The organism is Pseudonocardia sp. GCM10023141 (assembly GCF_042653605.1).
Window position 1 is genome coordinate 108,932 of record NZ_JBHSIR010000087.1, and the last position, 111,856, is coordinate 220,787.

At 71.1% G+C, this 111,856-nt stretch carries 109 protein-coding genes, 3 tRNA genes and 2 pseudogenes (1 of these 114 only partly in view); 51 read left to right on the forward strand and 63 right to left on the reverse strand.

Features of this window, described 5'->3' with window-relative positions; all coding sequences use genetic code 11:
* The first annotated feature begins 113 nt into the window (after positions 1-113).
* The 5 genes from ACFPFQ_RS47160 (at position 114) to ACFPFQ_RS47180 (ending at position 4,881) form a co-directional block, all read left to right on the forward strand.
* On the forward strand, positions 114-1,253 hold the full coding sequence (locus tag ACFPFQ_RS47160; RefSeq protein WP_379629850.1) for a glycine amidinotransferase: 1,140 nt from the start codon (positions 114-116) through the stop codon (positions 1,251-1,253).
* 70 nt (positions 1,254-1,323) lie between these two features.
* A complete protein-coding gene (locus ACFPFQ_RS47165; protein WP_379629851.1) occupies positions 1,324-2,616 on the forward strand; it encodes a JmjC domain-containing protein in 1,293 nt (430 codons plus the stop codon).
* A complete protein-coding gene (locus ACFPFQ_RS47170) occupies positions 2,613-3,443 on the forward strand; it encodes a DUF3865 domain-containing protein (protein ID WP_379629852.1) in 831 nt (276 codons plus the stop codon). Before ACFPFQ_RS47165 ends, ACFPFQ_RS47170 begins: the two co-directional genes overlap by 4 nt.
* The gene (locus tag ACFPFQ_RS47175; RefSeq protein ID WP_379629853.1) at positions 3,443-3,862 is read left to right on the forward strand and encodes a GFA family protein; all 420 of its coding nucleotides are present in this window, start codon (positions 3,443-3,445) and stop codon (positions 3,860-3,862) included. The genes ACFPFQ_RS47170 and ACFPFQ_RS47175 overlap by 1 nt, the downstream gene beginning before the upstream one ends.
* Before the next feature lie 272 nt (positions 3,863-4,134).
* Positions 4,135-4,881, forward strand: coding sequence for a dimethylarginine dimethylaminohydrolase family protein (locus tag ACFPFQ_RS47180; RefSeq protein WP_379629977.1), 747 nt, complete (start codon positions 4,135-4,137; stop codon positions 4,879-4,881).
* Between the two features lie 106 nt (positions 4,882-4,987).
* Here the strand turns inward: ACFPFQ_RS47180 and ACFPFQ_RS47185 are convergent, their stop codons facing one another.
* The 5 genes from ACFPFQ_RS47185 to ACFPFQ_RS47205 all read right to left on the reverse strand — a co-directional run bounded on the left by ACFPFQ_RS47185 (position 4,988) and on the right by ACFPFQ_RS47205 (position 10,054).
* Positions 4,988-6,307, reverse strand: a complete 1,320-nt coding sequence (locus ACFPFQ_RS47185; protein ID WP_379629854.1) for a hypothetical protein — start codon at positions 6,305-6,307, stop codon at positions 4,988-4,990.
* 368 nt (positions 6,308-6,675) lie between these two features.
* On the reverse strand, positions 6,676-7,338 hold the full coding sequence (locus tag ACFPFQ_RS47190) for a hypothetical protein (protein WP_379629855.1): 663 nt from the start codon (positions 7,336-7,338) through the stop codon (positions 6,676-6,678).
* A 327-nt stretch (positions 7,339-7,665) separates the two neighbouring features.
* Positions 7,666-8,898, reverse strand: coding sequence for a methyltransferase domain-containing protein (locus ACFPFQ_RS47195; protein ID WP_379629856.1), 1,233 nt, complete (start codon positions 8,896-8,898; stop codon positions 7,666-7,668).
* On the reverse strand, positions 8,895-9,218 hold the full coding sequence (locus ACFPFQ_RS47200) for a hypothetical protein (protein WP_379629857.1): 324 nt from the start codon (positions 9,216-9,218) through the stop codon (positions 8,895-8,897). Before ACFPFQ_RS47200 ends, ACFPFQ_RS47195 begins: the two co-directional genes overlap by 4 nt.
* Positions 9,215-10,054 carry an SAM-dependent methyltransferase gene (locus ACFPFQ_RS47205; protein WP_379629858.1) on the reverse strand — a complete coding sequence of 280 codons (840 nt, stop codon included), beginning with the start codon at positions 10,052-10,054 and terminating at the stop codon, positions 9,215-9,217. The genes ACFPFQ_RS47200 and ACFPFQ_RS47205 overlap by 4 nt, the downstream gene beginning before the upstream one ends.
* A 260-nt stretch (positions 10,055-10,314) precedes the next feature.
* Between ACFPFQ_RS47205 and ACFPFQ_RS47210 the strand changes: the two genes are divergently transcribed.
* Together ACFPFQ_RS47210 and pyrF are read left to right on the forward strand one after the other, a co-directional pair.
* A complete protein-coding gene (locus ACFPFQ_RS47210; RefSeq protein ID WP_379629859.1) occupies positions 10,315-11,079 on the forward strand; it encodes a UTRA domain-containing protein in 765 nt (254 codons plus the stop codon).
* Positions 11,076-11,780 carry an orotidine-5'-phosphate decarboxylase gene (gene pyrF / locus ACFPFQ_RS47215; protein ID WP_379629860.1) on the forward strand — a complete coding sequence of 235 codons (705 nt, stop codon included), beginning with the start codon at positions 11,076-11,078 and terminating at the stop codon, positions 11,778-11,780. The genes ACFPFQ_RS47210 and pyrF overlap by 4 nt, the downstream gene beginning before the upstream one ends.
* 91 nt (positions 11,781-11,871) lie before the next feature.
* Here the strand turns inward: pyrF and ACFPFQ_RS47220 are convergent, their stop codons facing one another.
* From ACFPFQ_RS47220 to ACFPFQ_RS47280, 13 genes are all read right to left on the reverse strand, one after another.
* A complete protein-coding gene (locus tag ACFPFQ_RS47220) occupies positions 11,872-12,384 on the reverse strand; it encodes a hypothetical protein (RefSeq protein ID WP_379629861.1) in 513 nt (170 codons plus the stop codon).
* A gap of 72 nt (positions 12,385-12,456) precedes the next feature.
* Positions 12,457-13,197: a DUF2786 domain-containing protein gene (locus ACFPFQ_RS47225; RefSeq protein ID WP_379629862.1), complete on the reverse strand. Its 741-nt coding sequence runs from the start codon at positions 13,195-13,197 to the stop codon at positions 12,457-12,459.
* Between the two features lie 28 nt (positions 13,198-13,225).
* Complete coding sequence (locus ACFPFQ_RS47230) at positions 13,226-13,822, reverse strand: hypothetical protein (protein ID WP_379629863.1); 597 nt, start codon at positions 13,820-13,822, stop codon at positions 13,226-13,228.
* 12 nt (positions 13,823-13,834) lie between these two features.
* Positions 13,835-14,341 carry a DUF4913 domain-containing protein gene (locus tag ACFPFQ_RS47235; protein WP_379629864.1) on the reverse strand — a complete coding sequence of 169 codons (507 nt, stop codon included), beginning with the start codon at positions 14,339-14,341 and terminating at the stop codon, positions 13,835-13,837.
* Positions 14,338-16,173 (reverse strand): type IV secretory system conjugative DNA transfer family protein, encoded by a 1,836-nt coding sequence (locus tag ACFPFQ_RS47240; RefSeq protein ID WP_379629865.1) that lies wholly within the window; start codon positions 16,171-16,173, stop codon positions 14,338-14,340. The genes ACFPFQ_RS47235 and ACFPFQ_RS47240 overlap by 4 nt, the downstream gene beginning before the upstream one ends.
* Positions 16,170-17,687, reverse strand: coding sequence for a hypothetical protein (locus ACFPFQ_RS47245; RefSeq protein ID WP_379629866.1), 1,518 nt, complete (start codon positions 17,685-17,687; stop codon positions 16,170-16,172). The genes ACFPFQ_RS47240 and ACFPFQ_RS47245 overlap by 4 nt, the downstream gene beginning before the upstream one ends.
* Before the next feature lie 12 nt (positions 17,688-17,699).
* Positions 17,700-19,184, reverse strand: a complete 1,485-nt coding sequence (locus tag ACFPFQ_RS47250) for an SCO6880 family protein (RefSeq protein WP_379629867.1) — start codon at positions 19,182-19,184, stop codon at positions 17,700-17,702.
* Positions 19,181-20,356 carry a hypothetical protein gene (locus tag ACFPFQ_RS47255; RefSeq protein ID WP_379629868.1) on the reverse strand — a complete coding sequence of 392 codons (1,176 nt, stop codon included), beginning with the start codon at positions 20,354-20,356 and terminating at the stop codon, positions 19,181-19,183. The genes ACFPFQ_RS47250 and ACFPFQ_RS47255 overlap by 4 nt, the downstream gene beginning before the upstream one ends.
* Positions 20,353-20,952, reverse strand: coding sequence for a hypothetical protein (locus ACFPFQ_RS47260; protein ID WP_379629869.1), 600 nt, complete (start codon positions 20,950-20,952; stop codon positions 20,353-20,355). The genes ACFPFQ_RS47255 and ACFPFQ_RS47260 overlap by 4 nt, the downstream gene beginning before the upstream one ends.
* Positions 20,949-21,215 (reverse strand): hypothetical protein, encoded by a 267-nt coding sequence (locus ACFPFQ_RS47265; protein WP_379629870.1) that lies wholly within the window; start codon positions 21,213-21,215, stop codon positions 20,949-20,951. Before ACFPFQ_RS47265 ends, ACFPFQ_RS47260 begins: the two co-directional genes overlap by 4 nt.
* On the reverse strand, positions 21,212-21,673 hold the full coding sequence (locus ACFPFQ_RS47270; RefSeq protein WP_379629871.1) for a hypothetical protein: 462 nt from the start codon (positions 21,671-21,673) through the stop codon (positions 21,212-21,214). The genes ACFPFQ_RS47265 and ACFPFQ_RS47270 overlap by 4 nt, the downstream gene beginning before the upstream one ends.
* Positions 21,674-21,910: 237 nt before the next feature.
* Positions 21,911-26,719, reverse strand: a complete 4,809-nt coding sequence (locus ACFPFQ_RS47275; RefSeq protein ID WP_379629872.1) for a hypothetical protein — start codon at positions 26,717-26,719, stop codon at positions 21,911-21,913.
* Between the two features lie 176 nt (positions 26,720-26,895).
* Positions 26,896-27,120 (reverse strand): hypothetical protein, encoded by a 225-nt coding sequence (locus tag ACFPFQ_RS47280; RefSeq protein WP_379629873.1) that lies wholly within the window; start codon positions 27,118-27,120, stop codon positions 26,896-26,898.
* 269 nt (positions 27,121-27,389) lie between these two features.
* Here ACFPFQ_RS47280 and ACFPFQ_RS47285 point away from each other — a divergent pair, with 269 nt between their 5' ends.
* The 5 genes from ACFPFQ_RS47285 to ACFPFQ_RS47305 all read left to right on the forward strand — a co-directional run bounded on the left by ACFPFQ_RS47285 (position 27,390) and on the right by ACFPFQ_RS47305 (position 30,916).
* The gene (locus tag ACFPFQ_RS47285) at positions 27,390-27,887 is read left to right on the forward strand and encodes a hypothetical protein (RefSeq protein ID WP_379629874.1); all 498 of its coding nucleotides are present in this window, start codon (positions 27,390-27,392) and stop codon (positions 27,885-27,887) included.
* A 26-nt stretch (positions 27,888-27,913) separates the two neighbouring features.
* Positions 27,914-28,525, forward strand: coding sequence for a hypothetical protein (locus tag ACFPFQ_RS47290; RefSeq protein WP_379629875.1), 612 nt, complete (start codon positions 27,914-27,916; stop codon positions 28,523-28,525).
* Positions 28,526-28,801: 276 nt separating this feature from the next.
* Positions 28,802-29,323 carry a hypothetical protein gene (locus ACFPFQ_RS47295; RefSeq protein ID WP_379629876.1) on the forward strand — a complete coding sequence of 174 codons (522 nt, stop codon included), beginning with the start codon at positions 28,802-28,804 and terminating at the stop codon, positions 29,321-29,323.
* Positions 29,324-29,390: 67 nt separating this feature from the next.
* The gene (locus tag ACFPFQ_RS47300) at positions 29,391-29,858 is read left to right on the forward strand and encodes a hypothetical protein (protein WP_379629877.1); all 468 of its coding nucleotides are present in this window, start codon (positions 29,391-29,393) and stop codon (positions 29,856-29,858) included.
* Complete coding sequence (locus ACFPFQ_RS47305; protein ID WP_379629878.1) at positions 29,855-30,916, forward strand: tyrosine-type recombinase/integrase; 1,062 nt, start codon at positions 29,855-29,857, stop codon at positions 30,914-30,916. The genes ACFPFQ_RS47300 and ACFPFQ_RS47305 overlap by 4 nt, the downstream gene beginning before the upstream one ends.
* Before the next feature lie 41 nt (positions 30,917-30,957).
* Here the strand turns inward: ACFPFQ_RS47305 and ACFPFQ_RS47310 are convergent, their stop codons facing one another.
* The 4 genes from ACFPFQ_RS47310 to ACFPFQ_RS47325 all read right to left on the reverse strand — a co-directional run bounded on the left by ACFPFQ_RS47310 (position 30,958) and on the right by ACFPFQ_RS47325 (position 33,548).
* Positions 30,958-31,761 (reverse strand): hypothetical protein, encoded by an 804-nt coding sequence (locus tag ACFPFQ_RS47310; RefSeq protein WP_379629879.1) that lies wholly within the window; start codon positions 31,759-31,761, stop codon positions 30,958-30,960.
* An 86-nt stretch (positions 31,762-31,847) separates the two neighbouring features.
* Positions 31,848-32,891 (reverse strand): tyrosine-type recombinase/integrase, encoded by a 1,044-nt coding sequence (locus tag ACFPFQ_RS47315; RefSeq protein ID WP_379629880.1) that lies wholly within the window; start codon positions 32,889-32,891, stop codon positions 31,848-31,850.
* Positions 32,888-33,355 (reverse strand): AbrB/MazE/SpoVT family DNA-binding domain-containing protein, encoded by a 468-nt coding sequence (locus tag ACFPFQ_RS47320; RefSeq protein ID WP_379629881.1) that lies wholly within the window; start codon positions 33,353-33,355, stop codon positions 32,888-32,890. Before ACFPFQ_RS47320 ends, ACFPFQ_RS47315 begins: the two co-directional genes overlap by 4 nt.
* A 108-nt stretch (positions 33,356-33,463) precedes the next feature.
* Positions 33,464-33,548 (reverse strand) — tRNA-Leu (locus tag ACFPFQ_RS47325).
* A gap of 124 nt (positions 33,549-33,672) precedes the next feature.
* Here ACFPFQ_RS47325 and ACFPFQ_RS47330 point away from each other — a divergent pair.
* Together ACFPFQ_RS47330 and ACFPFQ_RS47335 are read left to right on the forward strand one after the other, a co-directional pair.
* Positions 33,673-34,980, forward strand: coding sequence for a M20/M25/M40 family metallo-hydrolase (locus ACFPFQ_RS47330; protein WP_379629882.1), 1,308 nt, complete (start codon positions 33,673-33,675; stop codon positions 34,978-34,980).
* Positions 34,981-34,982: 2 nt separating this feature from the next.
* Positions 34,983-35,768, forward strand: a complete 786-nt coding sequence (locus tag ACFPFQ_RS47335; protein WP_379629883.1) for an SDR family oxidoreductase — start codon at positions 34,983-34,985, stop codon at positions 35,766-35,768.
* A 24-nt stretch (positions 35,769-35,792) separates the two neighbouring features.
* Here ACFPFQ_RS47335 and ACFPFQ_RS47340 read toward each other — a convergent pair whose 3' ends face one another.
* Both ACFPFQ_RS47340 and ACFPFQ_RS47345 read right to left on the reverse strand, forming a co-directional pair.
* Complete coding sequence (locus tag ACFPFQ_RS47340; protein ID WP_379629884.1) at positions 35,793-36,035, reverse strand: DUF5703 family protein; 243 nt, start codon at positions 36,033-36,035, stop codon at positions 35,793-35,795.
* Positions 36,036-36,152: 117 nt separating this feature from the next.
* Positions 36,153-37,097, reverse strand: a complete 945-nt coding sequence (locus tag ACFPFQ_RS47345) for an aldo/keto reductase (protein ID WP_379629885.1) — start codon at positions 37,095-37,097, stop codon at positions 36,153-36,155.
* Between the two features lie 51 nt (positions 37,098-37,148).
* On the opposite strand from ACFPFQ_RS47345, the gene ACFPFQ_RS47350 reads away from it, so the two are divergent.
* Complete coding sequence (locus tag ACFPFQ_RS47350) at positions 37,149-37,970, forward strand: undecaprenyl-diphosphate phosphatase (RefSeq protein WP_379629886.1); 822 nt, start codon at positions 37,149-37,151, stop codon at positions 37,968-37,970.
* Here the strand turns inward: ACFPFQ_RS47350 and ACFPFQ_RS47355 are convergent.
* On the reverse strand, positions 37,967-38,866 hold the full coding sequence (locus ACFPFQ_RS47355) for an oxidoreductase (protein ID WP_379629887.1): 900 nt from the start codon (positions 38,864-38,866) through the stop codon (positions 37,967-37,969). The two genes, ACFPFQ_RS47350 and ACFPFQ_RS47355, sit on opposite strands and share 4 nt — an antisense overlap.
* A 73-nt stretch (positions 38,867-38,939) precedes the next feature.
* On the opposite strand from ACFPFQ_RS47355, the gene ACFPFQ_RS47360 reads away from it, so the two are divergent.
* From ACFPFQ_RS47360 to gndA, 7 genes are all read left to right on the forward strand, one after another.
* Positions 38,940-39,506 (forward strand): TetR/AcrR family transcriptional regulator, encoded by a 567-nt coding sequence (locus ACFPFQ_RS47360; RefSeq protein ID WP_379629888.1) that lies wholly within the window; start codon positions 38,940-38,942, stop codon positions 39,504-39,506.
* 10 nt (positions 39,507-39,516) lie between these two features.
* Positions 39,517-40,221: a histidine phosphatase family protein gene (locus tag ACFPFQ_RS47365; protein WP_379629889.1), complete on the forward strand. Its 705-nt coding sequence runs from the start codon at positions 39,517-39,519 to the stop codon at positions 40,219-40,221.
* A gap of 50 nt (positions 40,222-40,271) precedes the next feature.
* On the forward strand, positions 40,272-40,841 hold the full coding sequence (locus tag ACFPFQ_RS47370; protein WP_379629890.1) for a DUF3090 domain-containing protein: 570 nt from the start codon (positions 40,272-40,274) through the stop codon (positions 40,839-40,841).
* 11 nt (positions 40,842-40,852) lie between these two features.
* Positions 40,853-41,647: an SCO1664 family protein gene (locus tag ACFPFQ_RS47375; protein WP_379629891.1), complete on the forward strand. Its 795-nt coding sequence runs from the start codon at positions 40,853-40,855 to the stop codon at positions 41,645-41,647.
* Between the two features lie 54 nt (positions 41,648-41,701).
* Positions 41,702-42,181 (forward strand): DODA-type extradiol aromatic ring-opening family dioxygenase, encoded by a 480-nt coding sequence (locus tag ACFPFQ_RS47380; protein ID WP_379629892.1) that lies wholly within the window; start codon positions 41,702-41,704, stop codon positions 42,179-42,181.
* 126 nt (positions 42,182-42,307) lie between these two features.
* Positions 42,308-43,174 carry an LLM class F420-dependent oxidoreductase gene (locus ACFPFQ_RS47385; RefSeq protein WP_379629893.1) on the forward strand — a complete coding sequence of 289 codons (867 nt, stop codon included), beginning with the start codon at positions 42,308-42,310 and terminating at the stop codon, positions 43,172-43,174.
* Between the two features lie 83 nt (positions 43,175-43,257).
* Positions 43,258-44,697 (forward strand): NADP-dependent phosphogluconate dehydrogenase, encoded by a 1,440-nt coding sequence (gndA, locus tag ACFPFQ_RS47390; RefSeq protein WP_379629894.1) that lies wholly within the window; start codon positions 43,258-43,260, stop codon positions 44,695-44,697.
* Positions 44,698-44,704: 7 nt separating this feature from the next.
* Here gndA and ACFPFQ_RS47395 read toward each other — a convergent pair whose 3' ends face one another.
* From ACFPFQ_RS47395 to ACFPFQ_RS47405, 3 genes are read right to left on the reverse strand one after another with little or no spacing between them, the layout of a single operon-like run.
* Positions 44,705-46,159 carry a flavin-containing monooxygenase gene (locus tag ACFPFQ_RS47395; RefSeq protein WP_379629895.1) on the reverse strand — a complete coding sequence of 485 codons (1,455 nt, stop codon included), beginning with the start codon at positions 46,157-46,159 and terminating at the stop codon, positions 44,705-44,707.
* A 20-nt stretch (positions 46,160-46,179) separates the two neighbouring features.
* Entirely contained in the window at positions 46,180-46,404 is a 225-nt protein-coding gene (locus ACFPFQ_RS47400) for a Uma2 family endonuclease (RefSeq protein WP_379629978.1), read from the reverse strand.
* Positions 46,368-46,556: a hypothetical protein gene (locus tag ACFPFQ_RS47405; RefSeq protein ID WP_379629896.1), complete on the reverse strand. Its 189-nt coding sequence runs from the start codon at positions 46,554-46,556 to the stop codon at positions 46,368-46,370. The genes ACFPFQ_RS47400 and ACFPFQ_RS47405 overlap by 37 nt, the downstream gene beginning before the upstream one ends.
* A 39-nt stretch (positions 46,557-46,595) precedes the next feature.
* Here ACFPFQ_RS47405 and ACFPFQ_RS47410 point away from each other — a divergent pair, with 39 nt between their 5' ends.
* From ACFPFQ_RS47410 to ACFPFQ_RS47425, 4 genes are all read left to right on the forward strand, one after another.
* Entirely contained in the window at positions 46,596-48,170 is a 1,575-nt protein-coding gene (locus tag ACFPFQ_RS47410; RefSeq protein WP_379629897.1) for a class I adenylate-forming enzyme family protein, read from the forward strand.
* Between the two features lie 63 nt (positions 48,171-48,233).
* Positions 48,234-49,010 (forward strand): polysaccharide deacetylase family protein, encoded by a 777-nt coding sequence (locus ACFPFQ_RS47415; RefSeq protein WP_379629898.1) that lies wholly within the window; start codon positions 48,234-48,236, stop codon positions 49,008-49,010.
* A 13-nt stretch (positions 49,011-49,023) separates the two neighbouring features.
* Positions 49,024-50,172, forward strand: coding sequence for a YncE family protein (locus ACFPFQ_RS47420; protein ID WP_379629899.1), 1,149 nt, complete (start codon positions 49,024-49,026; stop codon positions 50,170-50,172).
* Positions 50,169-50,630: a DUF2127 domain-containing protein gene (locus ACFPFQ_RS47425; protein WP_379629900.1), complete on the forward strand. Its 462-nt coding sequence runs from the start codon at positions 50,169-50,171 to the stop codon at positions 50,628-50,630. Before ACFPFQ_RS47420 ends, ACFPFQ_RS47425 begins: the two co-directional genes overlap by 4 nt.
* On the opposite strand, the gene ACFPFQ_RS47430 is transcribed toward ACFPFQ_RS47425, so the two are convergent.
* The 6 genes from ACFPFQ_RS47430 to ACFPFQ_RS47455 form a co-directional block, all read right to left on the reverse strand.
* A complete protein-coding gene (locus tag ACFPFQ_RS47430; protein WP_379629901.1) occupies positions 50,614-51,279 on the reverse strand; it encodes a hypothetical protein in 666 nt (221 codons plus the stop codon). The genes ACFPFQ_RS47425 and ACFPFQ_RS47430 overlap by 17 nt on opposite strands.
* 142 nt (positions 51,280-51,421) lie before the next feature.
* Entirely contained in the window at positions 51,422-52,546 is a 1,125-nt protein-coding gene (locus tag ACFPFQ_RS47435; protein ID WP_379629979.1) for an NAD(P)-binding domain-containing protein, read from the reverse strand.
* A 41-nt stretch (positions 52,547-52,587) separates the two neighbouring features.
* Positions 52,588-53,586 (reverse strand): pyridoxal-phosphate dependent enzyme, encoded by a 999-nt coding sequence (locus tag ACFPFQ_RS47440; protein WP_379629902.1) that lies wholly within the window; start codon positions 53,584-53,586, stop codon positions 52,588-52,590.
* Between the two features lie 87 nt (positions 53,587-53,673).
* On the reverse strand, positions 53,674-55,383 hold the full coding sequence (locus ACFPFQ_RS47445; RefSeq protein WP_379629903.1) for a glycerol-3-phosphate dehydrogenase/oxidase: 1,710 nt from the start codon (positions 55,381-55,383) through the stop codon (positions 53,674-53,676).
* 39 nt (positions 55,384-55,422) lie between these two features.
* The gene (glpK, locus tag ACFPFQ_RS47450; protein ID WP_379629904.1) at positions 55,423-56,943 is read right to left on the reverse strand and encodes a glycerol kinase GlpK; all 1,521 of its coding nucleotides are present in this window, start codon (positions 56,941-56,943) and stop codon (positions 55,423-55,425) included.
* Positions 56,944-56,956: 13 nt separating this feature from the next.
* Positions 56,957-57,769 (reverse strand): MIP/aquaporin family protein, encoded by an 813-nt coding sequence (locus ACFPFQ_RS47455; RefSeq protein ID WP_379629905.1) that lies wholly within the window; start codon positions 57,767-57,769, stop codon positions 56,957-56,959.
* Between the two features lie 141 nt (positions 57,770-57,910).
* On the opposite strand from ACFPFQ_RS47455, the gene ACFPFQ_RS47460 reads away from it, so the two are divergent.
* Both ACFPFQ_RS47460 and glpK (ACFPFQ_RS47465) read left to right on the forward strand, forming a co-directional pair.
* Positions 57,911-58,666: an IclR family transcriptional regulator gene (locus ACFPFQ_RS47460; RefSeq protein ID WP_379629906.1), complete on the forward strand. Its 756-nt coding sequence runs from the start codon at positions 57,911-57,913 to the stop codon at positions 58,664-58,666.
* Between the two features lie 16 nt (positions 58,667-58,682).
* A complete protein-coding gene (glpK, locus tag ACFPFQ_RS47465; RefSeq protein WP_379629907.1) occupies positions 58,683-60,191 on the forward strand; it encodes a glycerol kinase GlpK in 1,509 nt (502 codons plus the stop codon).
* Between the two features lie 233 nt (positions 60,192-60,424).
* On the opposite strand, the gene ACFPFQ_RS47470 is transcribed toward glpK (ACFPFQ_RS47465), so the two are convergent.
* Genes ACFPFQ_RS47470 through ACFPFQ_RS47485 form a run of 4 tightly spaced genes read right to left on the reverse strand, consistent with a single transcriptional unit; the run spans position 60,425 to position 63,394 of the window.
* Entirely contained in the window at positions 60,425-61,261 is an 837-nt protein-coding gene (locus tag ACFPFQ_RS47470) for an alpha/beta fold hydrolase (protein ID WP_379629908.1), read from the reverse strand.
* A gap of 57 nt (positions 61,262-61,318) precedes the next feature.
* The gene (locus ACFPFQ_RS47475; protein ID WP_379629909.1) at positions 61,319-62,029 is read right to left on the reverse strand and encodes a TMEM175 family protein; all 711 of its coding nucleotides are present in this window, start codon (positions 62,027-62,029) and stop codon (positions 61,319-61,321) included.
* A 58-nt stretch (positions 62,030-62,087) separates the two neighbouring features.
* Positions 62,088-62,759 carry an HAD hydrolase-like protein gene (locus tag ACFPFQ_RS47480; protein ID WP_379629910.1) on the reverse strand — a complete coding sequence of 224 codons (672 nt, stop codon included), beginning with the start codon at positions 62,757-62,759 and terminating at the stop codon, positions 62,088-62,090.
* A 23-nt stretch (positions 62,760-62,782) separates the two neighbouring features.
* Positions 62,783-63,394 (reverse strand): hypothetical protein, encoded by a 612-nt coding sequence (locus tag ACFPFQ_RS47485; RefSeq protein WP_379629911.1) that lies wholly within the window; start codon positions 63,392-63,394, stop codon positions 62,783-62,785.
* 556 nt (positions 63,395-63,950) lie between these two features.
* Here ACFPFQ_RS47485 and ACFPFQ_RS47490 point away from each other — a divergent pair.
* Complete coding sequence (locus ACFPFQ_RS47490; RefSeq protein ID WP_379629912.1) at positions 63,951-65,063, forward strand: App1 family protein; 1,113 nt, start codon at positions 63,951-63,953, stop codon at positions 65,061-65,063.
* Between the two features lie 90 nt (positions 65,064-65,153).
* Here ACFPFQ_RS47490 and ACFPFQ_RS47495 read toward each other — a convergent pair whose 3' ends face one another.
* Positions 65,154-66,008 (reverse strand): sucrase ferredoxin, encoded by an 855-nt coding sequence (locus ACFPFQ_RS47495; protein WP_379629913.1) that lies wholly within the window; start codon positions 66,006-66,008, stop codon positions 65,154-65,156.
* Between the two features lie 39 nt (positions 66,009-66,047).
* Between ACFPFQ_RS47495 and ACFPFQ_RS47500 the strand changes: the two genes are divergently transcribed.
* Together ACFPFQ_RS47500 and ACFPFQ_RS47505 are read left to right on the forward strand one after the other, a co-directional pair.
* The gene (locus tag ACFPFQ_RS47500) at positions 66,048-66,905 is read left to right on the forward strand and encodes an SCO6745 family protein (protein ID WP_379629914.1); all 858 of its coding nucleotides are present in this window, start codon (positions 66,048-66,050) and stop codon (positions 66,903-66,905) included.
* A 154-nt stretch (positions 66,906-67,059) separates the two neighbouring features.
* The gene (locus ACFPFQ_RS47505; protein WP_379629915.1) at positions 67,060-68,079 is read left to right on the forward strand and encodes a TerC family protein; all 1,020 of its coding nucleotides are present in this window, start codon (positions 67,060-67,062) and stop codon (positions 68,077-68,079) included.
* Here ACFPFQ_RS47505 and ACFPFQ_RS47510 read toward each other — a convergent pair.
* A complete protein-coding gene (locus tag ACFPFQ_RS47510) occupies positions 68,076-68,402 on the reverse strand; it encodes a putative quinol monooxygenase (protein ID WP_379629916.1) in 327 nt (108 codons plus the stop codon). The two genes, ACFPFQ_RS47505 and ACFPFQ_RS47510, sit on opposite strands and share 4 nt — an antisense overlap.
* Positions 68,403-68,430: 28 nt before the next feature.
* On the reverse strand, positions 68,431-69,597 hold the full coding sequence (locus ACFPFQ_RS47515) for a hypothetical protein (RefSeq protein ID WP_379629917.1): 1,167 nt from the start codon (positions 69,595-69,597) through the stop codon (positions 68,431-68,433).
* 127 nt (positions 69,598-69,724) lie between these two features.
* On the opposite strand from ACFPFQ_RS47515, the gene ACFPFQ_RS47520 reads away from it, so the two are divergent.
* Positions 69,725-70,261: a DinB family protein gene (locus tag ACFPFQ_RS47520; RefSeq protein WP_379629918.1), complete on the forward strand. Its 537-nt coding sequence runs from the start codon at positions 69,725-69,727 to the stop codon at positions 70,259-70,261.
* A gap of 16 nt (positions 70,262-70,277) precedes the next feature.
* Here ACFPFQ_RS47520 and ACFPFQ_RS47525 read toward each other — a convergent pair whose 3' ends face one another.
* Positions 70,278-71,930 carry a hypothetical protein gene (locus tag ACFPFQ_RS47525; RefSeq protein WP_379629919.1) on the reverse strand — a complete coding sequence of 551 codons (1,653 nt, stop codon included), beginning with the start codon at positions 71,928-71,930 and terminating at the stop codon, positions 70,278-70,280.
* A 153-nt stretch (positions 71,931-72,083) separates the two neighbouring features.
* Here ACFPFQ_RS47525 and ACFPFQ_RS47530 point away from each other — a divergent pair, with 153 nt between their 5' ends.
* On the forward strand, positions 72,084-72,374 hold the full coding sequence (locus tag ACFPFQ_RS47530; RefSeq protein WP_379629920.1) for a LysR family transcriptional regulator: 291 nt from the start codon (positions 72,084-72,086) through the stop codon (positions 72,372-72,374).
* A 39-nt stretch (positions 72,375-72,413) separates the two neighbouring features.
* On the opposite strand, the gene ACFPFQ_RS47535 is transcribed toward ACFPFQ_RS47530, so the two are convergent.
* Positions 72,414-72,683, reverse strand: coding sequence for a hypothetical protein (locus ACFPFQ_RS47535; RefSeq protein WP_379629921.1), 270 nt, complete (start codon positions 72,681-72,683; stop codon positions 72,414-72,416).
* A 291-nt stretch (positions 72,684-72,974) separates the two neighbouring features.
* On the opposite strand from ACFPFQ_RS47535, the gene ACFPFQ_RS47540 reads away from it, so the two are divergent.
* From ACFPFQ_RS47540 to ACFPFQ_RS47575, 8 genes are all read left to right on the forward strand, one after another.
* Positions 72,975-73,991 carry a LacI family DNA-binding transcriptional regulator gene (locus tag ACFPFQ_RS47540; protein WP_379629980.1) on the forward strand — a complete coding sequence of 339 codons (1,017 nt, stop codon included), beginning with the start codon at positions 72,975-72,977 and terminating at the stop codon, positions 73,989-73,991.
* A 55-nt stretch (positions 73,992-74,046) separates the two neighbouring features.
* Positions 74,047-74,820 (forward strand): cyclase family protein, encoded by a 774-nt coding sequence (locus ACFPFQ_RS47545; RefSeq protein WP_379629922.1) that lies wholly within the window; start codon positions 74,047-74,049, stop codon positions 74,818-74,820.
* Positions 74,820-75,623 carry an enoyl-CoA hydratase/isomerase family protein gene (locus ACFPFQ_RS47550; protein ID WP_379629923.1) on the forward strand — a complete coding sequence of 268 codons (804 nt, stop codon included), beginning with the start codon at positions 74,820-74,822 and terminating at the stop codon, positions 75,621-75,623. The genes ACFPFQ_RS47545 and ACFPFQ_RS47550 overlap by 1 nt, the downstream gene beginning before the upstream one ends.
* A gap of 4 nt (positions 75,624-75,627) precedes the next feature.
* Positions 75,628-77,829: a xanthine dehydrogenase family protein molybdopterin-binding subunit gene (locus ACFPFQ_RS47555; protein WP_379629924.1), complete on the forward strand. Its 2,202-nt coding sequence runs from the start codon at positions 75,628-75,630 to the stop codon at positions 77,827-77,829.
* On the forward strand, positions 77,826-78,614 hold the full coding sequence (locus ACFPFQ_RS47560) for an FAD binding domain-containing protein (protein WP_379629925.1): 789 nt from the start codon (positions 77,826-77,828) through the stop codon (positions 78,612-78,614). Before ACFPFQ_RS47555 ends, ACFPFQ_RS47560 begins: the two co-directional genes overlap by 4 nt.
* Complete coding sequence (locus tag ACFPFQ_RS47565; protein ID WP_379629926.1) at positions 78,611-79,060, forward strand: (2Fe-2S)-binding protein; 450 nt, start codon at positions 78,611-78,613, stop codon at positions 79,058-79,060. The genes ACFPFQ_RS47560 and ACFPFQ_RS47565 overlap by 4 nt, the downstream gene beginning before the upstream one ends.
* 70 nt (positions 79,061-79,130) lie before the next feature.
* A complete protein-coding gene (locus ACFPFQ_RS47570; RefSeq protein WP_379629927.1) occupies positions 79,131-80,450 on the forward strand; it encodes an MFS transporter in 1,320 nt (439 codons plus the stop codon).
* A gap of 163 nt (positions 80,451-80,613) precedes the next feature.
* Positions 80,614-80,760: a hypothetical protein gene (locus ACFPFQ_RS47575; protein WP_379629928.1), complete on the forward strand. Its 147-nt coding sequence runs from the start codon at positions 80,614-80,616 to the stop codon at positions 80,758-80,760.
* On the opposite strand, the gene ACFPFQ_RS47580 is transcribed toward ACFPFQ_RS47575, so the two are convergent.
* From ACFPFQ_RS47580 to ACFPFQ_RS47590, 3 genes are all read right to left on the reverse strand, one after another.
* Entirely contained in the window at positions 80,749-81,591 is an 843-nt protein-coding gene (locus ACFPFQ_RS47580) for a helix-turn-helix domain-containing protein (protein ID WP_379629929.1), read from the reverse strand. The genes ACFPFQ_RS47575 and ACFPFQ_RS47580 overlap by 12 nt on opposite strands.
* Positions 81,592-81,657: 66 nt before the next feature.
* A complete protein-coding gene (locus ACFPFQ_RS47585) occupies positions 81,658-81,972 on the reverse strand; it encodes a VOC family protein (protein ID WP_379629930.1) in 315 nt (104 codons plus the stop codon).
* Between the two features lie 225 nt (positions 81,973-82,197).
* Positions 82,198-83,034 carry an oxidoreductase gene (locus ACFPFQ_RS47590; protein WP_379629931.1) on the reverse strand — a complete coding sequence of 279 codons (837 nt, stop codon included), beginning with the start codon at positions 83,032-83,034 and terminating at the stop codon, positions 82,198-82,200.
* Positions 83,035-83,414: 380 nt separating this feature from the next.
* Between ACFPFQ_RS47590 and ACFPFQ_RS47595 the strand changes: the two are divergent.
* Positions 83,415-83,696: pseudogene (locus ACFPFQ_RS47595) on the forward strand (transposase); the annotation flags it as partial.
* A gap of 39 nt (positions 83,697-83,735) precedes the next feature.
* On the opposite strand, the gene ACFPFQ_RS47600 reads toward ACFPFQ_RS47595, so the two are convergent.
* The 4 genes from ACFPFQ_RS47600 to orn form a co-directional block, all read right to left on the reverse strand.
* Positions 83,736-84,467, reverse strand: coding sequence for a hypothetical protein (locus ACFPFQ_RS47600; RefSeq protein WP_379629932.1), 732 nt, complete (start codon positions 84,465-84,467; stop codon positions 83,736-83,738).
* Positions 84,468-84,562: 95 nt separating this feature from the next.
* Positions 84,563-84,638: transfer RNA gene (locus ACFPFQ_RS47605), tRNA-Lys, on the reverse strand.
* Positions 84,639-84,721: 83 nt separating this feature from the next.
* Positions 84,722-84,797, reverse strand: a tRNA-His gene (locus ACFPFQ_RS47610).
* Between the two features lie 71 nt (positions 84,798-84,868).
* Positions 84,869-85,471 (reverse strand): oligoribonuclease, encoded by a 603-nt coding sequence (gene orn / locus ACFPFQ_RS47615; protein WP_379629933.1) that lies wholly within the window; start codon positions 85,469-85,471, stop codon positions 84,869-84,871.
* A gap of 140 nt (positions 85,472-85,611) precedes the next feature.
* On the opposite strand from orn, the gene ACFPFQ_RS47620 reads away from it, so the two are divergent.
* Complete coding sequence (locus ACFPFQ_RS47620; RefSeq protein WP_379629934.1) at positions 85,612-87,141, forward strand: helicase HerA-like domain-containing protein; 1,530 nt, start codon at positions 85,612-85,614, stop codon at positions 87,139-87,141.
* Between the two features lie 17 nt (positions 87,142-87,158).
* Here ACFPFQ_RS47620 and ilvY read toward each other — a convergent pair whose 3' ends face one another.
* Positions 87,159-88,049, reverse strand: a complete 891-nt coding sequence (ilvY, locus tag ACFPFQ_RS47625) for an HTH-type transcriptional activator IlvY (RefSeq protein WP_379629935.1) — start codon at positions 88,047-88,049, stop codon at positions 87,159-87,161.
* Positions 88,050-88,140: 91 nt separating this feature from the next.
* Between ilvY and ACFPFQ_RS47630 the strand changes: the two genes are divergently transcribed.
* Positions 88,141-89,619 carry a ketol-acid reductoisomerase gene (locus ACFPFQ_RS47630; protein WP_379629936.1) on the forward strand — a complete coding sequence of 493 codons (1,479 nt, stop codon included), beginning with the start codon at positions 88,141-88,143 and terminating at the stop codon, positions 89,617-89,619.
* Between the two features lie 19 nt (positions 89,620-89,638).
* Here ACFPFQ_RS47630 and ACFPFQ_RS47635 read toward each other — a convergent pair whose 3' ends face one another.
* From ACFPFQ_RS47635 to ACFPFQ_RS47675, 9 genes and pseudogenes are all read right to left on the reverse strand, one after another.
* Positions 89,639-90,448 carry a BBE domain-containing protein gene (locus ACFPFQ_RS47635; RefSeq protein ID WP_379629937.1) on the reverse strand — a complete coding sequence of 270 codons (810 nt, stop codon included), beginning with the start codon at positions 90,446-90,448 and terminating at the stop codon, positions 89,639-89,641.
* A gap of 106 nt (positions 90,449-90,554) precedes the next feature.
* Positions 90,555-91,151: pseudogene (locus tag ACFPFQ_RS47640) on the reverse strand (FAD-binding oxidoreductase); the annotation flags it as partial.
* Positions 91,152-91,156: 5 nt separating this feature from the next.
* Positions 91,157-92,809 carry an AMP-binding protein gene (locus ACFPFQ_RS47645; protein WP_379629938.1) on the reverse strand — a complete coding sequence of 551 codons (1,653 nt, stop codon included), beginning with the start codon at positions 92,807-92,809 and terminating at the stop codon, positions 91,157-91,159.
* A 416-nt stretch (positions 92,810-93,225) separates the two neighbouring features.
* Entirely contained in the window at positions 93,226-95,283 is a 2,058-nt protein-coding gene (locus tag ACFPFQ_RS47650) for an ArnT family glycosyltransferase (protein ID WP_379629939.1), read from the reverse strand.
* Entirely contained in the window at positions 95,280-96,545 is a 1,266-nt protein-coding gene (locus tag ACFPFQ_RS47655) for a glycosyltransferase (protein ID WP_379629940.1), read from the reverse strand. Before ACFPFQ_RS47655 ends, ACFPFQ_RS47650 begins: the two co-directional genes overlap by 4 nt.
* Before the next feature lie 108 nt (positions 96,546-96,653).
* Positions 96,654-98,159, reverse strand: coding sequence for an MFS transporter (locus ACFPFQ_RS47660; protein ID WP_379629941.1), 1,506 nt, complete (start codon positions 98,157-98,159; stop codon positions 96,654-96,656).
* Between the two features lie 84 nt (positions 98,160-98,243).
* Complete coding sequence (locus tag ACFPFQ_RS47665) at positions 98,244-100,277, reverse strand: ArnT family glycosyltransferase (protein WP_379629942.1); 2,034 nt, start codon at positions 100,275-100,277, stop codon at positions 98,244-98,246.
* Positions 100,278-100,461: 184 nt separating this feature from the next.
* Complete coding sequence (locus ACFPFQ_RS47670; protein WP_379629943.1) at positions 100,462-101,976, reverse strand: sensor histidine kinase; 1,515 nt, start codon at positions 101,974-101,976, stop codon at positions 100,462-100,464.
* Positions 101,976-102,704, reverse strand: coding sequence for a response regulator transcription factor (locus ACFPFQ_RS47675; protein ID WP_379629944.1), 729 nt, complete (start codon positions 102,702-102,704; stop codon positions 101,976-101,978). The genes ACFPFQ_RS47670 and ACFPFQ_RS47675 overlap by 1 nt, the downstream gene beginning before the upstream one ends.
* Before the next feature lie 183 nt (positions 102,705-102,887).
* Between ACFPFQ_RS47675 and ACFPFQ_RS47680 the strand changes: the two genes are divergently transcribed.
* Positions 102,888-103,613 carry a DUF2461 family protein gene (locus tag ACFPFQ_RS47680; RefSeq protein WP_379629945.1) on the forward strand — a complete coding sequence of 242 codons (726 nt, stop codon included), beginning with the start codon at positions 102,888-102,890 and terminating at the stop codon, positions 103,611-103,613.
* Here the strand turns inward: ACFPFQ_RS47680 and ACFPFQ_RS47685 are convergent.
* A complete protein-coding gene (locus ACFPFQ_RS47685; RefSeq protein ID WP_379629946.1) occupies positions 103,562-104,155 on the reverse strand; it encodes a TetR/AcrR family transcriptional regulator in 594 nt (197 codons plus the stop codon). The two genes, ACFPFQ_RS47680 and ACFPFQ_RS47685, sit on opposite strands and share 52 nt — an antisense overlap.
* Positions 104,156-104,207: 52 nt before the next feature.
* Between ACFPFQ_RS47685 and ACFPFQ_RS47690 the strand changes: the two genes are divergently transcribed.
* Together ACFPFQ_RS47690 and ACFPFQ_RS47695 are read left to right on the forward strand one after the other, a co-directional pair.
* Positions 104,208-105,722, forward strand: coding sequence for an acetyl-CoA acetyltransferase (locus tag ACFPFQ_RS47690; RefSeq protein ID WP_379629947.1), 1,515 nt, complete (start codon positions 104,208-104,210; stop codon positions 105,720-105,722).
* A complete protein-coding gene (locus ACFPFQ_RS47695) occupies positions 105,719-106,864 on the forward strand; it encodes an acyl-CoA dehydrogenase family protein (RefSeq protein ID WP_379629948.1) in 1,146 nt (381 codons plus the stop codon). Before ACFPFQ_RS47690 ends, ACFPFQ_RS47695 begins: the two co-directional genes overlap by 4 nt.
* A gap of 57 nt (positions 106,865-106,921) precedes the next feature.
* Here ACFPFQ_RS47695 and ACFPFQ_RS47700 read toward each other — a convergent pair whose 3' ends face one another.
* Positions 106,922-107,665, reverse strand: a complete 744-nt coding sequence (locus ACFPFQ_RS47700) for a siderophore-interacting protein (RefSeq protein WP_379629949.1) — start codon at positions 107,663-107,665, stop codon at positions 106,922-106,924.
* A complete protein-coding gene (locus tag ACFPFQ_RS47705) occupies positions 107,662-108,279 on the reverse strand; it encodes a TetR/AcrR family transcriptional regulator (RefSeq protein ID WP_379629950.1) in 618 nt (205 codons plus the stop codon). The genes ACFPFQ_RS47700 and ACFPFQ_RS47705 overlap by 4 nt, the downstream gene beginning before the upstream one ends.
* 72 nt (positions 108,280-108,351) lie before the next feature.
* On the opposite strand from ACFPFQ_RS47705, the gene ACFPFQ_RS47710 reads away from it, so the two are divergent.
* From ACFPFQ_RS47710 to ACFPFQ_RS47725, 4 genes are all read left to right on the forward strand, one after another.
* Positions 108,352-109,821, forward strand: a complete 1,470-nt coding sequence (locus ACFPFQ_RS47710; protein ID WP_379629951.1) for a flavin-containing monooxygenase — start codon at positions 108,352-108,354, stop codon at positions 109,819-109,821.
* Positions 109,822-109,887: 66 nt separating this feature from the next.
* Positions 109,888-110,802 (forward strand): o-succinylbenzoate synthase, encoded by a 915-nt coding sequence (locus ACFPFQ_RS47715; protein WP_379629981.1) that lies wholly within the window; start codon positions 109,888-109,890, stop codon positions 110,800-110,802.
* A gap of 29 nt (positions 110,803-110,831) precedes the next feature.
* Entirely contained in the window at positions 110,832-111,386 is a 555-nt protein-coding gene (locus ACFPFQ_RS47720) for a dihydrofolate reductase family protein (RefSeq protein ID WP_379629952.1), read from the forward strand.
* Positions 111,387-111,498: 112 nt separating this feature from the next.
* On the forward strand, positions 111,499-111,856 hold the beginning of the coding sequence (locus ACFPFQ_RS47725; RefSeq protein ID WP_379629953.1) for an NAD(P)/FAD-dependent oxidoreductase. 554 nt of this gene lie beyond the right edge of the window; only the first 358 of its 912 coding nucleotides appear in the window; its start codon is at positions 111,499-111,501; the stop codon falls past the right edge of the window.

The window sequence follows — 111,856 nt, forward strand, 5'->3', positions numbered from 1 at the left end:
CCCCGCGCCCCAGACCACCGACCAGTCGGCACCGAACCGCCGGGTTGCCCGCGCAAGCGCGAGGTATGCCCGTGGAGAAATGCTGGCCACCGCCGCCGAGGAGGCGCCACGCCATGCCCAACCCACACCCCGCCGCCGTAGCCGCCGCGAACAGCTTCGACGAATGGACGCAGCTCCACGAGGTAGTCGTCGGTCGTGCCGAGTACTACACCGCGCACAACGTCGACACCTCGTGGCGCCTGTTCTTCCACGACAACGTGGCTCCCACCCTCGGTGGTGACAGCGCCGCGTCGGATCTGTTGCCGATCCCCGACCAGCTGGTCGACGAGCTCAACGAGGACATCACCGGCCTGGTCACCGCCCTTGCCGCGTGCGGGGTGAACGTCCTGCGGCCCGCAGCTCCGGGCAAGGATGTCGACATCAGCTCCCCGTTCTGGAGCGCCCGGGCCACTCCGCCCCTCAACATCCGGGATCAGACGATCATCCTCGGGAACACCATCGTCGAGACCGCGCCGCACGTGCGCGCCAGGGTCTTCGAGAACGATCTGCTCAAGCCGCTGTTCTACTCCTACTTCGAGGCGGGGTCGAACTGGCTGAGCATGCCCCGCCCCGCCCTGACCCGCGACTCCTTGGACGACGCCTACTTCCGCCGCCAGGGCATCGACGTCTCCTGCGCCACCGACGGTGAGACGGCCCTCGGCATCGACGGGCTCGGCCTAGAAATGATCTTCGACGGCGCCCAATGCATGCGCCTCGGCCGCGACGTACTGGTCAACGTAGCCAACCGCAACCACGAGCTGGCACTGCGCTGGCTCACGGTCAACCTCCCGCAGCTGCGGTTCCACCGGCTCGACGGCATTGCCGACAATCACATCGACAGCGTGGTCGTGCCGCTGCGGCCGGGTCTGATGCTCCTGCGCTCACCGAAGTACCTGTCGTACCTGCCGCTGGCGATGCAGTCGTGGGACGTGATCTACCCGCCGGCGACCAACGAGTCCGACTTCCCGGACTACACCGACTTCGGCTTCGTCATCCCCATCGCCAGCCGCTACATCGACATCAACGTGCTGTCGGTCAACGAGACCACGGTCGTCGTCAACGCCCACTACCCCGAACTGATCAGCCTGCTGGAGAAGCGCGGCTTCACCGTCGTGCCGGTGCGCCACCGCCACCGCCGGCTCTTCGGCGGCGGATTCCACTGCTTCACGTTGGACACAGTCCGTGCGGGCGGCTGTGACGACTACCTGGGCTGACGCGACCGCCCCAGCCACCCGCCACCGACCGCTGTGCAACGCATCCACCACTTGATCGTCAGGAGATCCCATGACCTACGCCTGGCCTCCGGGCCGAGACTTCTGGACCGATGAGTTCCCCGTACAGACCGGCACCAGGACCACGCCTCACCTGTTCAAAGCCATCATCCCGTCCACCGCCGCAAGCCCCGCCGACGTCCTCAACGGCTTCGCGGCCATCCGCCGTGCGCACGCCGCGGAGACCGAGATCAAGGCGAAGGCCCGCGTCTACGTCGGCGAGGACCGTCGTGACGACCTCCTCCCCGAGGTGCTGCGAGCGCCGGCTTGGTCCGAGGGGGACTTCGTTCCATGGATGCAGTCCCTGGCCGGCGCCGAGCGTTTCAGCCTGGTCATCAATAACCTGGAAACTGTCAGCCCGCCGCTGGCCGCGGGCCTCGGCACATTCCTCGCCTCCCTTTTCGACGGTTGGGGTGTCCCGCTCGGCGGCGCCGAGCAGGTCGCGTTCGCCGGGAACTACGCCGGAACCGCGTTCGGCGTCCACGAGGGCTACGAAGACGCTTTCCTGGTCCACCTCGGACCCAATCCGAAAAACTTCTACACATGGCCCGGTGACGAGTACGAGAAGCTCACCGGCGGCAAGGATGCCCTCTACGGCGACTACCAGTGGCTGCTGGAGCACGGCGAACACTTCGTCCTGGAGCCGGGCGACGCCCTGTTCCTGCCCCGTCGGGTCTTCCACGTCGGCACCCAGGACGAGTTCTCCGTCTCGGTGGCCGTGCCGCTCTACACCTACCCTGACGCGGGCATCGTGCGCGAGGCCGTGCTCCCCGAGCTGATCGACGCGCTTCTGGCAGACCGCGGTCCCGACGACGAGCTCAGCGAACCCTCGCCGATGGCGTCCGAAGCCGCGGGCAGCGCCCCGGTGGCCCAGCGCCTGGCCCGCCTCGCCCGCTCAACGCTCACCGCCGCCGCCGAGCAGATCGAGGACGCAGTCGGGCAGCACGTTGCGCGCAGGTGGGGGTCCGTGCTCAGCAACGGTGGCTGGGAGCTGACAGAGGGCGACCTGGCCCGCTCGGAAGCTGCTGCCGCATTCGACCCCCGGCAGGTGGCGCCCGGCGCCACCGTGTCCCTCCTCGCGCCGTACCAGTTGCGCATCGCCGGCGAGCATGTCTTCCTGCGAGGTTTCCAGGTCGACGTTGACATCACCGCGCTCGGCCCGGACCTGGTCTCGGCGCTGACCACCGGCACCGGCGTCGTCCTACCCGAGGACAAGCAGGTCCTGGCCGCCGTCCACACGCTCGGCGCGACCGGCGGCCTCCAGGTCACAGCCCGCTCGACCGACCCGGAGGACAGCTCGTCATGACCCCCGAAACCTCGCTGGTCCATGCGTACCTCACGGCGTTCCCCGAGGCCCGCACCGTCGTCAACGCCACCCTGCTGGGCAACTTCACCTCGGGCGAGGACCTTGTCGTCGAGCACCTGACGCCGATGATCGACTGGGTGTACGGCAAGATCGCCGACCAGGTCGCCCCGAGCGAGCTCAACGAGGCCCAGGCCCGCATGTACATCGAGGAGCTCTCGGTCTTCGCCCGATACAACGCGCAGTTCCTCAAGCAGGCCGCCACCACGGTCGAGGGCTTCTGCCCGGAACTCGCCCACGAGCTGCGCCGCAACCACCTGGAGGAGGGCGGCGAGCGCGGCAAGGTGCCCGCGCACTACGTGTTGTACTCCAACGCGCTGCTGAGCGACCTTGGCCTGCTCGTCAACGGGCACGTTCCCGCCCCCGAAACGCATCTGCTGATCACGCTGCACCAGGTGATGGTCGGCTCGCACATGCCCAGCTCCATCGCTGGCAGTTACTACGCCACCGAGGCCGTAGCCATCGCCGAGACCGAGCTCCTACGCGAGATCACCGACCGCTACGGCGAGCTGACGATCCAGTCCAGCGGACGCGACCTCAAGAGCCTCGACTACTACTACCAGCTCCACCTCGACGACGACCACGCCGCCGCCTCGGTCGAGGGCCTGAGCGTCGAGGCCGCCCACATCGAGGGCCTGGCGCGGTTCATCAAGGAGAATGAACTCTTCCACATCGACCTCCCCCAGGCTCTCGACGGCTTCCTGCAGATCATGGAGGCGATGACATATTGGTGGACCCAACTCGCCATTCGCGCCCAGGAGATCATTTGATGAACGACATCACCCGCCACACGCAGGTCCGCACCGGCGGCTGCCTGTGCGGGAAGCTCCGGTTCAGCGTCACTGGCGAACCCGACTACCCCCACGTGTGCAGCTGCCCGCACTGCCAGAAGCTCGGCGGCGGGCCGATGATGTCATGGGTGTCGTTCCCTCTGGACGGGATCGCTTGGACCGGCGAGAGTGGTGAGCCGTCGTGGTACTACACGTTCGTGGGCGAAACCAAGCGCGGGTTCTGCCCGGGCTGCGGCAGCCAGTTGTGCGCCCTGGACGACGGCGGCACCTGGATCGCGATCACTCTCAGCGCACTGGACGACGCGGCCGATCTCATCCCGGTCAACCAGTCCTTCCGGGACAACGCGGTCTCCTGGCTGCCCCAGGTACTCGACATCCGGCACAGCACCGTCGGCTGACGCCGGCCAGTGCCCGAATGGCGAGCCAGAACTGACCCGCTCACCATTCGGGCACTGGCCTGGTGGACAGCACCGCCGCAGCGCGCCACCCACTGTGACGGGCTCTGCGTGAGCAGATCGTTTCCGCCCAGGCACCGCTTCGGAGGTCGAACGTGCTCAGTCCGCACGCCACCAGCGAGTTCGGCACCTTGCGGCGCGTCGTCATGCGCCATGCCGCCGACTTCACCCGCCACCTCGAAGGACCCGGTGTGCACCCGGTCCTTGCACGGCAGATGACCACCAGCACCTGGGTGCCGTACTCCACGACCAAGGTCCGCGCGCAGCAGGACACTCTGATCAACCTGCTGCGCGGCCGAGGCGCTGATGTGATCATCCTCGACCAAGCCGCCGAGTGCTCAAGCCAGCATTACCCCCGTGATCTCGGGTTCGTCATCGACGACGTCTTCTTCAAGGCCCGGTTGAACTCCGAGCACCGGCGGCCGGAGGCCGACGCGCTCGACGCCCTCATGGCCGGGATGCCGAAGGTCGCCCAGCTCCCTGCTGGCACCATCGAGGGGGGAGACGTCATGCTCCATGCCGGATCCGTCCTGGTCGGGCTGAGCGAGGAGACCTCGACGGCCGGAGCCGAGGCTCTGCAGACCGTCATGGGCCACCTCGGCATCGACCGTGAGGTCGTCCTGATCCGGTTCGCAACCACAGGCATCGTCCACCTCGACGACCACTTCAACCTCGTCGCCCCACAGACCGCGCTCGTCCACCGGTCGGTCTTCCCCCCGGACCAGATCCGGTGGTTCGAGAAGCACTTCGACTTGATCGACGTCACCGATGACGAAGCTCTGGCGGTGCAGGTCAACGTCCTGGCCATCGCACCGGGGACCGTCGTCGCGGCCGAAGGCAGCGACCGTATCTGCGGCGAACTGGTGGCGCGAGGCATCGACGTGCTCACGATTGACTACTCGGAAGTGACCAAGGTTCCCGGGTCACTGCGTTGCAGCACGCTCCCGCTTCTACGGACCTGACAGCAGACCACGCCGAAGACGATGCGCGAGGCCGCGCTGCCCCGCCTGCCATAGGCACGGAGAATCCCGTCGATCACGGCCTGCCCGATAGGCGCGGGCAGTAGGCCTAGAACTCGTCGAGCGGCTGGCCAGCGGTGAGCCGGGCGATGCGCGCCGACAGCCGCCTGCTCATCAGCTGCCGCACTTGGTCGGTGGCGCGCTTGACCAGCTCCGTGTGCTCGGACAGGTCCCCACGAAGACGTGCGAGTTCGGCGGCCGTGATCAGCAGTTCCACGCTGTCGCGCGCGCGAGCACCCGGCATGCCCAGGGCTTCCTTCAATGCCCGCGTCCCGGGCTCGGCCAGGCCGGCGACGGCCAGAGCCCACGCAGCCTCTGCCTCCAGCTCAGGCCGGTCGAACCACGCGAGCCATTGCGGGTTCGACGCGGGCCCCGCGCGGGCGAAGCCCTCCCGTGCCCGGGCCACCGCGTCAAGGGTCTGATCCGGGTGGCCGTTGAACGCCCATGCGCGCGCCTCGGTGACGGCGGCGTAGGCCTTGACGAGCGCTGGCGCCCCCTCGGACGCGAGGACGGCGCTGCGGGCATGGGTGAGCACGTCCTTCCGGTCGCCCTGGGCCGCGGCCAGCCGGGCCTGGTGGATATGCACGCGCGCGATGCGGGCACGGTCACCGATCGCCTGGGCCAGTCTCATCGCCTGCAGGTCATACCGCTGGGCGAGCCCCGGCAGCTGATCGTCATAGGCCATGCTCGCCATCGCGAGCACCGCATCCGCCACGCAGCCGTAGAGCCGCCGACCCGCTCGCGCGGAGAAGAACCCGTTGAGCAGCGGGGTGGCATGGGTGTCGAGGAACGCCGCGAAGACGCCACGGAACTTTCCCCCACCGTGCTGTGCGTCCAGCTTCCCGTAGAGGGTGGTGTGCTCATCCAGCAGATCGATATCAGCTGTACTGACCTGGTACCGACCGCATCCTGCGATCTGCTCGTCGGGCGGCATGACGAGCGCTTCGCGCGAGGCAGGTCCGAACACCCCCGCGAAGAAGATGTTCTTGACGACGCTGCGGCGCCGCAAGGAGTCGAGCTCCCAGAGCTTCGACAACATGCGGACAGCGTGGGCGAGGTCCCTGTACTCCAGCGAGTCAGCCGCGATGCCCGCCGTGTCCGCCGGCCAGCCAACGCTTTCCGGCGTCACGTGCCGACGCAGGCCGGAGGAGAGCACGTAGCAGGCGGGGCCGGCGAGTTCGGCGCCCGGGACCGTCTTGTTGCTGCACCAGCGTGAAACAGTGCTCGGACTTACCGTGCTCGACACTCCCACCGCCCGGCAGCGCTCGTGCACGCGGTGGGCGAAGCCACGCATCGACCATCCGAGTTGCTCCAGACATTTCAGTAACGCGTCGTTGGGGCCGTCAGCCTCCAGTCTGGAGCGGGCCACGACTGCACCCTCCGCTGCGGTACGTGACGCTGCGAACCTTGATCACCATTTCCAGCGCCCAGGCTGCACGCGCCAACGTGCCGATGTCGCTGACGATGGGCTCGGACGTGAGATGCCGAGGCACTCCCGCCGCCCAGAGTCGATCACCGAGCGCGCGAACGTGGTGCTTGCACCGACGCCGCATGCACCGTCGACACTGACGTCGTCGAGCGCCACGACGGTATCCAGGCGGGTTTCGTCCCGGACAACGATGTTGCCACGTCGTTCTATCAACCGGGCCTGGACGACGAACTCCATTGGCGTCGCTTTTCTGTGTTGAGGGTGGGCCAGCCGCGCGTGTTGGCGACGGACGGAGACTGACGGCGCGCTCATCGGGTCCGCCGACAGATCCGCAGGACTGTTGATGCGCCGTCGGCAAGGCTCGAAGCCACGACCGGTTGCACGAACTCCGGCTCGCAGTTGCGTGCCATCGCCCGAAAGAGCGCTATCGAGTCATCGCCGAATCGATCGAGCAACAAGCGCTCGACCTGCTCTGATCCGGTCGGAAGCTCAACGCCATGGACGTCCTCCACGATGAACCCGGCCGCGTGCAGGACGTCCGGGAGGTCAACCATGGTCGCCGGGGAGGTCAGCGCGAGCCGTCCTTCCAGTGTCAGGAGTGCCGCTGCGTTCTCGATGACGCGCAACACCGATTCGGCCGTCCGGCCGCTGGTGGCTGCGACAGCCAGGTCGAAGGGGCCAGCGACCGGCCACAATCCCGATTCGTCCCAGACTCGTCGCGAGACGGGGAATGGCAGGTCGGCGTCGCCCGTGTTGGTACCGCCCAGACCCGACACATCGTGCAGGACCGTGAGGCTGTGCGGGTGGATTGCTCGGCGGAGCAGGAGCGGCAGAAGAGCGCTCGCGTCTTCGCCCAGTTCCACGACGCGGTCACCAGCGCGGCACAGGGCGGCGACCCGGCACGTCGTCAAGTAGCTCGTGATCACTCGATGCCGCTCAGCGGCCTCCCAAGGAAGATCGAGCATGGTCACCAGCTTCTGGCGCCACGGGGCGCCGTGTAGTGGGGCCAGGGCACCTTGTCGATGAGTGGGTTCACGACGGCGCTCCACCCCGCTGTTGGGCCTTCGAGGCGTGGAACGTCAATAGGCATGGGTGCACTGGCTGGGCGGCTTGCTCCCACCGGCAGCCTGCACAGTGGCCGCTGCCGTCGTCCACATGACTTCGAAGGATCCGCTCGGCCATACCGAAGCGTTCTGCGATGAACACGGTGAGCGGATGGTCAGCCACGACGCCGTCGGTCCCCTCTGGAGGCGGTTGCTGGGCCTTGAGGCCGGGGTGGCCACCATGCGGTTTGTTGATCATGGCGCCGAGTTGTGTGTTGCCGCGGGCAGTGGCCATGACGTGCCGGACGGTCGGTGCCACAGCCGGGTGCCGTGGGCGCCGGCGGTCAGTCCGAGGTCTGCCCAGCGCGGGGCGCCGAGGTCGTGGTGAACTTCCACCGCGATGTCGATCAGCCGCGGGAGATTGGTGACCCCGGCCCATCGCACGCCGTGGCGGCCGCCACGGTTGATCGTGTAGTCGATCTCCGCCCACGAGCCGTCCAGGCTGGCCAAGTAGGAGGAGTGCCCGCCGGTGGCGTCGGCACGGACGGCGTGGGTGGTGCCCGGTGGGAGGTGGACCTGGCATAGCAGCGCCAACGGGGTGTTCGCGGTGAGCTGGTCGACCAGGAGCGCGGTGCTGGCCACCCGGACAGGTCCGGGGAGCGGGTCCAACGGGCGCCGCGGTGGCCGGAACCGTGCCGGGCGGCGATAAGCAGGCAACGGGGTGGTCCAGTCCAGGAACGTCCCGGTCAGTTCTGCGGTGCCGGTGGCGGGGTTGAAGTTGCGGTGCAGCAGGGCGTGTCGTCCGGCGCCGAGGCTGCCGCGCAGCCCGAGAAGCAGGTGTCCTCCCGGGCGTACGAGGGTGACCCAGGCTGGTGGGACGTGATCGACGTGGTGGGACACCAACACCCGGTCGTAGCGTCGTGGGTCGGCGTGCTCGGCCGAGCCACCCAGCACCAACCCGGGCTGCTGCCCGGCCGCGCGCAGGCGGGCGGCGGCGTGGTCGTGCAGTTCGGGGTCGATCTCGACGCTCGTCACGCTGTGCTCGCCGACTCTGTGGGCCAGCAACGCCGTGGTCCACCCGACCCCGGTGCCCAGTTCCAGCACACGATGCCCGGGTCGTGGGGCGAGGATCTGCAGCATGGAGATGATCGCCGCCGGTGGTGGGGCCAGTGATACCGGTTGCTGGCGGCCGGAGGTGTCGAGACCGGACAGGGCGACCACCAGCGAGTCGTCACCATGCACTGATCGCAGCCAGTCGGGACCGCTGATTACGCGGCCACCCGACGGCGGTGGCGCGGTGGCGGGGCCGACGCGTAGCCAGTCTGGCGAGCCGTCCGCGGTGTGAGTGGGCATGTAGAAGTCGGTTACGAACTCGTCGCGGGGCAGGTCCCGCATGCCCTCACGCCATGCGGGGTCGGTGAGGACACCGCCGGTGATCAGCCGAGTGATCGCAGCATCCCGGAAACGGGTCAGCGCGTCGGCGATCACGCCGTCACCGCCTCAGCCCGCCCGACCACGCGCTGTCGATCAGCTCGCGCCCGCCGCAGATCGATAGCCCGCCGATTCAGAGCCTCCCGGGGTGGGTCGATGCGGTCGAGAAGCGTCCAACCCGCAGGAACGGAACGGGTGTCCAATGCCCAGATCCACACGGTGAACCCCTCACCGCCCAGCACCTGCGCGATACGGCCCGCCTCGTCACGGCTGTGAGCGTCGGCGTGGCGGGTCTCGTCGCGCACCACCACCCGCCCGCGGTGCTCGACGAGCCGACTCTGCACATGGAAGGGAGCGACCTTGTCGCTGTGGTTCACGATGTGCACCCCATCCCGACCCAGTAATGGACGCTGCGCACGTCAGCTGGTGCGTGCGGGGGCGGCCGCCAGGCCAGCATCGGCACCACTCCGGGCGCGACCAGGTCCAGGCCAGTGAAGAACTCAGCCACCTCCACCCGGGAACGGGGCCGGTAACTGAGCCCGGCCTCCTCTGCAGCGACCGCGGCCCCCGTGACGGCGGTGGGGTCGAAGTCCGCTGTGGGGTGGCTGATCGTCAGATAGCTCCCCGCGGGCAGCACATCCAGCACCGTCCTCACCAACTCGTGTGCGTGCTCGTCGGTGAAGTGGGCCAGGACCGACGTCAGCATGACCGCGATCGGTTCCGACCGGTCCAGGGTTCCGAACACATCCGGGTCGGCGAGCAACACCTTCGGGTCGCGGGCGTCACCCTCGACGAACACCGCCTTCCCCGCAGGCTCACCGATGAGCAGGGCACGGGCGTGGGCGGCGACGATCGGGTCGTTGTCGACGTAGACGACCCGAGCCCGGGAGTCGATCCCCTGCGCGACGTCGTGGACGGACCCTGCGGCGGTCGGGAAGCCGGAACCGATGTCGAGGAACTGTCTGACACCGCACCCGATCACAAGGTGGCGCACGGTGGCACCGATGAACGTGCGGTTCGCCCGCACCATCCGGCGCAGGGCGGGGAGCTGTTCGGTCATCGCCTCGGCGGCGGCTCGGTCGGCGCGGTAGTGGTTCTTCCCGCAGAGAAGAAAGTCCTGCATCCGCGCCGGGTGCGCCCGGCCGATGGCGATGTCGACGACCTCGGTGTGGGCGGTCGTGTCGTGCGTCGGAGCGGGGGTGGCGGGCTGCATGGCGGCGGGATCTCCCGTGTGGGAGCCGGTCGGTGCGAAGCGGGCCGTCATTCGCACCGACCGGCAGCTGGTGGGCGGGGCCAGGCCGTGAACGGCCGGGGTTGGTGCCGCGATGGGTGATGTCGATCTCACGCAAGCGCTCCCGTCCAACAGACCTGCACTGATGTGCAGCGCAAACGTACCGCACCACCTGGTACCTGTCCACCAGGTGGTCAACCGCACACGGACAACCCCCTTTGGTGTGCAGTAGGCTGCGACGCGTGCCTAAGAAGCCCGAGTACGTCTCGATAGCCGAGGCGCTCAAGACCGAACTGTTGGCGGGCAGGTATGACGATGAGCAGTTACCGAGCAGCACCGCACTGGCCGAACGCTTCGACGTCAACCTGAAAACTGCTGGACGGGCAGTCCAGCAACTGGTCGCCGAAGGAATGCTGATAGCGCGTCCTGGCATGAGAGCGATACCGGTCCCGCGAAATCTTCGTGCTACGCGATGGCCGATGACTGGTCGGTATGCGCGCGCGAGAGCGGCTCATGGCCTGATCTTTGACAGCGATGTAGTGGGAAACCTTCGAAAGGAGACCGTTCACCGCCAGTGGGAACGACCGCCGGAAATCGTTGCCCGACTTCTCGATGTGAACCCGGAGGAGAGCGTCTTTCATCGGCGCAGCCGGACGTACGTGAACGATATTGCAACAGAAGATACCTCGATGTACTTCCCGGCTTCGGTCATCGATGCTTCGCCGAAGCTCGAACGCGAGGAGAACATTCGCGTCGTTTCCTTCCTGGAGGAAGCTGGATTCGTGGTGACGCGAACTACGAACGAGCTGCGAGCGCGTCATGCAAGCCAAGTGGAGCAAGGCACGTTCAGGCTAGATGCCGACGGCATCGTCATCGAGCACGCACACGGAACGTACGGTGCCGAAGGTGAGGCCCTTGAGGCCGTCATCAACATCCGTCCAGCACGTGACAATGTCGTCACCTTCGACACATACGAAGCGCCAATCAGCGAGGGACAGGAACAGTGAGTACAGAAAACGATGTTAGAGGCCGAATCGCCGTCGCACTTGATACGGGCGACCTTGACGAGGCGGCAAAGATCATAACGGCCGTGAAGCCCTTTGTTGGCATAGCCAAGGTGGGACTGCAGCTATTCAGCGCTTCCGGACATGCCGCCGTCCGCATGGTTCAGGACGCCGGAATGGACGTGTTCCTCGACGTCAAGCTCCATGACATTCCGAACACTGTCTACGGAGCAAGTCGAGTACTGGGCTCCCTCGGGGTTCGATTCTTGACAGTTCACGCGTCGGGCGGAAAGAAAATGCTGGAGGCGGCGGTTCAAGGGCTGGCTGAAGGGGCGGAAGGAGCCGGACTGCCGTCACCGACGGCTCTCGCCATCACTGTCCTGACGAGCGATCCCGCGGCCTCGGCCAACCTCTTGACGGAGCGCCTGGACGCAGCCGTCTCGGCTGGTTGTGGCGGAATCGTCTGCGCATCATCTGACCTGAGGGTTATCAGGGCTATATCCCGGTCAATCACGACTGTTGTTCCCGGCATCCGCCCTGCGGGCGTGCCGGTCCATGATCAAGTCCGCGTTGCGACACCCGCGGAAGCCATCAAGAGCGGCGCGGACATCCTAGTTGTCGGTCGAGCCATCACCGGTTCTGACGACATGTCCCAGGCAGCCCGAGCGGTGGCGGCGGAGGTAGGCGAGGCGCTGTCAGGTTGAACCCACGGGCGTCGTCGACGACGCGGACCAGTTGGCGGTTGACGTCCTCGCCGTCCTCGCCGTCCTCGGCCAGCCGCAGCTCCGCCCTCGGCTACCGGGACGTCTTGAAGAACAACAGGACCGCACCAGCGCGTCGGATTCTCGTGGCGAGAAGGCACATGAGGACGAAGACCGACAGGTAGCTGGCAGGTAGCAAGAACCACAGCGCGTTCCCGGCAGCTTGCGCAGGACGGGGAGCTGAACCGAGGTCGTACAGTCGAGACAGCGCGCCGCCGTCGTAGACCACAGGCCCCGGCGTCCCGGGAAGGCCGTCCAGAAGTCGCACGTGAACCGCGTCGACCGGGCGGCGCAGCGCCTGCCAGGTCATCCCGGCGACGTGCTCGCTCGTCGCCGCCGACGGCGCCCTGAGGGTTCCGGCTCCGGAGCAGCGTGTCACTCGGACCTCGACCACGGTGCGGCTGCCCGCGGTGACCTGCTCGGTCTGAACCCAACCGCATCCTGTCAGTTGGGCCAGGTCGGCGGGCGGCGGCGGCAGCATCCACGCGCCCGCACCTGCGAGCAGTACAACGAGCAGCGCTGCGACGACGTACCGGATCCACGACACGAGTGCCAGTCTGCGCGTCCAAAGGGCGGCGTGCCGACGAGTTCCGGGAGACCTGGAGGGCACGAGGGGTGGCTACCCGCGCTCCAGCGCTCGACGGTTGCCGGTGACCCTCGCCTGACCGACGTCGGCGCGTCTGCCTGCCTCCCTGCCGGCTTGGTATCCGCTGCCGGAGAGCGTGCGTTTCCGGCCGGGCTTCAGGTCGCCGTACTGTTCGTCGAAAGCAGCTTGTACGAGCGAGCGTCGGTCGGCGAGAACGAGTGCGGCCGACGGGCCCTCTCGAGTCGCGGCGGCGTCGTGGCGCTCGACTGCGCCCCGTTCAGCGGCGAGGAGGCGGCGGTAGACCTCCGATGAAAATCCGGCGAGGTAGGTGCGGCGGAAGGCGGTCGTCGACTCTCGTGACCATTCCGGCGGACGCTGATGAACCACCGACTTCGTCGCCTGGAGCATCAGCGAAGTGTAGGTGACCTCGATTCTACGGAGATCGGACTCGAAGCCGATCACGGTGACCGCGGAGATCTGTCCTCGGCCGTAACCGGGATGCTGCACGAGGCGACAGCCCATGGCTTGTGTGACGGCGTTGGCGAGTTGCGCCTTCTCGACGGAGTAGGGATCAGTCATCTTCATGCGCAGGCTGCCGATGGTGTCGCGGGTGTCACCGCTTGCTGCTGCGAGCATCGCAGCGTCGACGCCATGTTTCGCCATCAGCTCCGAGGCCTTGGCGTTGTAGGCGTCCGCTTCGTTGGTCGTGGCTGCTCGTTCGGCCTTTGCTAGCAACTTGCGGATCACCTCGAGCTTCTGGTCGCTCCGATCCATCAGCTTCTTCCCTTCGTGTTGATTCGTCCTACTCGCGATAGCTGACGTGGACGTGGTCGAAATGGCCTCCGGTCACGTCTCTCGGGTCATGAAGTCCTCCGCCGGTATAGCGGCGGCCCCAGCCTTCGGTATCGACGACTTCGGGCGCCCAGAACCTTCCCTGCCAGATGATGTATTTGACACGGAGCGGCTCGGCGTTGGCGCGTAGCCAACCGGCCAGGCGCCAGCCGTTCGCGAGGTCCTGACCCTGCGGAAACTGTCCGAATCGTGCTGGGAAGTAATCGCACGCCCGCCCAAGGGGGTGTTCACTGTTCCCCGCGCGCTGGCCCCAGCAGTTGGCGGAAAGAATGGGAGAGCCTGGCGCCGGGGGTCCGAACGTCCGGACTATCTCGTCGTAGGCATGCCGGGTGATCGGGGTCAGGCACCGTCCGCCGGTGGGATCGCGCTCTGTGCACCCCGCACCGCCACCGCGGTAAGGCGTCGGCTGGGCCAAGTTCGCCAGGGACGCATGGTCGGCTCCGGTCGGCGGAGCCGCCGGCAGGCTTCCGAGGAATGTCGCGATGAGCAGCAGCGGAATCAGTAGGACCGCACCGAGGCTTCCTGCCCCCAGGAGCAGTGCACGCATGTCGGGGCGTTCTCACTCTCGGGAACGGACCGGGAGCATCGGTACCGGGGTGTGCGCGGTGATGCTGCGGTACCGCTCGTTGTGCGCGCAGTCCGCAAAGGGGCCGATCGGGCTGAGCAACTCCCGTAGACAGGGATCGAGGTGGTCGCGGATCCAGATCGACATCGCCGCGCCAGGTTCGGGGGCGAGTTCGCCCCAGGCGCTGCGAAGAGCTTCGAATCGGAACACCGCCTCGGGGTGCTCCCACCAGATGGGGCACCAGGTCAGCTCGCCGCGGAGCGGTCGGGCGATCATCGAGGTGACCGTTCGATCAACCCAATCGACCAGAGCGCCGACGTCGAGGTCGTCGAGTCCTCCGTCGCTGTGCGCGGCCTGGTCAGGACGCTCGTCGTCGGATTGTGGGACTCCGTTGATCAGCTCGTCGAGCAGATCACTCTGGTGGGTACGCCACGCTTCGAGAGCCTGGACTCGGGCGTACAGCTCAGCGACGAGGCGGTCCGGGGGCTCTGGAGTCGTCATGATCGTGTTCCTTGAGTGGTCGGCGAGGTGCGGTTGATCGGGTTGTCGGGTCCGAGGGCGGCGACCGCGGCGCGGCGAAGCTCCGCCAGGGCGGTCTCGGCGTAGGTGTTGACGTCGGTCTGATCGCGCTCGCGATACCAGGGATGAAGACGGCCCAGACCGGCCCGGCGACCGCTGGTGAGCAGGACGGCCTGGTCACGAGTGATCGCACGCAAGGCGGACGCCGGCAGGATCGGTTCGCGAGCCTGTGCGTACTGACGAGAGACACGACTGCGGTCGACGCTGGTGGAAACCCGCTCGACGTAGTGGTCGCCGATAAGCCCGGACAGCTTGTTCAGGAACGCGTGGTCATCGACACCGGCACCGACCAACTTCATCGTCGCCGCGGACCAGAGGGCCTGCATGCCTTGCTCGCCCCAGACGCCAACGCCTTGCTGGTAGCTCTGCAGGATGGTGAGCACCTGGATGCCGCGTGAGCCGTAGTGGCTGTAGAGCTGGGGCAGCGCGCGGATCGGGCAGATGTTCGCCGCTTCGTCGAGGACGGCGACGACCGGAGGTTCGAGTCGCCCACCGGAGGCTTGGGCGAGGAGTTCGGAGATCTCCAGGATGCGGTCGACGAGCGCCGTGACGATGGGCGCTGCCGTTCCCGCCCCTTCCTTGGAGAGCAGGTGCACAGTGGCGGGGCCGTCTCGACCAGCCGCGAGGAGATCCCACAGATCGAGTTCGGTGGGCGGTGTCGTTGCGGGGGGTTCACGCCAGGTCTCCGGCGGAGTGAGCCATCGCATGAGGCGCTCCGACGTCAAGGCTTTCGTGGCGGTACGCGCGGTCTGGTAGATGCCCTTGGTTGTGACGTCGGCGCCGGTCAGGGTGGCGTCGAGATCGGCGGCCTCAGTGAAGGCGCCGACGGCGTCGAGTGCGGCGATCGCGTCGCGGCGGCCGGGTTGGAGCCAGGCGATGACCTCCCGCATGGTGCCGCCGGACAGGGCGGCGGCCATCAGCGTGGCCGTGAGGACCTGCTCGGCGGCAGCGTGGAAGAACGGGTCGCGCCGCTCCCCACCGATCGTGCCGACGAAGTGCCCGGCCAGCCGAGCCGCGGCCTCAACCCGTTCAGCGGGGTCGGCGTCGGCGATGCTGCGCAGCGGGTTCCACCACCAGGTCTGCTCGGAGTGGGAGATGCGCTGTGGATCGAAGGTCCACACGGGACCAGCGTTGGCGCGCAGTCCTGACGTGAGGGCCCACAGGTCGGCCTTGTTGGAAGTCGCGACGGCGAGGCCCGGGGCGGCGAGGACGCTCGGGACGGCGATCGCGCTGGTCTTGTTGGACCGGGGTCCCATGATGATCAGGGCAACGTCCTCCCAGGACATGACGACATCCCGCCCTCCGATGGAGAGCAGACGCAGCCCCCGTCCAGCGTCGTCAAGATCCGCAGCAGCGGGACGGAGATTGCGGGCCCTTCGAAGCGCCGCCTTTCCGGTCAGATCTCCCAGAGCGTGCGGCCTCAGCATCGATCTGTCAGGGTCGTCGGATCGGTGTCGTCGTTCCACAGCGATCCATACGACGACACCGAGGGCCGTTTCAACCAGCACGATCGCCGCCATCACGACGCCGAAGGTCACAACGCTGCCGTTGGGGGGCAGGAGAGTCTGCGGACCGTCGACCAGGAGCCGGACCAGCAGCGCAGGCTCGGCGACGAGGGTCGTCCAGTGCCCGACACCTATGGCGGTGGCCACACCGAGTGCGATCCACGCGTCCACGACGAGCATCGCGAACCCGGCGATAACACCGATCAGCAGGAGCGGCGCCGTCGCCTCTCGAAACGTGCCGGGGTTCATCGCGAGCCCCGTCGACGACCGGACCGTTGTCGGCGGTCGGGAGTGCCGACAACGGGCTGTGCGGAGTCGGCAACGGGTTCTTGAGCGAACGCGCGGTCTGTGTCGTGCAGGACCCGCTCGCTCGGGGTGAGGGTGAGCGCGATGGGGAGACCGATCCGTTGTCCTGACTTGATCAGGTACTTGCCGCGACCGGGGTGCATCCGGCCGGCATGCCACGTCGGTGGCGCCGCCCAGGACGTGATCAGCGCCGCTTCGCTGTCACTGAGCGAGACGATCCGGCGCAGTCCGTCCAGCTCGGACTCGGCCATCCCGCCGAGTAGGAGGACCCCGTTGCGGGACGCGAGGCCGCGGGCCTTCGCGCGGTCGGCCTCAGTTGGGAGAGCGTCGAGGTCGTCCAGGGAGTGCGTGACCTGGAAGGAGACGACGCCGCGGTGGCGTCCGAGTCGGGTGATGCGGTCGGATCGCTCGACCAGCCCGGGTGCGACTCGCAGCGCCCGCCACAGCTCGTCCTGGACCTGGACGATGTTGCGGCGTCGTTCGCCGTGCGCCACGGCGTCGGCCAGTGCCGCTGACCAGGCCCATGAGCACAGCATTGCCGCTGCGACGACGTCGTCGTCATCGTCGTCAAGTGCGCTGATGTCGAGGGACAGCGCCGGGGTGTCGGGGTCGAACCTGGCGCTGCTGGGGCGGTCGAAGATTCCGCGAATCGCTCCCTCACACAAGAGCCCGAGCGAATTCACCAGTGCCCGCGTTGAGCGTCGATAGCTGGGGTCGTCGTCGGTTGCCGCGATGGACAGCAGCGGGGCTGCGCCGGAGAGAAGGATCGCCAGCACGTCGGGGATGAGCGGCTCCCGTCCACCTGGGGCGCCGTCCGTCGACGCGACGACGAGATCGAGTGCCGCGCCGAGGAGGCGGCGTTCGGTCACGTCGGGCTCGTCGTGGCGCACGATGGTGACCAGCGCTTCGAGCAGTGAGAGCCGCCGTGACCGGAGAGTTTCGACGAGCCGGGTCCGTTCCGTGGCTGGCGCATCGGCGATGGCCTGACGCAACGGACCGGCGTCGAGCGGGTTGAGTGCCTGCAGGCCGCGTCCGATGCGCCACACCGCGCCGCCCAGCGCGGTGACCAACGGGGTGTACTCGCCCTTGAGATCGCCGGGCACGACGGCACGCATGCCGAACGCGACCAGCCCGGCGAGCATCCGTTTGGTGATCGAGGACTTTCCGATTCCGGGCTGGCCCTGTACCCACACCCCGGTGTTGGAGACCAGGCCCGTGCGGAGCCAATGCGCCGGGTCGAGGCCGACCGGTTCGGCCGTGTACAGGTGACGGCCCACGGGGACGCCGCGGACATCCGAGCCCGAGGCCGTCGCGAAGGGAAACAGGCCGCACACCTGGCTGGTGGTTCCGGCGAACTGGCTGCCTGCCTCGACGTGCCCGGCTCGGCCGCCGGCCCGTTCGGGCCAACCCCACATGCGGGGGACGTCGTCGTGCGTCGGGAAGTGGGCGTTGGTCACGGTTGGCTCCTGTCAGCGGTTGCGGCGGTGGCTGAGCAAGTCGGTCGGGTCGATGCCGATTCCGAGCCCGGCGGCGAAGGCGGCGGCCTGCGAGCCGCGTAGCCGGCGGAGCCGGAGCTTGGCTTGGCCGGCACGTTGTTCGACGTCGGCGATCGCGGCGGGAAGGTCGTTGTCGTGCAGGACCGTGGTGGTCACGTAGGCGGTGAATCGGCCGACGCCCGCGCCTTGGGCTTCTTCGCGGGCGGACTGGAGCGCGCGGACACGGTCATCGCGTTCCCGTTGCGTCTCGTCGCGCCGGGTTCGCTCGGCCCAGGCTCGGCGGACCTGACCCGAGGTGACCTCGTTCTCGACCTTCGCGGCGGCCTGGTCGGCGGGGTAGGGCTTGTACAGCCAGGTCGTCCGGCGTGGGAATGGGCCGGGCGCCAGCAGCGGGGCGAGCACGGAGGCGCCGACCGCCTGGCGGGGTGCCTCGCGCAGCGCCCACGTCACTGAGACGGCGCCCTCGTGACGGTAGGAATCCCACTGTTCGCGGGCACCGACCGGCCCGGCGTCCTGCCAGCTCAGCGTGTCGAGATCCTTCCCGCGAGCCACATCCGGGCGGTGGTGCGGGTCGAAGGCGGCGCGGATCTGGCCGATCAGCCATGGCGTGCTGGCCCGGCCGAGGACAGCGACACCGCAGGCGGCGAGTTGGTTCTCGATGGCCGGTAGCCGACGACCGACCTCCACGGCCGACGCGAACAGATCGGTCGGTCGCGGGGTCGCTCGTGCCGGGTCGAGACAGATGGCGACGCGAGTAGTCGCCTCTGCTGACGTTGCGGGCGTGAGTTCCGCCAGCTCAGCCATGATCCGTCTCGACAGCTCTGGCGCGGCGGGGTCGAGCGCCGAGGCGATGTGGTCGTGCACGGTCGTGCCGCCGGTCGGCGCGGTGTCGACGGTGACGGCGAGATGCCGGACGAGCGGCAGGTATCCGAGGTCGGCGAGGAGGGTGCCCCACGAGGCGACCCATGCGTCGGCCCGGTCGGGATCGGCCAGGTCGAGCCCGACCGGTGAGCAGCGCAGGACGGTCGTCAGGGTTCCAGTGCGGCGATGCCACAGAAGCGCGTGACAACCGCCGCGGCCGTCGTCGAGGTCCACCGGCCGCAACGGGGCCAGCACTCCCGGCAGGTCCGCACCGCGCGGATGCTCGGTGAGAACGCCGCCGGACAGCTCGGTCCACCCGGCGGCGCGGGCACGATGGAAGCGCAGCCGCCGTGTCACCACGTCGGTCAAGCTGACCCCACCGATCCGGACGACGATGCTGCCGATCACAACAAGAGACGCGCTGAACAGCGGCAGGGCCGCAGCGGGGAACGCCGAGACCGCGAGCAGCGGTGCGAGCACGGCCGCGAACAACACGAGCGTCGTCGTCGTGGACAGTGAACCGACACCCCACCCGCGCTCGGCCCGCCAGTTTCCATACAGCCGGGGGCCGGGAGGTTGACCCTGCTCCGGCGTCACGGTGTGTCACCGCCGTTTCCGGTCATCCCGCGGCCGACCGACCGGACAGCGGCTGAGCCGACAGCTGCCGCCGCGACGGCAGCGGCGACTGGCGGGGCCGCCGCGGACGCGCCAGCGGCAGCTCCCCCGGCGCTGCCCGCGCCCGCACTGGCCGCGCCGCCGGCCGTCGATGCCGCCCCAGCAGGCATCGAGGCCGTGGGCATGGGGACGCGGCCCATCGTCGCCTGCGATCCCGGGCCGTGGGCTTCCATCGCCGCTGCCCGATCAACGGCCGAACGGCTGTTGTCGCGCGACATGGCCACGGCACCCACAGCGCCCAGGAACCCCGAGCCGCCGCCCCCGCCGCCCCCGACTTGCGTGCCCGACCAGGCGAAGAACTTGAGCAACACGGGCATGGCGATCACCGCGAGCAGAAGCACCATGATCCCGGTCAGCATCGTGGAGACGTAGCCGCCTTGAGCGGCGCTCGGTGAGGAGAGGTAGGAGAACCCGATGTAGTAGATGAACGCGGCGGCCGGCTTGTAGACGACCATGGCGATCAGCCAGGCCAGCAGCTTGTCCAGCCAGCCGCGAGTCGATCGGGTCAACGAACCCGACGCGGCCAGTGGAAGCATCGCGGCCAGCACCAGCAGGCCCGCCTGCCGCATCGCCATGAGCACCCACTGAACGAGCGACAGGACCGCGGCGAGTACGGACAGCAAAAGGATCAGGAAGACGGCGTCCCCCTCCCCGTTGGCGAGCAGGTCCTGCATCAGCTGGGCGAAGTTGCCCACCGCGCCATCCAGCAGGTCGGCGGCGAGCGCGTCTCCTGCCTGCAGCGCGATGTGGAGGGTCGTCACGCCCAGCGCCGACACCGCGGCGAATCGGATCAGCCCGGTGGCGACCAACACCAGCGGCTCGCCCTTGCGCGAGAGCATGAGGCGAATGGCCTGGACGAGAATGGCGCCGAACAGGACGACGCCGATCACAGGTCGGGTAGCGCGTTGCGCGGCGAGCACCGCGTTGTCAGTCGGATTGACGCTGTCGGTCTCGGCCCACCAGGCAGCCCACGACACAACGAGTTCAGCCGCACCGCGGCCCACGTCGACAGCAATCTGTTCGAAGGCTGAGCCGATCGCCTCTCCGGTGTGGCACCCGAGATCGAGTGCGCATCCCTGCGCCAGGAAGCTCATGATCGTGACCCCAGCATCGTGTAACCGTCGAGGTCGGGGTGGAGCGCCGCGCTCTGTGTGGGCACGCGGAGGCGCCAGTCACCGTCCGACCAGCGCAAGGTGGCGTCGACTCGCGCGAAGCCGCGTCGCGCGCGGGCCCTTGCGGTGTCTGCCAACAACGAGACGACGACATGCTCCCCGGTGGGATCGCCCGCGATGACGCGGAAGAACAGCGCGTCGGGCACCTGATCACCAGTCGGTGGCTGGTCCGACAGGGGTGGAGCGGCCAGAAGACGTGCGCGTGCAGCGGCGACGTCACCCCAGCATTGCTGGATCAGCGTCGCGGTCGCGACGTCCGGACCTGCGGCAGTCGACAGGCGCGGGCTGAGGTGCGTTGCCGCGATCGCCGCCCCGATGGGGTCGTGGCTGAATCCGAACGCGAGCCCCATCTCTTCACGGAAGGGGCCGTGGCTGGTGGATGCCGCCGCGACGCCGCCAGGCACGTCGACGAGCACGATCAGGTCGTCGGGTTCGGTTGCGGAGGGGTCAACCGCACATCCCACGGTCGCGACTGTGATCACGACGGCGCACATGGCGCGGAGCGCGCGGCCGCTCATATCTGGAACGCCCCGACGAGCAGCGCCGCGACGGAGGCGAGCGCGAGACCACCGATGACCCAGGCCGACCCGACCAGTCCCTCATAGGCGGTGGCCGACCGGTTGCGTCGACCGATGATCAGCATCAGGGCGCAGATCAGGATGCCGAGAACCCCGGCGACGAGCACCCCCCATTTGAGCCAACCGAGCAGCTCGCCCGCGAGATCGGCAAATCCCGGGGGTGCTTCTGCGGCCGGATTCGGCACCTGGTGCGGAGACGTCATCGTTGCGTCCTCTCGTAGCGTGCTGATGTGATGGCCGGAACCGGCCGGGATGGGCGGGCTGGAGTCGTGACGGAACTCGCAAGCTCCGAGCGAAGGAGTTGGGCGGCGTCGGCGTAGTGGCGCAGCACCCGCGGAATGTCATTGCGGGGTACGGAGAGCAGGCCGCAGACCTCGTCCAGGGGCGCAGCGAGGTCGCGCCATCGCCGTACGAACGGCAGCACGACGATCGCGGCGGCATTCGCTTCGAGAAGCCGAAGTCGAGCAGAAATGGATCGGCCCAGGCCCGATACGTCGACGGCAGTCACGGCGATGACGGGTGACCGCCCTGAGATCCGGACCACCACCTGCGCCGCCTGTCCTGCTCGAACCAGGGAGTCGCCCGTCGCCCGACAGACCAGGACGTCCACGCTTCGACCGACGAACACCCCGGAATCGCACCCGCCGATCGCCGTGGCCACCGTTGTCGTACCGACCCCACCAGCCACCCCGGCGACCAGCGGGCCGTTCCGCCGAGTGGTTCTCCCTCTCGGGCCCTGTCGCTCGATCCTCATCGTCACCTCCGTCCGTTCGACGGCAACGGTGTCGACCGGGGGCTGCGACTGGGTTGTCGAACGTGGTCACCACGCAGGCGCAGCACCGCGACCACGCGCGCGACTGGGCGTGGTTCTGCCGCTCGATACCCGAATGTCAGCGGGTCAGCGGGTCAGCGTGTTCGCGGCGTTCTGCGGTTGCCGGGTGGCCGTCGTTGGCCGGGCGGCAGGGCCTGCCGGCTTCTGGGCCAGCTCCTCCGGTCGCGGCGCGGCGAGGTCGTGCATCTGACGGTGAAGTTCGGCGGCTTCGGCGCGGGCGATGGACAGGCGGTCAGCGTGGATGAAGGGACGATCGTGTGTCGCGCGGGCGCGCTGCGCCTCCTGGTGAGCGTCCACGATGTCGCGATCGAGTTGGTCGACGCGGCGGTCGAGGCCGGTGATGCGGTTTTCCAACCGGGTCGCCAATCCGGTCGGATCGGTGTCGGAAATGGCATCGACGTGAACGTAGACACCCAAGCGGGGTAGACCCGCCAGATGGATCGTCCACCCCTCCGTCCGCCGATTCGCCATCCCGTGTTCGCGGCGCATGGACACGCGCACGCCCGCCAGCGAGCCGATCGGCACGGTGTCGGAGTCTCCGTCGGAACTGGCCGATGCAGCGCTGAGTGCCGCGAGTAGGGCGCGTCCGGCGTCGGCGCGGTTGCGGTGCGTCTGAGATCCGATGGTGGCGGTGAAGGCATCTCCGGCGCTCGACACTCGATACGGGAGGACCTCGGAGATAGCGCGTCGTTCGGCGGTGAGTTCCTCGCCGAGCTGCTCGGCGCGTTCAGCGGCGTGCCGCAGCTCGACCTGGTCGCGGTAGTGGGCACGTTCGAGCCGGTCCAGGCGAGCTACCTCCGCGTCGAGGCGAGCCTTGTCGAGTACACGGGGATCGCCGGTGGCGAGGGCCTTGACCTCGTCGTAGGACAGCACGACGTCGCCGACGTCCTCGATCTCGCGCAGGTCGAGCCGTCCGCGCATGATCTGGCTGATGAAGCTCGCCTTGCGGGTGACGGTCTGCCAGGAGTAGGCGTCGAAGCTGCCTTCGGTGACGTAGCGGAGGATCCGCACTTCGGCGTTGTGGTTGCCCTGCCGCAGGATGCGTCCGTCGCGCTGGGCGAGGTCGGCGGGCCGCCAGGGGCAGTCGAGGTGGTGCAGCGCGATGGCGCGGAGCTGGACGTTGGTGCCGACGCCCATCCGTTGGGTGGAGCCGAGCAGTACGGCGATGCCGCCTTCGACGGCTTGGTTGAACAACACGCCCTTCTCGATGTCGTTGCGGGCTTCGTGGATGAATCGGACCGAGCCGTTCGGCAGACCACGCAGGTGGAGCAGATCACGGAGCTCGTGGTAGACGTTCCAGTCCTCGGGCTTGGGTGTACCGAGGTCGCAGAACACCAGCTGCAACGCGCCTGGCCGTGCGTGCGGTTGACCGGACCGGTCGGGAAAGGCGTCGTCGCGGTGGCGCCGCCAGATCGCTGCGATCCGGTCGGCGGCGACATCCAGCTTGGTGATGGCGTCGGTGCTCTCGTCGACGAGGCGGAGGTCGAGCGCTGCTTGGCGACCGTCCGAGCTGATCTTCAGCATGTTGTCCGCGCCCTTGCCGGGGCGACTGCCGCGCACCCGGTCAGCACGTTGTCCGAGTTCCACAACCAGCTCGCGCAGCTCGGGAGACGGTGGGATCACCACGGTCTCGGGTGTGCGTTGGCCGTCCGGACGCATCGCCAGGAGCGGCACGGGGAGTTTGAGGTCCTCGGCGGTCTTGACGTCGGCGCTGACGTGCCAGAGGCGCAGGAGTTCGGGGACGTTGCGGAAGCGGGCGAACCGGGACTTCATACGGAAGCTCGCGCCGTCCGGCGAGAGTTCGATCCCGGTGACAATCTCACCGAAGGTTGCTGCCCAGCAGTCGAAGTCAGTGAGTCCGGCCGCATTGAGCAGGTCCGGGCGCAGGTAACGCTGCATGGTGTACGCCTCAGCGACCGAGTTGGCGATCGGGGTAGCGGTGGCGAGGGTGACGACGCGGTCGCCGTGGCGCTGCCGCAGTAGGTTGATCTTCATGTCGAGGTCGGTGGCGCGCTGGGATCCGACCACGGCGACGTCGGGGATGTTCGACGGCGTGCGGAGGTTCTTGTAGTCGTGCGCCTCGTCGATGACGAGGTAGTCGATGCCGGTGCTCTCGAACGTGATGCCGGGGTCCTTGGGCGCCGCCAGCTGACGTTTGATCCGCTCTTGGGCGTTCTCCAGCATCAACTCCATTCGTTTGATCGTCATCGATCGACCGCCGCCAGCACGAGCCGCCTCGCGGGTGTTCGCGATCCAGTCCTGCAGTCGCTCAGTTTCTCGTTCGAGGTAGTCGCGCTGGGTCTCAAGTCGGACGGGGAGCCGTTCGAAGGCCGAGCGGGTGAGGATGATCGCGTCCCAGTCGCCGGTGGCGACGCGGCCGACGAACTCACGGCGCCGGTCGCCTGCCAGGTCGTCGCGGCCGGCGGGCAGCAGGTTGGCGCGCGGGTAGATGGCCAGGAACTCTGTGGCGAACTGTTCGAGCATGTGGTTGGGCACGACGATGGTGGGTTTGCGGACCAGGCCCAGCCGGCGCAGTTCCATCACACCCATGACCATTTCGGCCGTCTTGCCGGCGCCGACCTCGTGGAACAGCCCGACTGCCGGTTCACCGATCATTCGCGCGACGGCCGCGACCTGGTGCGGGCGTGGGATGAAGGTGACCGAGACGCCCGGAAGGGACAGGCTGACGTCGTCGTAGTTGCGCAGGACGATCGAGTTGAACGTGTCGTTGTAGGTGCGGGCCAATGTGGCCGCTCGGCGCGGTTCGGCCCACACCCACTCGGCGAAGTGGGCGTCGAGTTCGCGAGCCTTCTCCTGTGCCGCCACGGTCGCGGTCATGTTCAGGGCGCGGGTGCCGTCCTCGAGTTCGTCGTAGACGGTGATAGTCCGCTGAGCCAGCAGCGCCTCGGCGAGTTCCGGAGCGGATCGCCGTTTCGTTCCCCACGTGGACGTGGCGGCCACCCCGAAGTTGAGCCCGCGCACCGCCCAGATCGCGCCGCCCGGGTGCTCCACTACCAGGCGCGGATCTTCCAGCGTCTCGCGGAGGAACTGCTGCACGAAGGCTGCGTCCACCCACGGAGCGCCGAGCCGCACACTGATTTCGGCGGGCAACAGATCCGCCGGGAGCACCGCGGTAAGCGCAGTGACGTTGGCGGCGAAGCGCGGATCCTCGGCCACGGCTTGCTGGGCGGCGGCGAGCTTGGTGCGAACGTTGCCGGAGAGGTACTCAGCGGCCGGGACGAGCCGGTCGCTCTCGCCGCCGCTGACGGGTTCGTCGAAGACGAGGTCACCCAGCGACGCTCGCGCTTCGTCCGGCGTCGTTCCGAGCAGCCGGGCGATCTCCGGCAGGAGCGCCGCACCGTGGGTGTCGAGGCACAGCGCCAGGGCGTCTGCAGGTGAGTCGGCACCCGACCGTGGCGCCCGCGGCGCGACGACGCGCTCAGTGAAGATCGAGGCACGAGCGGCGGCGCCCGTGACGTCGTCGTAGCGTTCCAACGCACGCACGAGCGGCGCGAAGGGATCGTGGCGGAACCCGCCCTGGGCGGGCCGGACCCGCGACATCCGTTCCTCGCCGGTGTCCGGGTCGTGCCTGCCGGTGCGTCGCCACGTGCAGCGCTTGATCGGCCCCCAGCGCTCGATGTACGCGGTGTACCGCTGCCCGAGTCGAGATCGGAGTTGAGCGATCTCTGCGGTGTCCGCGCCCGTCGCGGATTCGGCGTCGAGCAGTGCGACCGTTGTGTCGCGGATCCCGAGCAACGCGCGCAGCTCCATGGCTTGCGATCCCGGCACTTGGTAGAGCCTGCGGACGCCGCCGGCCACTCGGGTGAAGGTGCCGTCGTCGGCAGCCTCGATCAAACCTTCGCGGCCGATGAGGGTCCGCTCTGGGGTCACCTTCGGCTCGGCGTGTCTGCCGCTCGCGGGCGGAGCCATGCGCAGGTTCTCGGCTGCCGCGCGTTCCACGACGAGGTCCAGGGCCGCCGGTAAGGTCGCCTCGATCGGGCGGGCGGACAGCACCATCAGCTCGTCCTCTCGGTGTGCGCCGCGGCCCAGCCGCATGCTTCCGAGGACGAGGTCCGGGTGGTCGTGGAACCACCGGTTCACCTCGATCGTGGGGGTCTCAGCGAGGGCGGAACTGGCGGCGGCCTCAGCCGTGGTTCGCGGTGCACGCGCGATTTCCAGCTCTGCGACCTGCGCCCACAGCTCACCGTTGCCGCTGCGTCCCGGTTCCCGGCGCCGCAGCACCAGGATGTCGGTGATCACGCTCGTTCCGGCCGCCCGCTGATGCGCGTCGCTGGGTAGCCGGATTGCTCCGACGAGGTCGGCGAGGTCGGCCAGCTCTCGACGCGCGACGGGGTTGCGGGCGTCGAGTGTGTATCGCGAGGTGACAGCGATGACCAGCCCGCCCGGTCGGGTCAGGTGCAGGCTCTTGATCAGAAAATGGTTGTGGATCGAGTGCCCGCCGCGGTTGTGGCGAGGGTCGTGCATGGCCAGCCGACCGAACGGCACGTTGCCGATGGTGAGATCGAATGAGTCGTCGGTGAACGGCGAGTCGGCGAACGACTCGGTTCTGATCTCCGCTTCGGGATACAGCGCCGAGGCGATCGCCGCTGTGGTCGGGTCCTTCTCCACACCGACCATCTCGGCGCTCGGTGGCGCGAGCCCGATGAACGTCCCGGACCCGCAGCCTGGTTCCAGGACCCGACCGCCGGTGAAACCCAGTTGGGTGACCGCTGTCCACATCGCCAGTGCGATCGCGGCGTCGGTGTAGTGCGCGTTGAGCGTGCTGCTGCGCGCCTGCGCGAACCCGGCGGCGCCGAGCACATCCCGCAGCCGATTCCGCACAGCAGCGAAATCGGCTCGTTCGGGATCGAACACGGCCGGGACCGCACCCCACCCCGACCAGCGGGCCAGCGTCGCCTGCTCCTCGGAGGTGGCCGGTCGGTTCTCCCGACCGATCGTCCCGACGAGTTCCGCCGCCGCCAGGTTCGCTGTGATCCGCGCTCGATCATCAGACGGAGCCAGATCGTCCTGGCTCGTCGGGCGGAACGTGATCAGACGATGCGGTTGTCCGTCTGGCCGTTGTCGATGATCGGGCTCGACGTCGGATGCTCGGCCGCCTCTACCGTGCTCGTCTCGCTGGCGATCATCTCCTGGGCGGTCGTCCAGGCCCCGCGGATCCGGTTCACCGCGTCCAGGTAGGTCTCGTCCGGCAGGTCCGGGCCCTCCAGCTCCAGGGCGAGATCCTCCAGCCGCTGGCGCTGATCGGGGTTGGTCATGGTGGTCCTCCTCATGACGACCGATTGTCCACAGTTCGTCGAGGGACAGTTGTCCCTCGGCCTGGGTTGAGGACGCCCGCCGCCGCCTTCTGCTGGCCATCAAGCCTCCTCCGAGCCGGAGCGAACGGGCAAGGCCGTTCACGATCCGTGCGGGTAGCGGCGACTACGTGGTCACCACTGCGGACCACACGGCGGCCACGCACGACCACTCAGCCATCAACCCTCACGGAGACGCTCCCCTCACGACGGAAACCGATGGGAGCAGCACCATGGCTTGGGTCCACGACAGCGGGTACGAGCCCGCCTACGCGCACGAGGGTCATCCCGTACCTATCCAGATCGACGGCACGGAGGCTGCGGCCAGCAGTGCCCCGACCCCGCTCGAGGTGCTCGGCTGGCGGTCGGCGTGCGAGTGCGGCTGGCGAGGGATGCAGTTCTACCCGCGCAGCGAGTGGCCCAGCGCGACGGCCCTCGCACCGGACGGGGTCGACGGGTGGGAGACCGGCACCGCCACGTTCGCCGAGTGGCGGCACCACGTCGACCGCGCGCTTCCCGAGCTGGCCGTGCACGACCTCGCCAGACAACTCGCCGACGTCGAGGAGAGGTTGGAGCGTGCCTGCCACGCCGCTCGTCACTCGGGCCTCACCTGGGCGCAGATCACGCGCGCGGCAACCGGTCACCCCGCGGTGCACGCCGCTCGGCACGGTGAGATCACCGGTCGGACCGGTGCTTGCCTCGCCATTGGCAGCACGCCGGGGAGGGCGTGATGTGGCCGGACCGGCAGCGGCATTCCGTGAGCGTTGTTCTGGACCTCGCGGGCTCCCAGGACGTCGCGATCGCCGAGCACCAGCCCGGAACCGAATTCGCAGCGGTGACCGTCCGGGTCGGCAGTGCCCTGATCTACTTGCACGACATGGCGACGGTGGAGAAGTTCGTCAACGCCTTCTTCGACCTCGCCCCCTCGGCGCGGCGGCTGCAGCGTGAGATCGATCCCCGCATCGTTGCCCCCGTTGGCGGTATGCCCGAGCCCGGCGTGATCATCAACGTTGCCGATGCGCCGATTCCTTATGGGACGCTCCTCCAACAACCCGGCAGTTATGCTGTCGTCCGCCTACAAGTGGGACGCCTCGTGTTGCGCATGCACGACCTCGGCGCCTACTCCTCGACGACCGCCGCGTTCCGCGCCGCTGCATCGGTCGGGATCAGGACATTCCGCGACGCGCCCGACACCTTCCACCGCAGTGCCCCCACCGCAGCGGCCACCGGAAAGCCAAGCGTCCAACCGAGCCGCAGACAGGGACGGAGCCACCAAGAGGCCCGCCAAGCGGCGACACCTGCCCACCGTGTCGGGTCCACCGCGTCACGACCCCGGTCCGGGCCTTCGGTCGGCCATGGCCGCGCCTGACTGGGCGCCCCGCACCCGGCGCTGCGGCGACGCTGCCACAGGTCGACCGAGACGCGGTGAGCGCTGGACCACGATAGTCGCGCAGGCCACGGGGTTGAGGGCACTCGACGCCTTCTGCCGGCCGTCAACCCTGCTCCGAGCCGGATCGAGCGGGCAAACCCGTTCACGATCCACAGGAGCAGCGGCGCCGTCATGGTCACCGCCAGCCACGCGCGACCACACGCCGACCACAGGCACGTAGACGCTCCGATCATCGACGAACGATGGGGAGCTGACATGGCCTGGGTTCACGACAGCGGGTTCGAGCCCGCCTACGCGCACGTCGGCTATCCCGTGCCGATCCAGATCGACGGCTCGGAGGCTGTGGCCAGCAGCGCACCGACCCCACTGGAGGTGCTCGGCTGGCGTTCGGCCTGCGAGTGCGGGTGGCGAGGGATGCAGTTCTACCCGCGAAGCGAGTGGCCCGGCGCGACGGCTCTCGCACCGGATGGAGTCGACGGATGGGAGACCAACAGCGCCTCGTTCGCCGAGTGGAAGCGTCATCTCGATCAGGTCCTGCCCGAGTTGGCCGTGCATGACCTCGTCAACAAGCTGGCCGTCGTCGAGGCGAGGTTGGCTCAGGCCTGCCACGAGGCTCGCGTCGCCGGGCTGACATGGTCGCGTATCGCGCGGGCGGCAGGTGGCCATCCTGCGGTGGATGCGGCGCGCCAGCGCGAGATCACGTATAGATCGAATCCCACCTTTCGCGCAGCAAGCCGAGCTGCTCGGGACCACGGAGCGGCTGGCCCCGCGCAGTGACAGCCACCCGATGACCACACGGAAACACACAACGATCGACGCGTCGCTGGAACCTCGTCCGCATCGCATGACGAACACGGAGGGGCCGATCATGACCGTCCTTAGCGACATCGAGGCTGTGCCACACATCGACGATGCAACCGTCGGCCGCAACGAATCCGGTGAGCCGACGGCCGCGGCCGCTGGGCCGCCACCGCGTTGCGTGGTGACTCCGCCCGACCGCGCCGGTCGCATCGCGGATCGATCGCTGTGTAGACACATGGGCTGGAACCAGCAGACCGGAATCCGCTTCGAGGTCCGAGGCCGCTTCGTCATCGTCACGGCCGATGGCAGCGCACCGGCGATCACGACGCAGGGCCATCTCCGAGTCCCACTTGCCATTCGGCGCCGCTGCCGGATCGACGCCGGTACCCGACTCCTCATCGTTGCCTGGAGGGAGAACGGCACGGTCGTCATCTGCACGGCCTCCGCGGTCGAGGAGATGCTCCGGACCCTCTCGGCCGGTGCCGGAACGGGTTTCCGAGGTCGGAGATGACCGCGAACCGCCTGGACGCCGTCCGGGTCCTCCTCGATCAGCTCGGCATCTCGCCCGAGGAGCTGCTCGGCGACATGCTCCCCTCCCACGCCCGAACGATGCCGACGATCGCGGAGTACGTGGACCGGGTCACCGGCGCCGTCTCGCCCGGAGCGCATCGGGTCTACGGGACGTACTGGCGTCGGGTGTCGCAGGTGTGGGGGCATCGCCGACTCGACGAACCGACACCCATCGAGATCCGCGAGCTCGCCGAGCAGGTCAAAGCCGCAGCTGTGGTTCGCCGCAACTCCCGCGGCGGCCGCACCGCAGCCGAGCACCTCATCGCCGCCCTGCGCTGCCTCTACCGCCACGCCGAAGCCGACGGCCTGATCACCGCCGACCGCAACCCCGCCACCCAGGTGGCGAAACCGAGACGACTCGCGAGCACTCGACGCGCCCTGCCCGATGGGCGTCTCGTCGAGATCAACCACGTCGCCGGAACCACCGGGAACGACCCCGATCTCGACCTGCTGCTCCTGCGACTGCACACCGAGACCGCATGCCGACGCGGCGGAGCACTCGCCCTGCGCCCAGCGGACCTGGACGTCGAGCAGTGCCTCGTCCGGCTCCGGGAGAAGGGCGAGACGATGCGCTGGCAACCTGTGTCGCCCACGTTGATGCGCCGCCTCGTCGAGCACGCCGCAGAGCGTGGCGGCGCCACGGACGAGCCGCTGCTGCGCTACCGATCCGGGCAACCGATCACCGCCCGCCGCTACGACCACCTCTGGCAACGCCTGGGCCGACACCTGCCCTGGGTGCACACACAGCAGACGACGACCCACTGGCTGCGACACACGACCCTCACCTGGGTCGAGCGCCGCTTCGGCTACGCCGTCGCCGCCGCCTACGCAGGCCACACCACCGGCGGCCGAGACGCCGGCGTCACAACGACCTACGTGCGCGCCGACATCACCGAGGTCGCCGCCGCACTCGCCGCGCTCTCCGGCGAACCACACCCACTCGCTCCCGACCCACACGAAGGCGGACGCGGACCGCTCGTCATGCCGAACGCCAGCTGAATCCACGACCGACACCGACACGCGGTTGTCTACCGACGCGTTCATGAACTCGCCGCCGCCGTAGCCGTGACCGTCGCGCGCAGCGCGGCCGCGAGCTTCACCGACGTCCCAGCCGAGCAACCGGTCACCGCGCGACACCACGAGGGCGTCACCGACGGTGGCTCACCAGAGGAGCGGGCGGCTGCGAGTGCGGCGTGCGCGTCGGCGAGATAGTCATCGAGCAGTCGTCGTGACGAGGAAGTCCTGCCCGCCGAGGTGCGACGACCCTTCCTCGTGCCGGGTCGTCGTGATTCGTGAACCGTGTGATCGCCGAGTTCGTGAACGCCGCTGGTTGCCGCGTCGGGAACGGTGACCGGTTCACGAACGGCAGCGTCACCTGGTTCACCAGCACCTTCGACGACGCCGTGGCCAGCTACATGCGCCGTCTGGGCGAGTCGTTCACGAAGTTCCGGTCCAGCCTCCGCAGCGAGCACGACGAGCAGCGGCGGGATCGAATGCAAAACCACCCCTGCCGGGGTCATCGGGTCGCCGTCGAGCCCCCAAGCCTCCCAGGTGTTCATGACGTAGGTCGCGGTGAACGTCGCCCACTTCGTGACCCGCGCCCAAGTCGAGGAGGGCAGCTGCTGCCCAGAGGTGATCTGCTCGGCGCGGATCACCGCGAGGAGTACGAGCGACACCATCGGGTCCAGCAACCACGCTGCCCACCAGACCGCCGAGAACGGCGGTGCGTCACCAGCGGCGAAGCGCTGCACGTTGACCGCCGTGAACAGCAACCCCAACGCGACACCAGCCCACAGCAGCACGTCGACCTGCCTTGCAACACGCTCCACGCGCAGCGCGATCACATCCGGTCGGGCCGCCAGCGCGCGGACGTCGGCGGCCTCCAACGCCTCCCGGGCGAGCTGCGCGGCCCGGTCGGTCTCCTGGCCGTTCATGCGAGCGGGTGGTGTTCGCCGGTGAGGGCGGCGAGCGCAGCCGCGACCTCCTGAGCGTTGGCCCGCACGTAGGTGGAGGTCGAGGAGCCGTCACCGCCACCGTCGGTATGGCCGGCGTAGGCGTGCGCGACGGCGAACCCGAAGTTCCGCTCCACCCAGGTGAGGGTCGTGTGTCGCAGCCAGTGGGTGGAGATCTGCTGCGTGGCGACCCACGGCAGCTCGTTGCCGAGACGGGTCCACAGATGGTCGTAGCGGCGTCGGGTGATCGGGCGGCCCGACGCGTAGCGCAGCAGTTGGTCGTGATGACCGGCGTTCCGGTCGCTGGCGTGCTGGCGCAGGTGGGTCATGAGCGTGGGGGACACCGGCTGCCAGCGCACCGTGCCCGCCTTCTCCCGTAGGAAGATCAGGCACTGGGTGGGGTCGAGGTCCCGGGGGCGCAGCGCGAGCGCGCCGCCGCGGCGGCATGCGGTCTCGACATGGATCCGCAGAAGCAGGGTGTCGAGTGCGGGATCGTCACCGGTCGTCGCGGCGGCGTGGTGGATCTCGGCGAGGCGCTCGTCCGCCACAGCCTGGCGGGTGCTGGGCTGGCGGCGCGGCTTGGCGACCTTGCGGGCCGGGTTGTCCCTCGGGTCGATCAGGCCATCGTCCTCGGCGTGGCGGTACAGACAGCGCAAGGCTGCGATGACGTGCTCGGCGGCACTGCGCCCACCGCGGCTGTTGCGGCGGGCCACGACGTTGGCTTTCGTGTACTCGACGAGTTGGTGGATGTCGGTCGCGGTGACCTCGTCGAGCCGGCGGTCGGGCCAGCGCTCGACGATCCTGGTCCAGTACGAGCCGTACACGCGACGGGTGCCGTCGCCGACGGCCTCGCGGACGAGGGGGATGTACTGGGCGAAGGTCGGGATCTCGGCGCGGGATCGCGATGCGCCGATCAGGTCAGCGGCGGAGATACCCATGCTGTCGAGCAGCAGCCGGGCAGCCGCGAGTTCGGCCTGCCGCCCGTTGCGTGGTGTGGATTCCCGTGGCTGCACCGTGGTCATGACGTGGCTCCCTGCAGGAGGGCGGCATGGTGAGCGTCGAGCAGCACGTCCAATGCGGCGGGCGGGTGCAGGAGGAGACGGCCGGCTGACGGGTCGGCCACGAGGAGGATCCGGTCACCGGCGACGAGCCGGTAGGCGCGTCGGACGCCGACGGGCAGGCGCAGGTGCTCGTCGTTGCCGACCCGCACCGAGCCCTCCGGGTGGGAGAGGACGAGGACGGACCCGGCGATCAGAGTGAGGGTCAGCGTCTGACCAGGCCCCCACGCCAATGCGCGCAGCATGGCCCGATCGGCAACGCGGCCGTACCGGTCCAGGACGGCAAGGCCGTACAGCGCGTCGCGACCGGCATGAGGCGGCAGCGTGGGAAGAGCGATCGGCCGGGGTGCGGGCCGCCGCGGTGTTGCGGTGCCGGTGCTGCGATGCCGCGAGAGATTTAGGGCGGGTACGACACCGGAGGTCACCACGGTGACTCCCCAGAGACGACACGCTGGGGAGTGGCTGGTACTGAGGAGGGGTGCTCAAGCACACTTGAGCACAGGTACGTCAGATGTTGCAGGGGTGCAACTGTGGAGTGTCCGAGGGGGGACTTGAACCCCCACGCCCGTTAAAGGGCACTAGCACCTCAAGCTAGCGCGTCTGCCATTCCGCCACTCGGACCTGCATCGCGGCCCGTGAGCCGCGCTGTGGAAGAGGATAACGCACCCTCCACAGGGGTCATGCAGGCAGGTCGCTGGACTCCTCGGCCGCGCTGCTGTCGCAGGTCAGTGGTAGGAAGATCCGCGTGACTGCAGCCGAGGACGAGGTCGTCGAACTGGCGTCGGAGCTCATCCGCATCGACACCACCAACACTGGCGACCCCGCCACCGTCACGGGGGAGCGGGAGGCCGCAGAGTACGTCGCGGCCAAGCTCACCGAGGTCGGGTACGAGATCGAGATGGTGGAGTCGGGTGCGCCGCGCCGCGACAACGTCGTCTGCCGGCTCAAGGGCTCCGATCCGAACCGGGGCGCGCTGCTCGTGCACGGGCACCTGGACGTGGTGCCCGCCGATCCCACCGAGTGGTCGGTGCACCCGTTCTCCGGCGCCGTCCAGGATGGTTACGTGTGGGGCCGCGGCGCGGTCGACATGAAGGACATGGTGGCGATGATGATCGCCGTCGCGCGCCGCTTCAAGCGCGACGGGGTGGTGCCGCCGCGGGATCTCGTCTTCGCCTTCCTCGCCGACGAGGAGGCCGGGGGTGCCTACGGCGCCGACTGGCTGGTGAAGAACCGGCCCGACCTGTTCGAGGGCTGCACGGAGGCCGTCGGTGAGGTCGGCGGGTTCTCGCTGACGCTGGCCGAGGACAAGCGCGTCTACCTCATCGAGGCGGCCGAGAAGGGCATCGCCTGGATGCGGCTGCGGGCCCGCGGCAAGCCCGGCCACGGCTCGTTCCTGCACGAGGACAACGCCGTCACCAAGGTCGCCGAGGCCGTTGCCCGGCTGGGCAACCACACGTTCCCGATCACCATGACCGACACGCTGCGCGCATTCCTGCAGCAGATGCGCGAGCTCACCGGGCTCGAGTTCCCCGAGGACGACCTCGAGGGCGCGCTCGCCAAGCTCGGTCCGGTGGCGCGGATGGTCGGCGCCACGGTGCGCGACACCGCCAACCCGACGATGCTCTCGGCCGGGTACAAGGCCAACGTCATCCCGTCGTCGGCGGAGGCGGTGGTCGACTGCCGGATCATCCCGGGGCGCGAGGAGGCCTTCCTCCGCGAGGTCGACGAGCTGATCGGCCCGGACGTCACGCGCGAGTGGGTCACGCACCTGCCGGCCCTCGAGATGCCCTTCGACGTGCCGCTGACCGCCGCCATGGCGGCCGCGCTGCGCACCGAGGACCCGACCGCGGCCACGGTGCCCTACATGCTCTCGGGCGGCACCGATGCCAAGTCCTTCGCCGACCTGGGCATGAAGTGCTACGGCTTCGCGCCGCTGCGGCTGCCCCCGGACCTCGACTTCGCGTCGCTGTTCCACGGCATCGACGAGCGCGTGCCGATCGATTCGCTGAAGTTCGGGGCCCGGGTGCTCGACACGTTCCTGAGGAGCTGCTGACGATGGACGTTCCAGGGCTGGACCTGCGCGGCAAGGCCGCGCTGGTCACGGGTGGCGCCTCCGGCATCGGAGCCGCCGCCGTGCGGCGCCTCGCCGCGGCAGGCGCGGTCGTCGCCGTCGCCGATCGCGACGAGGCCGCCGCCCGCGCGCTCGCCGCGGAGGTGGGCGGGCTCGCGCTGCCCGGTGACGTGTCCGACTCCGACACGATGACGATGGCCGTCGACGTCGCCGAGGACGCCTTCGGCCGGCTCAACATCGTGCTGCTCAACGCGGGGATCAGCGGTGGGCAGTCGGGGCTGGAGGACCTCGACCTCGCCGCGTACCGCCAGATCGTCGGTGTCAACGTCGACCATGTCGTGTTCGGCCTGACGGCAGCGGTGCCGGCGCTGCGGCGGGCGGGCGGGGGCAACATCGTGGCCACCGCCTCGCTGGCCGGTCTGGTCGGCATGCCGGGCGACGCGCTCTACACGCTCACGAAGCACGCCGTGGTCGGCTACGTCCGCTCGGCGGGCCCGACGCTCGCGGCCGAGGGGATCATCGTCAACGCCGTGTGCCCCGGTTTCGCCGACACCCCGCTCATCGCGGGGGTGAAGGCCCAGTTCGCGGGGTTCCCGTTGCTCACGGCCGACGACGTGGCCGGCGCCATCGCTTCGATCCTGGAGCGCGGGCAGCCGGGGGAGTGCTGGTACGTGCAGCCCGGCCGCGAGCCCGGGCCCTACGGGTTCCGGGGCGTGCCGGGGCCGAAGGGGAGCCCGGCACCGCCCGACGTCGCGTGGCAGGAGCACTGACCAACAGGTCAGCGCCTCAGCGCCTCAGATGGAGAGCTCCGGGAGCATCTGACCGGCGCGACGCTTGCGCCGCAGCCACACCTTGCGGATGCCACCCGGGTAGAGCCGAACCCTGGAGAGCTCCCAGCCGCCGAACTCGGCCTGGATCGCCAGTCGTACCGCCGCGGTCATCCGGGAGACGTCACCGGAGAGCTGTACCGGGCGGTACTCCCACTCCCCGTCGATCGTGTCTCCTTCGACCGAACCGGTCGGGCTGCCACGCTTCACCGGCTCACCTCCCACCAGGTCTGCCGAACCCCGCCGCTGCCTCGTGCATGAACGACGGGTGGAATCGCCTCAACCATAGGCTTGCCCCGATCGCTCTGCCAGGTCCGGCACTCCTCCTCAGGAGGGGGAGCTGACGTCGTCGAGAGCGGCCCGGATCTCGGTGGGGAGATCCACCGATTCGGTGGCCATCGACGCCGTGAGCTGTGCCGCATCGCGCGCGCCGACGATCGCGGCCGCCACTCCCGGCCGGTCGCGGGCCCAGGCGAGCGCCACGGTGAGCGGCGAGGTGCCCAGGCCATCGGCCGCCGTGAGCACCGCGGAGACGATGCGGGCCGAGCGGTCGTTGCGCCGGACCTCGACGTAGGGGGCGAGCGCGGGGGAGGCGGCCCGGGAGTCGGCGGGGGTGCCGTCGGCGTACTTGCCGGTGAGCACCCCGCGGCCCAGCGGGGCCCAGGCGAGCAGCCCGATCCCGTGGTGGGTGGCGGCGGGCAGCAGCTCCGCCTCGATGTCGCGCGAGAGCAGCGAGTACTCCACCTGCGCCGAGACCGGCACCGTGATGTTGCCCAGTGACCGGCCGCGCTCGGCGATGGTGGCCAGCTCCCAGCCCTTCGGCGCCACCAGCCCGGCGTAGCGGACCTTGCCGGTGGTGACGGCGATCTGCACGGCCGAGAGCGTCTCCTCCAGCGGCACGGTGGCGTCGAACCCGGGCAGCTGCCACAGGTCGAGGTGATCGGTGCCCAGCCGCTTGAGGGTGGCGTCGAGGCCGGTGAGCAGCGCGCCGCGGGCCGAGCCGTCGCCCAGTGGGCCGCCCGGCAGCGTGCTGCGCCCGGCGATGACGATGTAGTCGCGGGGCACGCTCGACGCGAGTACGGCGCCCAGCACCTCCTGTGCCGCGCCGTCGCCGTAGCCGTCGGCGGTCTCGACGAGCGTGCCACCGGCGTCGACGAACGTGGTGAGCTGGGCGGCCGCATCGTCGGTGTCGGGTTCGAGGCCCCAGTTCATCGTGCCCAGGCCGACCCGGGACACCTCGAGCCCGCTGGCACCCACCCGTCTCCGCAGCACCATGAGAGCCTAGGACGGGGCCTCTCAGGTACCACCGGTACGGTCCCCGGCGTGAGTTGGCTGGAAGTACTCGTCCTGGGTGTGGTGCAGGGTCTGACGGAGTTCCTGCCGATCTCCTCGTCGGCGCACCTGCGGATCATCTCGGGGGTCTTCTTCGGCAACGACCCGGGCGCCGCGTTCACCGCGGTCAGCCAGCTGGGCACCGAGGCCGCGGTGATCGTCTACTTCGCGCGCGATCTCTGGAAGCTGATCGTCACGTGGATCCGGGGCCTCACCAATGCCGAGGTCCGCGCGGAGCCGGAGTACCGGATCGCCTGGCTGGTGATCGTCGGCACGATCCCGATCGGCGTGTTGGGCATCGTGTTCAAGCACTCGATCGAGACGGCGGCCCGCAACCTCTGGGTGATCGCCACCACCATGGTCCTGTTCGGCCTGCTGCTGGGCGTCGCGGAGCGGGTCGGGCGCCAGCGCATCGAGCTGAACCAGATGAAGTGGGCCGACGGCGTGGTGCTCGGCTTCGCGCAGGCGCTCGCGCTGATCCCCGGGGTGTCGCGCTCCGGCGGCACGATCACCGCCGGGCTGTTCCTCGGGCTCACCCGGCCGGCGGCGGTGCGCTACTCGTTCCTGCTCGCGATCCCGGCCGTCGTCGCGGCCGGGCTCTTCACGATCCCCGACATCGCGAAGGCCGACGGTGTGACCGGGCCGCAGATGATCGTGGCCACCCTCATCGCGTTCGGGGTCGGCTACGTGGTGATCACCTGGCTGTTGCAGTACGTCCAGAAGCACAGCGTCTACGTCTTCGTCTGGTACCGGCTGGCACTGGGGGTGCTGCTGGCGGTGGCGCTCGGCGCCGGCTGGATCGCCGCCGTCTAGCGCGTGATCGCCGGCTCCAGGCCGCTGAGCTCGACCGATGTGGCCCACAGCCGCGCTGCCGCGGCGGCGTCGCGAGCGGACCGCGACGGGGTCTCCCGCACCGGACGGGAACCCCGGAAGACGAAGGTCGGACCGTAGAACTCGCCACCGCGGACGGCCGGATCGGTGACGGCGCGCAGCATCGGGCGGGCTCCGGCCTCCGCGCTCTGCGCGATCAGCGGCACCACCGTCGAGATCGAGCGGTTGATCAGGCCCGACCCCTCGGTGCCGAGATCGGTGCTGGACCCGCCGGGGTGCGCGGCAACGGCGATCGTCGACGCGCCGGCGGCGGAGAGGCGCTTCTGCAGCTCCGCGGTGAACAGCAGGTTGGCCAGCTTGCTCTGGAAGTAGGACTGCCAGCGCTGGTAGGGCCGCTCCAGGCGCGGGTCGGCGGGGCCGCGGGCGCCGCGGTGTCCCATGCTCGACATCGATCCGATGCGGGAGCCCGGCGTGGCCAGCAGCAGCGGCAGCAGTCGCGCGGTGAGCGCGAAGTGCCCGAGGTGGTTGACGCCGAACTGCATCTCGACGCCCTGCGGGGTGCGGGCCTCGTCGATGGCCATCAGGCCGGCGTTGTTGACGAGCAGGTCCAGCGGCCCGTCGATGCCCCCGGCGAACGCGGCGACGCTGTCGAGATCGGCCAGGTCCAGCGCCCGGACCTCGACCGACGCGCTCGGCGTGCGCTTGCGGATCCCGTCGGCGGCCTGCTCGGCCTTGGTCAGGTTGCGGCAGGCCAGCGTCACGTCGGCACCGTGCGCGGCCAGCTCGTCGGCGATGTGCAGGCCGAGCCCGGCGTTGGAGCCGGTGACGATGGCGCGCTTGCCGGTGAGGTCGGGGATGTCTGCGGGCGTCCAGGCCATGATGAGCTCCTCGGTAGAAGATGAACGTGTCTTCATCTTAGCCATAACATGAACGATAGTTCATCATGGAGCGGTGAGAGCCGACGCACAACGCAACCGGGACCGGATACTGGCCGCTGCCAGGGAGCTCGTCGTCGAGGCGGGCGTCGACGTCGGGATGGACGACATCGCCCGGCGGGCAGGTGTTGCGGTCGGCACCCTCTACCGCCATTTCCCGGCCAAGTCGGATCTGATCAACGCCGTCGTCGACGACTCGTTCGACCAGATCGCCGCGCGGACCGAGCGCGCACTCGTCGAGGTCGAGGCGGGTGCTCCCGTCGCCGAGAAGCTGGCGGAGCTGTTCCGCGCGGTGGCCGAGCGGCACGTCACCGACCGCGCGCTCAAGGTCGCGGCGGACCGACTCGACGTCGAGGCCGAGTTCGCCAGGGCCGTGCCCGGCACCCACGCCGGGCGGGCCGTCGCCGCGATCACGAGATTGCTGGATCTCGCGCATGCCGCCGGGGTGCTGCGTGCGGGCGTCACGCTGGCGGACCTGATGCTGCTGCTCTCGTCGATGCCCGGGGGCGAGGTGCCCGCGGAGATGCGCCACCGGTTCGTCGAGATCGTGATCGCCGGGCTGGCCGCGCCGGCCCACCCGTAGGCTCGACCGGGTGACCACCCTCATCCTGCTGCGCCACGGCCGCTCCTCGGCCAACGTCTCGGGCATCCTCGCCGGGCGCACCCCCGGCGTCGAGCTGGACGAGAAGGGGCTCGAGCAGGCCGACAAGGTCGTCGAGCGGCTCACCGGCGTCCCGATCGCGGAGATCGTCTCCTCGCCGATGCTGCGTTGCGAGCAGACGGTGGCTCCGCTGGCGAAAGACCGTGGCCTCACGCCCGTCAGCGAGCCGGACCTGGCCGAGGTCGACTACGGCTCCTGGACGGGCGGCTCGCTGGGCAAGCTCGCGAAGGAACCGCTGTGGAAGGTCGTGCAGGCGCACCCCTCTGCTGCGATCTTCCCCGACGGTGAGGGCCTGGCGGCGGTGCAGGGGCGCGCGGTGGCCGCGGTGCGCCGGCACGGCGCGCGGATCGGCGCCGAGCACGGGCCGCAGGCCGTCTGGCTGGCCTGCAGCCACGGCGATGTGATCAAGGCCATCCTGGCCGATGCGCTGGCCACGCACCTCGACAACTTCCAGCGGATCATGGTCGACACCTGCTCGATCAGCGTCATCCACTACACGGAGACCCGGCCGTTCGTCGCGCGGGTCAACGACCTCGGCGGCGACGTCGCGGGGCTGATCCCGCCCAAGCCGAAGCGCCGCCGCAAGCCCGCCGCGCGCAGCTCCGATGGTGTCGTCGGGGGCGATACGGGCTCGTAACCTCACATCGACGAGCCATGACGGCGACGGTGGCCTATCCTGGAAGGGCCATGTCACGCCTCATTCATGTCTTCCGCCAGCCCGAGCGCTTCGTCGCCGGGACCGTCGGCGAGCCCGGCGACCGTTCGTTCTACCTGCAGGCGATCGAAGAGGCCCGCACGATCAGCGTGCTGCTGGAGAAGCAGCAGGTGTCCGTGCTCGCCGAACGGATCGGTGCGCTGCTCCAGGAGGTCGTGCGCCGCTTCGGCTCCGACGTGCCCGAGGAGGCCGCGCCCGGCACCGATCTCGATCCGCTCGCCGTGCCGCTGGAGGAGGAGTTCCGCGTCGGCACCATGGGTCTGGGCTGGGATGCCGATTCCAAGTCGATCGTGGTGGAGCTGCTCGCCGTCTCCGAGGAGGAGGTCGACGAGTCGGTCGTGCTCGACGACACCGACGAGGGGCCGGACGCGTTGCGGGTGTTCCTCTCCCCGCTGCAGGCCAAGGCGTTCGCCGATCGCGCCGAGCGGGTGGTCTCGGCAGGCCGGGCCCCGTGCCCGCTGTGCGCCGAGCCGCTCGACCCCGAAGGACACGTCTGCGTGCGCCTCAACGGGTACCACAAGCGATCACCCGTCGGCGACTGAGCCGCACCCAGGTGGATCCTCGCGACCCGGCGGTGCCGGAACTGCTGCTGCACGGTCAGATCGACGTCACCGGCCGCCTCGTCGACGCGTCCAACGCCACGCTGTTCGGCACCATCAGCGCCGACGGCGTCGAGGCGCAGTGCGTCTACAAGCCGGTGCGCGGGGAACGCCCGCTGTGGGACTTCCCCGACGGAACCCTCGCCGGTCGCGAGGTCGCGTCGTTCCTCGTCTCGGAGGCGGCGGGCTTCCACGTCGTGCCGCCCACCGTGCTGCGCCCCGGCCCGTTCGGCCCCGGGATGGTGCAGATCTGGGTCGACACCGACGACGAGCGCGAGTACGTCGACGTCGTCGCGCCCAAGAAGGTGCAGCAGGGCTGGATCGGGGTGCTGCGCGCCCGCGGTGACCGCGGCGAACCCGCGGTGCTCGCCCACGCCGACACGCCCGAGCTGCGCCGGATGGCCGCGTTCGACGTGGTCGTCAACAACGCCGACCGCAAGGGTGGGCACGTACTCGCCGGTACCGACGGCAACCTCTACGGCTGCGACCACGGCCTCACGCTGCACGTCGAGGAGAAGCTGCGCACCGTGCTGTGGGGCTTCGTCGGGCAGGCGCTGTCGGCCGACGTCGTCGAGGCGCTGGAGAAGCTGCGGGCCGGGCTCGACGGCGGACTGGCCGAGACCATCGGTGAGCACGTCGCCCGCCGCGAGGTCCGCACCCTCATCGCCAGGGTCGACGGGCTGCTGGCGGCCGGGTGCTACCCCGAGCCGTCCGGGCACGGTCCGGCGATCCCGTGGCCGGCGTTCTAGGTCCTCCCCTCCGACCTCGCACACGCTGACCCGTCCTCGCACCCGGTGGAACCTGTGCGACGACTCGGGACGGCATGCGAGGTCGGGCTGCGCGCCACGGTGCTGACCCACATGTTCCCCGATGCCGACATCCCCGTCGTCCAGCTGTCGATCAATGCGATGAAGCCGTTCGACTACCACCTCGAGCTCGGGGCGCAGCTCGCTCCGCTGCGCGAGCAGGGCGTGATGATCGTCGGCAGCGGCAACGTCGTGCACAACCTCGGTGGCATGGACGCGGCGCAGCCCGACGGCGGCTTCGACTGGGCGCACCGGTTCGACGCCGCGGCCGGCACGGCGATGACCGGGTCACCCGCAGCGCTCCCCACCGTCCAGGGTGCGCGTGACTTCGACGTCGCCGTCCCGACACCGGACCATTTCATCCCGCAGCTCTACCTCGCCGGACTCGGCGCGGCCGCGAACACCGCCGCGGACGTGCTCGTCGACGGCTACACGTTCGGGTCGCTGTCGATGACGGCCTACACGCTCGGGCTCTGACAGCGGGACACCGGGACCGGCCGGGATACCGGGACCAGCAGGGCCACCTTCGAGCACTGCGTGGCCTGCCGGGCGGGCCTAGCCTCGAGACCGTGTCCTGCATCGCGCAGGCACGGAGGAGGAACGATGGAGATCGGTCTGCACGTCGCGGACTTCACCTTCCCGAGCGGACCCGCCGGTCTCGCCGACGACCTGACCCGGGTCGTCGTCGCGGCCGAGGATGCCGGATTCTCGAGCGTCAGCGTCATGGACCACCTGTTCCAGATCAGCGTGCTCGGCCCGCCCGAGCACGAGATGCTGGAGGCCTACACCACGCTCGGCTACATCGCGGCCCGCACGTCGCGCGTCGAGCTGCTCACCTGGGTCACCGCCGTCAGCTACCGGGACCCAGGCATGCTCGCCAAGCTCATCTCCACACTCGACGTCTTGTCCAAGGGCCGGGCCTGGCTCGGGATCGGCGCCGCCTGGAACGACGAGGAGGCGCGCGGGCTCGGGCTGTTCTTCCCGCCGACGGCCGAGCGGTTCGAGCGGCTGGAGGAGACGCTGCAGATCTGCCAGCAGATGTGGAGCGACAACGACGGCCCGTACGAGGGCAAGCACTACCACCTCGAACGCACGCTGAACTCGCCGCAGCCGCTGCGCACGCCGCCGATCCTGATCGGCGGCGGCGGGGAGAAGAAGACGCTGCTGCTGGTGGCGAAGTACGCCCAGGCCTGCAACCTGTTCGGGGGACCCGACGTCGCCCGGAAGCTGGACATCCTGCGCGGGCACTGCGAGGCGGTCGGGCGGGACTACGACGAGATCAAGAAGACCGTGATGGTGCCCCTGGATCCCGGTGCGGGCGGCGACAAGATCGACGAGATCCTCAAGCAGCTGCAGCCACTCGGCGAGCTGGGTGTCTCCGACGCGCACGGCTGGGTGCCGCGTGTGTGGGAGACCGAGCGGCTCGCGCTGATGGGCAAGGAACTGATCCCGGCCGCTGCGGCGTTCTGAGGGTTCCGACGGTCACGTATCCGGCAGCGGGCGATGTGGGTAACGTCGCCCGCGCCGGGTCACTTGCCAAAGGGGATCGCCACATGACAGCAACGAGCCGCATCGGGGTCACGGGACTCGCGGTGATGGGGGCGAACCTGGCCCGCAACATCGCGCGCCACGGCGTGCCCGTGGCGGTGCACAACCGCACCACCGCGAAGACCAAGGAGTTCATCGAGGCCTACGGCGACGAGGGCACGTTCACCGCAGCGGAGACCACCGAGGACTTCGTCGCCGCGCTGGAGAAGCCGCGCCGGATCATCGTCATGGTCAAGGCCGGGGCCCCGGTCGACGGCGTGATCGCCGAGCTGACGCCGCTGCTCGACGAGGGCGACATCATCATCGACGCCGGCAACTCGCACTTCCCCGACACCGTGCGCCGCACCGAGGAGTGCGCGGCAGGAGGCCTGCGCTTCATGGGCATCGGCGTCTCCGGTGGTGAGGAGGGCGCGCTGCTCGGGCCGAGCATCATGCCCGGCGGCGACCCGTCGGCCTACGCCGAGGTCGAGGAGATCCTCACCAGCATCGCCGCCGTCGTCGACGGCACGCCGTGCTGCGTCCACGTCGGACCGGGCGGTGCCGGGCACTACGTCAAGATGGTGCACAACGGCATCGAGTACGCCGACATCCAGCTCATCGCCGAGGCCTACGACCTGCTCACGCACGTTGCCGGGCTCGACGCGCCGGCCATCTCGGCGATCTTCGAGGAGTGGAACACCGGAGACCTCGAGTCGTTCCTCATCGAGATCACCGCGAAGGTGCTGGGCAAGACCGACGAGAAGACGGGCAACCCGCTGGTCGAGATGATCGTCGACCAGGCCGAGCAGAAGGGCACCGGCACCTGGACCGCGATCGACGCGCTCGGGCTGGGCATCCCGCTCACCGGCATCACCGAGGCCGTCTTCGCGCGCGGACTCTCGGCGCTGCGCGACGAGCGCAAGGCGGCTGCGGGCACGCTCGCGGGGCCGAACCCGGAGTCGAGCACCGATCGTCCCGACCTCGTCGAGGACATCCGCCAGGCGCTCTACGCCAGCAAGGTGGTGGCCTACGCGCAGGGCTTCGCGCAGATGCGGGCGGCGTCCAAGGCCAACGACTGGGACCTCGACCTGGGCGCCATGGCCACGATCTGGCGCGGCGGCTGCATCATCCGGGCGCAGTTCCTCAACCGGATCCGCGACGCCTACACCGAGCACGGCGACGTCACCAACCTGCTGATGGTGCCGTACTTCACCGAGGCCGTCGCGAACGCGCAGGACGCCTGGCGCCGGGTGGTGATCACTGCGACCGAGCAGGGCGTGGCGATCCCGGCGTTCGCCAGCTCGCTGAGCTACTACGACGCGTACCGGCGCGAGCGTGGCCCGGCGAGCCTGATCCAGGGCCTGCGCGACTTCTTCGGCGCCCACACCTACCGCCGCATCGACGTCGAGGGCAGCTACCACACCCGCTGGCCGCAGGACGGTGTCGAGGTGCGCACCGACGCCTGACCGACGGTTACAGGAACTGGAACTCCGCCGGATCCAGGGTTCGCGTGGCCTTCTCGTACTCGCCCATGTACCCGGGCCAGTTCGTGACCACGCGGCCCGTGCCGTCGCGGTACCAGGAGTCGCACTGGGTCCACGCCGTGCCGGCGAAGCGGGACTGGAGCTTCCGATCGCTCGCCGCCTCCGTCTCCGGCCGGACGTCGATCGCCGCTGCGCGGCGCACCCGCACCTGCTGCAGCGCCTGGCGCAGGTAGCGGGCCTGTGCCTCCAGGTAGACGATGATCGAGCCGCCAGAGGTGTTGGTGTTGGGCCCGTACATCACGAACATCGACGGGAAGCCCGACACGGTGATGCCCAGGTGCGCGCGCGGGCCGTCGGACCACGCCTCGTCGAGGGTGCGCCCGCCGGCACCGGCGATCTTCATCGGGAACATGAACCCGGTGGTGGCGAACCCGGTGGCCCAGATCAGGCAGTCGACGTCGTGGGTGCCCCCGTTGGCCGTCTCGACGCCGGTGGGGGTGATGCGGGTGATCGCATCGGTCACGAGCTCGACGTTGGGTCGCTGCAGCGCCGGCAGGAACGACGAGCTGAACAGCACCCGCTTGCAGCCGAAGGTGAAGTCCGGCCAGGCCTTCGCGCGCACGTCCGGATCGGTGAGCTGCGAGCGCATGAACCGCGCCGACATGGAGTGCCCGAGCCTGCCCAGCGTGCGCGGGTTGCGGATCATGCGGGTGAGCAGGTTGCCGTAGTGGTAGATGTAGCGGCGGCGGTAGGCCTGCAGCCCCGGAACATGCTTGACGGCCGCCCGGACCACGGCGGGATAGGGCCGGTTCTTGCGCGGCATGAACCAGTTTCCGGTGCGCTGGAACACGGTCAGCCGCGTGACGAGCGGGGCGATCTCGGGCACGAACTGCACCGCGCTCGCCCCCGAGCCGATCACGGCGACCCGCTTGCCGCGCAGGTCGTAGCCGTGGTCCCAGCGGGCGGAGTGGAACGTGTGGCCCGCGAAGCTGTCGGCGCCCACGATCGGAGGGATCGACGGCCGGTTGAGCTGGCCGGTGGCGATGACCACGGCGTCGGCGTCGAGCGCGGCGCCGTCCTCGGTGGTGAGCGTCCAGCGGCGGGTGCCGTCGTCCCAGGTGCAGGCGGTGACGCGGGTGTTCGGGACGACGCGGCGGTCGACGCCGTAGTCACGCGCGACCCCTTGCAGGTAGGAGAGGATCTCGGCCTGCGGGGAGCACAGCCGCGACCAGTCCCGCCGCTGCGCGAACGAGAACGAGTACAGGTGGCTCGGCACGTCGCAGGCCGCGCCCGGATACGTGTTGTGCAGCCACGTGCCGCCGAGAGCGGGGGCCGCGTCCAAGATCGTGATGTCGGTGAAGCCGTGCTTCTGCAGCTCGATGGCGGCGGCGATGCCGCCGAAGCCCGCTCCGACTATGACGATCTTCGGGTCAGCGCTGGTCACCCGAGCAACTTAACGCCTGATCAGGTCAGGGTGTCGAGATCCAGCTGGATGGGAAAGGGCGCGTCGGTGGCGAAGGTGCCACTCACGGGCTCGTCGGCGACATAGCCGAACTCGCCGGCCACGTGATGAGCTGTCAGTGCCCGGCGTTCGTCGATGTCGATGACCCAGTAGTTCGGGATACCGGCGTCGGCGTACTCATCACGCTTGATCAGGTGGTCGGTCCGTTTCGAACCGGGCGACGCGATCTCGACGGCAAGAAGGACGTCGCCGGCGCGGAGAAGGCGGCCATCACGATCGTCCCCTCGTGCAGTTCGTAGCGCCCCTCCGCCGTTTCCCCGAGCGCCGCGAACTCCGCAACCGTCAGGAGTCGCGGTTGCTGAAGGGGCAATGCGGTCATGCGAGGAATGTGACAGGTGCGGCCGACCGTCCGCGGGAGTTGTCCACAGGCCTCCCGCTCCGGCTGCCGATGGGCAAGAGTGTGATGGTGCCCACCGACGCGCCGCCGCTCCCCGACCACCTCACCGCCCACGCCGCCGCCACGCCCGACAAGATCGCGATCCACGATCCCGACGGGCCGTCGCTCACGTTCGCCGAGCTGGAAGCCGCCGCCAACCGGCTGGCCAACGGCCTGCTGGGGCTGGGTCTGCGGGCCGGCGACCGGGTCGTCTGGTGTGGCCCCAACAGCGTCGAGGTCATCACGCTGCTGCACGCCACGCGCAAGATCGGGCTGGTCGCGGTGCCGCTGGCGTACCGGTTCACCGCGGCCGAGATGAGCTTCGTGATCGGCGACAGCGGGGCCGTGCTCGTGCTCGTCGACGCCGAGCAGGCCGGGCGGATCGAGGAGGTCCGGGCGGAGCTGACGGGTGTGCGCGAGGTCGTCGTCTTCCGCGGCAATGCCTTCGACGGCGCCCGGGCCTGGGACGACGTGCTCGCCTCCGGAGCGTCCACCCCACCGCCCAGCCCCGCGGAGCAGGGCACGTCGATGATCTACACGTCCGGCACCACCGGCAAGCCCAAGGGCGCGGTGCGCGGCCCGGCCGACCCGGAGATGACGCTCAACCTCGTCACGAAACTGCGCCTGCAGCCGGGCAATGAGGTGCACCTGACCACCGGCCCGCTCTACCACTCCGGGCCGCTGGCCTGGGCCGCGCTCACGCACGTCCTGGGCAGCACCGTGGTGCTGATGCGCTCCTTCGACGCCGCCCGCTGGCTGGAGCTGGTGCGCTCCTACCGCGTCACCAACACGTTCACCGCGCCCACGCCGCTCAAGCGGATCGTCGCGCAGCCGATCGACGTGCTCGCCGCCGCCGATCTCTCCTCGATGCGGTCGCTGGTGGCCAATGCGGCGCCGGTGCCCTACGCGCTCAAGCAGGAGGTCTTCGAGAAGCTCGGTGACTGGTTCCTCTTCGAGGTCTACGGCTCCACCGAGCTGGGCGTCGACGCCGTGCTCGAACCGGAGGACCAGCTGCGCAAGCCCGGTTCCTGCGGGCGGGCCGTGCCGGGCGTCGAGCTGCGGGTGCTCGGCCCGGACGGTGCCGTGCTGCGGCCGGGGGAGCCCGGCGCGCTGTACGTGCGCTCGTCGAGCACGTTCACCGGCTACCACGGCCGCACCGAGCCGGTGGGCGACGACGAGGGCTGGAAGTCGGTCGGCGACGTCGCGCACCTCGACGAGGAGGGCTTCCTCTACATCCGCGACCGCGGCGGCGACCTGGTGATCACCGGCGGCATGAACGTCTATCCCGCCGAGGTCGAGGCGGCGCTGCACGAGCACCCGGACGTGCTCGACGCGGCCGTGTTCGGCCTCCCGTCGCCGGAGTGGGGTGAGACCGTGCACGCCGTCGTGGTGGCGAGGACGGGACGGGAGCTCGACATCGCGGCGATCGAGGAGCATCTGGCGCAGCGGCTGGCGAGCTACAAGCGCCCCCGCAGCTGGGAGGTGCGCGACGAGCTGCCACGCACCGAAGCGGGCAAGCTGCTCAAGCGGGTACTGCGCGCCGCACACGGGCTCTGATCGGTCATTTGCCCCGGACGGGGTGATCGAACCGCCTGGTCAGGGCCGCCGTAGTCTCCGATCGTGACGTCACGCGGTGGGGGCCGGCTGACGCGGCGCGGGCTGCTGGCGGCCGGCGCCGTCCTGCCGCTGGCTGCGGCATGTGCGCCGTCCCCGGTTGCGTCCCCGACACCCGCGGCGGCGCCACCGGTACCCACCGCGGCGTCGACCACGCCGCCCGCCCCCACCCGTACCCCCGGCAGCCCCGCCGACGAGCTGGTGCGGGCCACCTCCGGGCGGCCGGAGGTGGCGCTGACCTTCCACGGCGCCGGGGACCCTGAGCTCGCCCGCAAGGTGCTCACCGGGTTCGCCGACCGCGGCGCCGCGGTCACGGTGCTCGCGATCGGCACCTGGCTGCAGCAGTACCCGGACGTCGCGAAGACGGTCACCGGCAACGGGCACGAGATCGGCAACCACACCTGGTCACACCCCGACCTCACCGCGCTGGGCACCGCAGGCGTCCGCGCGGAGATCGAGCGGTGTCGCGACCGCCTCGCCGCGCTGACGGGCGGCCCGGGCGCGTTCTTCCGGCCGTCGGCTGCGCAGCACGCCACCGCGGCTGTGCGCACGCTCGCGGGCGCCGCCGGTTACGCCACGGTCCTGTCCTACGACATCGACTCCGAGGACTACACCGATCCCGGTGCCGCCGCGATCCGCCGCAACGTCCGGGCCGCCACGGCCGGCAGCGTCGTCAGCATGCACCTGGGTCATCCCGGCACGCTCGAGGCGCTCCCCGGGCTGCTCGACGACCTCGCCGCGCGTGGCCTGACCCCGGTCACGGCCGGCCGACTGTTCCGCTGAAAGGGAGCCCGTGGTGTTCTCCGCTCGACCCGTCGCGCTGCTCGGTGCGCTGATGGGCGCGGTGCTGGTGCTGGCGGCCTGCTCGAGCCCCGAGCCGCGACCCGACCCGGCGCCCACCCCGCCTGCGGGCACCGCGGCCACCACCGTGACGCCGGAGTCGCACAACATCTACGCCGCCGCCGGTGCCGGGATGCTGTCGGACGCGGCGAAGGCGGCGCTCCCACTGGTCTACGTGCCGCACACCAAGTCGGGCGACGTGTGGGTGATCGACCCCGCGACGTTCGCCGTGGTGGCCAAGTACCCGCTCGGTGGCGAGCTGCAGCACATGGTCCCGTCCTACGACATGACCACGCTGTACGCCACCGACGACACCGGCAACAAGATCACCCCGTTCGATCCGAAGACCGGCAGGCCGGGTCCGAACATCCCGGTGACCGACCCGTACAACATGTACTTCACGAGCGACGGCAGGTCCGCGATCTCGGTGGCCGAACGCCGTCGGGAGCTGGTGTTCTACGACCCCCACACCTGGAAGGTGCAAGACACCCTCCCCACACCCGACTGTCCCGGGATCGACCACGCCGACTTCACCCCCGACGGCAGCACGGGCCTGTTCACCTGCGAGTTCGGCGGTCGCATCGCCGTGATCGACCTCGTCGGGCACAAGGTCCTGCGCATGATCGACATGCCGACCCGCAACACCACGATGGGCCCGCAGGACATCAAGCTCTCGCCGGACGGCTCCACCTTCTTCGTCGCCGACAGCCAACAGGGCGGGCTGTGGGTCATCGACCGCGCCGCGACCCAGGTGGTGCGCCAGATCCCCACCGGGAAGGGCGCGCACGGCATCTATCTCTCCCGCGACGCCACGAAGATGTACGTCACCAACCGCATCGAGGGCAGCGTCAGCGTGCTCGACGCCAACACCGGCGCCGCCATCGCGAAGTGGCCGATCCCGGGTGGCAGCCCGGACATGGGCAACGTCAGCGCCGACGGCAGCCAGCTGTGGCTCTCGGGCCGGTACAACCGTTCCGTCTACGTGCTCTCGACCGTGGACGGCAAGCTGCTCAAGACCATCCCGGTCGGCGACGGGCCGCACGGGCTCACCGTCTGGCCGCAGCCGGGCCGGTACTCCCTCGGACACACGGGGATCACGCGATGACCGACCGGCTGTTCAAGATCGCGCTGATCATCAAGGGCCTCGACGGCGGCATGGAACTGCTCGGGGCGATCCTGCTGCTGTTCATCTCGCCCAAGGCCGTCGACGAGCTCACGGCCGGGGTACTGAGCCGTGACCTGCTCGGGCCGCCCGACGGCTCGCTCGCGCAGCACTTCGCGTCGGCCACCGCGGAGTTCGCCACCGGCAGCCGGACGTTCGCGGTGATCTACCTGGGGCTGCACGGCCTGGTGAAGCTGGCGCTGGTGTGGGCGCTGCTGCGCAAGATCATGCCGGCGTACCCGGTGGCCGTGGTCGTGCTCGGTGTCTTCGTGGTCTACGAGGTGATCCGGACGGTGCACACCGGCTCGGTGCTGCTGCCGTTCCTCGCGGCGCTCGACGTCGCGGTCATCGTGATGGTGATCCGGGAGTACCGGGAGCTGCGCGCTACCTCAGGACGTTGACGGCGCGGGCGATCACCAGGGCCACGGTCACGAGCGACACCGTCGACTCGAACAGCATCGTCGCCTTCGCCCAGCGCGACAGCGGCATCGTGTCGGTGGGGCTGAACGCCGTCGAGTTGGTGAACGACAGGTAGAGGTAGTCGAGGAAGGCCGGTTCCCAGTCGGGGCGCGCCATGTCGGGTGACTGCATCTGGACGAAGAGGAAGTCCGGGTACTCGGCGACCCCGGCAGCCCGGTCGGCCGGGCCACCGCGGTCGAACTCCCAGAACACGAGCGTGAACGCGATGATGTTGGTGAGCCAGATCGCGCCGCCCGTCCTGAGCAGCGCGACCGCGTCGTCGCCGAACCGGCCGCCGACCAGCTCGACGATGAGGTTGACCACCGACCATGCGGTGGCCAGGCACACGAGGCCACCGAGCCCGATGCTGAGGAAACGCAGCCGCGTCGACTCGCTGCTCATCCGGCGCGGGTTGGCGATCAGCAGCACGATCAGCAGCACGACCTCGAGGGCCGGCAGCACCCACCACGGCCCCGGCGTCATCGAGTCGGGAAGCGTGACCTGCAGCGCCACGGCCACCGAGATCGCCAGCGCGGCCGGCCACCGGTGCTCCCCCTCGGTGGCACGGCGCCATGCCGGCGTGATCGTCACGAGCCGAGGGTAGGGGCTGCCACCCACGACGCCGATTTCGCCTTCTCGACACGCTGATTCGGCGATCCCGACACGCTGATTTCGCGATCTCGGCACGCTGAATGTGCCGATCCGACACAGGCGTCGTGGCCGAACGGCCACGTCACCGTGTCGGCATGGCCACATCACCGTGTCGGAATGGCGAAATCAGCGGGGTGGATGGCGAAATCGGCGCTGGCGCGTCGGTGCCCAGCAGCTTCACGACCTGGTGGGCGGCGGCGCGGCCGGCGCGGTTGGCGCCGATCGTGCTCGCGCTGGGGCCGTAGCCGACGAGGTGGATGCGGGGGTCGGAGCGCACGCGGGTGCCGTCCATCGCGATCCCGCCGCCGGTGCCGCGCAGGTGCAGTGGCCCGAGATGACCCAGCGCGGCCCGCCAGCCGGTGGCCCAGAGGATCACGTCGGCGGCGACGGACGTGCCGTCGGCCCAGGCGACCCCGTCCGGGGTGATGTGGTCGAACATCGGCCGCCGGCTCAGCACCCCCGATGCCAGGCCCGCGCGGACCGCGGGCGTCAGGCCGAGGCCGGTCACGCCGACCACGCTCTGCGGCGGCAGCCCGGCCCGCACCCGCTCCTCGACGCGGGCGACGGCGGCGCGGCCGACCTCCTCGTCGAAGGGTCCCTCGTGGAACTCCGGCGGGCGGCGCGTCACCCACGTCGTGGCCGCGGCGACCGGCGCGATCTCCAGGAGCAGCTGCACGGCCGAGGTGCCGCCGCCGACCACGACCACCCGCCGCCCGGCGAACGCGGCAGGCCCCCGGTACTCGACGGTGTGTAGCTGGCGGCCGCGGAACGTCTCCGCGCCCGGGTACACGGGCCGGAACGGGCGGGTCCAGGTGCCGGTCGCGTTGATCAGGGCGCGGGTGGTCCAGTCGCCGGCATCGGTCTCGATCACCAGCTCCGGCTCGGCGTCCGTGACGCTCCTGACATGCACCGGGCGGCGAACCTGCAGGTCGAAGAGCTCCTCATACGCGGTGAAGTACTCCGGCACCACCTCGGCGGCGGGTCGGGTGGGGTCGGCGGGGGCGAACGGCAGCCCGGGCAGGTCGCTGATGCGATGGGCGTCGTCGACCCGCAGCGTCGGCCAGCGGTGGCGCCACGCCCCGCCGGGGCCGTCCTCGCCGTCGAGCACGACGAACCCGGCGCCCGGTTCGAGCCCGGCCCGCCGCAGCCCGTACGCGGCCGACAACCCGGCCTGCCCGGCCCCGACCACCACCACGTCCGCCCGCATGCCCGCTACAACGCCGTCGCGGCCGTCGTCGAGTCCGCGGATCAGGTGGGGATGGTCACCCGCGGCGCCAGCGGGGTGGCGGCGAAGCGCTCCGTCCACCCGGCCAGATCGGCTCCGGTCATGTTGCCGCCGCAGATCAGGAGCCCGAGACGCGCGTCGGGACCGACCCGTTCGAGCACCTCGTTGGCGGCCGCGACCACGCAGCCCTCGGCGGGCTCGGCCCAGAGCTTGCCCTCCTCGGCGAGGGTGAGGCTGCCGCGCACGGCGTCGGCGTCGGACACGACGACGACGTCCTCGACGAGCGCGGTGAAGTGGTCGTAGGTCAGCTGCGAGACGTACGGCGCGCTGAGCGTGGACACGATCGACGTCGGCGCGATCGGGGTCGGGCCGCCCGCGGCCAGCGCGCGCGCCATCGCGTCGGCTCCGACCGTCTCCACACCCCACAGCCGCACGCCGGGCAGCAGCGCCCGGAACGCGGCGGCGACGCCCGCGATCAACCCGCCGCCGCCGACGCTCACCAGCACGTCGGTGACGTCGGGGGCGTCGGTGGCGAACTCCAGCCCCACGGTGCCGGCGCCGGCCACCACCGTGGCGTCGTCGAAGGGGTGCACGAGCGTCAGGCCGCCGGCGTGCAGCTGCTCGGTGAGCGCGAAGGCCCCGGTCATGTCCGGGGTGACCTCGACGGTGGCTCCGGCCGCCCGCGCGATGTCGATCGAGCGCTGCGGCGCCGCCGCCGGCATGACGATCGTGGCGGCGATGCCCAGCGCGCCCGCGGCGTCGGCCAGCCCGATGCCGTGGTTGCCGCCGCTGACCGCGACGACCCCGGCCGCCCGCTCGGCGTCGCTGAGCCCGAGCAGCTTGTTGAAGGCGCCGCGCGGCTTGAACGAGCCCGAGCGCTGCAGCAGCTCCAGCTTGAGCGTGACCGGCACGCCCAGGTGCGCAGAGAGCCCGGGGCTCGGCAGCGTCGGTGTGCGCAGCACGTGCGCGGCGATCCGGGAGGCGGCAGCGCGAATGTCGTCGAGAGAGACCAGTTGACCCACAGGTCCACGCTACCGAACCGTCGAGAACGACGTTGTGATGATCAAAAGGGCTGTTCGATCATCACAACGTCGTTCTCGACGGAATCGTTAGACCAGAGGTACAACCTCCGGCGCACCCATGCGCGCCGAGTCCGCCGTCTCGTCGTCGGGCATCTTCTGGCTCTCTCGCTCGGCCTCGACGCGCTTGCGGTAGTGCTCCACCTCGCGCGCGAGCTGCGCCTCGCTCCAGCCGAGCACCGGCGCGACCAGCGCGGCAACCTCCTCGCACGCCCCGAGCCCGCGGTCGAACGTCTCGATCGAGATGCGGGTGCGGCGGGCGAGCAGGTCGTCGAGGTGGCGGGCACCCTCGTGCGACGCCGCGTAGACGACCTCGGCCCGCAGGTAGTCCGGCGCGCCGGTGAGCGGCTCACCCAGCGTCGGATCCTCGGCGACGAGCGCGAGCAGCTCGTCGATCAGCGACCCGTAGCGGCCCAGCAGGTGCTCGATGCGGGCGACGTGCAGCCCGTACTGCGCCGCGAGCTGGTAGCGGGCGTTCTTCATGGCGGAGAACCCCTCGGCACCCAGCAGCGGCACGTTCTCCGTGACCGACGCCGGCACCTTCGCATCCAGCCCGTGCACCGCCGCGTCGACGGCGTCCTTCGCCATGACGCGGTAGGTCGTGTACTTGCCGCCCGCGACCACCACGAGTCCCGGCACCGTGTGCGCCACGGCGTGCTCGCGCGAGAGCTTCGACGTGGACTCCGACTCGCCCGAGAGCAGCGGCCGCAGCCCCGCGTAGACGCCCTCGACGTCGGCGTGGGTCAGGGGCTGCTCGAGCACCTCGTTGACGTGGTCGAGCAGGTAGTCGATGTCGGCGGCGCTGGCTGCCGGGTGGGCGAGCCCCAGCTGCCAGTCGGTGTCGGTGGTGCCGATGATCCAGTGCCGCCCCCACGGGATGACGAACAGCACCGACTTCTCGGTGCGCAGGATCAGCCCCGAGTCGCCGCGGATCCGGTCGCGCGGCACGACCAGGTGGATGCCCTTGCTCGCGCGGACGTGGAACTGGCCGCGCTCGCCGGCCAGCGCCTGCGTCTCGTCGGTCCAGACGCCGGTGGCGTTGACGACCTGCTTGGCACGCACCTTGAACGTGCGCCCGGACTCGAGGTCCTGCACCTCGGCGCCGGTGACCCGCTCGCCCTCGCGCAGCAGCCCCGTGACCCGGGCCCGCGACGCGATGTGCGCGCCGTAGGACGCCGCGGTGCGGGCCAGGAACATGGTGTGACGGGCATCGTCGACCTGCGCGTCGTAGTACTGCAGGGCTCCCACCAGCGCGTCCTTGCGCAACGACGGCATGATCCGGCGCGCGCCGCGGCGGGTGAGGTGCTTGTGCAGCGGGACCCCCCGCGCGCGTCCCGACAGCATGCTGAGCCCGTCGTAGAGCGCCACGCCTGCGCCCGCGTAGAAGCGCTCCCAGACATGGTGCTTGAGCGGGTAGAGGAACGGCACCGGCCGCACGAGGTGCGGTGCCAGCTTGTCGATCAGCAGCCCGCGTTCCTTGAGGGCCTCGGCGACGAGCCGGAAGTCGAGCATCTCCAGGTAGCGCAGACCGCCGTGGATCAGCTTGCTGGAGCGGCTCGACGTGCCCGACGCGAAGTCGCGTGCCTCGACGAGCCCGACGGTCAGGCCGCGGGTGGCGGCGTCGAGGGCGGAACCGCCGCCCACGACACCACCCCCGACGACCAGCACGTCGAGTTCGGTCGACTCCATGGCTTCCAGCGCGGCCTCGCGGGCGGCCGGGGAGAGCGCGACCGATCTCATGTTCTTTCCCTTCGTAGTCAGGTGGACGGGCTCAGGAGCTCAGTCGACATCCACCCAGTCCAACGTCCTGGTGACGGCCTTCTTCCACCGCTCGTACCCGGTCGAGCGCTGCTCGTCACTCCACTGGGGCGACCAGCGCTTGGACTCGTTCCAGTTGGTGCGCAGCTCGTCGGTGTCCTTCCAGAACCCGACGGCCAGCCCGGCCGCGTAGGCCGCGCCCAGCGCCGTGGTCTCCGCCACGACGGGACGGCTGACGGGCACGCCGAGCACGTCGGCCTGGATCTGCATGCACAGCTCGTTGGCGGTGACGCCGCCGTCGACCTTGAGCACCTCCAGCACGACGCCGGAGTCCTTCTCCATCGCCTCGGCCACGTCGCGGCTCTGGTAGCAGATCGCCTCGAGTGTGGCCCGGGCCAGGTGGGCGTTGGTGTTGAAGCGCGAGAGCCCGACGATCGCGCCACGGGCGTCGGAGCGCCAGTACGGCGCGAACAGCCCGGAGAAGGCCGGCACGAAGTAGACGCCGCCGTTGTCCTCCACCTGCCGCGCCAGCGACTCGCTCTCCGAGGCGCCGGAGATGATGCCGAGCTGGTCGCGCAGCCACTGCACCGCCGAGCCGGTGACGGCGATCGAGCCCTCCAGCGCGTAGACCGGCGCGTCGTCGCCGAACTGGTAGCAGACGGTGGTGAGCAGCCCGGCCTTGGACCGCACCAGCTCCGTGCCGGTGTTGAGCAGCATGAAGTTGCCGGTGCCGTAGGTGTTCTTGGCCTCGCCGGGGGCGAAGCACACCTGGCCGACGGTGGCGGCCTGCTGGTCGCCGAGGTCGCCGTTGATCGTGATCTCGCCGCCGAGCGGCCCGCCGGCGAGCGTGCGCCCGTAGCCGTCGCCGGGGGAGGAGCTGGGCTTGATCTCCGGGAGCATCGAGCGCGGGATGTCGAAGAAGCCGAGCAGCTCGTCGTCCCAGTCGAGGGTCTCGAGGTTCATCAGCATCGTGCGGCTGGCGTTGGTCGGGTCGGTGACGTGGACGCCACCGTTGGCCCCACCGGTGAGGTTCCACAGCAGCCAGGTGTCGGTGTTGCCGAAGATCGCGTCGCCGCGCTCGGCCGCGGCACGGGCGCCGTCGACGTTCTCCAGGATCCACTGGATCTTGCCGCCGGAGAAGTACGTGGCGGGCGGGAGGCCGGCCTTCTGCCGGATGACGTCGCCCTTGCCCTCGCGCTCGAGCGCGGAGGCGATGCGGTCGGTACGGGTGTCCTGCCAGACGATCGCGTTGTAGAGCGGCCGCCCGGTCTTGCGGTCCCACACGACGGCGGTCTCGCGCTGGTTGGTGATGCCCAGCGCCACGAGGTCGCTGTGGGACAGGCCGGTCTTGTTCAGCCCGGTCTGGATGACCGACGAGGTGCGCTCCCAGATCTCGACGGGGTTGTGCTCCACCCAGCCGGCCTGCGGCAGGATCTGCTCGTGCTCGAGCTGGTGGCGGCCCACCTCGTTGCCCGAGTGGTCGAAGATCATGAATCGGGTGCTGGTGGTGCCCTGGTCGACGGCACCGACGAACTCGGCCATGGAGTTCTCCTTCTCAGGCGTTCGGGCTGGGCTCGGACACGGTGACGTCCTCGCCCTCGGCGGGCAGGAAGCCTTCGATCGCGTACTTGAAGAGTGCTCCACCGATCAGGCCGCCGATGATCGGGGCGACGATGGGGAGCCAGAAGTACAGGTTGCCGTGCTGGTCGAACATCGCGTTGGCGTAGCCGGTGATCCACTCGGCGAGCCGTGGCCCGAAGTCGCGGGCCGGGTTGATCGCGTAGCCGGCGTTGGCGCCCCACGCCATGCCGATCCCGACGACGAGCAGCCCGACGACCACCGGTCCGAGGTTGGCCAGCGGGCCGTTGTTGGCCGCGGTGGTGAGCGCGAAGATCACGAACACCAGGATCGCGGTGCCGACGATCTGGTCGAAGAAGGCCGTCGTGATGCTCACGCCGTCGATCCCGTTGCCCGGCAGCGTCGAGAAGATGCCCTGGCTCTTGATGGTGTGTCCGGGGTCGAACTTGAAGATCAGATCGGAGTAGACGAACCGGACGATCAGCGCCGCGACGAACGCGCCCAGCGTCTGGGCGAGCGCGTAGGGCAGCACCTTCTGCCACGAGAAGCCCTTGAACGCGGCCAGCGCGATCGTCACGGCCGGGTTGAGGTGGGCACCCGAGAGCCGGGCGGCGACGTAGACGCCGAGCGTCACGCCGATGCCCCAGGCCCACGCGATCGAGTCGTGGTCGCCCGCACTGCTGTCGGCCGAGGTCACGACCTGTGCGACAACGCCCGTTCCGAACAAGATGAGGATCATGGTGCCGAGGAACTCGGCACTCAACTCCCCGATCAACGAGTTCTTCGGCATCGAAGTCCTCTCCTAGGCCCCGCCCCCGTAGCGGGTGACCCGACGCTAGGAAGCCTCCCCACGACGGGCAAGACCGGGCGTTCGGCATTGTCGAACCGCCATCCGGGCGAAGATCACACCCCGGCCTCGTAGGGTCGGGGAGTGCCGGGTCCCATTCAGTCGATCGAGCGAGCCGCGGCCGTGCTGCGCCTGCTCGGCAGCACCGATCGGCCGCTGGGGCTCAACGAGCTCGCCGCCGCGCTGGACCTGCCCCGCCCCACCGCGCACGGGATCGTCCGGACGCTGCGCGACGTCGGCTTCGTCGATCAGGACGCCGACACCTCCCGTTACGTGCTCGGGGCCGGGCTGCACGAGCTGGGCCGCGGCGGCATCGACCGCCACGACCTGCGCGCCGCCGCGATGAACTGGGCCGACTCGCTCGCCGGCAGCACCGGTTTCGCCGTCCACCTGGGTGTGGTGGCCCACCACGCGGTGCGGCTGGTGCACCACGTGTTCCGGCCGGACGGGAGTCGACAGCACATCCGCACGGGGGAGGAGGAACCGTTGCACGCCACGGCGCTGGGCAAGTGCCTGCTCGCCTTCGCGCCCGTGGCCACGCCCCGGGCGCGCGATCTGGACCTGCACCCCTGGACCGGCCGCACGTGCGTCACGGTCGCCGCGCTCGAGGCGCACCTGGCCACCGCTCGGCACCGTGGCTGGGCGGGTGACAGCGGCGAGTTCGAGTCGGGGGTCGGTGGCGCCGCGGCGCCACTGCGGACCAGCGGGGGGATCGTGGTGGGAGCGCTCGGGCTCGTCGGGCCGGTGGAGGAGCTGTTCGGGCTGGGCGGGGACCTGCGGCCGCGGCTGGCCGAGCACCTGCTGGGTGCCGCACGTGAAGTCTCGACGGCGCTCGCATGACTGGTGGGATGCGGGCATGAGCGAGCGCGTGGTCGCGGCCATCGACCAGGGCACCACCTCGACGAGGTGCCTGCTGTTCAACCGATCCGGTCGGATGCTGGCCGTCGCGCAGCGCGAGCATCGCGCCTACTTCCCGCAGCCCGGACGCGTCGAGCACGACGCCCCGGAGATCTGGCGCAACGTCGGCCGGGTGGTGCCTGCGGCGTTGAAGAGCGCGGGGCTCGCGCCGTCGGACCTCGTCGGGCTGGGCATCGCCAACCAGCGCGAGACCACGGTGATCTGGCACCGCGACACCGGCGTGCCGCTGGCGCGCGCGATCACCTGGCAGGACACGCGCACCGACGGCATCGTCGCGCGCCTGGCCGACGACGGGCACGCCGCCACGATCGCCGCTGTCAGCGGGCTGCCGCTCGCCACCTACTTCGCCGGGCCGCGGCTGCGCTGGCTGCTCGACCACGTTCCCGGTGCGCGGGCCGGCGCGGAGGCGGGCGACGTCCTGTTCGGGACGATGGAGACGTGGCTGATCTGGTGGCTCACCGGCGGCCCCGCCGGTGGGCGCCACGTCACCGACGTCACCAACGCCAGCCGCACGATGCTGATGGACATCCGGTCGCTGGAGTGGTCCGACGAGCTGCTGCGCATCCTCGAGGTCCCGGCCCGGATGCTGCCGGAGATCGTCTCCAACGCCGAGGTGTACGGCACCTGCACGACCGTGCTGCCCGGCGTGCCGGTGTCGGGCGCGCTCGGCGACCAGCAGGCCGCGCTCGTCGGGCAGGCGTGCTTCGCGCCCGGCGAGGCCAAGTGCACCTACGGCACCGGTGCGTTCCTGCTGATGAACACCGGCGACACCCCGGCGACGTCGGATCACGGGCTGATCCCGACCGTCGGCTACCTGATGGGCGACAAGCCGGTGTACGCGCTGGAGGGTGCGGTCGCGATGACCGGTTCGCTGGTGCAGTGGTTCCGCGACTCGCTCGGGATGATCGCGACGGCCGCCCAGATCGAGACGCTCGCGGCCACCGTCCCCGACAACGGCGGCTGCTACATCGTGCCCGCGTTCTCCGGGCTGTACTCGCCGCGCTGGCACCCCGACGCGCGCGGCGTGATGGTCGGGCTCACCTCGTTCATCAACCGCGGCCACCTCGCCCGCGCGGTGCTCGAGGCCACCGGCTGGCAGACGCGCGAGGTGGTGGACGCGATGAACGCCGACTCCGGCGTCCCGGTGACGCGGCTCAAGGTCGACGGGGGGATGACGGCCAACCACATGCTCATGCAGTTCGTGGCCGACGTCCTCGACGTGCCCGTGGAGCGCCCGCTCGGGTCGGAGGCGGTGTCACTGGGGGCCGCGTACGCCGCGGGCCTGGCCGTCGGGCACTGGTCGGACGTGGAGGTGCTGCGGTCCAACTGGCACCGGGCGGCGGCCTGGGAGCCGGCGATGGACGCCGCGCTTCGCCGCCGCGAGCGGGAGAACTGGGGGCGGGCGGTGAACCGCAGCTACGGCTGGGTGCAGTCGCCGCAGGAGTGAGGGCCCTTCTGCGATGCGCGTGCCGGGGTTGCAGGAAAGCCACTTTCCTGCAACGACGTTGCGGCAAAGTGGCTTTCCTGCCATCGCCGCGCGAAGACGGCCTGCCAGCGGGACCATCCGGAACCGCACCCGACGCGTCGCGCTGGCCGCGTTGCAGGAAGGCCCTTCCCGCAAGAACCTTGCGGGAAGGCCACCTTCCTGCAACGCGAGAGCCTGCCGCGCCGGGCGAGTGGTCAACGCCCCTCGAGGTACCCGCGCAGCGTGGCTGCCACCGTCTCCGGCGCCATCATGTTCGCGAAGTGCGACTGCCCCTCCCACACCACGACCTCGGCCTGCGGCAGCACCGCCTGCAGCGCCTCGGTGCTGCCGGCCAGCGAGTTGCCGAACGTCGTGCTGCCCGCCATCAGCAGCACCGGCAGCGTGATCGGCGCGAAGTCGTTCATGTCGGTGGTGAGGCCCGAGACGGACTCGAAGTCGTGCAGCACCGGACGCGCCATCGCCGCGATGTCCTCGGGCTCGGGATCGCTCTCGGGGTCATCGGTCGCCATCAGCGCCATGTCCGCGGGCGTCACGCGCACGACCTCGGTGAGGAACACCATGATCGCGGCGAACGGGTCGCCAGCGGCGAGCAGCTCACGGAAGCGGGGCAGCGCCGCGGCCACGTGCGGCCCGCCCGCCAGCACGGGGGCCTCGTAGAGCAGCAGCGACCGGATCCCGGAGGGGTCGGCCAGCGCGGCGTGCAGCGCGAGCAGCCCGCCGTAGGAGTGGCCCAGCACGTGCGCCGAGCCGCCGACGTGCGCGATCAACGCCCGCACGTCGGCCACCTCACGGGCGAACGAGCTGACGCCGCCGGCCTCCTCGCTCGGCGGGTAGCCGCGCCGGTCCACGAGCAGCACCGTGTAGGTGTCGGCCAGCCGCTCGGCCACCCCCCGCCACGACTCGCCGGGGTTCATCGCGCCGGGTAGCACGATGATCGGCGGGCCGTCGCCGAACCTTTGGAAGGCGACGTGGTTGCCCTCTGTGGAGACGACGGTGTCGGGGTTGGTGCGGGTGACGCTCGACGTGGTCATGAGGCCAGTCTGCGACGGCGCGCTGACCGCGCGCTGATCTGCGCCTGACGCGGCCGGTCAGCCCACGCTGCGTCGGGCGATGCTGCCGGCGATCCGCCCCGTGACGAAGAAGAGGACCCACAGGAGTGCCGCCCACGCTGCGGACTGGTGCAGCAGGAGGTAGACGGCGTAGGTCAGCGGGATCGTGACCAGGTAGATCGCCGTGCTCAGCAGCGGCTCGACGACGATCCGGCGTCGGGTGACGGCGTCGATGTCGGCGAACTCGGGCTTGAGCACGTGCGCGTAGAGGCGCGAGCTCAGCAGCGACGTCGCCGCGAGCAGCGCGGACGTCAGCGCCACCGCCTCCGGGAACTGGCCCCAGCTGATCACCAGGCTCATCGCGATCGGCAGCGCCGCGACCCCGAGCAGTGCGCTCAGCGTGCGCTCGATCGCGCCGTTGTCGACGGTGTGCACGTACGACATGACGCGGTGGTGACCCACCCAGTACTGCGACGTGACGTAGAACCCGAGTGCGAAGAGCCCGAAGCCGCCGAGCAGCTCGGGCAACGCCTCCTGGAACCCGGAACGGTCGGTGGTGCCGAGGCCCTCCGGGATGCGGATCTCCAGCGCCAGCAGCGTCATCGCGATGGCGAAGACGCCGTCGGCGAGCGCGTTGAACCGGTGCGGGCTGTGGACGCGGCGCGTGGTCCGGCCCTGCGTGACGTCCTTGCCGTCGGCGGTGGCCTTCTCGACCGCAGAACCCCCGGCCGCGGTCTGATCGCCGTCCACGTGCACCCCTCCCCATCGGTTGCCGCGGCTCATCCTGCCCCAAGGCAGGGCGAGTCGATCACCCGACGTGGTCGGCGGTGGACCACACGCCGTCGGCCTCCAGCGCCGCCGCCAGCTCGTCGACGTCGGGCACCACGATCCGGGCACCGGACAGCTCGCCGGGCTCCGCGTAGCCCCAGCCGACGCCGACCGTCGGGACGCCGTGCTCGGCGGCCCCGTCGACGTCGTGGTGGCGGTCGCCGACCATCACCACCGGGTCGCGGGTCGGGTCGAGCCCGAGCCGTTCCAGCACGGAGCCGACCACAGCGGCCTTGCCGCGCCTGCCGGCGGCGATGTCGGTGCCGCCGACGAGGACGAAGTGCTCGTGGATCCCGGTGCCGGTGGTGATCGACCTGGCCAGGTACTCGGGCTTGGACGTGGCCACGGCGAGCCGGATGCCGCTGCGGGTGAGCCGCTGCAGCAGTGTCGCGGTGCCGGGGAACAGGGGCGTCTCCGTGGCGGCCACCGGGTCGTAGGACTCCCGGTAGGCCATGATCGCCGCCTCGGTCTGCAGGAGCGTGAGGCCGAGCTCGGGCAGTGCCGTCTCGAACGGCGGGCCGACGAGCGCGCGGAGCTGCTCCGGTGTGGGGACGATGGTCCCGACGGTGGCCAGCGCCTTGGCGAGGTGCTCGGTGATCAGGGCAGCGGAGTCGACGAGGGTGCCGTCGAGGTCGAGCAGGGCGGTACGCACATCTGCAGAGCCTACGACCGCCGTCAGCCGACCGGTGTCGCACCGAGCTGATCGACCACCCCGCTGCGGACCGAGGTGTAGCCGAGGACGGTGCCGGCCGGCTTGCTCCGGTCGCCGCGCAACGCCACCTCGCGCTCGCCGATGAAGGCGCCGGTCGCCGGGTCGACGATGATCTCCTGCCGGCTTGATCGGACGTCGATGCCCAGCGCGACACCGCTGCGACCGTCGAGGTTGACCGCACCCGCGGTGACCGTCACCCCGCCGACGTGGGCCAGCGCGAGGTAGAGCGCCGAGCGCAGGTCGGCCGGGACGAGCCCGGTGCGCAGCAGGTCGGTGGCGTAGACGAGCAGCTCGGCGTTGCCGCGGATGTTGTCGGGGACGTCTCGCTCCAACCGCGCGAGCAGCTGCGCCGGATCGCGGGGCAGCCCGGCGAGGAAGGCCGGTGTCGGCACCTGCCACGACCCCGGCCCGGTGCACTGATCGGTCTCCGGTCCGTAGAAGGAGCCGCACCTGGCGGTGATGCGTTCCGGTGGCCGGACGGCGTCGGCGGGCAGTCCCGCGGCGCGGGCCTCGGACTCGCTGCCCTGCAGCCACTTGCGCTGCCCGGTATCGCTCCGGACGAGCAGCCAGTCCATGCCGCGTCCGTCGGGATCCACACCTCGGAGGTGCTCTCGACGAGCTCGCTGAAGGTCTCGTCGGTGCCCAGCACCGAGGTGTGGAGGTGCCAGGCCCGGGTGGCGACGTACCGGTACTGGGCGGGCCCCACCGGCGGGTCGACGGAACCGATGGCCGCCTGGGCGGCGCGCTCCAGCACCACCGTGGCCTCCGCGGTGGCCGGCCCGGTGCCGGGCCGTCCCACGAGCATCCCGGTGATCACCAGCGCCAGCACCGTCGCCGCCGCGACCAGCCGAGCGCGCCGGCGTGGGCGGTTCCCGGCGATCGACACCCCCGGAGCGACCGGAGCGACCGTGCCCAGCAGCCTCGCCCTGGCCTGGCCAGTACCGCGTCGACGGGTGGGGCCGCGTCGTCGTCGTGCACCGTCGCCAGGGTCGTGCGCGGCGTGCGGCTCGCTCGTCCTCGTCACTGTCGTCTCACCACACTGTCGTCACACCACCTGTTGCCCGCAGCCCACCGTCGCGTTCACGGCGAGCCGGGGTGACGGCCGAGGGTCGGGTGCGGTAGGCCTTCGCGATGGGCGACACACGGATGCGCACGGCGGCGGTCCGGGCCGCGATCCTCACCGAGGACCTCGTGCAGTCGGTCGTGCTGATCGCGCTGCGGATCCGGGGCAGGCACCATCCGATGATCGTCCCGTTCATCGGGCACGGCACCACGAACCGTGTCCGCGTCGGCGCGCGGGTCGTGAGGGGTCGGCCGGGCGTCGCGGCGCCGGCGGTGGGGGTGCCCGCGGCCGAGCTGCCCAGCCGCCGGTCCCGGCAGGCGGTGCTGCGGTCGAGCCTTGCGCGCTTCCTGACGGTGGAGATCGCGGGGGCCGGGGTGACCGTCTCGGTGCCCGGCGGGCCGCGGCTGGTCCACAGCGATCCCGACGGCTACGTCGACGCCGTGCTGGACGTGCCCGCGATGGAGCCCGGATGGCACGAGGTCGGGCTGGCACTGCGCGACGGCGTGGCCGTGACGGCGCAGGTGCACGTGGTGGACCCGGAGTCGCGGATCGGGCTGGTCAGCGACGTCGACGACACGATCGTCGAGACCGGGCTCAGCCGCGGACTGGAGTTCCTGCGGGCCACGCTGCTCACCGAGGTCCGCGACCGCACCCCGCTGCCCGGCGCCGCGGCGCTCTACCGGGCATTCGTGGCCGCACCGGGGCCGGCGCGGCCGGTCTTCTACCTGTCGACGAGTCCGTGGAACCTGCACGAGATGCTGCTGGAGTTCATCGCCCTGCGCCGGTTCCCGCTCGGGCCCCTGCTGCTGACCGACTGGGGCCCGCCGCGCAGCGGCCCGTTCCGGATCGGGGCGCAGGAGCACAAGACGGGGGTGGTGCGGCGGCTGCTCGACGAGCACCCCGGGCTGCGGCTGGTGCTGGTGGGCGACAGCGGCCAGGCCGACCCGCAGATCTACGCGCAGCTCGCCCGCGAGCACCCGCACCGGATCATCGCGGTCTACATCCGCCGCGTCCGGCCCTCCTCGGCGCGGCGGATGGCCGAGCTGGACGCGCTGGCCGCCGAGGTCACGGCTGTCGGGGTACCGATGCTGGCGGTGGACGACAGCGTGCAGATCGCGGAGCACGCCGCGACGATCGGGCTGCTCGACCCGGCGGCGCTGGCGGAGGTGCGGGCGGGGTAGCCGTCATGGCAGGAAAGCCACTTTCCCGCAACGACGTTGCGGGAAAGTGGCTTTCCTGCCATGACCGCGCAATGCCGGGAACGGGGCCGGCTACCCCAGCACCAGCTCCACCAGTTCGAACCGGCGCTGTCTCCCGGGTTGCGTGGCCGCACAGGTGAGCGGCCGGCCCGCCGGCTCGCTGTGCTCCTGCAGCACCACCGTGCAGTCGGGGTCGGTCAGGCGCACGCGCCAGTACCGGCCGGTGCCCGTGACGTCGACGGGTGCGAGCGCGTCGACGCCGAGCGCGCCGGTCTTCGCACGGGCGTGGTGCTGCGCGGCCTGCACGGCGGGCTCCAGCGCGGTGCGTCCCCGCAGCCAGCGCGGATCCACCGTGCCGCCGCGATAGCCCGCGGTCACGGCGGCCGCCTCCGGTGCCGGTACGCCGCCGAGGACGAACGCGTGCGGCATCAGCACGGTGGCCGGGGCGAACCGGCACCCGCCGACGTGGCTGCACTCCCAGGTGCGCGCCGGCTCCGCGGCGGCCACCGCGGCGGCCAGCGGGCGGCCCCGGACCGCGCAGCACGTGTCGTGCTTGCCGTGGGCGCAGACGAGGAAGAGCGGCTCGCTCTCCGGCGCGCCGGGCGCGGTCGGGGAGAGGTCGCGCTCGCGGTCGATGCTGCCGCCGACCAGCGACTCCTGACCGGGCCGGGCGTCGATCCGGAACCAGCGGCGCGCGGGCCCGGCGTCGCGGCGACCGTGGCGCCGGATCAGCAGCACCCGCCCGCCGACGTCGGACGCCCAGGTCTGCAGCGCATGGACGAGTGCGGGGTGGATCCGGGAGTCGACGAGCCCGCCGGGACCCCACGGCCCGCGGTGCTCGAGCAGGAACCAGCGCAACGCCCGCGGCGCCGTGCCTTCCCGGGCGTCGCCCGCGGCATCGGCCGCGAGGGAGCAACGCATCGACATCGCCGCAGATTACCTCCGCTGCCCGGGTAGCGTCCGATCGTGGATCCTCGAGACTCCGGGCGCATCGCCCGCCGCATGGACGCGCTGCACGGCATCACCTACTTCGTCCCCGAGACCGAAGAGCACCTCGTCGGTGTCGGGCTCGTGCCCGGCCGCATGACCTACTTCGCCGGTCGTTCCGCGGCGATGGGCGCCGTCGGCGCCGGTGTCGTCACCGCCACGTTCTACAACTTCAACCCCGCGCTGGTCGCCACCCACATCCCCGCCGCCTGGACGCTGGCGAGCCCCGCCACCGTCGTCACGGCTCGGTACGCGTCGGTGGACGCCGCGCTGCGGCGGTTGCTCGGTGCCGAGGCGCTCGCGGCGCCCGAGGTGGTCGAGGCCGCCGGGCTGGCGCGCATCGCCGCGGAGGCGTGCACCCCGCAGGGTCGGCCGCTCGCCGCCGCGCACCTGGATCTCGACTGGCCCACCGATCCGCACATGGTGCTCTGGCACGCGGTCACGATCCTGCGGGAACACCGCGGCGACGCGCACGTCACGCTGCTGCTGGGAGCCGAGCTCGACGGCCTGGAGGCGCTGATCAGCCATGCCGCCGTCGGCCGCGGGTTCCTCGTCGAGTTCGCGCAGCAGAGCCGCGGCTGGCGGCCGGAGGTGTGGGCCACGGGCGTCGCTCGGCTGCAGGAGCGCGGCATCCTCGACGCCGACGGCGCGATCACCGAGGACGGCCGGGCCCTGCGCGCGCGGATCGAGCACGACACCGATCGGCTCGGCAACGGCCCGTGGACCGCGCTGGGTGCCGAGCGGGCCGCCCGGCTCGCGGAGATCCTCCAGGGGATCGCGGCGGCGTTGTTCGCGGCCGGGGCGTACCCGGAGGGGCTGTTCGCGAAGGCACGCTGACTCCGGCCGGTTGGCTCCCGATCGGTGGGTTCCGGCACCGCATCGTTCCGCCCGGCGCACCGACGCGTGATCATGACCTCGCAGCTCAGGGGAACTTCCCGCTATTGCCAAGAGTTGGTAAAGCGTTGGTAATGTTCAACGTGCGGAGGATGTCGTGCTGGAGATCACCGGTCTGACGTGGGCGGTGACGATCGCGCTCGTGATCGGCCTGCTCGCCCTGGACCTCGTCCTTGCGGCCGCGAGGCCGCACAAGGTCGGGTTCCGCGAGGCGACGGCGTGGTCGGTGTTCTACGTCGGCATCGCCATCGCGTTCGGCGTCTGGTTCGCGATCGCCTACGGCAGCGACGCCGGCACGCAGTACTTCGCCGGCTACATCGTCGAGAAGAGCCTCTCGGTCGACAACCTGTTCGTCTTCGTGATCATCATGACCACGTTCGCGGTGCCCGAGAAACACCAGCACAAGGTGCTGACCTGGGGCATCGTGCTGGCGCTGATCCTGCGGGCCGTCTTCATCGCGCTCGGTGCCACGCTGCTGTCGCTGTTCACGTTCGTGTTCCTGCTCTTCGGCCTGCTGCTGATCTACACGGCCGTCCAGCTGTTCCGCCACCGCGAGTCCGACCCGGACGTCGAGGACAACATCGTGGTGCGCACCGCGCGCCGCGTGCTGCCGGTCACCGACGAGTACGTCGAGGGCAGGATCGTCACCAAGGTCGACGGCAAGCGGATGCTGACGCCGCTGTTCATCGTGCTGCTCGCGATCGGCAGCATCGACCTGCTGTTCGCGCTCGACTCGATCCCCGCCGTCTTCGGCGTCACCGACGAGGCGTACATCGTGTTCGCGGCCAACGCGTTCGCGCTGCTCGGCCTGCGGGCGCTGTTCTTCCTGGTGCAGGGCCTGCTGGACCGGCTCGTGTACCTCTCGACCGGCCTGGCGATCATCCTCGCCTTCATCGGCGCGAAGCTGATCCTGCACTGGGCGCACGAGGACATCTCGACGGCGGTGCCGGAGATCTCGACGCCGGTGAGCCTCGCGGTGATCGTGGGCGTGCTGGTGATCACCACCGTGGCCAGCCTGATCAAGACCAAGGGCGACCCGACGGCCAAGGCGCACGCCGGCTCGATCACCGGTGTCAAGGACGCCGTGGTCAAGAGCGGGGAGCAGTCCGAGAGCTAGCTCTGCGCCAGGCCGGTGCCGCCGAGCGGGGTGAGGTCCACCAGCTCCGGCGGCCCGGCCAGCAGCTCCACCACCGTGGCGAAGCCGACCTCGCCCATCTCACCCGACAGTGCCCGGTCGGACGCCGCCTCGTCGGCCCACACCTCGGTGACCCACACGACGTCGTCCTCGTCGGCGGAGGCGTTGATCACGTACAGCTCGCAGCCCGGCGCATCACGCAGGGCGTGGGCCACCTTCAGCAGCGCCTCGGCGAGCTCGGCGCCCTGCCCCGGCTGCGCCTCCATCCGGACGTACCGGCCGATGCGGCCACTGCGAGCGGTCATGCACCGACCGTATCCGGCGGGCTCCGGGTCAGATCCCGTAGGGCCAGATGGTGAGCGCGTAGCCACCGAACCACGCCGACGCCACGGCGGCCGCGGCGACCACCGCGACCGCGGTGCCGGTGCTGCGCCTGCCCAGCGCGATGGCGGGCGGGAGCAGCAGCGTGAACGCCGGCACCAGCAGCCGCAGCTTGGAGCTCATCACGCCGTCGGTGCCCCAGACCGTGACGAGCACGAGCGCGCCGTACACGAGCAGGGGCCACGGCACGCGCATCTTCACGCCGATCACGAGCAGCGCGGCGGTGCCGAGGATCGCGACGAGCGTCAGCACGTCGAAGATCTTGTCGCCGCCGAACAGGACCTCGACGGCGTAACGAGCCGTGGCGCCGCCGCCGTCGAGGGAGGACGCCCACCCCGCCTGCTGGATGGCGAACCAGCCCGTCGGCGAGCCGGTCTGCAGGGCGACGTAGCCGAGGTAGCCGAGGATGCCGGTGGTGCTCAGGACGGCTCCGGCCCACGGCCGCCACCCGGCGCCGCCGCCGAGTACCGCCACCAGCGCGGCCAGCGCGACCGCGGCCACCAGCGAGCTCGCGGTCGGCCGCACCAGCCCGGCCCCGGCGGCGCAGAGCCCGGCGAGCAGCCACTGCCGGCGAAGCACGCCGACCAGCGCCCACGCGGCGAAGGCGCAGAACATCGCCTCGGTGTAGGTCATCGAGAGCACCACGGCCATCGGCGTGGCCGCGAACAGCCCGACCAGCACCAGCCCCGCCTGCCGTGACCCACCCGGCACGAGCTCACCCAGCCGCGCCAGCGCGTAGGCGGCGGCGATGCCCGACACGAGCGACACCACCAGGCCGGCGATGACGAGGTCGCCGCCGGTCACCGTGCCGACGGCCGCGACGGCCGCCGGGTATCCGGGGAAGAAGCACAACGCCGTGGTGGGCGTGTGGTGGCCGAACAGGTCGAGCATGTCGTCGGGGACGTCGTAGCCGTGCTCGGCGATCGCCCGCAGCCACGCGCCGTCCCAGGTGGAGAGGCGGGTGAGCACGTCGGTGCCGTCGCGTGCGGCCATGATCGCCAGCATCACCAGCCCGACCAGCCGCACCCCCAGGTAGACGGCGGCGGGAGCGGCCAGCTCGATCAGCCGTTCGGCCACCGGGCGGCGTGCGTCCAGGCGCAACGCTTCGGCTCCGGCCATCCGCTGATCCTCCCTGATCGCGGCGGCCGCCGTTCGTGAGGATCCTTGCCGGCGCGCGCCTGGGCTCGTCTCCCGTTCGCCCCGAAACCGACAAGACGGGCAGGGCGCGCGCCCGTACGGTCGCACGGTGACCACCTCGGAGATCATCCGTAGCAACCCGCCCTACGCGTCCGACGAGACCACGATGCTGCGGGCCTACCTCGACTACCACCGGGTCACGATGCGGCTCAAGGCCGCCGACCTCACCCGGGAACAGCTGGCCGTCACGCACCCGCCGTCGACCCTGACGCTGGCCGGCCTGGTCAAGCACATGGCCTACGTCGAGGACTGGTGGTTCGGGGTCAACGTCGCCGGGCTGAAGCCGTCGCCGCCGTTCGACGACGAGGCGATCTGGGAGAGCTCGCCCGACTGGGAGATGGTCTCCGCCGTCGACGACACGCCTGAGGAGCTCTTCGCGCTGTGGGAGCGGATGGTCGCCACGAGTGACACGCACGTCGAGGCCGCCGCCGACGGCCTCGACACCCTCACGGTGCGCAAGCACCCGGAGACCGGCGAGGGCCTCAGCCTGCGTTGGGTACTGCTGCACATGATCGAGGAGTACGCGCGGCACAACGGTCACGCCGACCTGATCCGGGAGGCCATCGACGGGAGTGTCGGCGACTGACCCGGGCGGCCGTCCGTCAGCCCGCCGCGCGCTCCCACGTCCGCAGGTAGGACTCCACCCCGGACGTCATGTCGGCAACGAACCGCGGCCCCTCGGCGCCGGCCGCGATCCGCAGCGACTCCAGCCAGTCCGGGGTGAGGCCCTCCTGCGCCATGCCGTCCTTGCCGAAGTCCCAGGTGCGCTGCCCCCACACCTGCCTGCTGACGGTGGCGGCGCCGTCGAACGAGCGGAACGGGTAGGTGATCGTGGGGTCCGCGCCGGGGCGCGGCAGGTCGAAGTGCAGACCGTTCATGTCGTTGGCGTAGCCGTAGCCGAACGGCGCGCCCGGATCGGCCGTCGCGCGGGTGGCGCGCCATTCGGGGAGGAACTCGTCGTGGTCGCGGGTGATCCCGGTGATCATCCCGCCGAGGCGCTGCAGCCGCTGGTTGTAGCCGGTGTCCATCCAGCTGTGCGAGGAGATCGCGCCCGCGTAGTGGTTGTCCTCGAGCACCTTCAGCGCGGCGTCCGCGGCCTTGGCGCTCATGTGGTCCAGCTCGACGAGCATGCCGCGCCGGATCATGCCCTTGATCATGTACTCGCCCAGGCCCGTCAGCCCGATCGGGTTGCAGTGCGGGCCTGCGGGGTAGATCGGCAGCGTCACCGGCTTGAGGATCGACGTGGCGTTGGCCAGCAGCGTCGTCAGCGCGGCCGGGTCGCTCACCGCGACCGTGTTGTCGTGGCGCGGCCCGGTGCACGTCTGTGCCTGCCAGAACTGGCCGGTGGTGAGGAAGTTGCCGATGTTGACCACCGCGCCGTTGACGCCCTCGTCGTAGCGCACACCGCACAGCGCGTTGTCGTACTTGTGGCAGACGAACATGCTGCGCACGCCGAGCCCGGTCATCTCGTCGAGGCCGCGGTCGATGTCGGCTTCGGTGCACTGGGGCGCCCCGAGCGTCCGGCTGCAGCCGAACGGCTCGCTCGTCTCGATGCCCAGCACCACGGCGAGCTTGCCGTCGGCGATCACCTGGCGGGCCTGCTCCGGGCTGGTGACGATGCGGAACCAGCCCTTGCCGGCCCCGCCGCTCTGCGCGTCCACGTAGGACTGGAGATCCTTGGCGGCCTGGATCTCCGTGCGGATCGCGGTCATCTCGTCGCACGGCGCCCGCTTGGTCGTGTACAGCAGGCACAGGCCGCGGTTGCTGACGGCGTCGATCACCTGCAGGCGCGTGCCGGCGCGCCAGGCCCGCTCCATGCCCTTGTAGTAGGTCTGGTTGTGGGTGGGGGAGTCGGCGCGCGGCCAGTCCTTGAACGTGGGCCAGCCGGTGGTGTCGTGCGGGGTCAGTGGCAGCTTGCCGCTGGAGAGCTGTTCGAACCAGGCCGGGATGCCCAGCGGCTTGTGCTCGGGGCAGTCGACCATCGCGGCGGTGATGCCGTCCGGGTCGAACGTCTTGCCGCAGAACGGGCCCTGCCCGAATCCGAGGTAGGAGAACGGGTGGTCGTGCGCGTTGAGGATGCCCTGTACGGGCGCGCCGACCCGGTTGTCGGGGAACGCGAGCCCGTCGAGGTTGACCTGCCCGTCGACGGGCGCCGCCTGCGCCGTCACCGCGGGGGCCGCGGTGATCGCGGCGACGGCGGCCAGCGCGACGGCGAGCACGCCCAGCAGGCGGCGCGGGGTTCGGGTACGACGCATGGGGCCGCCTCTCGGGAGCTGCCGGTCACACCGGCTGCACGGCGTGACCGGGCGCCTGCGCTGGGGAGCGTGGTGTGGCGGCGATGGTATGGGCGATTCGAGCCCGATGGGAAACACCCGTTCCGGCGCCGGTCCACAACGCCCGGGTTGTGGATGGGGGCCCCGATCTACATGCTTGCGGTTGTCGACATCCACACCCGCAAGCTGCGCTACTTCGTGATGCTGGCGGAGGAGCTGCACTTCAGCCGGGCGGCCGTGCGGCTCAACATGGCCCAGCAGGCGCTGAGCAAGCAGATCAGGGAGATCGAGGGGCTGCTCGGGGCCGAGCTGTTCCGTCGTACGTCCCGGCGGGTCGAGCTGACGGCTGCCGGTGCGGCGTTCCTCGAGACGGCCCGCACGGTGCTGTCCGCGTTGGACGGTGGCGCCGAGACCGTTCCAGGCTAGCCGTGCGCATCGATGTCGTCGACGCCACTGAGGATCATCTCAGGCATGTGCGGTGAGCAGGTCGGCGCCCTCAGCGGCGTCGACGTCGGACTGTTCGGCGAACCCGGCGTCGTGCGCCAGATCCTGCCCGGTGAAGTCGACCCGATCGCGGGGCTGCACGGTGTAGCCGGACTCGCCGGCGTCGCCGGTGAGTTGCACCCAGATCCGGTCGGTCTCGCTGGTCCAGAACCCCTCGTCGGCGGGGACCGACTGCACCGGCGAGCCGAGCGGGCTTGAGCCCCAGTGCGTCGAGTGGACGGTCGCGGTCACCGGCGGCCACCAGCTCGTGTCACAGACGTCCACCACTCGGCCGACGCCGTCGGCAAGGAGATCATCCCGGTTGGCGCGAGGTCGTTGCGTCCGCCGGCGAAAAGAGCCGGAGAAGCGCCGATCAACGGCGACCAGAGCGACGAGCCGGGTGTTCCGCCAAAGGCTCCGATGAACATTCGTGCTGGTGGGAGCATGCTCATCGCGAGGACGACCGTGAGCGGTGTTCGGTCGCAGGGTCATGATCGGTCATGAGCGGGGACCGGAACGGCGGGAGGTGGCATGGCGGACGAGATGCGACGCCGGCCGACGTTGGCAGATGTCGCAACCATGGCCGGGGTGGACACGAGTCTGGTGTCTCGGGTACTGCGCAACGATCCGCGCGGCTTCGCCTCCGCGGAGACCCGCGAGCGGATCCGTACCGCCGCGCAGGAGATCGGCTACCGCGCGAACGCTGCCGCGCGCGGTCTGCGCAGCGCGCGGACGATGACGTTGGGTTTGCTGCTTCCGGGCTTCTCCAGCCCGGTGTACTCGTCGATCGCACACGGGGTGGAGGAGCGGGCGGGCCGGCACGGCTACGGGCTGGTGCTCGGCACCCACGCGGCCGGCGACCCGCACGAGACGATCACAGACATGCTCATGCGCGGCCGGGTGGACGGGCTGCTGGTCTCATCGGGCCGGATCGAGGACCGTGCGCTGCGGCGGCTCGTCGATCAGGTGCCGCAGTCGGTCGTGCTGGTGAACCGGCAGGTCCGCGGGGTGGCGGCCAGCGTCGTGCTGCGGGACGCCGACGCCTCGGCGGAGGCCGTGGCGCACCTGGCCGAGCTCGGCCACCGCCGGATCTGCGGGATCTTCGGGCCGAGCAGTTTGGACACCATGGTACGGCGCCGCCGGGGGTTCTTCGCCGAGGCCGAGCGGCGCGGGGTCCGGGCGTGCGCGGTGGAGATGGCCGAGCGGGGCCAGAGGGCCGGGTTCGACGGCGTCCGGCGGGCGCTGGACCGCGACCCGCGGCCCACCGCGGTGGTCGCCGGGACGTTCCCCATGGCCGTCGGCGCACTCGCCGGGCTGTACGACGCCGGGATCGCCGTCCCGCGGGAGATGTCGGTCGTCGCCCTGCACAACGACGAGTTGGCCGACTACCTCGTCCCCCGGCTCACGGCGGTCGCGATGCCGACCGAGCGGCTGGGGGCGGAGGCCGTCGAGCTGGCCCTCGCGCTGGTCAACGGTGGTGAGCCGCGCCGGGTGGTGGTGCCGGACCCGCCTCGTCTGGTCCGCCGGGAGTCCACCGCGGCCTTGATATCAAACGATTGACTCAACTCGGGTGCCGCTCGTAGCTTCCGGGCGTCACCGACAAGGAGAGTCACCGATGACCCGCATCATCGACATCTCGATGACGCTCGAGAACGGGGTCCCGTCGGACCCGCCGGGCTACGAGTTCGAGATCGAGTACAAGAGCCACCAGGACACGCTGCCCATGCTGCAGCGGCGCTACGAGGGCCTGCAGCCCGAGGAGCTGCCGAACGCCGAGGCGTTCGCGCTGGAGACCGTGCACCTGTCCACCCACAACGGGACCCACGTCGACGCGCCGTGGCACTACTCGTCGCAGATGGAGGACGGCAGCCGGCCGCGCACCATCGACGAGATGCCGCTGGACTGGTTCCAGCGCCCCGCGGTCAAGCTCGACTTCCGGCACCTCGAGGACGGCTGCATCGTCACGGCCGCCGACCTCGAGGCGGAGCTCAAGCGCATCGACTACGAGCTGCAGCCCCGCGACATCGTCCTGGCCAACACCTCAGCCGGCGCGCGCTTCGGCACGGAGGAGTACGCGCAGAGCGGGTGCGGTTTCGGCCGCGAGGCCACGCTCTGGCTGTGCGACAGGGGGGTCCGCGTCGTCGGCACGGACGCCTGGAGCTGGGACGCCCCCTTCTCCTACGTGGTGGAGCGCTACGCCCGTGACAAGGACGCCTCGATCATCTGGGAGGGGCACAAGGCCGGCCGCCACACCGAGTACTGCCAGATCGAGAAGCTCCGCCACCTCGACCAGCTGCCCGACCACGGCTTCACCGTGTCCTGCTTCCCGGTGAAGATCCACGCGGCGTCGGCGGCCTGGACCCGCGCCGTCGCCATCCTGGAGGACTGATGACGACCGACCACGCCCGCGCGATGTCGCACCTGGACCGGAAGCCGACGTCCTTCGACTCCTACAAGGACCACTACAAGACGATCCGCATGGAGCGGACGGACGGGATCCTCGAGGTCGCGTTCCACAGCGACGGCGGCCCGCTGCAGTGGAGCCTGCTGGCGCACAACGAGTTAGAGGACGCCTTCCTCGAAATCGGCCGGGACCGCGAGAACGACGTCGTGATCCTGACCGGCACCGGGGAGGCCTTCAGCGGTCCCGCCATCGAGCCCGGCCAGCACCCCAACCGCCGCACCATGACCCCCGAGAGCTACGACCCGATCCAGTGGGAGGGCAAGCACCTGCTGCCGAACCTGCTGGCCATCGAGGCCCCGGTGATCGCGGCCATCAACGGGCCCGCCGTGCGGCACGCCGAGATCCCGCTGGTCAGCGACATCGTGCTGGCCACCGACGACACCTACTTCCAGGACACCGCGCACTTCCCCGGCGGGATGGTCCCGGGGGACGGCATGCACATCCTGATGCCCCTGCTGATGGGTCCGACGCGCGGCAAGTACTTCCTCTACACCGGGCAGCAGGTCGGCGCCGCGGAGGCGAAGGAGATCGGACTGGTCAACGAGGTGTTGCCGCGGGAGGACCTGCTCCCGCGGGCCCGCGAGCTCGCCCGGCTCCTCCTGCAGCAGCCCCGGCTGGTCCGCCGCTACACCCGGACCGTGCTGACCGAGGACCTGCGCCAGCGCCTGCACGGCCTGCTCGGCTACGGCCTCGCCCTGGAGGGTATGGCCCGGATGAAGAGCGGCTGACCCGGTGAGTGCGACGAGCGCCCGATGGCCCAAGCGGGACGCGTTCGCGTTCGCGGGTGGCTCGGCGCTCTTCGTCGACGACATCCGGCCGGACGGCCTGGTGCACATGGCCGTCGTGCGCAGCACCCGGGCGCACGCGCGGCTGCGGCGGATCGACACCGCCCCGGCCAAGGCGGTGCCCGGTGTGGTCCGGGTGCTGGAGGGTCGTGAGGCCTCCCTGCGCCTGCGCCCGCTGCCCTACCAGTTCGGCGATCCCGAGCTGATCGGCGGCCGGCGCGCGGTGCTGCAGGCCCTCCCCGTCGACGAGGTGCGTTACGTGGGGGAGCCGGTCGCAGTCGTCGCGGCCGAGAGCCGGCGGGCCGCCCGGGCGGGAGCCGCGGCGGTCGTCGTGGAGTACGAGGACCTCCCCGTGCTGCTCGACGCGCGCGCCTTCCTCGCCGATCCGGACCCGCGGCACATCATCGCCGAGAACGAGGCGGTGGCGGGGGATGCGGACCAGGTGCTGCGCGCGGCCCAGCACGTGGTCCGCACCGAGTTCTCGCTGGGCCGCAGCAGCACCGCCCCGGTCGAGCCGCGGGGCTACGTTGCGGACTGGAACGGGACGAGGCTGACCGTGCACGCCGCCCACCAGCAGCCCTTCCAGCTCCGCGCCGAGCTGGCCGAGGTGCTCGACCTGCCGACCGACGCGATCCGCGTGGTGGTGCCGAACGTCGGCGGGGCCTTCGGACTCAAGATGACCGGGCCCGTCGAGGAGCCGCTGGTCTGCCTGCTCGCCATCCTGTGCGGGCGGCCGGTGAAGTGGATCGAGGCCCGGTCCGAGTGCTTCCTCGGCGGGGGCCGCGAGCAGCTCCACGAGGTCGAGGTCGCCCACACCGCGGACGGACGTCTTCTCGCATTGCGGGACCGGATCGTGATCCCGGTCGGCGCCGAGGCCGTCCAGCCCGGCTGGCGGCAGGCGTTCGTGAGCGTGGCGGCGTTCCCCACCGCGTACCGCGTCCCCCATCTCGACGTCCGGTCCCGGGTCGTCGCGACCAACGTGGCGCCCTGGCACTCCTGCCGAGGGTTCGGGAAGGAGGCTCCCGTGTTCGTCATGGAACGGATCATGGACATGGTTGCCCGCCGGACCGGGCTCGCCCCTGCTGAGGTGCGCCGGCGCAACCTGCTGCGGCCCGAGGACATCCCGCACCGCATGGCATCCGGCTACCGGGTCGACAGCGGGGACCTCCCGGCCGTGCTCGAGCAGGTGCTCGCGCTGGACGGCGGGCCGGGGGCCGACGGTGTCGGGATCGCCATCGAGGTGACCCCGGAGGGCGGCGGGCACGCGGCCGGGCGGCTGGGACCCGGGGTCACGCCGACCCTGGCGGCACCCGAGGCCGCGGCCGTCCTGCTCCGGGCGGACGGGTCGGTCGAGGTGCGGACGGGCGTCACCAACCCGGGGGGCGGCAACGACACCGCGCTCGCCCGGCTCGCCGCCGAGGAACTGGGCATCACCCCCGATCAGGTCCACGTGGTGCAGGGCGACACAGATCGCTGCCCCCCGGGGACCGGCAACGCCAGCAGCCGCGGCGTCGCGGTCGGCGGTGCCGCCGTGGTCCTCGCGGCCCGCGCCCTGGCCGCCACGCTTCGCTCGCTCGGCGTCGACACGATCGACGAGGGGAGCGTGGCCCGGCACGGGCCGTTGGAGCACGTTCGCGAGTACCGCCCGGACCCACCGGCGGATACGGAGTACCGCTACAGCTACCCGTACTTCTCCTCCGGCGCGTACGTGGCGCGGGTCGACCTGGACCGGGCGACCGGCCAGGTCCGGCTGCGCTCGCTGACGGCGGTGCACGACTGCGGCCGGGTCATCGAGCCGGTGCTGGTCGAGGGGCAGTTGCAGGGCGCGATGGCGATGGGGGCCGGGCTGGCGCTGTCCGAGGAGAGCCGCTTCGACGAGCGGGGCGTGCCGCAGGCCTCCTCGTTCAAGGAGTACCTCGCTCCCCGCGCGAACGACCTGCCGGACTTCGTGATCGGGCACCGCGAGACACCCGCGCCGTACACCCTGCTCGGCGCCAAGGGTGCGGGGGAGGCGGGAGTCGGCGGGGCGCTGGCGGCGATCGCCAACGCCGTCGACGACGCCCTGTCGCGCTCGGGCGGCCGGGAGGTCACCTCGGTACCGCTAGATCCGCCGGCGGTGCTGGCATTGCTGCCGGAGGAGGCGCCGTGAGCACCACTTTCGCCCGCAGCGTCGACGAGGTGGTCGCGGCGTTGGCCACGAGTCCGAAGCCTCTGGTCGTGGGCGGGGGAACCCTCTGCATCCCTGCGCTGGTCCGAGGCGAGATCGTGCCGACGGACATCGTCGACCTCGGCCGTGCCGGCCTCGACACGATCGTCGACGGACCGGCGATCGAGCTCGGTGCGCTGGTGAGCTACCAGCAGCTGATCACCTCGCCCGTGGTGCGACGGGGGCTCCCGCTGCTCCACCGCCTCGCATCCGGGATCACCGGTGGGCTCCAGATCCGGCACCAGGGCACGCTCGTCGGGGCGCTCTGTGCGGCCCGGCCGCAGTCCGACGTTCCCGCCGCCGTGGTCGCGCTACAGGCCGAGGTGCTCGTCCGGTCGGCGTGGGGAGCGCGGACGGTGCCGGTGGAGCGGTTCCTGGTCGGCCCCATGACGCCCCATCTCGCCCCCCAGGAGTTCGTCGTCGGTGTACGGATCCCGAAGTCTCCCGAAAGGACCGGGTACGTGAAGCACAAGTTCGCCGAGTCCTCCTGGCCCGTGGTGACCGCTGCCGCCGTCCCCGGGCGGGTCGTGCTCGGAGGAGTGGCCGGCACCCCGCAGGTCGTTCCGCTCCCTGCGGGGGTCACGGTGCGGACCGCCGTGGCCGACCACCTCGCTTCGCTGCCCCCCGGGGAGCGCTGGACGGACCTGCGGGCGCCTTGGGAGTACCGCAGACGCGTCGCGCCGGAGATCGCGGTACGCGCCGTCGAGCAGGCCGAGGAGGCCCGATGAGACTGCGGGTGGACGGCGTGGCCGTGCAGGTCGACGCCGATCCCGAGGACACCCTGGTCGACGTCCTGCGCGAGGACCTGGGCAGCACCGCGGTGCGCGCCGGGTGCCGCAACGGGGACTGCGGGACCTGCACCGCGATGGTCGACGGTCGGTGCGTCAAGACCTGCCTGGTACTGGCGGGCCGCGCCGACGGCGCCCGCGTCGACACCCTCGCCGGGTTGGGGACCGAGGCGGAGCCCCATCCCGTGCAGGAGGCGTTCATGGCCGAGTACGCCTTCCAATGCGGATTCTGCCTGCCCGGCATGATCCTGTCCGCCGTCGCGCTGCTCGAGCACACGCCGTCGCCCACGGATGCGGAGATCCGCGACGCACTGAGCGGCAACCTGTGCCGCTGCACCGGCTACGTCAATGCGGTCCGCGCCGTTCGGCGCGCCACGGGCCTCTAACCAGCAAGGACGCGCTCCACCACCGCGGCACCCGCCGCGGTGGCAGACCGACATGCCCAACGGAGGGCCCATGTCCGCGCCAAGCCGATCCAACCCGACCAGGACAGCACCCCCACGCACCTTCCGCACCCTGCTCGGGGCGGGGGTCGGCAACATGCTCGAGTGGTACGACTGGAGCGTCTACGCGATCTTCGCGACGTTCTTCGCCAAGCAGTTCTTCGTCGACGACGGGGCGACCGGCGCGCTGCTGTCCACCCTGGCGGTGTTCGCGGTCGGCTTCATCATGCGGCCGATCGGTGGGTTCGTGTTCGGTTGGCTCGCCGACCGCCGCGGCCGGCGGTTCTCGATGACCAGCTCGATGATCCTCATGGCGGCCGGCAGCCTGCTGATCGGCGTCGCGCCGACACACGCCCAGATCGGGACGTGGGCGGCGGTGGTCCTCGTGGTCGCCCGGCTGGCCCAGGGGTTGGCCCACGGCGGGGAGATCGCGGCGTCGTACACCTACATCGCCGAGGTCGCGCCACGCGCGCGCCGCGGGCTCTGGTCGACCAGCCTCTACGTCTCGGTGACGGCGGGCATCGTCCTGGCCTCCCTGATCGGGGCGGGTGCGAGCAGTGTGTTCGGCGCCGAGGCGCTGCAGAGCTGGGCGTGGCGGATCCCGTTCCTGCTCGGCGGGCTGCTCGGGGTCGTCGGGCTCTACCTGCGCCGCACCCTGCCGGAGACCGAGGCCTTCACCGAACAGGGCGACGGGGAGACCACCGGAAGCACCCCACCGGCTCCCCGCACCGCCCGCGACCCGCTCCGCGGACTCGCCCAGAACAAGCGCAGCGTCGCGCGGATCGCCGGGTTCAGCCTGGCCAGCACGGTCGTGGTCTACACCTGGGCCATCGGGTTGTCCTCTTTCGCCATCGGCTCCAAGGGCGTGCCCGCGACGGGCGCCCTGTGGGCCACGGTCGGGGCCAACCTCGTGTTCATGGCCACGCTCCCGCTGTGGGGCATGCTCTCCGACCGGTTCGGCCGAAAGCCGATCTTCCTCACCTACGGGGTGGCGTTCGTCGTGCTGTCCTATCCGCTGCTGGCCGCGTTGAACGACTCCGCGTGGCGCATGTTCGGAATCATGGTCATCGCGCTGTTCTTCCTCGGCGCGTTCGTCGGCATCATGCCGGCCTACTTCGCGGAGCTGTTCCCGACCTCGGTGCGCGCCTCCGGGATAGGGGTGCCCTACTCGTTCATCGTCGCCATCTTCGGCGGCACCGCCCCGTACGTTCTGACCTGGTTGAGCAGCCATGACCTGGTGTGGGTCTTCTCGCTCTACTCGGTCGTCCTCGCGTTGATCGGGGTGGTCACCACCCTCCTGAGTCCCGAGACCAAGGGCCGCACGCTGGAGTGACCGACCGAGGGGGTGAGCTGCACCCACCCACTTCGAGGAGCTCGCTCCTACCGTCGATCTCGACCAGATGGACCGACCAGATGGCTCCGAGTGGCCGCCACGGCAGCTGTGGCCGCGATACGGGGACCGAGCCCGGTCCCCGAGAATGGTGAGGAGCAGAGCGGTGTCGACGGCTGGGATGAGGGCCGTGCGGATCCACGGCTTCGGCGATGAGACGGTGCTCGTGGTGGTGACCGACGCCGATCCCCGCCGCCAGGGCGAGTTCGCGGTCTCGGACCCCCGCTCCCGTGCCGTCCGGTCAGCCGGCTGAATGCACGTCCGCGTTCGTGACCCGGTCGGCGGCCAGGCTCGTGAGCAGGGCCAGGCTGTCGGCCGCGGCGGAGTCCGGCTCCGCCGTGTAGACCGACAGGTGCTGGCCGGGCGCGCTGGCGATCGTGAGCTTCTCGAAGTGGAGCCGGATCTCGCCGACGTCGAGGTGGCGGAAGCGCTTGTCCTCCTGCGTTCGCGGGCCCACCTCGTAGCGGGCCCATAGCGAGGCGAACGCGGGGCTGCGCACGGTCAGGGCGCCGACGATCTGCTCCGTGCGCTCGTCCGGCACCGCGTCGGACGCGCGGAGGTTGCGCACAGCGACCCACGCGGCCTGCTCCCAGTCGGCGTAGAACTCCCGCGCGTACGGATCCAGGAACATCATCCGCAGGAGGTTGTCGAATCGCGCGAAGCCCCGGTAGAGGACCTCGGCGAGGGCGTTGGCGGCGAGGACGTCCTGGCCGGGCCCCACGACGAAGGCCGGCACACCGTGCATCTGGTCGAGGAGCTGGCGCAGCGGCGGGGCGACCGTCGTGGTGACGGGGGCGGTCGCGAGCCGGTCGGGCCCACCGATCCGGTACAGGTGCCGGGCGGCGTCCTCGTCGAGCCGGAGTGCGCGGGCCAGGGCCTCGAGCACCTGGCGCGACGGGTGCCGTTCCCGGCCCTGCTCGAGGCGGACGTAGTAGTCGGTGCTGACCCCGGCGAGCAGCGCGACCTCCTCGCGGCGCAGCCCCGGTACCCGCCGGGTGCCGTCCATCGGCAGCCCGACGGCCGCCGGGGACACCAGCGCCCGGCGGGCGCCGAGGAACTCACCTACCGCGTTGCCTCGGTCCATGCCTCGACGGTAGCCCGCCGACCCACGGCCAGGGAGGGTGTACGACACCCGGTCAGCGACACCCGGTCAGGGAGTCGGCGGGTAGCGGAGCACGTTGACGAACACGCCGTCGGGATCACGGATCATGGTCGACCGCAACCCGTCCGCGGACAGCTCCTCGTTCTTCCACTCGAAGTGGACTCCGCAGGACTCGAGGTAGGCCGTGGCGGCCTCCAGGTCGTCCGTCCGGAACACGATCGCCTTCGTTCCGCTCGTGCGCAGATGAGGCCCCGGCACGATCTCCGCATCGGGATGCACCCGAGATCCCGGCCGGCACAACAGCTCGATGCGGATCCCGTTCCGTTCGACGACCTGGAAGGCCGCCCGAGCGGCTCGATCCACGTCCGATAGCCCGGCGTGAAGCCGAACACCCGCGACCACCAGTCGACCGCCCGGTCGAGATCCGTCACGGACACCGCGGCGTTGTCGAACGTGATGGCCTGTGCCGGGTCGTAGACCGCCGACGTCGACTGCTCCACGTTCACGATCCTCCTCCACGTCGAGGGTGGCGAGATCACCTCGTCCGGTGGCCGCCCCGTGCTGGCCCAGGATCAACCGTCGGGCTGGTCAGGTATCTCCGAACGCGGTTCGCGCGGCGAGCGGCTCCCATTCGTCCATCGACTCCAGGAAGGCGGTGAACTTCGTCCGGGCGAGCGTGTAGGCCCGATCACCGAGGGGGAGATGCAGCGGCGGTTGCTCGGCGTCGAGCGCCCGGAGGATCACGTCGATCGCCTTCTGCGGGTCACCGGCCTGCTGCCCGTCATGGTCGGCGCGGTAGCGGCGGCGGAGCCCGGCGGTCCCGGCGTACTCCGGCATCTCGACCGCGGCCACCCGCATGGACCGGCCCAGGAACTCGGTGCGGAACGGGCCGGGTTCCACGATGGTCGTCGAGATCCCGAACGGCGCGACCTCCTGGGCGAGCGCCTCGGAGAGGCCCTCCACCGCGAACTTCGTGGCGTTGTAGTAGCCGTCGCCCGCGATGCCGGCGATCCCGGCGCCGGACGACATCATGACGATCCGCCCGCCGCCGCTCTTCCGCAGGGCGGGCAGCGCGGCCCGGGTCGTCTCGATCACGCCGAACACGTTGGTCTCGAACAGTGGCCGGTACTCCTCGGGTGTCCCCTCCTCGATCGCACCGAGCATGCCGTGACCGGCGTTGTTCACCAGCACGTCGAGGCCACCGAACTCCTGCTCGCAGAGGGCGACCGCCGCCGCGGCAGCACCCTCCTTCGTGACGTCGAGGGCCGTCGCCCGGCAGGTCTGCGGGTACCGGTCCACGAGGTCCGCCAGCGACCGTGGGTCCCGCGCCGTCGCCAGGACCTGATCACCGCGCTCCAGGACCGCCTCGGCGAGGACCCGTCCGAGCCCGCCCGAACATCCTGTGATGAGCCACCTGCGCGACATGTTGATTCCAGCCTCCCGGCTGTCCCGGTGGGCCCGGAAGGCCCACGCTTGCGGCGTCGCCGACGCTAGTGAGATCCCGCGGCCCCACCCAGGGCGTGCTGCACCCACCCGCCGGGCCGTCGGGTGGGTTCAGGGGGAGCGAGTCAGCCGCAGCAGTTCGCGCCGAGCTCCTCGATTTCCGCGAGGCCCTCCAGGTGCCCGTTACGGTCGAGGTGAAGACCAGCTCCTACAGCGCCGGGAACCGCGACGTGCACCTTGAGCTCGGTCTGCTCACGGGGGGAGTCCGAGCCGGGTATGTCGGTACGCAGACAGTCGGCACGCGACCACCGGCAGAATGGTGTGCATCTCCTGGATCTCCGGCGAGCTCCGGCGGTCGAACCCGCAACACCTTCCGCTACGCCTCCCGCCGCTGGGAGCAGACGGGCAAGGACCTGCGCCCGTTCTACCCCGCACCGACCGAGCAAGCCGCCCAGGCGCGGTTCGACGAGTTCACCTCGACCTGCGGCGGCAGTACCCGGCCACCGTGGCGTTGAGGCGCTCCGCGTAATAGGAGTTCGTGCCGTTCCTCGACTACGACGTCGAGATCCGAAAGGTCATCTGCAGCACCGACGCGATCGAGTCGATCAACGCCCCGCTACCGGCGGGCGGTCGAGGCGCGCGGCTCACCGCGTGGTCGTATTCGTGCTTGTTGAACAGCTCGCTCAGCGCCTCGCACGTCGGCAGCAGTGCCGCCACCGGGACGACCACATCCTCCAGCTGGGTCGTGGTGTCGACCGGACGCGCTCCAGCGACAGTGGCGGTCCAGCAGCGTCGCCAGGACAACCGAGATCTCCGTGCGGGAGAGCTCGGCCCGCAGACAGAGGTGGATGCCGTGGCCGAAGGAGAGGTGCCGGCGTGCGCGGGTTCGTGGCAATGGCCTGGTGGAGCACGGCCTGTTGGAGGATCCCGGAGACGATGCTGCGGACCGTGCGCCGGCTGTTGGCCGAGTAGCGCGGCTTCTCGCTCGTTGTCCCGTCCTCGTGGGTGACGGTGCGTCGAGCTCGTTGGAGGCGGGAGAAGAAGGCGTCGATGTTGGCGACGTCGCACTCGCCCAGGCGCAGCTCGCCGAGCTGGGGGAGGGCCAGCTTGGTGAGCCAGTGCGTGTAGATGTCGAGCGTCGAGTCCGCGCGCTTCTCGGCGATCTTCTTCAGCCACACGTCGGCCGCGTCGCGAAAGCGGGAGTTCATCCGCAGCGCCTCGACGCGCTCGCCGTGCCGGCGGCGGAGGTCGTCCTGCAGGGCACGCTGCGCGCCGGCCTTTGAGGTGCCCCACCGAGCCACACGGCGGGTGACACCGTCGAGGTCTCGGACCCGGCAGCGGGACACCCGGCGGCCGTCCTCGCGCTTCGTGGTGATCGTGCCGTGATGCCCGAGGGCCAGGGGAGGACGAGCCATGGCAGACACTCCAGGAGGTTTGCGTCGAGTAAACGACGAGTGGATCTCCTGAAATGACTAGCAGGCCAGAGCGACAAAGCTCTGACCTGCTAGTTTGGTGCGCCGTCAGGGACTCGAACCCCGAACCCGCTGGTTAAGAGCCAGCTGCTCTGCCAATTGAGCTAACGGCGCATCATGTCGTGCGCCCCATCGCCCGGCGCTTGCAAAACGCTATCAGGCGCTTCGCAAGGCCGTGCGGCGGGGGTGCCGCGACATGGGGTGAGTGACGGGACTTGAACCCGCGGCCCCCTGGACCACAACCAGGTGCTCTACCAGCTGAGCTACACCCACCATGTTCGCTCCCGGCGAGCCGGGAACGCGACTAGCTTAGCGTGGTCCTGCGGCCGGGGCGAAGGGGGTTGTCAGTGATCGCGCGCGAGCTCCGCGGCCACGGCTTGTGCCTGCTCGGTGGTGGGGCCGGGGGCGGGTGCGAACAGGGTGCGCCGGTAGTAGTCGAGCTCGCGGATCGACTCCTCGATGTCGGCGAGAGCGCGGTGCGCCATCCCCTTCTCCGGCTTCGCGTAGAAGACCCGCGGGTACCAGCGCCGGCACAGTTCCTTGATCGAGCTGACGTCGACCATGCGGTAGTGCAGGTGGCCGTCGAGTTCGGGCATGTCCCGGCCGAGGAAGCCGCGGTCGGTGGCGATGGAGTTGCCCGCGAGCGGGGCGGTGCGCGGCTCGGGCACGTGTTCGCGGATGTAGGCGAGTGCGAGCTGTTCGGCTTCGGCGAGGGTGACGGTGGAGGCGCGGACGGCCTCGGTCAGCCCGGAGTGGGCGTGCATCTCGCGCACGATGTCGGGCATCCCGGCCAGCGCGGACTCGTCGGCGTGGATCACGACGTCGACGCCGTCTCCCAGCACGTTGAGCTCACCGTCGGTGACCAGCACCGCGATCTCGATGAGGGCGTCTCGGACGAGATCCAGCCCGGTCATCTCACAGTCGATCCATACCAGACGATCGTTCACCCGGTCAGACTATGCCTGACCGGCGCTGGGCAGCCGGTTCGGTCGCGTGTCGCTCGCGGGCGGCGGTGCAGAGGTGATCATTCGGTCACGTTGCGCGTCCGGGGTGCTGAGGGGTAAAGGCAACCACTAGGCTCCGCGCCGTGGGCAACACTGCAGCGCAGGAGATCGCGGCCGGGTACGCCACCGAGGGGGCGGCACTGGAGTTGGGCGCCGTCGTCATCGACGGTGTCGTGGATCCGACGGCCAAGGTCCGCATCCCGTTCGCCACGCTCAACCGGCACGGCCTCGTCGCCGGTGCCACCGGCACGGGCAAGACCAAGACGCTGCAGGGCCTTGCCGGCCAGCTCTCGGACGCGGGCGTGCCGGTGCTGCTCGCCGACGTCAAGGGTGACCTGTCGGGCATGGCGCGGGCGGGGGAGTCCAACCCGAAGATCGCGTCGCGCGCCACGGACACCGGCGACGACTGGACGCCCACCGCGTACCCGGCGGAGTTCCTCTCGCTGGGTGGCAAGAGCTCGGCGATCCCGGTGCGGGCCACGCTGACGCAGTTCGGGCCGATCCTGCTGTCGAAGGTCCTGCAGCTCAACGACACACAGGAGTCCACGCTCGGCCTGATCTTCCACTGGGCCGACCAGCAGCAGCTGCCGCTGCTCGACACCAAGGACCTGCGGGCGGTCATCCAGCACCTCACCTCCGACGAGGGCAAGGCCGACATCAAGGGCATCGGCGGCGTCTCGCCCGCCACGGCGGGGGTGATCCTGCGGTCGCTGGTCAACCTCGAGGCGGCGGGCGGCGAGGACTTCTTCGGGGAGCCCGAGTTCGTGCCGTCCGACCTGCTGCGCGTCATCGACGGCAAGGGTGTCGTGTCGCTGCTGGAGCTGTCGGACCAGGCCGCGAACCCGCGCCTGTTCTCCACGTTCCTCATGTGGCTGCTCGCGGAGCTCTACGAGGAGCTGCCCGAGGCGGGCGACCTCGACAAGCCCAAGCTGGTGTTCTTCTTCGACGAGGCGCACCTGCTGTTCAACGACGCGTCCAAGGCGTTCCTGGAGCGCATCGAGCAGACCGTGAAGCTGATCCGCTCCAAGGGGGTCGGCGTCTTCTTCTGCACGCAGCTGCCCACCGACATCCCCAACGCGGTGCTCTCGCAGCTCGGCGCGCGCGTGCAGCACGCGCTGCGCGCGTTCACGCCGGAAGACCAGACGGCGCTGGCCAAGACGGTCAAGACCTACCCGACCACCAAGAACTACGACATGGAGAAGGCGCTCACCTCGCTGGGCACCGGTGAGGCGATCGTCACGGTGCTGTCGGAGACCGGCGCCCCCACTCCCGTCGCCTGGGCCCGGATGCGGGCTCCGCGCTCGCTGATGGCGGCCATCGGCGAGGAGGCCGTCACGGCGGCGGCGCACGCGTCGCCGTTGTTCGGCAAGTACGGCGAGACCGTGGACCGCGAGTCGGCCTACGAGAAGCTGACGGCCAAGATGGCCGCCCCGCCGGCCCCTGCTCCGGCCGACGCCCCGGCCCCGCCGCCGCCCGCGCGCCGCGAGAAGGAGCAGCCGGGCATGATCGCCGAGGTGCTCGGCTCGCCCGCGGTGAAGTCGTTCCTGCGCTCGGCCGCCAGCTCGCTGGGCCGGGAGATCACTCGCGGGCTGTTCGGGACGCGCCGCAGGTAGCCGTTCCTGCAACGGCCTCAGCCGCGACGCCTCTCCGCCGCGGCCGTCGCGCTCCGCGGTCCGGCGCCGCCCCACAGTGCCGCGACGAGCGGTCGCCGCAGGTCGGCGCGTCGCACGCACAGCCCGACGGTGAGGGGTTCCGGTGCCGGGTCGGACGCGACGATCCGCAGCCGGTCGCGCACGACGCTCGACTCGAGCACGAGCCGTGGCACGATGCCGGTGCCGAAACCGAGCGCCACGAGCGTCAGCAGCCCCTCGTGACCGTCGGGTTCGGCGGCCACCTCGCCGGTGGCGGAGCGGCCGCGCAGCCAGCGGTCGGCGGCCTCCCGCACGAGTCCGCGGTGGGGTAGGACGAAGGGGCCGGCGAGCGGGTGGTCGGGGCCGCCGGTGTGGGCCACGACGAACACCAGGTCGGTGACGGCGACCGTCCGGCTCACCAGCGTCTCGGGCAGCCGGTGCGGGATGCCGGCGACGGCCGCGTCGACCTCACCCTCGTCGAGCCGGGCGAGGGCGGCCGCCTCGTCGCCGGTGCGCACGTCGAGCCGGACGTGCGGGTGGTCGGTCCGGAACGGCAGGAGCAGATCGGGCAGCAGCGCCTGGCAGGCGGTGACCGTCGCGAAGATCGTGAGCTCGCCGCTCAGCGCGACGGGGTCGGGGTCGTCGTCGCGGTAGGAGTGCCACAGCTGCAGGGACTGCTCCGCGTAGGTGCGGAAGCGCTGGCCCTCCACCGTCAGCGAGACGCCGCGGGGGCCGCGGTCGAGGAGCTGGTGGCCGAGCCGCGCCTCCAGTCGCTGGACCGTCCTCGTGAGCGTGGCGGGGCTGACGTGGCAGTCCAGGCTGGTGCGGCCGAAGTTGAGCGTGCCGCACAGGTGCAGGTACAGCCGCAGGGCTCGCTGCTCGTCGAGCACGGCCGCTCACCTGGACCTTTCAGATCAAGGAACGGGTCGGTGCAGATGTTGCGCTTGTCGGAACGACGGCCCTGAGCCTACAACTCGTGTCATGAGCGCGACGACTGCGAACGTCTTCACCTCCGCCGTCTTCCCCGTGGAGGAGATGAGCGTGCCGGGTGGCACCGAGACCATCCTGCGGGGCGGCCGGAACCTGTTCCCGCAGCTGCCGGCGGCCTTCGCGGGGGTGCGCCGCATCGGCGTGATCGGCTGGGGCCCGCAGGGCCGCGCGCAGGCGTGCAACCTGCGTGACTCGCTGGCGGGAACCGACATCACGGTGGCGGTGGGCCTGCGACCCGGCTCGTCGTCGCTGGCCGACGCCCGCCGCGAGGGGTTCCGCGAGCAGGACGGCACGCTCGGGGACTGGCTCACCGTCGCGGCCGAGAGCGACCTGCTGATCCTGCTCATCGCCGACGCGGCGCTCGCGGCCCAGCACGAGGAGATCTTCGCCGTGCTGAAGCCGGGAGCGACGATCGGGCTGTCGCACGGCTTCCTGCTCGGGCACCTGCGTGCCACGGGCGGTGCCTTCCCGGAGGGGCACGGTGTGATCGCCGTCTGTCCGAAGGGGATGGGCGACTCCGTCCGGCGCCTCTACCTGCAGGGCGCGGAGATCAACGGGGCCGGCATCAACAGCAGCTTCGCGGTGCACGCCGACCCGGACGGCCACGGCGTCGACCGCGCGCTGGCCTGGTCGGTGGCGCTGGGTTCGCCGTACACGTTCCGCACCACGCTGGAGAGCGAGTACCGCTCCGACATCGTCGGCGAGCGGGCAATCCTGCTCGGGGCCGTGCACGGCATCGTCGAGAGCCTGTTCCGCCACTTCCGGCTCGCCGGCGACGACGCGGTGCTCGCCTACGAGCGCTCCTGCGAGAACGTCACCGGGCCCATCGCGCGCACGATCTCCCGCGACGGGCTGCCCGCGGTGCGCGAGCTGCTGGACGCCGCCGGGCGCGAGGCGTTCGACCGGTCCTACAGCGCCACCTACCGCCCGGCCCGTGACCTCGTCGCCGAGATCTACGACGAGGTCGCCGACGGCACCGAGATCCGCAGCGTGATCCTCGCCGAGCAGCGCCTCACGAGCAGGCCGATGACCGAGATCGGCGGCTCCGCGATGTGGGCCGCCGCCGACGAGGTGCACGCGCGCCGCGGCGGCCGCACCCTCGCGACCGACCCGCTCACCGCGGGCGTCTTCGTGGCGACGATGATGGCGCAGGTCGACGAGCTGGCCGAACGCGGGCACCCGTGGTCGGAGATCGTCAACGAGTCGATCATCGAGGCCGTCGACTCGCTGCTGCCCTACATGCACGCGCGCAACGTCGCGTTCATGGTGGACAACTGCTCCCGGACGGCCCGGCTGGGCACCCGCCGCTGGGGCCCGCGCTTCCAGGCGGCCTACGAGCAGATCGCGCTGCCGGCGAGCGGGCGGCCCGCCGACACCGCGCTGACCGCGGCGTTCGCCGCCAGCCCCGTGCACGAGGCGCTGGCGGCTGCGGCCAAGCTGCGGCCGTCGGTGGACATCTCGGTGGCGTAGCGCTGGACGTCGGGGCGCGTTACGCGAGGCCCTGCCCGAAGCCGAAGACCCGGTCGGGGTCGTAGGTGCGCGCCACCTGCCGCAGCCGTTCCAGGTTGCCGCCGTAGTACGCGGTGGCCCAGTCGGGCATCGCCGCGTCGATGTAGTTGACGTAGCCGGTGGCGCCGACCAGCTCGCCCAGCGCGCTGCGCACCTCGGCGACGCGCTGCGTGGCGGCGCCGGCCGCGGCGGGCGTGGTCGCGGCGTAGATCTGCGCGGAGGCCAGCGAGCCGCGGTGGGGGAACGCGGTGTCGGTGGGGGCGACGCGGCCGGCGGCGCCGCCGATGCTGTCGAGCAGCACGTCGACACCCGCAGGCCCGGTGAGCAGGTCGGCGACCCGCCCCGGGTCCGCCAGCGGCTTCGCCATGATCCGCGACGACGCGACGAAGCTCTCGCGGCCGAGCTCCCCCGAGCCGTTCCAGGACGGGTGGCACTGCGCCACCGAGTACTGCGAGCAGCCCCCGAAGTAGCGCATGGCGTCGAGGTAGCCCTTGGCGGCGACGGTCCGGGTGGCCGGGTGCGCGCCGGTGGCCGCCACGAGCGCGTCGACCAGCGGGTTGGCCTGCGCGGGCGTCCCCACGAAGCACCCGTTGACCCGGCACGTGGGCGGGTTGCCGCTGCTGATGCCCATCGTGGACCAGAGCTCGTCGGGTGCGGTGGCCGTGAAGCCCTGCCAGCCACCCAGCACTTCGGTGACCGCCGCGCCGGCGAAGCCGAGCTGGAACACCGTCAGCTGCGGCATCGGCACCGTCGCGAACGTGAACGAGGTGACCACGCCGAAGTTGGCCACCGCCGCCGCGCAGCGCCCAGAACAGGTCCGGTTCCGACGTGGCCGACGCGGTGCGCTGCTGCCCGTCGGCCGTGATCACGGTGGCGGCGACGAGGTTGTCGATCGTGAGCCCGTACTTGGTGGTGAGCACCCCGATCCCGCCACCGAGTGTCAGCCCGGCGATGCCGACGGTCGGGCAGGAGCCGCCCGGCAGGCAGCGGCCCGCCGCGGCGAGCCCCGCGTAGACGTCGATGAGCCGCGCGCCTGCGCCGATCACCGCGGTGCCGTCGGACCGGACGTCGACGGTTTTCATCCGACCGAGGTCGACGACGAGTCCCCGGTCCGGTGTGGAGTAGCCGACGTAGCTGTGGCCGCCGCCGCGCGCGGCCATCGGGAACCTCGACGCCGCGGCGACCGCGACGCAGGCCTGGACGTCCGACGGGGTGGCGCACTGCGCGACGGCCGCGGGCCGGTGACCGTCGAAGAGCGGGTTGTAGGCCAGCCGCGCCGTGGCGTAACCCGCATCGGTCGGCAGCACCAGCGTGCCGCTGAGCCTGCCGCGCAGCGCGGTCCAGTCCGGCGGGCCGCTGGGAGCGGGTGTCGGGGTGGGTGTGGGTGCCGGGGCGGGCGCGGGGGCGCACGCCGCGATCAGCGCGACGACGGCGCCGACGCCCGCGCCGCGCAGCACCGCTCGCCGTCCGACCTGCGTGTCCTGTCGCTCCATCGGGATCAGCCCTCCACACGCAGCTCCCGATGCATGACCTTCCCGGTGGCGTTGCGCGGGAGCTCGTCGAGGAACGTGACATCGCGGGGCACCGCGAATCGGGACAGCTCGGCCTTGACCCACCCGCGGACGGTGTCGGCGTCGACGTCGTGGCCCGGTTCGAGCACCACGAACGCGACGAGCCGCTGGCCGTACTTCTCGTCGTCGGCTCCGGTGACGGCCACCTCCCGCACCTCGCTGCGGGCGACCAGCAGCTCCTCGACGGGCCCGGGGTGCACGTTCTCGCCGCCGCTGACGATCATGTCGTCGGCGCGGCCGGTGAGGTGCAGCAGCCCGTTCTCGTCGAGCCTGCCGACGTCGCCGGTGCCGAGCAGGTTGCCCGCGCGCGGCACGTCGGCGCCTTCGCGGGTGTAGCCCTCGAACGGCATGTCGTTGCCGACGAAGATCCGGCCCTCCTCACCGGTGGGCACCGGCTCGTCGTCGGGGCCGAGCACCACCAGCCGGGTGCCCGCCGGCGCCCGGCCCGCGGTGCCGGGTGCGGTGCGCAGGTCGGCCGGGCCGGCGATGCTCACCCACGAGACCTCGGTGGAGCCGTAGAGGTTGTAGACGATGTCGCCGAACTGGTCCATGAACGCCGTGGCCAGCGCGCCGGGCAGCGCCGAGCCGCTGGTGGCGACGATCCGCGGCCGGTGCTCGGTCCAGTGCCGCGCCAGCTCGTCGGCGGGCAGCTCCAGCACGCGCTGCAGCATGACCGGCACGGCGAACACGGCGTCGCAGCGCTCGCGCTCGACGAGCTCGAGGAAGCCGACGGGGTCGAACTTGCGGGTGAGCACCACGGGCGAGCCGTGCAGCACCGCCAGCTGCAGTGCCCCGTGACCCCAGGTGTGCAGCAGCGGGGCGGCGATGAGCACCGGCTCGCCCGCCTTGAGCGGGATCGCCGAGAGCACCGCGGCCACCGGCGTCAGGCTCTTGGGGGCCGGGCGGCGGGCACCCTTGGGCGGGCCGGTGGTGCCGGACGTGAGCACGATCGTGCGGCCGCTCGCGGGCCGGATCGGCAGCGTGGTGGGCCCGTCGGCGGCGATGAGCGTCTCGAGCGTCGGACCGCCGTCGATGGCGTCGCCCCACGCGGTGATCACGGAGCAGTCGGCGGGCAGCTGCGCCAGTGTCGGGGCGAACTCGGCGTCGGCGACGATCGTGTGCAGCTGCTGCTCCGCCGCCACCGCCGGCAGCTGCGCCGCGGGCAGGCCGGTGTTGAGCAGCACCACGTCGGCACCGAGCTTGCCGGCGGCGACCTGGACCTCGATCGCGCCGCGGTGGTTGCGACACAGCACGCCGACGCGGACGCCGGCCTCGATCCCGGTGGTGGCGAACGCCCTGGCCAGCCGGTCGGTGCGGCGGTGCAGCTCGGCGTAGCTGAGCCAGCCGAGCTCGTCGATGATCGCGGTGCGATCGGGGTGGCGGGCCGCGCCTGCGGCATAGCCCGCGGCGATCGTCACGCCGTAGCGCAGGAGACCCCCGCCCATCCCCAGCATCCGGTCGGGCCGGATCGGGCGCAGCACGCCGGAACGGGCCAGCTCCACCACCGCGCGGGTGGATCCGAGCGCCTGCTCGGCGAGTGTCCGCGCCGCTGCGACGGCCTTGCCCACCACGTCGTCCACCACGGCGACAGTCTTGCACCAGATCAGCGTCCGCGGGACGGGAAGCGATCTTCGCTGCGGGGCCCGGCGGCGCCCCCTTGCAGGAAAGCCACTTTGCTGCAACCTCGTTGCGGCAAAGGTTCCGGTTCGATCATGAGCCAGTGCGCGCTCGACTACCGTCACGAAGATCAACGCCTACTGGGTCATGGTCAACACCGAACCAGTGGGCGTTGATCACCCCACCCGCACCGCAGCGCCCCACGCCGGGCCCTCCTGTGCGCCTCGGCGCGCACCCCCTCCTGTTGATCTGCCGGCCCGGCGAGGGCGCCGTAGAGCGGGGCACGCCCCCCATCCGCAGCCGACGTCCCGGTTCTCGTCTTTCATGGCGACCGCAGGCCATGACGGACTTTCCTGCAATGCGATACCCGGGCGCGGTGTCAGCCCACCGGCTTCGCCAGGTCGTAGACGGTCGCCCCGCCCACCGTCGTCGGGGTGTAGTGCTGCTGCACCCACTCCGCGATGCCGGACGACCCGCCGCCGCCGAACCCGCCGCCGCCCGCCACGAAGTAGCGCACCTGGCCCCCCGCGACGTAGGACTGGAACTGCTCCAGCGTCGGGGCCGGGTCGCTGCCGCTGAATCCGCCGATGCTCATCACCGCGGTGTCGCTGGACAGCTCGAGCGACGCCCCGCTCTGCGCGCCGATCGTGGCCGCGGACCACGTCGTGCCCGCCGCCTTGAGCAGTGCCGTGAGCTCCGGGTTGCTCGACTCCTCTCCGGGTCCACCTCGGCCGAAGCCCGCTCCGCCCGGCGCCGCGCCCTCCGGAGTCGCCCGGCCGGGAGCCGCCCCACCCGGAGCCGCCCCGCCCCGGGCCGCACCCCCGGCCGCCTCACCGCGCGCGAACCCGCCCCGGTCGGCCCGGTCGCGGCCGGCCGCACCCTGGCCGAACGCGCGCCCCCCGCCGGGGAAGCCGCCCGCGTTGCCCGGTCCGGCTGTCGGCATCCCACCGGTGTGGGCGGTGCCGGTGGTGTCGGCGGCGTAGGCCGCGGGGGCCACGAGCCCCGCCAGCGCGACGACCGCGGCGACCGTCGCCACCCGCTTGCCCTTCGGCGCCACGAGCACGGCGATCACGGCCACGGCGGCGAGCGCCAGCACGGCCCAGCGCAGCCACGGCAGGAACTCCGGCGTCCGGTCGAGCAGCACGAACGCCCACACCCCGGTCACCGCGACGACGGCGGCGAGCGTCGCGCGCCCCGGCCACGTGGCGCGGTGGTGCCACAGCTGCATGCCGCCGATGCCGACCAGCGCCGCGATCCCGGGCGCCAGCGCCACCGTGTAGTACGGGTGGAAGATCCCCGCGGCGAACGAGAACACCACCATCGTGACGAGCGTCCACGCGCCCCACAGCAGCAGCGCCGCCCGCGTCCCGTCGATCCGTGGCGCGCGCCGCCCCAGCCACAAGGCCGCCACCAGCAGGATCAGCGCTGCCGGGAGCAGCCACGACACCTGAGTGCCGACCTCGGAGCCGAACATGCGGAACACGCCCGCCTGCCCGCCGAAGCCGCCGAACCCGCCCCCGCCCGCCGGCGGGGTGAACCCCGCCGGGAGCTCCCGACCGGCCGCGCCCGCTGCCGCCCCGCCGAACCCGCCGCGCTCCCCGCCGAAGATCCGGCCCAGCCCGTTGTAGCCCAAGGCCAGCTCCAGCACGCTGTCGGTCTGCGAGCCGCCGACGTAGGGCCGGTCGGCCGCCGGCAGCAGGTCGACGATCGCCACCCACCAGCCCGCCGAGACGACGATCGCGACGCCCGCCCCGAGCAGCTGCCGGATGCGGCGCCAGATCCCGGTCGGCGCGGCCACCAGGTAGGCCAGCGCGAGCGCAGGCACCACGACGAACGCCTGCCCCATCTTGGCCAGGAACGCGAACCCGATCAGCACCCCGGCCAGCAGCAGCCAGCGCGTGCCGGCCTTCTCGATCGCGCGCGTCGTCGCGTAGGCGGCGGCCACGATCAGCAGCACGAGCAGCGCGTCGGGGTTGTTGAACTTGAACATCAGCACGGCGACGGGCGTCAGCGCCATGACGGCACCGGCGAGGATGCCGGCCGCCGGGCCGGCGACGCGGCGCACCGAGGCGTGGATCAGGGCGACGGTGCCGACGCCCATCAGCGCCTGCGGCGCCAGCATGCTCACCGACGAGAAGCCGAAGATCCGCCCGGACAGCGCCATCACCCACAGCGACGCGGGCGGCTTGTCGACGGTGACGATGTTGCCGGTGTCGAGCGAGCCGAAGAAGAACGCCTTCCAGCTCTGCGTCATGGCCTGCACGGCCGCGGCGTAGTAGCTGTTGGCCCAGCCGGACGCGCCGAGGTCCCAGAGGTAGAGCACGGCCGTGCCGAGCAACAGGACGGCGAGCGCGATCAGCTCGGGCCGCGAGCGTCGGCGGGGCCCGGTCGGCGCGGGCGGCTGGGGGGAGTCGGTGGGGGCGAGCAAGGTCGTCACGCCGAGATCTCCTGGGATGTCGTGGTGGTGGAGCGGTTGCCGCGGAAGATCCAGGCCCGGAACGCGACGAAGCGCAGCACGGTGGCCAGCGCGTTCGCCGCGACGAGCACGGCCATCTCGATGAGCTGGCTCGCGTTCGGGTCCACCCTGGCGAGGACGGCGAGCGCGCCGGTGGTGAGGGCGAGGCCCAGCCCGAAGACGACGAGCCCCTGGAACTGGTGCACGCCGGCGCGGCCGCGACCGCGCACCCCGAACGTCATGCGGCGGTTGGCCGCGGTGTTGGCGACGGCCGTGACGACGAGCGCGATGACGTTGGCGCCGAACGCGCCGAAGGCGCCACGCAGCAGGGCGTACAGCAGGATGTAGGCCAGCGTGCTGACCAGCCCGATCGCGGCGAAGCGCACGAGCTGCCCGGAGAGTCCGCGCGGAACGCCTGCGACGCCCGCATCGGGGGCGGCCGGCGCGTCGCGACCCAGCTGGCCGCGCAGCTCGTGCAGCGGCAGCCGGCCGGTGGCCAGCGCCCGGCCCAACCGGGCGACGCCCTTGAGGTCGGCCACCGCCGTGGCGACGATGTCGACGCGGCTGTCGGGGTCGTCGATCCAGTCCACCGGTACCTCGTGGATGCGCAGCCCGGCCCGTTCCGCGAGCACCAGCAGCTCGGTGTCGAAGAACCAGCCGCTGTCCTCCACGAGCGGCAGCAGCCGCTGGGCGACGTCCGCGCGGATCGCCTTGAAGCCGCACTGCGCGTCGGAGAACCGGGTGGCCAGCGCCCCGTGCAGCAGGAGGTTGTAGCAGCGGGAGATGATCTCGCGCTTCGCGCCGCGCACCACCCGCGAGCCCCGACCGAGCCGGGTGCCGATCGCGAGGTCGGAGTGCCCGGTCATCAACGGGGCCACCAGCGGCAGCAGCGCTGCGAGGTCGGTGGACAGGTCCACGTCGCAGTAGGCGAGCACCTGGGCGTCCGACGCCGACCAGGCCGCGCGCAGCGCCCGGCCGCGGCCCTTCTCCGGCATCCGCAGCGCGGTCACGTGCTCCAGCTCGTCGGCGAGCCGCAGTGCGATGGCGGGGGTCCGGTCGGTGCTGGCGTTGTCGGCGATCGTGATCCGGAACGGGTACGGGAAGTGCCCGGTCAGGTGGGCGTGCAGCCGCCGTACCGACGGTTCGAGGTCGTGCTCCTCGTTGAACACCGGGACGACGACGTCGAGAACGGCCGCTGGCCTGCGCTCCGTCGGAGGGGGCGCGGTAGCGGGGTCGGCACTCATGGAGCCGACACTGTCCAGCGTCGCTGTCCAGGCGTTGTGGCACGGATGTGGGCGGGCTGTGGGAACGACCCCGACGAGTGAGGTGCGCGCCACAGCGCGGCCCGTTCGTCAGATCTTGCGGGGCGAGCCGGCCCCTTCCGCCCGGGTGGTGCCGGTGCGGCCGCCGCCGGTGGCCGAGAGCGGCGCGGCGATCTCCTCGAGCGAGAGCCGTTCGGCGGCCACGCCGTAGAGGATGGCGACGACGCCGCCGATCACCATGACGCCGGCACCGAGCAGGTACCCGACGAACAGGGCGCTGCGGTTGCTGCCGTCGCCGATGAGGGCACCGTAGATCACCGGGCCGAGCGCGCCGAAGCACTGCGCGATGGCGAAGAACACCGCGATGGCCTTGGCGCGGACCTCCAGCGGGAAGATCTCGCTGACCGTCAGGTACGCCGCGCTCGCGCCCGCCGAGGCGAAGAAGAAGATCACGCACCACGCGATGGTCTGGGTGACGGCGTTGAGCACGTTGGCCTGGAACAGCACGGCGGTGACCGCGAGCAGCACCCCGGACGTGATGTAGGTGGTGGCGATCATCGTCTTGCGGCCGATGGTGTCGAAGAGGTGCCCGAGCGCGAGCGGGCCCACGAGGTTGCCGACCGCGAACGCGATGAGGAACAGGGGCGCGGACTCCGAGGCGACGCCGTAGAACTTGCCGAGCACGAGCGTGTAGGTGAAGAAGATCGCGTTGTAGAGGAACGACTGGGTGATCATCAGCGTGGCACCGAGGATCGAGCGTGTCGGGTAGTCGCGGAACAGCACCCTGGTGAGCGAGAGGTAGCCGTGGGTGTCGGCGGGCTTGAGCTCGATCGCCCGGGTCTCGTCGACGGGCGGAAGCTCGCGGCCGCTCGACCGGACCTCCTCCTCGATGTAGGCGATCGACTTCTCGGCCTCCTCCTCGTAGCCGTTCATGATCTGCCAGCGCGGGCTCTCCGGCAGGCTCCGGCGGACGACGATGATGATCAGGCCGAGCACCGGGCCGATCGCGAACCCGATGCGCCAGCCGATGCCCGGGTCCATGACGTTGAGCAGGATGAACGTGCCGAGCGTGCCGATCACGGAACCGGCCCAGTATGTGCCGTTGACGGCGATGTCGGTGCGGCCGCGATAACGCGCCGGGATCAGCTCGTCGATCGCGGAGTTGATGGCCGCGTACTCGCCGCCGATGCCCATTCCGGCGATGAATCGGGTGGCGTAGAGGAACACGAGCCAGAACGGGCTGTTGCCGAGCGTCAGCGCGGTGAGCGCGCTGCCGATCAGGTAGACGCCCAGCGTCAGCATGAACAGCTTCCGCCGGCCCAACCGGTCCGAGAGCCGTCCGAAGTAGAGCGCCCCGACCACCTCGCCTGCGAGGTAGACGGTGGCGATCAGCCCGGCGGCCGCTGACGACAGGCCGAGCGTCTCGGGTTTCGTCAGCGTGTCGGTGATGGCGCTGGCCACCGTGATCTCGAGTCCGTCGAGGATCCAGGCGACGCCCAGGGCGATCACCATGCGGGTGTGGAACGGCGACCAGGGGAGCCTGTCGATCCGTGCGGGGATCAGGCTGCGGACAGCGCCGGAGGCATCAGCGACCATGCTTCGGGATTGTGCGTGAGGCAGGTCACCCGCACCAATGGAGAGTCCGTTTCCAGAAGAAATTGATGATTGTCCGAATTGTAATCAGCTCGCGGGCGGTGCGGTGAGGTCATAGAGCGTGGTGGTGCCGACGACCTGCGGGGTGAAGTTGCCGGCCACCCATTCCTCGATCTGCAGCGCGTCGTCGCTGCCGCCGCTCTCGGTGCCACCCGGACCGCCCCCGCCGACGAACCAGTGCACCCGACCCTCGGCGACGAGCTCCTGGAAGTCCGCGACCGTGGGGGAGGGGTCCGTGCCGTTGAACCCACCCACCGCCATCACCGGCAGGCCGCTGGCGAGCTGGTAGCCGGCCGCGGTGTTGGACCCGACCGCCGCGGCGGCCCAGGTGAACCCGGCGCTGCCGGTGGTCAGCTTCGCCACGACGTCCGGACCGGGGGTCGGGCTGTCGAGCAGCCCGCCGAGTCCGCCACCACCACTGCGGCCGAAGCCACCGCCCTGGCCGGGAGCTGCGTTCGGGCCGGTGCCGCCGGGGAACCCGCCCCGCCGCCCGGTGCCGGGCGTCGCGCCGGTGCCGGTGCCGAACCCGCCCCGCTGCTGACCCGCGCCCGGCTGCCCGCCACGCGCGCCGAACATCCCACCGGAGCCGGCTCCGACGGGACCCGCCGACGGGATCGCTCCGCTGTGCGGCGTCGCGGCGGTCGCGAGCGCGTAGGCGCCCGGTCCGGCGAGCCCGGCCACCACGGCGACCGTGGCGATCCCGGCGGCGAGCACCCGCGGTGCGTGGTTGGCCACCAGCAGGGCCAGTGCCGCGACGGCGCCGAGCGCGAGCACCGTCCAGGCCAGCCACGGCTGCCAGTTCGGCGTGCGCCGCAGCAGGACGAACGCCCAGCCTGCCGTCACCGCGACGACGACGGCGAGCGTGACGCGGGCCGCGGGGTGTGACCGGTCGCGCCACAGCAGCGCGCCACCGATGCCGACGAGCGCCGCGATCGGCGGGGCGAGCGCCACGAGGTAGTACGGGTGGAAGATGCCCGCCATCAGGCTGAACACCGCGCCCGTCACCAGCAGCCAGCCGCCCCAGACGAGGGCCGCGGCCCGCAACGGATCGGTGCGCGGCGCCCGCCGGGCCCGCCACAGCAGCGCCGCGAGCAGGATCACCGCGGCCGGGATCAGCCAGGACGCCTGCCCGCCGAGCTCGGCGTCGAACAGCCGGGTCAGGCCCGTGATCCCCCAGCCGCCGGTGGCGCCGCCCGCGCCGCCGCCGACGCTGCCCACCTCGTCACCGGTCAGCCGGCCGAAGCCGTTGTAGCCGAACACGAGCTCCAGCACGCTGTCGGTCTGCGAACCGCCGATGAAGGGCCTGCTGCCGGCGGGCACCAGGGACACGACGAGCACCCACCAACCGGCGCTCACCACCAGCGAGACGGTGGCCAGCGCGAGGTCGCGCAACCGCTTGCCCAGCGGCGTCGGTGCGGCGAGCAGCCACACCACGGCCAGCGCGGGCAGCACGAGGAACGCCTGCAGCATCTTGGTCATGAACCCGCAGCCCACGAGCCACGCCGCGAGCACGAGCCAGCGGGTACCGCCCTTCTCCACTGCACGCAGCGTCGCGTAGGCGGCCCCGACGAGCAGCAGCGTGAGCAGCGCGTCGGGGTTGTTGAAGCGGAACATGAGCACCGCTGCGGGCGTCAGTGCGAGCGTGGCACCGGCCAGCAGGCCGGCGCCCGGCCCTGCGACGCGCCGGACGGAGGCGTAGAGCAGCGCGACCGCCGCCACGCCCATCAGCGCCTGCGGCACGAGGATGCTCCAGCTCGACAGCCCGAAGATCCGGACCGACAGCCCGCTGATCCACAGCGCGCCGGGGGTCTTGTCCACGGTGATCGAGTTCGCGGCGTCGGACGACCCGAAGAACCACGCCGTCCAGCTCTGCGACCCGGCCTGCGCCGCCGCCGAGTAGAACGCGTTCGCCCAGCCCGACGAGCCGAGGCCCCAGATGTAGAGGATCCCGGTGCCGACGAGCAGTACCGGGAGTCCGGCCCGTTGCCAGATCGGCCGGGTGGGTGGTGCGGGGTCGGGCAACGGCGCTTCGAGGGTGTCGGGCGCGAGCGTGGAGGTCACGGGACCGATCGTGGTGAGACCGGCTGTGCCCGGGCGTTGCCGGGCCTGTGGGCCTGCTGTGACCGGGACGCGCCCCCGCGCCTCCACCCCGCCCCGCGCGGCCGTTCGGGATCGCAGCATGGTGGCCATCCTGCGATCTGACGCTTGGATGGCCACCATGCTGCAGTCCGGGGGGCGGGGCGAGCTAGCGGTCGCTGCCCTGGTGCGCGTGGGCCCGGCGCGGAGCCAGCGGCGGGGCCCCGTTCGTCTCGCCGACGGGCAGGACGGGCAGCGGTGCCGTCGGCAGGTGCACGGTGAACGTGGTGCGGCCCGGACTGCTGGCCACGCCGACGGCGCCGCCGTGGGCGTGCACGACCGCATGGACGATGGCGAGCCCGAGCCCGGTGCTGCCGTTGGTGCGCGAGCGCGAGGTGGACCCGCGCGCGAACCGCTCGAAGATGTGGGGCAGCAGTTCCGGCGCGATGCCGGGGCCGTCGTCGGTGACGGTGAGGCGCACCGAGTCCGGGTCCCGTGCGAGCGAGGCGGTGACGGCGCTGCCCGGCGGGGTGTGCGTGCGGGCGTTGGCGAGCAGGTTGGCCAGCACCTGGGCCAGGCGGGACGCGTCGCCGGGCACCGTGACGGGCTCGTCGGGCAGGTCGAGGCGCCAGTGGTGGTCGGGGCCAGCGGCGTGCGCGTCGCTGACGCCGTCGAGCACCAGCCGGGTGAGATCCACCTCGCGGCGCTCGAGCGGGCGGCCGGCGTCGAGCCGGGCGAGCAGCAGCATGTCCTCGACGAGCGTGGTCATGCGCTCGGCCTGCGACGAGATCCGCTGCAGCGAGTAGGTGGTCTCCTCGGGCAGCTCGGTGCGGCGTGTCAGCTCGGCGTAGCCGCGGATGGCCGCGAGCGGGGTGCGCAGCTCGTGGCTCGCGTCGGCCACGAACTGGCGCAGCTGCATCTCGCTCTCCTGGCGGGCCTCCAGGGCGTTGCCGACGTGGTCGAGCATGTGGTTGAGCGCCGCTCCGACCTGCCCGACCTCGGTGTTGGGGTCGGCTCCCGGCACCCGCTCGACGAGCAGCACCTCACCCCGGTCCAGCGGGAGCCTGCTGACGCGCGCGGCGGTGGCCGCCACCCGTTCCAGCGGTTGCAGGGCGCGCCGCACCATGACCGTGCCCGCCAGGCCGGCGCCGAGCAGCGCCACGGCAGCCACGATGATCTCGACGGTGATCAGCTGCGAGAGCCACGTGCGCACCGACGTCTCGGGTACCCCGATCACGATCACGTCGTGGTTGACGGCGGAGGCGAAGGCCTGCATGCGGTACTGGCCTGCCGGGCCCAGGTTGACGCTGGTGGCGCGCGGGCCGGGCGGCACCGCGGCCAGCGCGGGGAACTCCACCTGCGGGATGTCCACGGGGAGGAAGTCGCGGCCCGTGGCGTTGACCTGCACGACCTGGCCGTCCCGGATCCGCGCGGCCAGCCCGTCCTTGAGCTGCACGGCGTCCAGGTTGACGTTGGCCGGATCCAGGCGCGTCGGGGGACCGGGCCGTTGCGGCCCCGGGTTGAACACGCGGGCGACCGCGTACTTCAGATCGCCGGTGTCGATGCTCGAGATCAGGAACTGCCGCATGATCACCGTGGTGGCGCCGCCGATGACGATGGTGGCCACCGCCAGCAGCAGCAGGACGGTGGCGACCAGCCGGGTACGCAGCGACCGAGAGGCCATCAAGCACCCGGCTTGAGGACGTATCCCGCCCCGCGAACAGTGTGGATCATCGGTTGCCGCCCCGCGTCGATCTTCTTGCGCAGGTAGGAAACGTACAGCTCCACCACGTTGGACTGGCCACCGAAGTCGTAGTTCCACACGCGGTCGAGGATCTGCGCCTTCGACAGCACCCGCTTGGGGTTGCGCATGAGGAAGCGCAGCAGCTCGAACTCGGTGGCCGTCAGCTCCACGAGATCGTCGCCGCGGCGGACCTCGTGGCTGTCCTCGTCGAGCACCAGGTCGCCGACCACGAGCTCGGAGCCCTGCCGCGCCGCCGTCATGCCGGAGCGGCGCAGCAGCCCGCGCAGCCGCGCGACGAGCTCTTCGAGGCTGAACGGCTTGGTGACGTAGTCGTCGCCGCCTGCGGTGAGCCCGGCGACGCGGTCCTCGACGGAGTCCTTGGCGGTGAGGAACAGGACCGGCACCTCGGCGGCGTCCGACCGCATCCGGCGCAGCACCTCGAGCCCGTCCAGGTCGGGCAGCATGATGTCGAGCACCACGGCGTCGGGCCGGAACTCGCGTGCGACGCGCACGGCGGAGGCGCCGTCGCCCGCCGTGCGGACGTCCCAGCCCTCGTAGCGCAGCGTCATCGACAGGAGGTCGGACAGCGTCAGCTCGTCGTCGACGACGAGTACCCGGATCGCGCCCCCGTCGGGCCGTCGCAGTGCCCGATCGCTCATCGCCGTCATGCTAGCGATCCTCGCGCGCGCGACTGTGTCCCCGATGGGCGAATTCTGTGAGTCGCCTGTGGGTGTGCACCTGCGAACGATGTCGCCCGCGCGGGAACCACCCGGCCCGTCCCCGTCGTCCCACTCGGCACCTGACACCGATGCGGCACCTGCCGCCGATGCGGACGACCGACGGAGGACGCCATGACCGACCACAACGGATGGCCGATCGAAGCACCGACACTGCTCGCCGAGATCGCCGCCGACAACACCCTCGAGTTCTGGCGGGCCAACCGCGAGCGCCACGAGGAGCTGGTGCTGGCTCCGATGCGCGAGCTGGCGGTGGCGCTAGCCGTCGACTTCGGCCAGCTGCGGGTGCTGCGGCCCCAGGTCAACAGGCGGTTCCGACCGGAGGTGCCGCCGTTTCGCACCGACACCGGCGGCGTGGCCACCACCGGGGGCGGCAGCCTGCTCGGGGTGGTGCTGTCGGCCACCGCGCTGTCGGCGTCGGGGGGCATCTGGGGGTTCGACCGGGCCCAGCTGCAACGGTTCCGGGCGGCGGTCGACGGCCCGCCGGGCGCGGATCTGGAGGCGGTGCTCACCGCGACCCCGGGCTTCGAGGTCCACCGTGGACGGGCGCTGGCGAGCGCACCGCGCGGGTGGTCGTCCGGGCATCCGCGGATAGCCCTGCTGCGCCACCGCGGGCTGCAGCTCACGCGCTCGTGGGAGCTCGGGCCCTGGCTGGAGTCGGGCGAGCCGTTGCGGCGCGTCCGTGCCGCGTGGCACGCGCTGGCACCGCTGCTGGGCTGGCTCGACGAGCACGTCGGCGCCGCCGATCCGGTGGCGGCCCGGCCCCGTCCCGCGCCGGCCGCGGAGGTTCAGCCCGCGGCGAGCGCGGAGAGCACGAGCGACACCAGCCGCTCGGCGTAGCCGGGGTCGGGCTCGGGGCGGGCCCCGACGGGGGCGAACAGGACGTGGCTGAGCACGGCGCCCGACACCAGCTCGAGCAGCATCGTCACGGGTGTCGTCGCGGGCAGCTCGCCCCGTGACACCGCCCGGGTCACGATGTCGCGGGCCATGAGCAGCCTGCTGGCGTTGAGGGCGTCGGCGAGGCGGGCGAGCAGGTCGGGATGCACCCGTGCCTCCAGCGTCGCCCGCAGCGTCACGAGACCGGCCGGGCCGGCGTAGCCGTCGAGGAGCTGGCGCGCGAGCTCCACGAGGTCGCCGTGCACCGAGCCGGTGTCGATCGGCTCGGGCAGCGGGCCGCGGGCCTGCAGCGCGGCCGCGAGCAGCTCGCCCTTGGAGTTCCAGCGGCGATACAGCGCCTCGCGGCCGACGCCGGCGCGGCGGGCCACCGCCTCGAGCGTGAACCCGGCCCAGCCGGTCTCCCAGTAGACCTCCAGCACGGCGTCGTGCACGCGCGACTCCACGGCGGGATCCCGGGGGCGGCCGCGTGGCCGGCTCTGCTGCATGCGGGCATTGTGGCATTTACAGACACGTGCTGTCTGTATTAGCGTCCGCCGCATGCGCGACGAGGTCCGTCCGGTGCTGGTCGGCGTGGGACAGGTGCGCGGCAACCGGGAACGGACCGTTGCCGGCGCCCGCGAACCGCTGGAGCTGATGCTCGACGCCGTGCGGTCCGCCGCGGCCGACGCGGGCGTGCCGGGGCTGCTCGCGCAGGCCGACTCGGTGGCCACCGTCTACGTCGCGAGCTGGGCCTACGACGAGCCGGCGGCGCGCGTGGCCGCGCGCATCGGTGCCCGCCCGACCAGGCTCGTGGACTCGCCGGTGGGCGGCCAGTGGCCGTCGCGGCTGGTCGAGGACGCGGCCGCGGCGATCGCCGCGGGAGAGTCCCGCGTCGCGCTCATCGCGAGTGCCGAGGCGTTGGCTTCGGTCGGTGCGCTGCGCAAGGCGGGCGTCGATCCCGTCGACGCGGGCTGGAGCACCGATCCGGGCGGCCCGCCCCCGTACCGGGGCACCATGGGCGCCCCGGCGATGCACGCGTCCGGGTTGCTGCCGCCCACGCGGGTCTACCCGTTGTTCGAGAACGCGCTGCGCCACGCCCGGGGCGAGACTCCGGAGCAGGCCGCGGCGTCGGCCGCCGAGCTCTACGCGGCGTTCACCGCGGTCGCCGCGGGCAACGATGCGGCGTGGAACCCGCAGGTGCGCACGGCCGCGGACATCGCCGCGGTCGGGCCGGGCAACCGGATGATCTGCGAGCCGTACCCGCTGGCCGTCAACGCGATGCCGCACGTCGACCAGGCCGCCGCGGTGATCGTCACGTCACTCGCGGCAGCCCGGGAGGCCGGGATCGCGCCCGAGCGGATCGTGCACATCCGGGGTGGCGCCGGCGCCGACGACGCCGGTGACGTCGTCGCGCGGCCCGGCTTCGCATCCTCGGCCGCGCTCGCGTCGGTGCTGGACCGCGCGCTCGCCGGGATCGACCCCGCCGAGCTCGACGTCGTCGAGGTCTACAGCTGCTTCCCCGTCGTGCCGAAGTTGATCGCCGCGCACCTGGGCCTCCCGCTGACGGCGCTGGCCGGCGTCACGGGCGGGCACAACGCGTTCGGCGGCCCGCTGTCGAGCTACACGCTGCACTCCTACGTCGCGGTCGCGCAGCGGCTGCGGGCCGGCGCCCGGCTGGCGCTGGTGCACGGCAACGGCGGCTACCTGACCTACGAGCACGCCACGGTGCTCGCGCGCGATCCGCACCCCGACGGCTACACCGGTGATCCGGTGCCGCGCGACACCGCGGGTGCCGCGCCCCCGATGGCGGCCGTGCCCGACGGGGCGGACGTCACCGTCGAGACGGCCACGGTCGAGTACGGCCGCGACGGCGCCCCGGCGCAGGGGTTCCTGATCGGGCGCACCGCCGACGGCGCCCGCTTCGCCGTCGCCACCGCACCCGGCGACACCGCGAGCGCGCACCGGTTGTCGCTGTTCCCCGACGGTCCCGGCGGCGCGGGCCGCGAGATCGTCGGGCGCACGGTCCGCGTCACCGCCAAGGACGGCCACGCCGTCATCGAGGAGCCCGCATGACCGACGACCCGTGGCGCACCGAAGAGCGGCTCGCGCTGCGCGCGCTGGTCGCCGACTTCGCCGAGCGCGAGATCGTGCCGCACCTGGCCGACTGGGAGCGCGACGGCGAGGTGCCGCGGGAGCTGCACAAGAAGGCGGCCGACGTCGGGCTGCTCGGCGTGGCGTTCCCCGAGGAGGTGGGCGGCGGCGGGGGCGACGCGATCGACGCCGCCATCGTCACCGAGCAGATCATGCTCTCGGGCGGCTCGGGAGGGCTCATCGCCGCGCTGATGACGCACGGCATCGCGCTGCCGCACATCGTCGCCGCCGGCGACCCGGAGCTGATCGACCGGTTCGTCCGCCCGACGCTGGCCGGCGAGATGATCGGCGCGCTCGGCATCACCGAGCCCGACGGCGGGTCCGACGTCGCGGGGCTGCGCACGCGGGCGGTGCGTGACGGCGAGGAGTACGTCGTCGACGGGGCGAAGCTCTACATCACCTCCGGCGCGCGGGCCGACTTCGTGACCACCGCGGTGCGCACCGGCGGCCCCGGCCACCCGGGCGTGTCCCTGCTCGTCGTGGAGCGCGGGACGCCCGGTTTCACGGTGTCGCGCAAGCTCGACAAGATGGGCTGGCGCTGCTCGGACACCGCCGAGCTGGCCTACGCGGGTGCCCGGGTGCCGGTGGGCAACCTGGTCGGTGTGGAGGGCACGGGGTTCCTCCAGATCGCGCAGCACTTCCAGAGCGAGCGGATCGGGCTGGCCGTGCAGGCCTACGCCACCGCGCAGCGCTGCTTCGACCTGACGATGACGTGGATCCGCGAGCGCGAGACGTTCGGGCGGCCGCTCTCGTCACGGCAGGTCGTGCGGCACAAGATGGTGGAGATGGCGCGCCAGATCGACGTCGCGCGCACCTACACGCGCGCCGTCACGTCCCGCTGGCTCGCCGAGGGCGGGATGCTGACCGAGACGGCCATGGCGAAGAACACCGCCGTCGCCGCCTGCGACGCGGTGGTCTACGACTGCGTCCAGCTGCTGGGCGGCCTGGGCTACATGCGCGAGCACGAGGTGGAGCGCCACTACCGCGACGCACGGCTGCTGAGCATCGGCGGCGGCACCACGGAGATCATGAACGAGATCATCGCGAAGGGCCTCGGGCTGTAGGGCCGCTCGACCTCCGGGGAGGGCTGACGTCCAGGGAGGGCCGACGTCCGGGGAGGGTCAGCGCGCCCGCCAGTACCCCGTGGCGTAGACGGCCCGCCGGTCCAGCCCGCGCTCGTCGAGCAGGTGCTTGCGCAGGTCCTTGACGCACGCGGACTCGCCGGAGAGCCAGGCCTGGGTGCGGCCGGGCGGGAGCTGCGCGTCGCGCACCGCGGCAGCGAGGGGCACGCCCGCCTCCTGATCGCCGCGGTGCACCCAGCGCACGTCGGCGGTGCCGGGCAGGTCCTGCTCCTCGCCGGCGTCGGCGACCTCGAGGAACGCGATGGCCGGCACGTCGCCCGGCAGCGCCTCCAGCACGGTGGCGACGGCGGGCAGCGCCGTCTCGTCGCCGATCACCACGTGCAGCTCGGTCCCGGGATCGGGCACGTACCGCCCGCCCGGCTCCGACACCGCCACCCAGTTGCCCGGCTGCGCCTCGCGGGCCCACGCCGCGGCCGGGCCGTGACCCTCGTGCAGCACGAAGTCGACGTCGAGCTCGCCCGCGCCGGCGTCGAACCGCCGCACCGTGTAGGTGCGGATCGCGGGTCGCGCCTCGCCAGCAGGCCAGACCGGTCCGCCGGACGCCGCGCGGGGGATCGCGGGGCGCTCCTGGCCGGGGACCGGGAAGAACATCTTGATCCGGCGGTCCGGGCCGTCGCCGGTGAAGCCGGCGAGTTCGTCGCCCGCGAGTGTCACGCGGATCATGCGCGGTGTGATCCGCTCGCTGCGGCGGACCTGCAGGAGGCGGGGGGCAGTCGTGCTCACCCGGGAGATTGTGCCTGCTGCCCCTTGCCCTGCCTGCCGCCCAGGCCCGTCCACACGAGGTCCATGAGGTACTCGGTGGCCTCCGCGCTGCTGACGGTGCCCGCTCCGCCCCGCCAGATCGCGAGCCGCTCGCTCGCCCCGACGATCACCTGCGCCCATGCCGTGAGCCGCTGCGGCTCCGCATCGGGCGCCTGCGCGGCGAGCAGCGCGGCGATGAAGTCGGTCTGCTGGGCACGGATGCTCTCCAGCGCCTCGCCCGCGATCGTGGCCTCCGAGTACAGCAGCATCCAGGACGGGCCCTGGGCGTCGAGGTAGTCGAAGAAGGCCTTCATGCCGCGGCGCAGGACGTCCTCGGGGTCGGCGGCCGCGGCCACCGCGGTCATCGTGGTCTCGAGCAGCTCGGCCCGCGCGCGGGCGATGCAGGCGAGCAGCAGGCCGTCCTTGGAGCCGAAGTGCGTGTAGAGCACCGGCTTCGTGACGCCCACGCGTTCGGCCACGGCGTCCATCGAGGCGTTCTGGAAACCGCGGTCGGTGAAGACGGCGACGGCCGCGTCGAGGATCTGCTGCTCGCGCTCAGCGCGGCTGAAGCGTCGGCGCGGGGTCCTGGTGTCCACGAACGAGACACTACCGCAGGTAAGTTACCCGTGGTAAGTTACCGCAGGTAACATTGACCGGGAGGCACTGCGATGACCGAGATCCCCACGACCATGACGGTGGACGTTGCCATCGTCGGCAGCGGGTTCGCCGGGCTGGGAGCCGCAGCGCGGCTGGTCCAGGAACACCGGCCGGACTTCGTGGTGCTGGAGAAGGGCGCGACGCTGGGCGGTACGTGGCGCGACAACACCTACCCGGGCTGCGCCTGCGACGTGCCGTCGCACCTGTACTCGTTCTCGTTCGCGCCGAACCCGAACTGGACGCGGTTGTTCGCGCGCCAGCCGGAGATCCGCGCGTACCTGGAGCAGCTCGCCGACCGCTTCGACCTGCGCTCGCGCATCCGCTTCGGCGCCACGGTGACCGGCGCCGAGTGGGACGGTACGAGATGGGTCGTGCAGCTCGCCGACGGCACGATCGTCAACGCCCGCGCCGTGGTGTGGGGCACCGGTGCTCTGCACGAACCGTCGGTGCCGGAGATCGAGGGGCTCGACGCGTTCACGGGCACGGCGTTCCACTCGGCGCAGTGGGACCACGGCCACGACCTGCGCGGCAAGCGCGTCGCGGTGATCGGCACCGGGGCGAGCGCCATCCAGTTCGTGCCGCAGATCCAGCCGGGGGCCGCGTCGCTCACGCTCTTCCAGCGCACGCCGCCGTGGGTGCTGCCCAAGCCCGACCGGCCCATCCCGGCCCCGCTGCGCGCCCTCTACCGGCTGCTGCCCATGGCGCAGCGGGTGGCCCGCTCGGTGATCTACGCCCGCAACGAGCTGCTGGTCAGCGGCTTCCTGCACCCGCGCCGGATGCGGGTCGTCGAGCGGTTCGCGCGGCTTTACCTCGACCGAACGTTCGCCGGTAGGCCCGACCTCAAGGCGAAGGTGACCCCCGATTTCACGATCGGCTGCAAGCGGATCCTGATGTCCAACGACTACTACGCGGCGCTCAAGAGTCCCAACGTCGAGGTGGTGACCGACCGGATCGCGCGGATCACCGCGACCGGCGTCGTCACCGCCGACGGCGTGGAGCACCCGGTCGACACGATCATCTTCGGCACCGGGTTCCGGATCGCCGACAGCCTGGGCCGGCTGACGATCACCGGCCGCGACGGTGTCAAGCTCAACGACGTGTGGCGCGCCGGACCCGAGGCGTTCCTCGGCACCACGGTGGCGGGCTTCCCGAACCTGTTCCTGCTCGCCGGCCCGAACACGGGGCTCGGGCACAGCTCGATGATCTTCATGATCGAGTCGCAGGTGAACTACGTGCTCGACGCGCTGCGTGTGCTCGATGTCAGCGGGGCGCGAGCCATCGACACGCGCCCGGAACGGCAGGCGCGGTTCAACGCCGAGCTGCAGGGCCGGCTCGACGGTTCGGTGTGGAGCCAGGGCGGCTGCGCGAGCTGGTACCTCGACGAGAACGGGCGCAACCACACCCTGTGGCCCGGCTACACGTTCGACTTCCGCCGCCGCACCCGCGCGGTGGACCCGGCCGATCACGAGCTCGTGGGGTAGCTCGTGCTCGGTCGACCCGCCGCGGCTACCGTCGCCCGGGTGCAGGTCAGCGTCTACTCCATCCCGATGACCACGCGCTTCCGCGGCATCACCACCCGCGAGGGGATGCTGATCGAGGGCGCCGCCGGCTGGGGTGAGTTCTGCCCGTTCACCGAGTACGACGACACCGAGTCGGTCCCGTGGCTCGCCGCCGCGGTCGAGGCCGCGGAGCAGGGCTGGCCGGAGCCGGTGCGCGACCGCGTGCCGGTGAACTGCATCGTCCCGGCCGTCGACCCGGAGCATGCGCAGCGGCTCGTGCGCGCGTCGGGCTGCACCACGGCCAAGGTCAAGGTCGCCGACGCACCCGGCTCGCTGCCCGCCGACCGGGAACGTGTCGCCGCCGTGCGCGACGCGCTCGGCCCGGCCGGTTTCGTGCGGGTCGACGCCAACGCGCGCTGGGGCATCGACGAGGCCGTGACGGCGATCCAGGCACTCGACCGGGCCGCAGGCGGCCTGCAGTACGTCGAGCAGCCGTGCCCGAGCATCGAGGAGCTCGCCGCCGTGCGCCGCCGCGTCGACGTCCCGATCGCTGCCGACGAGTCGATCCGCCGCGCCGAGGACCCGCTGCGGGTCGCCGTCGCGGGGGCCGCCGACATCGCGATCCTCAAGTGCGCACCGCTGGGTGGGGTGCGCCGCGCGCTCGCGGTCGCCGAGGCGTGCGGGCTGCCGTGCGTGGTGTCCTCCGCGCTGCAGACGAGCGTCGGGCTGGCCGCCGAGCTGGCGCTGGCCGCCGCGCTGCCGCAGCTGGACTTCGCCTGCGGGCTGGGCACCGGCGCGCTGCTCACCGCGGACGTCGTCGACGCGCCGCTGGTGCCCGTCGACGGCTGGCTCGCGGTACCCCGCCGGGCGCCGGAGCCCACGCACCGGGCCGCGGTCGCCGCGGCGGCCGACCGCGCCGCCTGGTGGCAGGCCCGCCGGGATCGGGTGGCCGCGCTGCGATGAGTTGAGCGCCCGCCGCAGGTCGTAACGGCATGCGCAAACTCATCGTGCAGGAGCTGATCAGCGTCGACGGCTGCGTCGCCGACGAGAAGGACGGGCTCGACTTCTTCGAGGTGGTTGCCGACTACAGCGAGTCCGACCGCGACAGCCTCGCGATGATGGCCGGCGTCGACACGATCCTGCTCGGCAGCGTGACCTACGGGATCTTCGCCGACTTCTGGCCCACCGCGGCCGGCGAGCCGATGGGCGAGGTGATCAACACGACGGCCCGGACGGTCTTCTCGGCATCGCTGGACGCGGCGCCGTGGGGCCGGTTCGCGCCGGCGCAGCTGGTGGCGGGCGACGCCGCCACCCACGTCCGGGCCCTGAAGCAGGCGCCGGGCAGCGACATCGTCGTGTGGGGGAGCATCTCGCTGGCGCAGTACCTGTTCGCGGCGGGCCTGGTCGACGAGCTGCGCCTGACGGTGGTGCCGACGCTGGTCGGTCCCGGCAGGCGGTTGGGGTTCGACCGGGATCGCACGCTCCGGCTCACCGACACCAAGCGCTACGCCTCCGGGCTGGTCGGGCTGCGCTACGCCATCGGCTGACGCCCTGCGGCTCGGTCCGGGATCGCAGCATGGTGGCTTTCCAAGCGTCCAGTCGCAGGATGGCCACCATGCTGCGATGGGAGAGGGCCGGTCGGCGCTCTAACCTCCGCGCATGACCGTGATCGTCGTGGGTGCCGGCCTGTCCGGCATCGCCTGTGCCACCGAGCTCGCCGCCGCCGGCATCCCGGTGCGGGTGCTGGAGCGCTCCGACGTCATCGGCGGCCGGATGGCGAGCCCGCTGCTGCACGGCCGTCCGGTGGACGTCGGCGCGGCGTACTTCACCGTCCGCGATCCCGGGTTCGCCCAGGTCGTGGCCCGCTGGCAGGCCGCGAGGCTGGTCCACGAGTGGACCGACGAGCTCGCGGTGTTCGACGCAGGCCGTCGCAGCACCGCGCCCGGCCCGATGCGCTGGGCCGCCCCCGGCGGGCTCGGCAGCCTGGTGGCCGAGCTGGCCACCGGCCTCGACGTCG

Bases quoted from the DNA above. Each gene is read 5' to 3' on its own strand.
- ACFPFQ_RS47655 (WP_379629940.1), bottom strand. From the start codon at position 96,545: ATGAGTGCCGACCCCGCTACCGCGCCCCCTCCGACGGAGCGCAGGCCA.
- ACFPFQ_RS47685 (WP_379629946.1), bottom strand. From the start codon at position 104,155: ATGCAGCAGAGCCGGCCACGCGGCCGCCCCCGGGATCCCGCCGTGGAG.
- ACFPFQ_RS47675 (WP_379629944.1), bottom strand. From the start codon at position 102,704: ATGACGGCGATGAGCGATCGGGCACTGCGACGGCCCGACGGGGGCGCG.
- ACFPFQ_RS47530 (WP_379629920.1), top strand. From the start codon at position 72,084: ATGGGGGCCCCGATCTACATGCTTGCGGTTGTCGACATCCACACCCGC.
- ACFPFQ_RS47255 (WP_379629868.1), bottom strand. From the start codon at position 20,356: ATGAGCTTCCTGGCGCAGGGATGCGCACTCGATCTCGGGTGCCACACC.
- ACFPFQ_RS47600 (WP_379629932.1), bottom strand. From the start codon at position 84,467: ATGGCTCGTCCTCCCCTGGCCCTCGGGCATCACGGCACGATCACCACG.
- ACFPFQ_RS47495 (WP_379629913.1), bottom strand. From the start codon at position 66,008: ATGTCGATGCGTTGCTCCCTCGCGGCCGATGCCGCGGGCGACGCCCGG.
- ACFPFQ_RS47695 (WP_379629948.1), top strand. From the start codon at position 105,719: ATGACCGACGACCCGTGGCGCACCGAAGAGCGGCTCGCGCTGCGCGCG.
- ACFPFQ_RS47385 (WP_379629893.1), top strand. From the start codon at position 42,308: ATGGAGATCGGTCTGCACGTCGCGGACTTCACCTTCCCGAGCGGACCC.
- ACFPFQ_RS47540 (WP_379629980.1), top strand. From the start codon at position 72,975: ATGCGACGCCGGCCGACGTTGGCAGATGTCGCAACCATGGCCGGGGTG.
- ACFPFQ_RS47180 (WP_379629977.1), top strand. From the start codon at position 4,135: ATGACCACCAGCACCTGGGTGCCGTACTCCACGACCAAGGTCCGCGCG.
- ACFPFQ_RS47235 (WP_379629864.1), bottom strand. From the start codon at position 14,341: ATGACGACTCCAGAGCCCCCGGACCGCCTCGTCGCTGAGCTGTACGCC.
- gndA (WP_379629894.1), top strand. From the start codon at position 43,258: ATGACAGCAACGAGCCGCATCGGGGTCACGGGACTCGCGGTGATGGGG.
- ACFPFQ_RS47170 (WP_379629852.1), top strand. From the start codon at position 2,613: ATGACCCCCGAAACCTCGCTGGTCCATGCGTACCTCACGGCGTTCCCC.
- ACFPFQ_RS47490 (WP_379629912.1), top strand. From the start codon at position 63,951: ATGGGCGACACACGGATGCGCACGGCGGCGGTCCGGGCCGCGATCCTC.
- glpK (WP_379629907.1), top strand. From the start codon at position 58,683: ATGAGCGAGCGCGTGGTCGCGGCCATCGACCAGGGCACCACCTCGACG.
- ACFPFQ_RS47670 (WP_379629943.1), bottom strand. From the start codon at position 101,976: ATGGCCTCTCGGTCGCTGCGTACCCGGCTGGTCGCCACCGTCCTGCTG.
- ACFPFQ_RS47515 (WP_379629917.1), bottom strand. From the start codon at position 69,597: ATGGCCGGAGCCGAAGCGTTGCGCCTGGACGCACGCCGCCCGGTGGCC.
- ACFPFQ_RS47260 (WP_379629869.1), bottom strand. From the start codon at position 20,952: ATGAGCGGCCGCGCGCTCCGCGCCATGTGCGCCGTCGTGATCACAGTC.
- ACFPFQ_RS47630 (WP_379629936.1), top strand. From the start codon at position 88,141: ATGAGCGCGACGACTGCGAACGTCTTCACCTCCGCCGTCTTCCCCGTG.
- ACFPFQ_RS47165 (WP_379629851.1), top strand. From the start codon at position 1,324: ATGACCTACGCCTGGCCTCCGGGCCGAGACTTCTGGACCGATGAGTTC.
- ACFPFQ_RS47545 (WP_379629922.1), top strand. From the start codon at position 74,047: ATGACCCGCATCATCGACATCTCGATGACGCTCGAGAACGGGGTCCCG.
- ACFPFQ_RS47300 (WP_379629877.1), top strand. From the start codon at position 29,391: ATGACGAACACGGAGGGGCCGATCATGACCGTCCTTAGCGACATCGAG.
- ACFPFQ_RS47370 (WP_379629890.1), top strand. From the start codon at position 40,272: ATGTCACGCCTCATTCATGTCTTCCGCCAGCCCGAGCGCTTCGTCGCC.
- ACFPFQ_RS47315 (WP_379629880.1), bottom strand. From the start codon at position 32,891: ATGACCACGGTGCAGCCACGGGAATCCACACCACGCAACGGGCGGCAG.
- ACFPFQ_RS47470 (WP_379629908.1), bottom strand. From the start codon at position 61,261: ATGACCACGTCGAGCGTCACCCGCACCAACCCCGACACCGTCGTCTCC.
- ACFPFQ_RS47405 (WP_379629896.1), bottom strand. From the start codon at position 46,556: ATGACCGCATTGCCCCTTCAGCAACCGCGACTCCTGACGGTTGCGGAG.
- ACFPFQ_RS47265 (WP_379629870.1), bottom strand. From the start codon at position 21,215: ATGACGTCTCCGCACCAGGTGCCGAATCCGGCCGCAGAAGCACCCCCG.
- ACFPFQ_RS47715 (WP_379629981.1), top strand. From the start codon at position 109,888: ATGACCACGCGCTTCCGCGGCATCACCACCCGCGAGGGGATGCTGATC.
- ACFPFQ_RS47525 (WP_379629919.1), bottom strand. From the start codon at position 71,930: ATGCGTCGTACCCGAACCCCGCGCCGCCTGCTGGGCGTGCTCGCCGTC.
- ACFPFQ_RS47690 (WP_379629947.1), top strand. From the start codon at position 104,208: ATGCGCGACGAGGTCCGTCCGGTGCTGGTCGGCGTGGGACAGGTGCGC.
- ACFPFQ_RS47720 (WP_379629952.1), top strand. From the start codon at position 110,832: ATGCGCAAACTCATCGTGCAGGAGCTGATCAGCGTCGACGGCTGCGTC.
- ACFPFQ_RS47280 (WP_379629873.1), bottom strand. From the start codon at position 27,120: ATGACCAACCCCGATCAGCGCCAGCGGCTGGAGGATCTCGCCCTGGAG.
- ACFPFQ_RS47550 (WP_379629923.1), top strand. From the start codon at position 74,820: ATGACGACCGACCACGCCCGCGCGATGTCGCACCTGGACCGGAAGCCG.
- ACFPFQ_RS47710 (WP_379629951.1), top strand. From the start codon at position 108,352: ATGACCGAGATCCCCACGACCATGACGGTGGACGTTGCCATCGTCGGC.
- ACFPFQ_RS47355 (WP_379629887.1), bottom strand. From the start codon at position 38,866: ATGGCCTGGACGCCCGCAGACATCCCCGACCTCACCGGCAAGCGCGCC.
- ACFPFQ_RS47175 (WP_379629853.1), top strand. From the start codon at position 3,443: ATGAACGACATCACCCGCCACACGCAGGTCCGCACCGGCGGCTGCCTG.
- ACFPFQ_RS47455 (WP_379629905.1), bottom strand. From the start codon at position 57,769: ATGCCGAAGAACTCGTTGATCGGGGAGTTGAGTGCCGAGTTCCTCGGC.
- ACFPFQ_RS47445 (WP_379629903.1), bottom strand. From the start codon at position 55,383: ATGAGATCGGTCGCGCTCTCCCCGGCCGCCCGCGAGGCCGCGCTGGAA.
- ACFPFQ_RS47590 (WP_379629931.1), bottom strand. From the start codon at position 83,034: ATGTCGCGCAGGTGGCTCATCACAGGATGTTCGGGCGGGCTCGGACGG.
- glpK (WP_379629904.1), bottom strand. From the start codon at position 56,943: ATGGCCGAGTTCGTCGGTGCCGTCGACCAGGGCACCACCAGCACCCGA.
- ACFPFQ_RS47205 (WP_379629858.1), bottom strand. From the start codon at position 10,054: ATGCAGCCCGCCACCCCCGCTCCGACGCACGACACGACCGCCCACACC.
- ACFPFQ_RS47570 (WP_379629927.1), top strand. From the start codon at position 79,131: ATGTCCGCGCCAAGCCGATCCAACCCGACCAGGACAGCACCCCCACGC.
- ACFPFQ_RS47305 (WP_379629878.1), top strand. From the start codon at position 29,855: ATGACCGCGAACCGCCTGGACGCCGTCCGGGTCCTCCTCGATCAGCTC.
- ACFPFQ_RS47485 (WP_379629911.1), bottom strand. From the start codon at position 63,394: ATGGACTGGCTGCTCGTCCGGAGCGATACCGGGCAGCGCAAGTGGCTG.
- ACFPFQ_RS47285 (WP_379629874.1), top strand. From the start codon at position 27,390: ATGGCTTGGGTCCACGACAGCGGGTACGAGCCCGCCTACGCGCACGAG.
- ACFPFQ_RS47240 (WP_379629865.1), bottom strand. From the start codon at position 16,173: ATGAACCCCGGCACGTTTCGAGAGGCGACGGCGCCGCTCCTGCTGATC.
- ACFPFQ_RS47580 (WP_379629929.1), bottom strand. From the start codon at position 81,591: ATGGACCGAGGCAACGCGGTAGGTGAGTTCCTCGGCGCCCGCCGGGCG.
- ACFPFQ_RS47295 (WP_379629876.1), top strand. From the start codon at position 28,802: ATGGCCTGGGTTCACGACAGCGGGTTCGAGCCCGCCTACGCGCACGTC.
- ACFPFQ_RS47435 (WP_379629979.1), bottom strand. From the start codon at position 52,546: ATGCGGGCGGACGTGGTGGTGGTCGGGGCCGGGCAGGCCGGGTTGTCG.
- ACFPFQ_RS47660 (WP_379629941.1), bottom strand. From the start codon at position 98,159: ATGGTCGCTGATGCCTCCGGCGCTGTCCGCAGCCTGATCCCCGCACGG.
- ACFPFQ_RS47335 (WP_379629883.1), top strand. From the start codon at position 34,983: ATGGACGTTCCAGGGCTGGACCTGCGCGGCAAGGCCGCGCTGGTCACG.
- ACFPFQ_RS47565 (WP_379629926.1), top strand. From the start codon at position 78,611: ATGAGACTGCGGGTGGACGGCGTGGCCGTGCAGGTCGACGCCGATCCC.
- ACFPFQ_RS47425 (WP_379629900.1), top strand. From the start codon at position 50,169: ATGACCGACCGGCTGTTCAAGATCGCGCTGATCATCAAGGGCCTCGAC.
- ACFPFQ_RS47225 (WP_379629862.1), bottom strand. From the start codon at position 13,197: ATGGATCGGAGCGACCAGAAGCTCGAGGTGATCCGCAAGTTGCTAGCA.
- ACFPFQ_RS47160 (WP_379629850.1), top strand. From the start codon at position 114: ATGCCCAACCCACACCCCGCCGCCGTAGCCGCCGCGAACAGCTTCGAC.
- ACFPFQ_RS47230 (WP_379629863.1), bottom strand. From the start codon at position 13,822: ATGCGTGCACTGCTCCTGGGGGCAGGAAGCCTCGGTGCGGTCCTACTG.
- ACFPFQ_RS47510 (WP_379629916.1), bottom strand. From the start codon at position 68,402: ATGACCGCTCGCAGTGGCCGCATCGGCCGGTACGTCCGGATGGAGGCG.
- ACFPFQ_RS47680 (WP_379629945.1), top strand. From the start codon at position 102,888: ATGACCGACCACAACGGATGGCCGATCGAAGCACCGACACTGCTCGCC.